General features: G+C 69.5%; 110 protein-coding genes and 1 pseudogene (2 of these 111 only partly in view). 59 read left to right on the plus strand and 52 right to left on the minus strand.

What is annotated here, in order from left to right; all coding sequences use genetic code 11:
* The 6 genes in view from AAHF99_RS03925 to AAHF99_RS03950 are tightly spaced (at most 59 nt apart) and all read left to right on the plus strand, a layout consistent with a single transcriptional unit that may run on beyond the window.
* On the plus strand, positions 1 to 66 hold the 3' portion of the coding sequence (locus AAHF99_RS03925; protein WP_342162746.1) for an alpha-D-ribose 1-methylphosphonate 5-phosphate C-P-lyase PhnJ. Its footprint begins 771 nt before the window's first position; only the last 66 of its 837 coding nucleotides appear in the window; the start codon falls outside the window, past its left edge; the stop codon is at positions 64 to 66.
* A complete protein-coding gene (gene phnK, locus AAHF99_RS03930) occupies positions 63 to 833 on the plus strand; it encodes a phosphonate C-P lyase system protein PhnK (RefSeq protein WP_342162747.1) in 771 nt (256 codons plus the stop codon). The genes AAHF99_RS03925 and phnK overlap by 4 nt, the downstream gene beginning before the upstream one ends.
* Positions 830 to 1,534 carry a phosphonate C-P lyase system protein PhnL gene (gene phnL / locus AAHF99_RS03935; protein ID WP_342162748.1) on the plus strand — a complete coding sequence of 235 codons (705 nt, stop codon included), beginning with the start codon at positions 830 to 832 and terminating at the stop codon, positions 1,532 to 1,534. The genes phnK and phnL overlap by 4 nt, the downstream gene beginning before the upstream one ends.
* A gap of 20 nt (positions 1,535 to 1,554) precedes the next feature.
* Positions 1,555 to 2,691, plus strand: coding sequence for an alpha-D-ribose 1-methylphosphonate 5-triphosphate diphosphatase (locus AAHF99_RS03940; protein WP_342162749.1), 1,137 nt, complete (start codon positions 1,555 to 1,557; stop codon positions 2,689 to 2,691).
* Positions 2,691 to 3,227 carry a phosphonate metabolism protein/1,5-bisphosphokinase (PRPP-forming) PhnN gene (gene phnN / locus AAHF99_RS03945; protein ID WP_342162750.1) on the plus strand — a complete coding sequence of 179 codons (537 nt, stop codon included), beginning with the start codon at positions 2,691 to 2,693 and terminating at the stop codon, positions 3,225 to 3,227. Before AAHF99_RS03940 ends, phnN begins: the two co-directional genes overlap by 1 nt.
* Before the next feature lie 59 nt (positions 3,228 to 3,286).
* Complete coding sequence (locus tag AAHF99_RS03950) at positions 3,287 to 3,526, plus strand: hypothetical protein (RefSeq protein ID WP_342162751.1); 240 nt, start codon at positions 3,287 to 3,289, stop codon at positions 3,524 to 3,526.
* Between the two features lie 22 nt (positions 3,527 to 3,548).
* Here the strand turns inward: AAHF99_RS03950 and AAHF99_RS03955 are convergent, their stop codons facing one another.
* Together AAHF99_RS03955 and ggt are read right to left on the minus strand one after the other, a co-directional pair.
* Positions 3,549 to 5,039, minus strand: a complete 1,491-nt coding sequence (locus tag AAHF99_RS03955) for a carboxypeptidase M32 (protein WP_342162752.1) — start codon at positions 5,037 to 5,039, stop codon at positions 3,549 to 3,551.
* Between the two features lie 13 nt (positions 5,040 to 5,052).
* The gene (gene ggt / locus AAHF99_RS03960; RefSeq protein ID WP_342162753.1) at positions 5,053 to 6,642 is read right to left on the minus strand and encodes a gamma-glutamyltransferase; all 1,590 of its coding nucleotides are present in this window, start codon (positions 6,640 to 6,642) and stop codon (positions 5,053 to 5,055) included.
* A 173-nt stretch (positions 6,643 to 6,815) separates the two neighbouring features.
* Here ggt and AAHF99_RS03965 point away from each other — a divergent pair, with 173 nt between their 5' ends.
* Together AAHF99_RS03965 and AAHF99_RS03970 are read left to right on the plus strand one after the other, a co-directional pair.
* Entirely contained in the window at positions 6,816 to 7,064 is a 249-nt protein-coding gene (locus AAHF99_RS03965; RefSeq protein WP_243958714.1) for a type II toxin-antitoxin system ParD family antitoxin, read from the plus strand.
* Positions 7,061 to 7,354: a type II toxin-antitoxin system RelE/ParE family toxin gene (locus AAHF99_RS03970; RefSeq protein ID WP_342162754.1), complete on the plus strand. Its 294-nt coding sequence runs from the start codon at positions 7,061 to 7,063 to the stop codon at positions 7,352 to 7,354. Before AAHF99_RS03965 ends, AAHF99_RS03970 begins: the two co-directional genes overlap by 4 nt.
* A 41-nt stretch (positions 7,355 to 7,395) precedes the next feature.
* Here AAHF99_RS03970 and phbB read toward each other — a convergent pair whose 3' ends face one another.
* Positions 7,396 to 8,124: an acetoacetyl-CoA reductase gene (gene phbB, locus AAHF99_RS03975; protein WP_342162755.1), complete on the minus strand. Its 729-nt coding sequence runs from the start codon at positions 8,122 to 8,124 to the stop codon at positions 7,396 to 7,398.
* 134 nt (positions 8,125 to 8,258) lie between these two features.
* Positions 8,259 to 9,443 (minus strand): acetyl-CoA C-acetyltransferase, encoded by a 1,185-nt coding sequence (locus tag AAHF99_RS03980; RefSeq protein WP_342162756.1) that lies wholly within the window; start codon positions 9,441 to 9,443, stop codon positions 8,259 to 8,261.
* A 344-nt stretch (positions 9,444 to 9,787) separates the two neighbouring features.
* Here AAHF99_RS03980 and phaR point away from each other — a divergent pair, with 344 nt between their 5' ends.
* The gene (gene phaR / locus AAHF99_RS03985) at positions 9,788 to 10,375 is read left to right on the plus strand and encodes a polyhydroxyalkanoate synthesis repressor PhaR (protein WP_243958706.1); all 588 of its coding nucleotides are present in this window, start codon (positions 9,788 to 9,790) and stop codon (positions 10,373 to 10,375) included.
* A 93-nt stretch (positions 10,376 to 10,468) separates the two neighbouring features.
* Positions 10,469 to 10,759 (plus strand): hypothetical protein, encoded by a 291-nt coding sequence (locus AAHF99_RS03990; RefSeq protein WP_342162757.1) that lies wholly within the window; start codon positions 10,469 to 10,471, stop codon positions 10,757 to 10,759.
* Between the two features lie 89 nt (positions 10,760 to 10,848).
* On the opposite strand, the gene rpmF is transcribed toward AAHF99_RS03990, so the two are convergent.
* Together rpmF and AAHF99_RS04000 are read right to left on the minus strand one after the other, a co-directional pair.
* Positions 10,849 to 11,037, minus strand: coding sequence for a 50S ribosomal protein L32 (gene rpmF, locus AAHF99_RS03995; protein ID WP_003601373.1), 189 nt, complete (start codon positions 11,035 to 11,037; stop codon positions 10,849 to 10,851).
* Positions 11,038 to 11,190: 153 nt separating this feature from the next.
* Positions 11,191 to 11,733 (minus strand): PAS domain-containing protein, encoded by a 543-nt coding sequence (locus AAHF99_RS04000; protein WP_342162758.1) that lies wholly within the window; start codon positions 11,731 to 11,733, stop codon positions 11,191 to 11,193.
* 232 nt (positions 11,734 to 11,965) lie between these two features.
* Between AAHF99_RS04000 and AAHF99_RS04005 the strand changes: the two genes are divergently transcribed.
* On the plus strand, positions 11,966 to 12,322 hold the full coding sequence (locus tag AAHF99_RS04005) for a ComEA family DNA-binding protein (protein ID WP_243958700.1): 357 nt from the start codon (positions 11,966 to 11,968) through the stop codon (positions 12,320 to 12,322).
* An 18-nt stretch (positions 12,323 to 12,340) separates the two neighbouring features.
* Here AAHF99_RS04005 and AAHF99_RS04010 read toward each other — a convergent pair whose 3' ends face one another.
* Together AAHF99_RS04010 and AAHF99_RS04015 are read right to left on the minus strand one after the other, a co-directional pair.
* Positions 12,341 to 12,916 (minus strand): hypothetical protein, encoded by a 576-nt coding sequence (locus tag AAHF99_RS04010; RefSeq protein WP_342162759.1) that lies wholly within the window; start codon positions 12,914 to 12,916, stop codon positions 12,341 to 12,343.
* Positions 12,913 to 13,164: a hypothetical protein gene (locus AAHF99_RS04015; RefSeq protein ID WP_243958696.1), complete on the minus strand. Its 252-nt coding sequence runs from the start codon at positions 13,162 to 13,164 to the stop codon at positions 12,913 to 12,915. Before AAHF99_RS04015 ends, AAHF99_RS04010 begins: the two co-directional genes overlap by 4 nt.
* A gap of 109 nt (positions 13,165 to 13,273) precedes the next feature.
* On the opposite strand from AAHF99_RS04015, the gene AAHF99_RS04020 reads away from it, so the two are divergent.
* From AAHF99_RS04020 to AAHF99_RS04035, 4 genes are all read left to right on the plus strand, one after another.
* Positions 13,274 to 16,144 (plus strand): phosphoenolpyruvate carboxylase, encoded by a 2,871-nt coding sequence (locus AAHF99_RS04020; protein ID WP_342162760.1) that lies wholly within the window; start codon positions 13,274 to 13,276, stop codon positions 16,142 to 16,144.
* A gap of 237 nt (positions 16,145 to 16,381) precedes the next feature.
* Positions 16,382 to 17,479, plus strand: coding sequence for a glycosyltransferase family 4 protein (locus tag AAHF99_RS04025; protein WP_342162761.1), 1,098 nt, complete (start codon positions 16,382 to 16,384; stop codon positions 17,477 to 17,479).
* A 21-nt stretch (positions 17,480 to 17,500) separates the two neighbouring features.
* On the plus strand, positions 17,501 to 18,586 hold the full coding sequence (locus AAHF99_RS04030) for a glycosyltransferase family 2 protein (RefSeq protein WP_342162762.1): 1,086 nt from the start codon (positions 17,501 to 17,503) through the stop codon (positions 18,584 to 18,586).
* Positions 18,583 to 19,629, plus strand: coding sequence for a glycosyltransferase (locus AAHF99_RS04035; RefSeq protein WP_342162763.1), 1,047 nt, complete (start codon positions 18,583 to 18,585; stop codon positions 19,627 to 19,629). Before AAHF99_RS04030 ends, AAHF99_RS04035 begins: the two co-directional genes overlap by 4 nt.
* A gap of 9 nt (positions 19,630 to 19,638) precedes the next feature.
* On the opposite strand, the gene AAHF99_RS04040 is transcribed toward AAHF99_RS04035, so the two are convergent.
* Positions 19,639 to 19,821, minus strand: a complete 183-nt coding sequence (locus tag AAHF99_RS04040) for a hypothetical protein (RefSeq protein ID WP_243958686.1) — start codon at positions 19,819 to 19,821, stop codon at positions 19,639 to 19,641.
* Positions 19,822 to 19,953: 132 nt separating this feature from the next.
* Here AAHF99_RS04040 and AAHF99_RS04045 point away from each other — a divergent pair, with 132 nt between their 5' ends.
* From AAHF99_RS04045 to AAHF99_RS04060, 4 genes are all read left to right on the plus strand, one after another.
* A complete protein-coding gene (locus AAHF99_RS04045; protein ID WP_412759825.1) occupies positions 19,954 to 21,183 on the plus strand; it encodes an efflux RND transporter periplasmic adaptor subunit in 1,230 nt (409 codons plus the stop codon).
* A 9-nt stretch (positions 21,184 to 21,192) separates the two neighbouring features.
* The gene (locus tag AAHF99_RS04050) at positions 21,193 to 24,327 is read left to right on the plus strand and encodes an efflux RND transporter permease subunit (RefSeq protein ID WP_342162765.1); all 3,135 of its coding nucleotides are present in this window, start codon (positions 21,193 to 21,195) and stop codon (positions 24,325 to 24,327) included.
* Between the two features lie 71 nt (positions 24,328 to 24,398).
* Positions 24,399 to 24,956, plus strand: coding sequence for a DUF4337 domain-containing protein (locus tag AAHF99_RS04055; protein WP_342162766.1), 558 nt, complete (start codon positions 24,399 to 24,401; stop codon positions 24,954 to 24,956).
* 58 nt (positions 24,957 to 25,014) lie between these two features.
* Positions 25,015 to 25,551, plus strand: a complete 537-nt coding sequence (locus AAHF99_RS04060) for a phosphate-starvation-inducible PsiE family protein (RefSeq protein ID WP_342162767.1) — start codon at positions 25,015 to 25,017, stop codon at positions 25,549 to 25,551.
* Between the two features lie 12 nt (positions 25,552 to 25,563).
* On the opposite strand, the gene AAHF99_RS04065 is transcribed toward AAHF99_RS04060, so the two are convergent.
* Positions 25,564 to 26,082, minus strand: a complete 519-nt coding sequence (locus AAHF99_RS04065; protein WP_342162768.1) for a TspO/MBR family protein — start codon at positions 26,080 to 26,082, stop codon at positions 25,564 to 25,566.
* Positions 26,083 to 26,161: 79 nt separating this feature from the next.
* On the opposite strand from AAHF99_RS04065, the gene AAHF99_RS04070 reads away from it, so the two are divergent.
* The 6 genes from AAHF99_RS04070 (at position 26,162) to AAHF99_RS04095 (ending at position 32,494) form a co-directional block, all read left to right on the plus strand.
* Positions 26,162 to 27,367 carry a trans-sulfuration enzyme family protein gene (locus AAHF99_RS04070; RefSeq protein ID WP_412759826.1) on the plus strand — a complete coding sequence of 402 codons (1,206 nt, stop codon included), beginning with the start codon at positions 26,162 to 26,164 and terminating at the stop codon, positions 27,365 to 27,367.
* Between the two features lie 89 nt (positions 27,368 to 27,456).
* Positions 27,457 to 27,912, plus strand: a complete 456-nt coding sequence (locus tag AAHF99_RS04075; protein WP_342162769.1) for a hypothetical protein — start codon at positions 27,457 to 27,459, stop codon at positions 27,910 to 27,912.
* A 520-nt stretch (positions 27,913 to 28,432) separates the two neighbouring features.
* Positions 28,433 to 29,362, plus strand: coding sequence for an AEC family transporter (locus AAHF99_RS04080; RefSeq protein WP_342162770.1), 930 nt, complete (start codon positions 28,433 to 28,435; stop codon positions 29,360 to 29,362).
* A 106-nt stretch (positions 29,363 to 29,468) separates the two neighbouring features.
* Positions 29,469 to 30,698: an acyl-CoA dehydrogenase gene (locus AAHF99_RS04085; RefSeq protein ID WP_342162771.1), complete on the plus strand. Its 1,230-nt coding sequence runs from the start codon at positions 29,469 to 29,471 to the stop codon at positions 30,696 to 30,698.
* Positions 30,699 to 31,289: 591 nt separating this feature from the next.
* On the plus strand, positions 31,290 to 31,736 hold the full coding sequence (locus AAHF99_RS04090; protein ID WP_342162772.1) for a DUF6978 family protein: 447 nt from the start codon (positions 31,290 to 31,292) through the stop codon (positions 31,734 to 31,736).
* A complete protein-coding gene (locus AAHF99_RS04095; protein ID WP_342162773.1) occupies positions 31,733 to 32,494 on the plus strand; it encodes a DUF1829 domain-containing protein in 762 nt (253 codons plus the stop codon). The genes AAHF99_RS04090 and AAHF99_RS04095 overlap by 4 nt, the downstream gene beginning before the upstream one ends.
* A 74-nt stretch (positions 32,495 to 32,568) precedes the next feature.
* Here AAHF99_RS04095 and AAHF99_RS04100 read toward each other — a convergent pair whose 3' ends face one another.
* The 4 genes from AAHF99_RS04100 to AAHF99_RS04115 all read right to left on the minus strand — a co-directional run bounded on the left by AAHF99_RS04100 (position 32,569) and on the right by AAHF99_RS04115 (position 37,430).
* On the minus strand, positions 32,569 to 34,980 hold the full coding sequence (locus tag AAHF99_RS04100) for a penicillin-binding protein 1A (RefSeq protein ID WP_342162774.1): 2,412 nt from the start codon (positions 34,978 to 34,980) through the stop codon (positions 32,569 to 32,571).
* A 144-nt stretch (positions 34,981 to 35,124) separates the two neighbouring features.
* Positions 35,125 to 36,381: an N-acetylmuramoyl-L-alanine amidase gene (locus tag AAHF99_RS04105; RefSeq protein WP_342162775.1), complete on the minus strand. Its 1,257-nt coding sequence runs from the start codon at positions 36,379 to 36,381 to the stop codon at positions 35,125 to 35,127.
* Between the two features lie 163 nt (positions 36,382 to 36,544).
* Positions 36,545 to 36,895 (minus strand): hypothetical protein, encoded by a 351-nt coding sequence (locus AAHF99_RS04110; RefSeq protein WP_342162776.1) that lies wholly within the window; start codon positions 36,893 to 36,895, stop codon positions 36,545 to 36,547.
* A gap of 181 nt (positions 36,896 to 37,076) precedes the next feature.
* The gene (locus AAHF99_RS04115; protein WP_243958644.1) at positions 37,077 to 37,430 is read right to left on the minus strand and encodes a phasin; all 354 of its coding nucleotides are present in this window, start codon (positions 37,428 to 37,430) and stop codon (positions 37,077 to 37,079) included.
* 538 nt (positions 37,431 to 37,968) lie between these two features.
* Here AAHF99_RS04115 and AAHF99_RS04120 point away from each other — a divergent pair.
* Positions 37,969 to 38,142 (plus strand): hypothetical protein, encoded by a 174-nt coding sequence (locus tag AAHF99_RS04120; RefSeq protein ID WP_342162777.1) that lies wholly within the window; start codon positions 37,969 to 37,971, stop codon positions 38,140 to 38,142.
* A gap of 45 nt (positions 38,143 to 38,187) precedes the next feature.
* Here the strand turns inward: AAHF99_RS04120 and AAHF99_RS04125 are convergent, their stop codons facing one another.
* The 4 genes from AAHF99_RS04125 to AAHF99_RS04140 all read right to left on the minus strand — a co-directional run bounded on the left by AAHF99_RS04125 (position 38,188) and on the right by AAHF99_RS04140 (position 42,810).
* Positions 38,188 to 39,870: an acyl-CoA dehydrogenase family protein gene (locus AAHF99_RS04125; RefSeq protein WP_342162778.1), complete on the minus strand. Its 1,683-nt coding sequence runs from the start codon at positions 39,868 to 39,870 to the stop codon at positions 38,188 to 38,190.
* Between the two features lie 109 nt (positions 39,871 to 39,979).
* The gene (locus AAHF99_RS04130) at positions 39,980 to 40,186 is read right to left on the minus strand and encodes a hypothetical protein (protein WP_342162779.1); all 207 of its coding nucleotides are present in this window, start codon (positions 40,184 to 40,186) and stop codon (positions 39,980 to 39,982) included.
* 89 nt (positions 40,187 to 40,275) lie between these two features.
* Positions 40,276 to 41,829 (minus strand): FAD-dependent oxidoreductase, encoded by a 1,554-nt coding sequence (locus AAHF99_RS04135; protein ID WP_342162780.1) that lies wholly within the window; start codon positions 41,827 to 41,829, stop codon positions 40,276 to 40,278.
* An 84-nt stretch (positions 41,830 to 41,913) separates the two neighbouring features.
* Positions 41,914 to 42,810, minus strand: coding sequence for a DMT family transporter (locus AAHF99_RS04140; RefSeq protein ID WP_342162781.1), 897 nt, complete (start codon positions 42,808 to 42,810; stop codon positions 41,914 to 41,916).
* Between the two features lie 198 nt (positions 42,811 to 43,008).
* Here AAHF99_RS04140 and AAHF99_RS04145 point away from each other — a divergent pair, with 198 nt between their 5' ends.
* From AAHF99_RS04145 to AAHF99_RS04170, 6 genes are all read left to right on the plus strand, one after another.
* Complete coding sequence (locus tag AAHF99_RS04145) at positions 43,009 to 43,926, plus strand: YihY/virulence factor BrkB family protein (RefSeq protein ID WP_342162782.1); 918 nt, start codon at positions 43,009 to 43,011, stop codon at positions 43,924 to 43,926.
* Positions 43,927 to 43,980: 54 nt separating this feature from the next.
* Positions 43,981 to 44,850, plus strand: coding sequence for a dienelactone hydrolase family protein (locus AAHF99_RS04150; RefSeq protein WP_342162783.1), 870 nt, complete (start codon positions 43,981 to 43,983; stop codon positions 44,848 to 44,850).
* A gap of 246 nt (positions 44,851 to 45,096) precedes the next feature.
* Complete coding sequence (locus AAHF99_RS04155) at positions 45,097 to 45,540, plus strand: response regulator (RefSeq protein ID WP_243958630.1); 444 nt, start codon at positions 45,097 to 45,099, stop codon at positions 45,538 to 45,540.
* A gap of 109 nt (positions 45,541 to 45,649) precedes the next feature.
* Positions 45,650 to 45,847: a hypothetical protein gene (locus AAHF99_RS04160; RefSeq protein ID WP_342162784.1), complete on the plus strand. Its 198-nt coding sequence runs from the start codon at positions 45,650 to 45,652 to the stop codon at positions 45,845 to 45,847.
* A gap of 98 nt (positions 45,848 to 45,945) precedes the next feature.
* Complete coding sequence (locus AAHF99_RS04165) at positions 45,946 to 47,091, plus strand: alpha/beta hydrolase family protein (protein WP_342162785.1); 1,146 nt, start codon at positions 45,946 to 45,948, stop codon at positions 47,089 to 47,091.
* A gap of 92 nt (positions 47,092 to 47,183) precedes the next feature.
* Positions 47,184 to 47,384, plus strand: coding sequence for a hypothetical protein (locus tag AAHF99_RS04170; protein ID WP_342162786.1), 201 nt, complete (start codon positions 47,184 to 47,186; stop codon positions 47,382 to 47,384).
* On the opposite strand, the gene AAHF99_RS04175 is transcribed toward AAHF99_RS04170, so the two are convergent.
* The 7 genes from AAHF99_RS04175 to AAHF99_RS04205 form a co-directional block, all read right to left on the minus strand.
* Entirely contained in the window at positions 47,381 to 48,331 is a 951-nt protein-coding gene (locus AAHF99_RS04175; RefSeq protein WP_342162787.1) for a YncE family protein, read from the minus strand. The two genes, AAHF99_RS04170 and AAHF99_RS04175, sit on opposite strands and share 4 nt — an antisense overlap.
* Complete coding sequence (locus AAHF99_RS04180; RefSeq protein ID WP_342162788.1) at positions 48,328 to 48,861, minus strand: SRPBCC family protein; 534 nt, start codon at positions 48,859 to 48,861, stop codon at positions 48,328 to 48,330. Before AAHF99_RS04180 ends, AAHF99_RS04175 begins: the two co-directional genes overlap by 4 nt.
* Positions 48,862 to 48,882: 21 nt before the next feature.
* Positions 48,883 to 49,473: a DUF447 domain-containing protein gene (locus AAHF99_RS04185; RefSeq protein ID WP_342162789.1), complete on the minus strand. Its 591-nt coding sequence runs from the start codon at positions 49,471 to 49,473 to the stop codon at positions 48,883 to 48,885.
* 4 nt (positions 49,474 to 49,477) lie between these two features.
* Positions 49,478 to 50,983, minus strand: a complete 1,506-nt coding sequence (locus AAHF99_RS04190; RefSeq protein ID WP_342162790.1) for a DUF6513 domain-containing protein — start codon at positions 50,981 to 50,983, stop codon at positions 49,478 to 49,480.
* Positions 50,980 to 51,549, minus strand: coding sequence for an amino acid kinase family protein (locus AAHF99_RS04195; protein ID WP_342162791.1), 570 nt, complete (start codon positions 51,547 to 51,549; stop codon positions 50,980 to 50,982). The genes AAHF99_RS04190 and AAHF99_RS04195 overlap by 4 nt, the downstream gene beginning before the upstream one ends.
* Positions 51,546 to 52,232, minus strand: a complete 687-nt coding sequence (locus AAHF99_RS04200; protein WP_342162792.1) for a (5-formylfuran-3-yl)methyl phosphate synthase — start codon at positions 52,230 to 52,232, stop codon at positions 51,546 to 51,548. The genes AAHF99_RS04195 and AAHF99_RS04200 overlap by 4 nt, the downstream gene beginning before the upstream one ends.
* 92 nt (positions 52,233 to 52,324) lie before the next feature.
* Positions 52,325 to 52,852, minus strand: coding sequence for a DUF3280 domain-containing protein (locus tag AAHF99_RS04205; RefSeq protein WP_342162793.1), 528 nt, complete (start codon positions 52,850 to 52,852; stop codon positions 52,325 to 52,327).
* A gap of 195 nt (positions 52,853 to 53,047) precedes the next feature.
* On the opposite strand from AAHF99_RS04205, the gene AAHF99_RS04210 reads away from it, so the two are divergent.
* The 9 genes from AAHF99_RS04210 (at position 53,048) to AAHF99_RS04250 (ending at position 61,746) form a co-directional block, all read left to right on the plus strand.
* A complete protein-coding gene (locus tag AAHF99_RS04210; protein ID WP_412759827.1) occupies positions 53,048 to 54,271 on the plus strand; it encodes an ABC transporter substrate-binding protein in 1,224 nt (407 codons plus the stop codon).
* 101 nt (positions 54,272 to 54,372) lie between these two features.
* Positions 54,373 to 55,356, plus strand: coding sequence for a YVTN family beta-propeller repeat protein (locus AAHF99_RS04215; protein ID WP_342162795.1), 984 nt, complete (start codon positions 54,373 to 54,375; stop codon positions 55,354 to 55,356).
* A 158-nt stretch (positions 55,357 to 55,514) separates the two neighbouring features.
* Positions 55,515 to 55,922, plus strand: coding sequence for a cupredoxin domain-containing protein (locus AAHF99_RS04220; RefSeq protein ID WP_243959715.1), 408 nt, complete (start codon positions 55,515 to 55,517; stop codon positions 55,920 to 55,922).
* The gene (locus AAHF99_RS04225) at positions 55,922 to 56,167 is read left to right on the plus strand and encodes a hypothetical protein (RefSeq protein WP_342162796.1); all 246 of its coding nucleotides are present in this window, start codon (positions 55,922 to 55,924) and stop codon (positions 56,165 to 56,167) included. Before AAHF99_RS04220 ends, AAHF99_RS04225 begins: the two co-directional genes overlap by 1 nt.
* Positions 56,164 to 56,910, plus strand: a complete 747-nt coding sequence (locus AAHF99_RS04230) for an ABC transporter ATP-binding protein (RefSeq protein WP_342162797.1) — start codon at positions 56,164 to 56,166, stop codon at positions 56,908 to 56,910. The genes AAHF99_RS04225 and AAHF99_RS04230 overlap by 4 nt, the downstream gene beginning before the upstream one ends.
* 13 nt (positions 56,911 to 56,923) lie before the next feature.
* Positions 56,924 to 57,814, plus strand: coding sequence for an ABC transporter permease (locus tag AAHF99_RS04235; protein ID WP_342162798.1), 891 nt, complete (start codon positions 56,924 to 56,926; stop codon positions 57,812 to 57,814).
* Complete coding sequence (locus tag AAHF99_RS04240; protein ID WP_342162799.1) at positions 57,811 to 58,437, plus strand: hypothetical protein; 627 nt, start codon at positions 57,811 to 57,813, stop codon at positions 58,435 to 58,437. Before AAHF99_RS04235 ends, AAHF99_RS04240 begins: the two co-directional genes overlap by 4 nt.
* Before the next feature lie 226 nt (positions 58,438 to 58,663).
* Positions 58,664 to 61,228 (plus strand): TonB-dependent receptor, encoded by a 2,565-nt coding sequence (locus AAHF99_RS04245; RefSeq protein WP_342162800.1) that lies wholly within the window; start codon positions 58,664 to 58,666, stop codon positions 61,226 to 61,228.
* A 158-nt stretch (positions 61,229 to 61,386) separates the two neighbouring features.
* Entirely contained in the window at positions 61,387 to 61,746 is a 360-nt protein-coding gene (locus tag AAHF99_RS04250; RefSeq protein ID WP_342162801.1) for a hypothetical protein, read from the plus strand.
* Positions 61,747 to 61,785: 39 nt separating this feature from the next.
* On the opposite strand, the gene glpX is transcribed toward AAHF99_RS04250, so the two are convergent.
* The gene (glpX, locus tag AAHF99_RS04255; RefSeq protein WP_342162802.1) at positions 61,786 to 62,775 is read right to left on the minus strand and encodes a class II fructose-bisphosphatase; all 990 of its coding nucleotides are present in this window, start codon (positions 62,773 to 62,775) and stop codon (positions 61,786 to 61,788) included.
* 134 nt (positions 62,776 to 62,909) lie between these two features.
* Positions 62,910 to 64,226, minus strand: coding sequence for a homoserine dehydrogenase (locus AAHF99_RS04260; RefSeq protein ID WP_342162803.1), 1,317 nt, complete (start codon positions 64,224 to 64,226; stop codon positions 62,910 to 62,912).
* 164 nt (positions 64,227 to 64,390) lie between these two features.
* Between AAHF99_RS04260 and xth the strand changes: the two genes are divergently transcribed.
* The gene (xth, locus tag AAHF99_RS04265; protein ID WP_342162804.1) at positions 64,391 to 65,185 is read left to right on the plus strand and encodes an exodeoxyribonuclease III; all 795 of its coding nucleotides are present in this window, start codon (positions 64,391 to 64,393) and stop codon (positions 65,183 to 65,185) included.
* 17 nt (positions 65,186 to 65,202) lie between these two features.
* The gene (locus AAHF99_RS04270; protein ID WP_342162805.1) at positions 65,203 to 65,826 is read left to right on the plus strand and encodes a glutathione S-transferase family protein; all 624 of its coding nucleotides are present in this window, start codon (positions 65,203 to 65,205) and stop codon (positions 65,824 to 65,826) included.
* 6 nt (positions 65,827 to 65,832) lie between these two features.
* Here AAHF99_RS04270 and AAHF99_RS04275 read toward each other — a convergent pair whose 3' ends face one another.
* Together AAHF99_RS04275 and ilvD are read right to left on the minus strand one after the other, a co-directional pair.
* A complete protein-coding gene (locus AAHF99_RS04275) occupies positions 65,833 to 66,717 on the minus strand; it encodes a tetratricopeptide repeat protein (RefSeq protein WP_342162806.1) in 885 nt (294 codons plus the stop codon).
* Positions 66,704 to 68,434 carry a dihydroxy-acid dehydratase gene (gene ilvD, locus AAHF99_RS04280; RefSeq protein WP_342162807.1) on the minus strand — a complete coding sequence of 577 codons (1,731 nt, stop codon included), beginning with the start codon at positions 68,432 to 68,434 and terminating at the stop codon, positions 66,704 to 66,706. Before ilvD ends, AAHF99_RS04275 begins: the two co-directional genes overlap by 14 nt.
* Positions 68,435 to 69,050: 616 nt before the next feature.
* Between ilvD and AAHF99_RS04285 the strand changes: the two genes are divergently transcribed.
* On the plus strand, positions 69,051 to 69,236 hold the full coding sequence (locus tag AAHF99_RS04285; protein ID WP_342162808.1) for a hypothetical protein: 186 nt from the start codon (positions 69,051 to 69,053) through the stop codon (positions 69,234 to 69,236).
* Positions 69,237 to 69,511: 275 nt separating this feature from the next.
* Here AAHF99_RS04285 and AAHF99_RS04290 read toward each other — a convergent pair whose 3' ends face one another.
* Positions 69,512 to 70,372 carry a transglutaminase-like domain-containing protein gene (locus AAHF99_RS04290; RefSeq protein ID WP_342162809.1) on the minus strand — a complete coding sequence of 287 codons (861 nt, stop codon included), beginning with the start codon at positions 70,370 to 70,372 and terminating at the stop codon, positions 69,512 to 69,514.
* Between the two features lie 250 nt (positions 70,373 to 70,622).
* On the opposite strand from AAHF99_RS04290, the gene AAHF99_RS04295 reads away from it, so the two are divergent.
* Together AAHF99_RS04295 and AAHF99_RS04300 are read left to right on the plus strand one after the other, a co-directional pair.
* Positions 70,623 to 71,018: a DUF2267 domain-containing protein gene (locus AAHF99_RS04295; RefSeq protein WP_342162810.1), complete on the plus strand. Its 396-nt coding sequence runs from the start codon at positions 70,623 to 70,625 to the stop codon at positions 71,016 to 71,018.
* A gap of 209 nt (positions 71,019 to 71,227) precedes the next feature.
* Positions 71,228 to 71,446 carry a hypothetical protein gene (locus AAHF99_RS04300; protein WP_243958557.1) on the plus strand — a complete coding sequence of 73 codons (219 nt, stop codon included), beginning with the start codon at positions 71,228 to 71,230 and terminating at the stop codon, positions 71,444 to 71,446.
* A 9-nt stretch (positions 71,447 to 71,455) separates the two neighbouring features.
* On the opposite strand, the gene AAHF99_RS04305 is transcribed toward AAHF99_RS04300, so the two are convergent.
* Positions 71,456 to 72,301: a hypothetical protein gene (locus tag AAHF99_RS04305; RefSeq protein ID WP_342162811.1), complete on the minus strand. Its 846-nt coding sequence runs from the start codon at positions 72,299 to 72,301 to the stop codon at positions 71,456 to 71,458.
* An 86-nt stretch (positions 72,302 to 72,387) separates the two neighbouring features.
* Positions 72,388 to 74,463 (minus strand): M3 family metallopeptidase, encoded by a 2,076-nt coding sequence (locus tag AAHF99_RS04310; protein ID WP_342162812.1) that lies wholly within the window; start codon positions 74,461 to 74,463, stop codon positions 72,388 to 72,390.
* Between the two features lie 133 nt (positions 74,464 to 74,596).
* Between AAHF99_RS04310 and AAHF99_RS04315 the strand changes: the two genes are divergently transcribed.
* The 3 genes from AAHF99_RS04315 to AAHF99_RS04325 all read left to right on the plus strand — a co-directional run bounded on the left by AAHF99_RS04315 (position 74,597) and on the right by AAHF99_RS04325 (position 77,262).
* Positions 74,597 to 75,415: an extensin-like domain-containing protein gene (locus tag AAHF99_RS04315; RefSeq protein ID WP_342162813.1), complete on the plus strand. Its 819-nt coding sequence runs from the start codon at positions 74,597 to 74,599 to the stop codon at positions 75,413 to 75,415.
* 82 nt (positions 75,416 to 75,497) lie between these two features.
* Positions 75,498 to 76,580 (plus strand): L,D-transpeptidase, encoded by a 1,083-nt coding sequence (locus AAHF99_RS04320; RefSeq protein ID WP_412759828.1) that lies wholly within the window; start codon positions 75,498 to 75,500, stop codon positions 76,578 to 76,580.
* A gap of 292 nt (positions 76,581 to 76,872) precedes the next feature.
* Positions 76,873 to 77,262 carry a response regulator gene (locus AAHF99_RS04325; protein WP_243958547.1) on the plus strand — a complete coding sequence of 130 codons (390 nt, stop codon included), beginning with the start codon at positions 76,873 to 76,875 and terminating at the stop codon, positions 77,260 to 77,262.
* Between the two features lie 6 nt (positions 77,263 to 77,268).
* Here the strand turns inward: AAHF99_RS04325 and AAHF99_RS04330 are convergent, their stop codons facing one another.
* Both AAHF99_RS04330 and rsmI read right to left on the minus strand, forming a co-directional pair.
* A complete protein-coding gene (locus AAHF99_RS04330; RefSeq protein ID WP_342162814.1) occupies positions 77,269 to 77,649 on the minus strand; it encodes a YraN family protein in 381 nt (126 codons plus the stop codon).
* Positions 77,649 to 78,584, minus strand: a complete 936-nt coding sequence (gene rsmI, locus AAHF99_RS04335) for a 16S rRNA (cytidine(1402)-2'-O)-methyltransferase (RefSeq protein ID WP_342162815.1) — start codon at positions 78,582 to 78,584, stop codon at positions 77,649 to 77,651. The genes AAHF99_RS04330 and rsmI overlap by 1 nt, the downstream gene beginning before the upstream one ends.
* Before the next feature lie 138 nt (positions 78,585 to 78,722).
* Here rsmI and AAHF99_RS04340 point away from each other — a divergent pair, with 138 nt between their 5' ends.
* Entirely contained in the window at positions 78,723 to 79,958 is a 1,236-nt protein-coding gene (locus AAHF99_RS04340; protein WP_342162816.1) for a penicillin-binding protein activator, read from the plus strand.
* Here AAHF99_RS04340 and AAHF99_RS04345 read toward each other — a convergent pair.
* The 3 genes from AAHF99_RS04345 to AAHF99_RS04355 all read right to left on the minus strand — a co-directional run bounded on the left by AAHF99_RS04345 (position 79,952) and on the right by AAHF99_RS04355 (position 83,526).
* Positions 79,952 to 81,466 carry an undecaprenyl-phosphate glucose phosphotransferase gene (locus AAHF99_RS04345; RefSeq protein ID WP_342162817.1) on the minus strand — a complete coding sequence of 505 codons (1,515 nt, stop codon included), beginning with the start codon at positions 81,464 to 81,466 and terminating at the stop codon, positions 79,952 to 79,954. The two genes, AAHF99_RS04340 and AAHF99_RS04345, sit on opposite strands and share 7 nt — an antisense overlap.
* 113 nt (positions 81,467 to 81,579) lie before the next feature.
* Positions 81,580 to 82,263: a PAQR family membrane homeostasis protein TrhA gene (trhA, locus tag AAHF99_RS04350; protein ID WP_342162818.1), complete on the minus strand. Its 684-nt coding sequence runs from the start codon at positions 82,261 to 82,263 to the stop codon at positions 81,580 to 81,582.
* A gap of 150 nt (positions 82,264 to 82,413) precedes the next feature.
* Positions 82,414 to 83,526, minus strand: coding sequence for a COX15/CtaA family protein (locus AAHF99_RS04355; RefSeq protein WP_342162819.1), 1,113 nt, complete (start codon positions 83,524 to 83,526; stop codon positions 82,414 to 82,416).
* A gap of 155 nt (positions 83,527 to 83,681) precedes the next feature.
* Here AAHF99_RS04355 and AAHF99_RS04360 point away from each other — a divergent pair, with 155 nt between their 5' ends.
* From AAHF99_RS04360 to AAHF99_RS04370, 3 genes are all read left to right on the plus strand, one after another.
* Positions 83,682 to 83,885 carry a DUF2842 domain-containing protein gene (locus tag AAHF99_RS04360; protein ID WP_342162820.1) on the plus strand — a complete coding sequence of 68 codons (204 nt, stop codon included), beginning with the start codon at positions 83,682 to 83,684 and terminating at the stop codon, positions 83,883 to 83,885.
* Positions 83,886 to 83,992: 107 nt separating this feature from the next.
* Entirely contained in the window at positions 83,993 to 84,328 is a 336-nt protein-coding gene (locus tag AAHF99_RS04365) for a hypothetical protein (RefSeq protein ID WP_342162821.1), read from the plus strand.
* Between the two features lie 122 nt (positions 84,329 to 84,450).
* Positions 84,451 to 85,659 (plus strand): GNAT family N-acetyltransferase, encoded by a 1,209-nt coding sequence (locus AAHF99_RS04370; protein ID WP_342162822.1) that lies wholly within the window; start codon positions 84,451 to 84,453, stop codon positions 85,657 to 85,659.
* 6 nt (positions 85,660 to 85,665) lie between these two features.
* Here the strand turns inward: AAHF99_RS04370 and AAHF99_RS04375 are convergent, their stop codons facing one another.
* Complete coding sequence (locus AAHF99_RS04375; protein ID WP_342162823.1) at positions 85,666 to 87,858, minus strand: GumC family protein; 2,193 nt, start codon at positions 87,856 to 87,858, stop codon at positions 85,666 to 85,668.
* Between the two features lie 248 nt (positions 87,859 to 88,106).
* Between AAHF99_RS04375 and AAHF99_RS04380 the strand changes: the two genes are divergently transcribed.
* Positions 88,107 to 88,685 (plus strand): polysaccharide biosynthesis/export family protein, encoded by a 579-nt coding sequence (locus tag AAHF99_RS04380; protein ID WP_342162824.1) that lies wholly within the window; start codon positions 88,107 to 88,109, stop codon positions 88,683 to 88,685.
* Here AAHF99_RS04380 and AAHF99_RS04385 read toward each other — a convergent pair whose 3' ends face one another.
* Both AAHF99_RS04385 and AAHF99_RS04390 read right to left on the minus strand, forming a co-directional pair.
* A complete protein-coding gene (locus tag AAHF99_RS04385; RefSeq protein ID WP_342162825.1) occupies positions 88,686 to 89,261 on the minus strand; it encodes a hypothetical protein in 576 nt (191 codons plus the stop codon).
* Between the two features lie 111 nt (positions 89,262 to 89,372).
* Positions 89,373 to 89,621: a hypothetical protein gene (locus AAHF99_RS04390; RefSeq protein WP_243958512.1), complete on the minus strand. Its 249-nt coding sequence runs from the start codon at positions 89,619 to 89,621 to the stop codon at positions 89,373 to 89,375.
* 241 nt (positions 89,622 to 89,862) lie between these two features.
* Between AAHF99_RS04390 and AAHF99_RS04395 the strand changes: the two genes are divergently transcribed.
* A complete protein-coding gene (locus AAHF99_RS04395) occupies positions 89,863 to 90,078 on the plus strand; it encodes a hypothetical protein (RefSeq protein ID WP_342162826.1) in 216 nt (71 codons plus the stop codon).
* A gap of 3 nt (positions 90,079 to 90,081) precedes the next feature.
* Here AAHF99_RS04395 and AAHF99_RS04400 read toward each other — a convergent pair whose 3' ends face one another.
* The 3 genes from AAHF99_RS04400 to AAHF99_RS04410 form a co-directional block, all read right to left on the minus strand.
* On the minus strand, positions 90,082 to 91,152 hold the full coding sequence (locus AAHF99_RS04400; protein ID WP_342162827.1) for a hypothetical protein: 1,071 nt from the start codon (positions 91,150 to 91,152) through the stop codon (positions 90,082 to 90,084).
* A 26-nt stretch (positions 91,153 to 91,178) separates the two neighbouring features.
* Positions 91,179 to 94,211 (minus strand): penicillin-binding protein 1A, encoded by a 3,033-nt coding sequence (locus AAHF99_RS04405; RefSeq protein WP_342162828.1) that lies wholly within the window; start codon positions 94,209 to 94,211, stop codon positions 91,179 to 91,181.
* A 341-nt stretch (positions 94,212 to 94,552) separates the two neighbouring features.
* A complete protein-coding gene (locus tag AAHF99_RS04410; protein WP_412759829.1) occupies positions 94,553 to 96,478 on the minus strand; it encodes a cytochrome C oxidase Cbb3 in 1,926 nt (641 codons plus the stop codon).
* Between the two features lie 143 nt (positions 96,479 to 96,621).
* Between AAHF99_RS04410 and AAHF99_RS04415 the strand changes: the two genes are divergently transcribed.
* From AAHF99_RS04415 to gyrB, 3 genes are all read left to right on the plus strand, one after another.
* Positions 96,622 to 97,266 (plus strand): MBL fold metallo-hydrolase, encoded by a 645-nt coding sequence (locus tag AAHF99_RS04415; protein ID WP_342162829.1) that lies wholly within the window; start codon positions 96,622 to 96,624, stop codon positions 97,264 to 97,266.
* A 5-nt stretch (positions 97,267 to 97,271) separates the two neighbouring features.
* Positions 97,272 to 98,240, plus strand: coding sequence for an aldo/keto reductase (locus AAHF99_RS04420; protein WP_342162830.1), 969 nt, complete (start codon positions 97,272 to 97,274; stop codon positions 98,238 to 98,240).
* Between the two features lie 171 nt (positions 98,241 to 98,411).
* Positions 98,412 to 100,856 carry a DNA topoisomerase (ATP-hydrolyzing) subunit B gene (gyrB, locus tag AAHF99_RS04425; RefSeq protein ID WP_342162831.1) on the plus strand — a complete coding sequence of 815 codons (2,445 nt, stop codon included), beginning with the start codon at positions 98,412 to 98,414 and terminating at the stop codon, positions 100,854 to 100,856.
* Positions 100,857 to 101,281: 425 nt separating this feature from the next.
* On the opposite strand, the gene AAHF99_RS04430 is transcribed toward gyrB, so the two are convergent.
* Positions 101,282 to 101,899, minus strand: coding sequence for a Uma2 family endonuclease (locus AAHF99_RS04430; RefSeq protein WP_050733495.1), 618 nt, complete (start codon positions 101,897 to 101,899; stop codon positions 101,282 to 101,284).
* 11 nt (positions 101,900 to 101,910) lie between these two features.
* On the opposite strand from AAHF99_RS04430, the gene AAHF99_RS04435 reads away from it, so the two are divergent.
* A complete protein-coding gene (locus AAHF99_RS04435; protein ID WP_050733496.1) occupies positions 101,911 to 102,105 on the plus strand; it encodes a hypothetical protein in 195 nt (64 codons plus the stop codon).
* Positions 102,106 to 102,222: 117 nt separating this feature from the next.
* On the opposite strand, the gene AAHF99_RS04440 is transcribed toward AAHF99_RS04435, so the two are convergent.
* The 8 genes and pseudogenes from AAHF99_RS04440 to AAHF99_RS04475 form a co-directional block, all read right to left on the minus strand.
* Positions 102,223 to 103,002 carry a COG4705 family protein gene (locus tag AAHF99_RS04440; protein ID WP_050733497.1) on the minus strand — a complete coding sequence of 260 codons (780 nt, stop codon included), beginning with the start codon at positions 103,000 to 103,002 and terminating at the stop codon, positions 102,223 to 102,225.
* A gap of 29 nt (positions 103,003 to 103,031) precedes the next feature.
* A complete protein-coding gene (locus AAHF99_RS04445) occupies positions 103,032 to 103,814 on the minus strand; it encodes a COG4705 family protein (protein ID WP_050733498.1) in 783 nt (260 codons plus the stop codon).
* A 29-nt stretch (positions 103,815 to 103,843) separates the two neighbouring features.
* On the minus strand, positions 103,844 to 104,251 hold the full coding sequence (locus tag AAHF99_RS04450; protein WP_050733520.1) for a hypothetical protein: 408 nt from the start codon (positions 104,249 to 104,251) through the stop codon (positions 103,844 to 103,846).
* Between the two features lie 68 nt (positions 104,252 to 104,319).
* Positions 104,320 to 105,096: a COG4705 family protein gene (locus AAHF99_RS04455; protein WP_050733499.1), complete on the minus strand. Its 777-nt coding sequence runs from the start codon at positions 105,094 to 105,096 to the stop codon at positions 104,320 to 104,322.
* Positions 105,097 to 105,188: 92 nt separating this feature from the next.
* Positions 105,189 to 106,484, minus strand: coding sequence for a sensor histidine kinase (locus AAHF99_RS04460; RefSeq protein ID WP_342162832.1), 1,296 nt, complete (start codon positions 106,482 to 106,484; stop codon positions 105,189 to 105,191).
* Positions 106,481 to 107,140, minus strand: a pseudogene (locus AAHF99_RS04465) (response regulator transcription factor). The gene AAHF99_RS04460 and the pseudogene AAHF99_RS04465 overlap by 4 nt, the downstream one beginning before the upstream one ends.
* A gap of 67 nt (positions 107,141 to 107,207) precedes the next feature.
* Positions 107,208 to 107,645, minus strand: a complete 438-nt coding sequence (locus AAHF99_RS04470; RefSeq protein ID WP_050733501.1) for an EamA family transporter — start codon at positions 107,643 to 107,645, stop codon at positions 107,208 to 107,210.
* Between the two features lie 131 nt (positions 107,646 to 107,776).
* Positions 107,777 to 108,343, minus strand: partial view of an MFS transporter gene (locus AAHF99_RS04475; protein ID WP_007563927.1) — the 3' portion only. The gene runs 42 nt beyond the window's last position; only the last 567 of its 609 coding nucleotides appear in the window; the start codon falls outside the window, past its right edge; it ends in the stop codon at positions 107,777 to 107,779.

The following is a 108,343-nucleotide window of genomic DNA, read 5'->3' on the forward strand; positions in this document are numbered from 1 at the left end:
GGCGGGCGGATGTACATCTGCTCCGACACCGATGCCTGCGAGACCCGCCGGGAGGACGCGCGATGACCCCGCTGCTCTCGGCTCACGGCCTCACCAAGTCCTACGGCCCCCGTAAGGCCTGCGATGGCGTCGACATCGACGTCACCGAGGGGGAAGTGCTGGCGATCGTCGGGGAATCGGGCTCGGGCAAGTCGACCCTACTCTCGATGCTCGCGGGCGAACTGGCCCCGGATGGCGGCGAGGTCCGCTACCGCGATCGGGAGGGCCGGGTGCGCTCGCTCGGGGAGATCGGCCCGGCGGAACTCCGGGCGCTCGCCCGCACCGATTGGGGCTTCGTCCGGCAGGACGCGGCGCAGGGCCTGCGCATGGCGGTCTCGGCCGGCGGCAATGTCGGCGAGCGCCTGATGGGGCTCGGGCAGCGCCACTACGGCAACATCCGCGCCCAGGCGCTCGATTGGCTCGACCGCGTCGAGATCGCCGCCGACCGGATCGACGATCCGCCGACGCGCTTCTCCGGCGGCATGCGCCAGCGGTTGCAGATCGCCCGCAACCTCGTCACCGCGCCGCGCCTCGTGCTGATGGACGAGCCGACCTCCGGGCTCGACGTCTCGGTGCAGGCACGCCTCCTCGACCTGATCCGGCGGCTCTCGGGCGAACTCGGCCTCGCCGTCGTCATCGTCACCCACGACCTCGCCGTGGCGCGGCTCTTGTCCCACCGCATCGCCGTGATGCGTGCGGGCAAGGTGGTTGAAACCGGCCTGACCGATCAGGTGCTGGACGACCCCGCCGACGCCTACACCCAACTCCTCGTCTCCTCGGTGCTCGCCGCATGACCACCGCCCTCGACTTCCGCGACGTCGCCAAGAGCTTCACCCTGCACCTGCGCGGCGGCACCGTGCTGCCGGTGGTCTTAGGCGCGACCTTTTCCGTCGCGCCCGGCGAATGCGCCGTGCTGTGGGGGCCGTCCGGGGCGGGCAAGTCCTCGCTGCTGCGCATGGCCTACGGCAATTATCGCTGCGATTCCGGCGCGATCCTCGTCCGCGACGGCGAGCGCGTGGTGGACGTGGCCCGCGCCGCCCCCCGCGACGTGCTGGCGCTCCGGGCGCGGACCATGTCCTACGTCTCGCAATTCCTGCGGGTGATCCCCCGCGTGTCGGCCCGCGACGTGGTCGAGGCGGCGGGCCGCGAGGGCGGGCTGTCCGAGGGCGAGGCCCGCGACCGGGCGGGCGACCTCCTCGCCCGGCTGAACTTGCCGGAGCGGCTGTGGGGCCTGCCGCCCGCGACCTTCTCCGGCGGCGAGCAGCAGCGGGTGAACATCGCCCGGGGGCTGATCGCGCCCCGGCCGATCCTCCTGCTGGACGAGCCGACCGCCTCCCTCGACGCGGAGAACCGCGCCGTGGTGGCGGATCTCATCGCCGAGCGCCGGAGGGCGGGCGCTGCGATCCTCGGCATCGTCCACGATGCGGCCATGCGCGAGGCCATCGGCGGGCGGATCATCGACGTGACCGCGTTCGGCACGGCGCGGGCGGCATGACGGGCAAGGACGGGACTTCGATGAAGGATTTCGTGATCGAGAACGCCACCCTCGTGCTGCCCGACCGGGTGCAGCACGGCTGGCTCGCGGTGGTCGACGGGCGCATCGCGGAGATCGGAGAGGGGCGGGCGCCGGAGCGCGGCCTCGACCTCGGCGGCGACCACCTGATCCCCGGCCTGATCGAGCTGCACACCGACCACCTCGAGAGCCATTACGCCCCCCGGCCGAAGGTGCGCTGGCATCCCCTTGGCGCCGTCCTCGCCTACGATTCGCAGATCGCGGCATCGGGCATCACCACGGTGTTCGATTCCCTGCGCGCGGGCAGCGACCCGGACGGCAGCGGGCTCGGCCCCGAACTCGACGCCCTCGCGCAGGCCATCGACACGGCGCGGCAGGGCGACCTGCTCCGGGCCGAGCACCGCACGCATCTGCGCTGCGAATTGCCCTCGGACGACGTGATCTCCACCGTCGAAACCTTCGCGGCCCGCTACACGATCGACCTGATCTCGCTGATGGACCACACCCCCGGCCAGCGGCAGTTCCGGGACATCGGCAAGTACGAGACCTACGCCACGCGCGGAGGTCGCTCCCTCGACGAAATCCGCAAGGCGACCGCCTGGAAGATCGAGAAGGGCCGGGCGCTCAACGCGGTGAACCGCCCGGCCCTCGTGGCGCTGGCCCAGGCGAAGGGCATTCCGCTCGCGAGCCATGACGACACCACGCTGGGCGATGTCGATCTCGCCTCCGGCGAGGGCGTGGCGCTCGCCGAATTCCCCACCACCCGCGAGGCGGCCGAGGCCGCCCACGGGCGCGGCATCACCGTGATGATGGGGGCGCCGAACCTCCTGCGCGGGGGCTCGCATTCCGGCAACGTCGCGGCGCAGGACCTCGCGGAGGCCGGCTTCCTCGACATCCTGTCCTCGGATTACGTGCCCGCGAGCCTCGCCATGGCCGCGTTCGTGATCCCCGAGCGGGTGGCGGGCATCGGCCTGCCCGAGGCCATCGCCACGGTGACGGCCAACCCCGCCCGCGCTACGGGCCTCACTGACCGGGGCGAATTGCGGCCCGGCCTGCGCGCCGACCTCGCCCGCGTGCGCCTCGCCGCCGGCATCCCGGTGATGCGCGAGGTGTGGCGCGCCGGCCTCCGGGTGGTGTGATGGGCTTCGTCCTCGTCGTCGGCCCGAGCGGAGCGGGCAAGGACACGCTGATCCGCATGGCGCGGGAGGCGCTGGCCGACGAGCCCAGCATCGTCTTCCCGCAGCGCCTCGTCACGCGCCCGCCCTCGGCCGACGAGGACAACGCGCCCATCGACGACGACGCCTTCGCCCGCGCCGAGGCGGAGGGGCGCTTCGCCTTGTCCTGGCGGGCGCACGGGCTCGGCTATGCCCTGCCGGCCCATTGCGGTCGCCTCGCGCGCGGCGGGCGCGTGGTGGTGAGCAACGTCTCCCGCCGGATCGTGGCGGAGGCCCGGTCCCGCTACCCCGGCACGCAGGTGGTGAAGATCACCGCGCCGCTTGAGGTGCTGGCGCAACGGCTCGCGGCGCGGGCGCGGGCGCAGGACGGCGACCTCTCGGCCCGCCTCGCCCGGCAGGCCAGCGTCGAGCCGGATCTGACCATCGACAATGCCGGGGCGCCGGAGGAAGGAGCGAGAATACTGATCCACTTCTTGCGTGACCTTCGGGCCGGCCAGTAAGCGGAACCGTATTCGGGCGTTCACCGTTGCTGGGCACCTGTGATTGCAAGGAGCCCACCATGCGTCTGTTCGTCCCCGCCGCCGCGCTTCTGCTGGCCGGCCTGACGCCGCATTTCGCCGCCGCCCAGACCACCGTCATCGAGCGCGACCGCCCCGACACCATCGTGATCGACCGCCCGTCCACCGAGAGCAAGACCGTCGAGACCCGCGAGAGCAGCGACGGCTGTTCCTCGAAGACCGTCACGAAGACCAACGACATGGGCGATCGCAAGACCGTCCATAAGGAGAGCTGCGATTGATCGCGCGGCGCGCGATGGGGGCTCACGCTCCCAGGTAGCGCGCCTCCAGATGCGACCGGAACGCCGCCGTCCCGAGCGGTGAGCCGGTCGCGTCGCTCAGGAGCGCGTCGGTGGAAAGCAGACTGCCTCGCTCGTGGATATGGGTCCGCAGCCACTCCCGCAGCGGGCCGAAATCGCCCTCCGCGAGGCAGCCCGGCAGGGCCGGCTCCGCGTCCTTCGCCGCGCGGAACAGTTGCGCCGCCGCCAGCGCCCCGAGGGTGTAGGTCGGGAAGTAGCCGAAGGCTCCGCTCGGCCAGTGGATGTCCTGAAGGCATCCGAGCCGGTCGTTCGGCACGGTGAGCCCCAGCAACTCGTGGATCCCGTCGTTGAACGCGCCCGGCAGGTCGGCCACCGCGAGGTCGCCCGCGATCATCGCCGTCTCCAGCCGGTAGCGCAGCAGGATGTGGGCCGGATAGGTCGCCTCGTCGGCATCGACCCGGATGAAGCCCGGCTCGACGCGGGTGTAGAGGCGGAACAGGTTCTCCGGCTCCCAGGCGGGGCCTGAGCGGCCGAAGGCCTCGCGCAGCAGCGGGGCGAGGTAGGTCAGGAACTCGCGGCTGCGGCAGGCCTGCATCTCCACGATCAGCGATTGGCTTTCGTGCAGGCTCATGCCCCGCGCCGATCCCACGGGCTGGTGGCGCCACGCGGCCGGGCGGCCCTGTTCGTAGAGGGCGTGGCCGGTCTCGTGCAGCACGCCCAACAGCGCGCGGGAGAAGTCGCCCTCGTCGTAGCGGGTGGTGATGCGCACGTCGTCCGTGGCCCCGCCGCAGAACGGATGGAGGCTGATGTCGAGCCGCCCGCGCCCCTCGTCGAAGCCGAGCGCCCGCATCAGCGTCAGGCCGAGCTGCCGCTGGGTCTCGATGGGGAAGGGGCCATCGAGGGGCAGGGGCGCGCCCGCCGCCTCCTGCCGCGCCCGCGCCTGCGCGATCAGGCCGGGGAGCCACGCGGTGAGATCCGCGAAGAGCGGGTCGATCACCGCCCGGCGCATCCCCGGATCGTAGCCGTCGAGCAGGGCGTCGTAGGGATCGAGGCCAAGCACGGCCCCCTTGGCCTGCCCGATCTCGCGCTCCAGCCGCAGCAGTTCCGCGAGGTAGGGGGCGAGGCGGGCGAAATCCGCGTCCCGGCGGGCCTCCCGCCAGACCATCTCCGAGCGGGACCGCGCCCGCGATTCCGCTTCCACGAGGTCGCGGGGCACCGCCGCCCCGTGGATGTAGGCCCGGCGCATCTCGGTGAGGTTGGCGGCGGGCCAGCCGTCGAGACCGCCCGCGCGCTCGGCCTCCGCCAGGGTGTCGGCGGTCTCGGGCGCCGTGAGGATCTCGTGGGCGAGGCCGCGCAGCGCCGCGAGCTGTTCGCCGCGCGTCTCGGCCGCGCCCTCCGGCATCAGCGTCTGCGCGTCCCAGCCGAGGATGCCGGCCGCGCCCTCGACGGCCGAGAGCCGCGCGAACCGAGCTTCGAGGGAGGAATAGGCGTTCATCCGATATCCCGTGTCAGTAACCCAGCGCGCTGCCATCCTTGCGCGGATCGGAGCCGGCCGACAGCGTGCCGGCCTGCCGGTCGATCCAGATGATCTGCCCGCCGCCCAGCGGCAAGGGCGCCCGCAGCACCGGATGGCCGCGCTCGGCAAGTCCCGCCATAACCGCGTCGGGAATGGCGCTCTCCAGTTCGAGGCCGCCGCCATAGGCGAAGCTCCGCGGCGCGTCGAGGGCTTCCTGCACGTCGAGCCCCCGGTCGAGGATGCCGCTCAGCAGCTCGACATGGCCCATGGCCTGGTAATGCCCGCCCATCACGCCGAAGGGCGCGACTGCCCGGCCGTCCTTCATCACCATGCCGGGGATGATCGTGTGCATCGGCCGCTTGCCGGGGCCGATGCTGTTCGGGTGGCCGGGATCGGTACGGAACGACAGGCCGCGATTGTGCAGCAGCACGCCGCTTTCCGGCGCCAAGATGCCGGAGCCGAACCCCTGGAAGATCGAGTTGATGAGGGAGAGCGCGTTGCCGTCCCGGTCGACCACGCAGAGATAGACCGTGTCCTTGTGGGCGACGGTCTCGGCGGCCTCGGGATAGAGCACCGGCTCCTGGGCGCGGGCCATGTCGATGTCGCCCCGCGCCGCCGCGTGCCACGCATCCGACAGCAGGTGCGAGATCGGCACCTTCGCGAGGTCGGAATCGCCGAACAGCGCATCGCGGTGATGGTAGGCCTGCTTGCACGCCTCGGCGAAGAGGTGGGTCCGGTCGAGGTCCGACAGCGCGCCGACATCGTAGGGCGCCAGCACGTTGAACATCATCAGCGCGGCGAGGCCCTGGCCGGCGGGCGGGCATTCGTAGACGTCGTAGCCGCGATAGCGGGTCGCGACGGGCGTCACCGTGTCGGCGCGGGCGCGGGCGAAATCCTCCAGCGTGTGCAGGCCGCCGAGGCGGGTGAGCTTGCCCACCATGTCCTGCGCGACGGGGCCCTCATAGAAGCCCTTCGGCCCATGTTCCGCGATCCGCCGCAGGGTAGCGGCGAGGCGCGGCAGGCGCACCACGCTCCCGATCAGGGGAGCCTGCCCCTCGCGCAGGTAAACGGTGGCGGCGTCAGCATCGCCTGCCACGCGCGGCACGCAGCGCGCCCAGTCCCAGCCGACGCGCGGCTGCACGACAAAGCCGTTCTCCGCGTAGCCGATGGCCGGCTGCAGCAACTCGCCGAGGGACTTGGTGCCGTGCTCGCGCACCATCGTGTCCCAGGCCGCGACGGCGCCGGGGATGGTGACGGCATGGGGGGAATCCGGGGCGATGCCGGTCTTGTGCTCGGCGTACCAGTCCGGTGTGGCGGCGGCCGGGGCGCGGCCCGACCCGTCGATGGAAACCGGCACGGAGGCACCCGCCGGGGCGTAGAGGGCGAAGCAATCGCCGCCGATGCCGGTCATCAGCGGATCGACCACGCATTGCACCGCCACCGCCGCGATGCCCGCATCGACAGCATTCCCGCCCGCGCGCAGCACCTCGATGGCCGCCAGCGTCGAGAGCGGATGGGACGTCGCCACGGCGGCGTTGGCCGCATGGACGGGGGAACGGCCGGGGCGGGAGAAGTCTCTCAACGTCGATACTCGTGCGAAGCGTGGGGGGAGGGCCCGAGACCCGTCGGCTGGCCCGACCGGGCTAGCCTGAGCCCGTGGGATGCCACATGCAAGCACGGGACATGCCGTCGATGGAGACTTGAGCCTTCCCCTCAAGTTTGGCAAAGTTTGCCATCGCGGTGGAGGGAGTCGGCATGGCGACCATGAACGTCTCGCTTCCCGATCCGATGAAGGATTGGGTCGAGGCCCAGGCTAGGAACGGCCGATACAGCAATACCAGTGATTACGTCCGCGACTTGATCCGGCGGGATCAGGAACGCCTCGGCGCCATCGCGGAGCTTCAGTCCCTGATCGACCGGGGCCTCGAGAGCGGCGTCAGCCACCGAACGGAAGAAGACATCCGTCGTCTCTCCCGTGAGCGTGCGGCCGTCCGCGACTCGTGAGCTACCGGACGACCGAGCAGGCCGACGAGGATATCGTCGGCATCTATCTCCAGGGGGAACGACTCTTTGGAGTAACGCGGGCCGAGCGCTATCAGGATGGACTCTTTCGAACCTTCGCGCTGCTCGCGTCGCAGCCCAATATGGCCCGGTTGCGCAACGAATTCACGCCGCCCGTTCGGTTGTATCCCTACGGTGCCCACGTCGTCGTCTATACCGCCACGGGCGATCACATCTTGATCGTCCGCGTCCTGCATGGCCGGCAGGATTGGCTGGCGCGACTGTCGCAGTGATGAAGGAAGGCGGGGGCCTGTCGCCCCCGCCCTCTGGATCCTCAGACGAAGTGCTGGCCGCCGTTGATGGTCAGCGTCGAGCCCGTGACGAAGCCCGCTTCGTCGCTGGCGAGGTATTCGACCGCGTGGGCGATCTCGTCGGCCTCGCCGAGGCGGCCGGTCGGGATCGTGGAGATGATCTTGTTCCGGATGTCCTCCGGCACTGCCATCACCATCTCGGTGGCGATGTAGCCCGGCGCCACGACGTTCACCGTGATGCCCTTCGAGGCGCTTTCCTGCGCCAGCGCCTTGGCGAAGCCGACCACGCCCGCCTTGGCCGCCGAATAGTTGGTCTGCCCGGCCTGACCCTTCTGGCCGTTGATCGACGAGATGATGATGATGCGCCCGAAGCCCCGGGTGCGCATGCCGTCGATGAGCGGACGGGTGCAGGTGAACATCGAGTCGAGGTTGGTCTTGATGACCTGCTGCCACTTCTCGAAGGTCATCTTGTGGAAGGCGCCGTCGCGGGTGATGCCGGCGTTGTTGACCAGCACGTCGATCGGCCCGACCTCGGATTCGATCGCCTTGATGCCGGCCTCGCAGCTCGCCATGTCGCCGACATCGAACTTGAACACCGGAATACCGGTCTCGTCCTTGAACTTCTGGGCGGCTTCGTCATTGCCGCCGTAATTGGCGGCGACCTTATAGCCCTTGTCTTGCAGGCGCTTCGAAATCGCCGCACCGATGCCGCGGGTGCCGCCGGTGACGAGGGCGACGCGTCCTTGAGCCATTGTGTTTCCTCCTAAAGCCGCACGATCTGTGCTGCGTACGGATGACGTCCGCACGTCATTTTTTTCGCACCGATCTTCAAGACAACTTTTGTAGCCCCCTCGAACGCTGTCGAGGGGGCGCCGTTACAAATCGATCAGGGCCGCTCAAGGCACATCGCCACGCCCATGCCGCCGCCGATGCACAGCGTCGCGAGGCCCTTCTTGGCATCGCGGCGCTTCATCTCGTGGAGCAGGGTGACGAGGACGCGGGCGCCCGAGGCGCCGATCGGGTGACCGATGGCGATGGCGCCGCCATTCACGTTCACCTTCGCATCGTCCCAGCCCATGTCCTTGTTCACGGCGAGCGCCTGGGCAGCGAAGGCCTCGTTCGCCTCGATGAGGTCGAGGTCGGAGGGCTTCCAGCCCGCCTTGTCGAGGGCCTTGCGCGAGGCCGGGATCGGGCCGGTGCCCATGATCTTCGGATCGACGCCCGCCGTCGCCCAGGACTTGATCTTGGCGAGCGGGGTGAGGCCGCGCCTCTGCGCCTCGGAGGCCGACATCAGCACGATGGCCGCCGCGCCGTCGTTGAGGCCTGACGCGTTGGCGGCGGTGACGGTGCCGTCCTTCGAGAAGGCCGGCTTCAGCTTGGCCATGGTCTCCACGGTGGCGCCGTCGCGGATGTACTCGTCCGTGTCGACGATCGTGTCGCCCTTGCGGCCCGGCACGGTGACGGGGACGATCTCCTCCTTGAACCGACCCTCCTTGCGGGCGGCCTCGGCCTTGTTCTGCGAGCGGGTCGCGAACTCGTCCTGCTGCTCGCGGGTGAGCTGGAACGCCTGCGCGACGTTCTCGGCGGTGGTGCCCATGTGGTAACCGTTGAAGGCGTCCCACAGGCCGTCCTTGATCATCGTATCGATGAGCTTGATGTCGCCCATCTTCTGCCCGGCGCGCAGGTACTGGCAGTGCGGCGAGAGCGACATCGACTCCTGTCCGCCGGCCACGATCACCGAGGCGTCGCCGTTCTGGATCTGCTGCATGCCCACCGCGACGGTGCGCAGGCCCGAGCCGCAGACCTGATTGAGGCCCCAGGCGGTCGCCTTCTCGGGGATGCCGGCCTTGATCGCCGCCTGACGGGCCGGGTTCTGGCCGGCGCCCGCCGTGAGCACCTGACCGAAGATCACCTCGTCCACGTCGTCGGGGGAGACCTGCGCTCGCTCCAGCGCGGCTTTGATCGCCGTCGCGCCGAGCTCGTGGGCCGGCACCGCGCCGAACGCGCCGCCGAACGAGCCGACCGGGGTGCGCGCCGCCCCGACGATGACGATCTCTTCGCTGCCTGCCATGACGTTCTCCTCTCGCGGCCGGCGCGTCGCGTAGAGGGCGCGCGCCTTTCCTGATGCCGTTCCAGCGATGAAGTGCGCGGGACCAGCGAAGTCAAGAAGCCTAACGGGGGGAGGCGGTCACGGCGCCGGATTGTTCACGCCCGCCCGGCGCCTTGCGGCGGCGCACCGGCCCCTGCGGCGCAATGCAGATGCAATATTCTGCACGGGACGGCGGCACTTTGCTGTTTTCTGCGCTCGTGGAAGGTCTTATGCTTGTGTGCGGGCGCGAGATCGCGACTGCGATGTGAACCGGCGGCTCACGCCGGTACGCCCAGGTTGTTCGAGTTCAGAAAGGCCGTTCTGCGATGGCGGATACTGTGAAGACGCCTCAGACCGTCATCAAGAAATACGCCAATCGGCGACTCTATCATACAGGCACGTCGACCTACGTGACGCTGGAGGACCTTGCGACGATGGTCCAGAACGGCGAGGACTTCGTGGTCTACGACGCCCGCACGGGCGACGACATCACCCGCTCGGTGCTCACGCAGATCATCTTCGAGCAGGAGAACAAGGCGGGCGCCGAGAACCTGCTGCCGGTGGCCTTCCTGCGCCAGCTGATCCGCTTCTACGGCGACAGCATGCGGTCCATGGTTCCGAGCTTCCTCGAATTCTCGATGGCGAACTTCGCCCGCGACCAGGACGGCCTGCGCGAGAAGTTCTCCCAGAGCTTCGGCCCCTCCGCCTTCCAGCATGCCATCGAGCAGCAGGTGCGGACCAACATGAACTTCTTCGGCGATGCCATGAAGATGTTCACGGGCTTCGCCCCTCCCGGCACCTCGGTCGTGCCGCCGGCCAGCCCCCCAGCACCGGCACAGGGCAGCGACCTCGACGATCTCAAGCGGCAGATGCTGGAGATGCAGGCGCGCCTGGAACAGCTCGCCCGGAAATAAGGGCCGAGCGGCGTAAACCGAAAAGGTTGACGAAACGTTAGCACCGGCCCCACGCTTGCTTCTGCAGCCATCAGGGCAGGCAGAGGTGCTGCGATGGAACGAATCGGGCCGGTCGGAAGTGCCAGAACGGGACGGGTCGAGGCGATCCGTCCGGTTGCCGCCGTCGCCAAGGAGCAGGCTGCGCCCTCGCGGGCCCTGACGCTGATCGCGGGCGGGCGGACGGGCGGCACGCGCTCCGCCGCCTCCCTGCGGGACGGGCGCTCGGAAGCCGGCTTCGTCGCGCAGCTCCTCGTGGGCGCCGATCCGACCCTTCAGCCGTCGCGCAGCGTGCGCACGCAGATCGCGGCGAATCGCTACGCCGAGATGGCCCGGCTCCTCGCCTGAGGCGAGCGGCCACGAAAAAGGGCGCTGGCCTGGAAGGCCGCGCCCATTCTTCCGGAATCACATCCGCCTTGAAGCGTCGAGACGCCGTCTCAGGCCTCGGCCGACTTCACCTTCAGCACCTGACGGCCGCGATACATGCCGGTCTTCAGGTCGATGTGGTGCGGACGGCGCAGCTCGCCCGAATCCTTGTCCTCGACATAGGTCGGCGCCTTCAGGGCGTCGGCCGAGCGGCGCATGCCGCGGCGGGAGGGGGAGGTCTTTCGCTTCGGAACGGCCATGGCAAGGATCCTTCGAATATGCCGGCGGACAAAGCGGTGCGCGGGCGAGTCCCGTCGGAGGGGAGTCGCCATGCACACCGCAGGATACGGATGAGGGGGCGCTTATAGCGGCGGCGCCCTGTTCTGGCTAGAGCGCTCCGCGCGCAAGACGGATCAGTGAAACTCCGCCTGGGCGGAGGCATCGTTGACGGTTTCCTCGGCCAGATCCTCGCCCAGCCGGCGCAGGGCGATCTCGACCGCCTCCAACGTCTCCAGCCGCGCCGCCCGCGCGATGAGGCTGTGGGCGGCGAGCAGGTAATCGGCGGCCCGTTCGAGGGGCGATCCGTCCTGCCAGGGCGGTTCGGGGGGCTTCAGGATGCCGGCCGCCCTCACGATGTCATCGGGGGGCTCGTCCAGGGGCATCAACGAGCCGAGGAAGCCGAGGAAGGTCCGGCCGGGCGGCCCGAAGGACGGGACCGCGCCGGAGACGATCCACACATACTCGCCCGTGATCGTGCGAAGGCGGAAGCGCACGGTGAAGGCGCTCCGGGTGCGGATCGCGTCCAGCACGAGATCGCGGACGGTGTCGCGGTCGTCCGGGTGGACGACCCGCGACCAGCCGAGGTTGCGCGCCTCCGCGAGGGTCTGGCCGGTGAGCTTGGTCCAATGGCGCCCGAGATGCGTGACGAGGCCCGCAGCATCGGTGACGAAAACCATCTCACGCTTCCCCGTCCCATGGAACGCCCGACCCGTACGCTTGAAGAGTCCCGGAAACGGGGGGCCGCCTCTTCAAAAACGGGAAGTATCCAACCCGGTCATTATTTCGTGTGCCAGGGTCATTTGACGATGGGCTGTGGACCGATTTCCGTTAAGCGCGGGTTCAAATCAGTTGGCCCAAAAGCGTGACTGCGGTGCCGCAGAGCGGGCCGTTGCTGCCAGGAGAAACCCCATGGCTTCCTCCAAGACGTCGTCCGCCCTCCGCGCCCTCGTGGTGCTCTCGGCCCTCATGGCCGCGCCAGCCCTGGCTCAGGCCCCTTCGCCCGCCACGCCCACCGCCCCGACCAAGCCGATGGCGCCGAGCGCCCCCGTGGCCGGCGCCCCGAACGCCGCCAAGGCGCCCCTGCTCGACCTGAACAGCGCCAGCGCCGAGGAGCTCGACAAGCTTCCGGGCATCGGCACCGCCCGCTCCGCCGCGATCATCAAGGGGCGCCCCTACAAGGGGAAGGACGAGCTGGTGCAGAAGAAGATCATCCCGCAGGGCGTCTATGACGGGATCAAGGACAAGGTCATCGCCAAGCAGAAGTGATCCGGCGCCTCCGCCCGCTCACTCCGCCACCGCGCCCTGGGGGATGCTGAACCCCTGGGGCGTCTTCGCGGGCTTGGCCGCCGCCTTCGTGCCGCCCGTCTTCGCCCCGCCCTCGGCCGCCTTGGAGCCACCCTTGCGGGGCGCCCCCTTCTTCGCCTGCGGCGCCGCCTCGGGCGCGATGGCGGGCGGCGCCACGCAGAGCTTGAAGCCCAGTTCCGCCAGGGGCGTCCCCTCCTCGGACACGATGTTCAGCGTGTCGGGCAGCGCCGGCAGCTTCGGCTCCCAGGTGATCGGCGCGCCGAGCATCGCCTGCACCACGGACGGCGTGCCGCCCCGGCGCAGGCTGGTGAAATCCGGCCCGTAGGCGGTGGCCCGCTTGGCGCCGATCACCACTTCGAGCACCTGCGTCACCTCCGGCGTCAGCGGGCGCAGGGGGTTCACGACCCGCGCCTCGCCCGCGCGGATCACCACGAACGCGAAGCCCTTGCCGTTCTCGTAGCGCGCCGCCTGCTCGCCGCAGGCCTCCATGGCCTGCGCGGGGACGGCCGAGACCGCGACGGCGAGGGCGAAAGCCGCGAGGGTCCGGGCCATCATCGCTCGCCTCCGTGGGGGCGCGCGTCGGCGGGCTCGGCCTGTGGGCTGACGTCGATGATGTCGGCGGAACGGTCGATCGGACTCTCCCGGCGCCGGCCCACCGGGCCGATCAGCAGGTCCGTGTCGTCGTGGTGGAATTCGCTGTCCATGTGCAGCGGCGGCCGGCGGCTTCGGGCCGCCAGGGCAGCCACGATCGCCCCCACCAAGATGAGAACCAGGACGGCGAGGAAGATCAGCAGTCGCTCCATGAGGGCGCCAGTGATAACGCCAAGCGCGCGGCGCGTCACCCGAAGACGCAGCCGGAACGCTCCTTGCGTCGCTCGCCCGGCGATGACGGACGCTCAGCGAGGACACACCATGCAGCAGCAGATCGGCCGTGGTCCCGAGGAGCTGGAAGCGCATCTCCTCGGGCTCATCGACTCGGCGCGGGAACAGGCGAGCGAGGATCCGTTCCGCAACCCCGTCCTGGCCGTGACGCTGGCGATCACCCGCTCCTTCGACCGGGGCGAAATCGCGGAGGGTGATCTCGACGGCCTGTTCGAGCGGCTGCGCGCCGAATCCCTGGGGGCGCGGGCGCAGCGTCTGCGCGACTATGTCGGGCTGAACGGCACCGCCGACACCTCCGTGGCCTCGGCCCTGGTGGCGGCGGTCCCGGACAGGACCGGCGCTTTCGAGGATTTCGCCACCCTCATCCACCGCACGGCCTTCGCGGTGGTGTTCACCGCGCACCCGACCTTCGGCATGCCCCGCGCCGTGGCCGACCTCCTCGCCCAGGCGGCGGGCCTGCGCGATGCCGCCGAGCGCGCCGCGCCCATCGGCAAGGCCGCCGCCCTGTCCACCCGGCCGGATTCGCCCGTCACCCTCGATCTCGAATTCGAGCAGGCCTGCGCCGCCGCCAACAACGCGCGCCTTGCGCTGGACGCCTTCAACGGCGCCCTGATCGATGCCGCCCGCGCCCGCTGGCCGGATCGCTGGGCCGAGCTTCGGCCGCGCCCCTTCGCCGTGGCGAGCTGGGTCGGCTGCGACACGGACGGGCGCACCGATATCGGCTGGTGGGACACGGTGCGCTACCGGCTGATCTCCAAGCGGATGCAGTTCGACCGGGTGATGCGGGACCTGCCCGACATCCCCGCCGCCCGCGAGGCGCGGGGCCTCGCGGAAGGGGCGTTGAGCGCCGTGAACCGGCAGCTCGCCGTCGCGCCGAGACTCGGGGACAAGCCGTCGCTGGAAGCGGTGCACCGCTTTGCCCTGGCGCTCATCATCGAGCGCGAGCGGGCGCAGACCGATGCCGGCCCCCTCGTCGCCGCCCTCGACGCGGCGCTGGCCGGGGCGGGCGAGGAGGCCGACCGCCGGGCCATCGCGGTGCTGCGGGCGGGCGTTGAGACCCACGGCCTGTCGAACGCCCTGCCGCATTTCCGGCTGAACGCCTCGCAGATCCACAACGCCGTCCGGCGGGTGATCGAACTCGAAGGCGAGCCCACCGACGCGGCCCAGCGCCGCTCGCACCTCGCCACGATCCACACGCTCCTCAACGACGTGACGCCGGTCGCCGTGGATTTCGGGGCGCTGGCCGCCGAACGCGCCTCGGCCGCGCGGCTGATGATGACCATCGCGCAGATCCTCAAGCACGTGGACGGCACCCACCCGGTGCGCTTCCTCATCGCCGAGACGGAGACCGGCTACACCCTGCTCGCCGCCCTCTGGCTGGCCCGGCATTACGGCATCGCCGACAAGCTCGAGATCACGCCGCTGTTCGAGACCGCGAGCGCCCTCGAACAGGGCATCCGGGTGCTCGACGACGCCCTGCGCAACCCGCATTGGCGGGCCTACCTCAAGCGCATCGGCCGGCTCACCGTGCAGTTCGGCTATTCCGATTCCGGCCGCTATGTCGGGCAGCTCGCGGCGACCTTCTGGATCGAGCGCCTGCGCCTGCGCATCACCGAGATGCTGGTGCAGAACGGCCTCGCCGACGTCGAACTCGCGATCTTCGACACCCACGGTGAATCGATTGGCCGGGGGGCGCACCCGACCTCCCTGCGCGACCGTCTCGCCTACCTCGCCCCCGAGGATGCCCGCGACCGAGCCCGCAAGGCGGGGCTGAAGGTGCGCCTCGAATCGAGCTTCCAGGGCACGGACGGCTACCTGCTGTTCGGCACGAAGGACCTCGCCCAGGCGACCCTCGCCCGCATCGCCGAGCACGTCTACGCCCTCGACGTGGCCGAGGAGGACGCCTTCGCCGGCTATGCCCTCACGGAGGCCAAGGCGGGCGGCGCGCCGGCCGAGGACCCGATCTATTCCGAGCCCGACTTCGCCCTGGAATTCTTCACCGTCGTCCGCCAGGACATGGAGGCGCTGGTGGACGAGCCGGGCTACGCGGCGCTGCTCGGCACCTTCGGCCCGAGCCTCCTCGACCGAACGGGCTCGCGCCCCGTGGCCCGCCAGACCGACGCGGGCGGCCCGGCGCGGATCACCCATCCGCGCCAGATGCGGGCCATCCCCAACAACGCGATCCTGCACCAGCTCGGCTTCCTCGCGAACTCGCTGCACGGGCTCGGCCGGGCCGCCGGGCGGGGGCCGGACCTGTTCCGGGAGATGCGGCGCGATTCGCTGCGCTTCTCCCGCGCCTTCCGCCTCGTGCAGGTCGCGGCCTCGGTCGGCGACCTCGACGTGCTGCGCGCCTATATCGACACCCTCGATCCGGCCGTGTGGCTGGAGCGCGCCCGGCGCACGCAGAAGGATTTCCGCCGGGACGAACTGGTGGTGATCGCGGGCGCGCTGGAACGGCTCGACCTCGCCCCCGACCTGCGTCGTCTGTTCGGCCGGCTCACCCGCGATTGGCTGGCTTTGCGCGCCGCCGCCCCCGACCTCAACGGCATGTCGGCGCGGCTTACGCTGCTCCACGCCCTGCGGCTGGCGCTGATCCATCGGATCTGGTTCCTGGCGGTGCACATCCCCGGCTTCCGCCCGCAGGCGGGTATCTCCCGCGAGCAGATGCTGGAGCGCTTCCTGCGCCTCGACATCGACGGGTGTCTGGCGATGCTCGACGGGATCTTCCCGAACGAGCCCGACCCGACGCTCGGCCTGAATTTCGGGGAGCCCGCAGGCCCGCGCGATACTGGTACCTACGAGGCGGAGCACGCCACGCTGTTCCAGCCGATCCGGCGGATGTTCGGGCAGGTGCGGGAAATCTCCGGGATGATCCAGCACGAGGTCGGGGCGTTCGGCTGAGAGTACGCCCAGAACTGAACACCACCTTTACCGGTACGATCATCCTCCGTTCAGACCGGAGCGGCTAGGACGTTCTGGCAGGCTTGCCGTGCGAAAGGGTTTTCGGGCCCCGGAACCCGGCAAGCGTGGCCATAAGAACATGTGCGTGATAACCGCCGAGCCCGCCTCAGGCCTACCCCTCGTCTCCAGCGACCGGCAGGTCCGTTCTCATCCGTCCACAACCGTATCGGTGCACGCGTGAAGATCGCTGTCCTTGCCCATCTCAAGTATCCGATCGGTCAACCCCATGCCGGCGGATTGGAGATGCATACCCATCTCTTGACCGCCGCGCTGCGTCGTCGGGGACATGAGGTCGTCCTCTTCGCCAGCAAGGGGTCCGATCCTGCGCTGGAACCGGTGATGCTGTGCGAGCCGACCGGCTGCGCGGTCGCCAACCCGGAGCGCGAGGAGGAGATCGACCGCGCCGAGGCCGAGGCCTACCGCCGGATGATGGACATGGTGGCGGCCGGCGGCTTCGATCTCGTGCACAACAACGCCTTGCACGCCCTCCCGCTGCAGGAGAGCGCCCGCCTCGGCCTGCCGTGGGTGACGGTGCTGCACACCCCGCCCTTCGAGAGCTTGACCCAGGGCGTCGTCGTGGCGGACCCGGACATGGCCTTCCTCGCCGTCTCGCCGTCCCTCGCGCAGGAATGGTCGGAGATCGTTCCGCACGCGCAGGTCGTGGGCAACGGCGTCGACCTCTCGACCTTCGCCTACGGCGCCACGCCGGACGACCCGCCCTACGCCTTCTGGTCGGGCCGGATCGTCCCGGAAAAGGGCCTGCACCTCGCCATCGACGCCGCCCGCGCGGCCGGTCTGCCGCTGGTCTTCGCCGGGCCGAAGATGAACCCGATCTACTGGGACCAGGAGATCGCGCCCCGCCTCGGGCCGGATCTCACCCATCTCGGCCATCTCGCCCACCGCGACCTCGCCCGCCATCTCGGCCGGGCGCGGGTGGCGATCGTCTCGCCGCGCTGGGAGGAGCCGTTCGGCCTCGTGGTCGCCGAGGCGCTGGCCTGCGGCACACCCGTCGCCGCCTTCCGCCGGGGCGCCCTGCCGGACATCCTGGACGAGACCTGCGGCCGCCTCGCCGAACCGGACGACGCGTTGAGCCTCGCCGAGGCGATCCGCGGGGCCGTCGGCCTCTCCCGCCGCGCCTGCCGCGACCGGGCCGAGGCGCTGTACGACGCCGAGGCCATGTTCGAGCGCTACTTCGAAATCTACGAGGACGTCATCGCCCACGCCTCGGAGCGGGCCCGGCCGAGTCTGCGCCGGGTGGCGGGCGGTCGCGGCTAAAAGGTATCCCAGAGGTCTTTCATGGTGCGTCCCTGCGTCGTGTGCGTCCCGGCCCGGAACGAGGCCGCGCGCTTGCCCCTCCTGCTCGACAGCCTCGCCGGCCAGGACGCCGAAGGCCCGATCCGGGTGGTGGTGCTGGCCAACAACTGCACCGATGGAATGGTGGAGGTGCTGCGTGGGGGTCAGGGGGCCGGGCGCTTCGAAGGGCTGGATCTGCGCATCGTCGAGGCGACCCTCGAAGGGGCGGAGGCCCATGTCGGCACGGCGCGGCGCATGGCGCTGGATGCCGGGGCGGATTGGCTCGCCGACCTCGACGCGGAGGACGGAATCCTCCTGACCACGGACGCCGATGCGCGCCTTCCCGCGACCTGGGTCTCGGCCAACCTTCTCGCTCTGGAGAATGCCGAGATCGTCGGCGGCCGCCTCGTGATCGACGGCGACGAAGACCTCGCGCCGGGCGTCACGGATCTCAACGCGCGGGTGGAGCGCTACTGGGCCGGCGTGCGCCGCCTTGAGGAATTGCTCGATCCGGCGCCGCACGATCCGGCCCCCCGCCACGGCGACCATACGGGCGCGAGCCTGGGCTTTCCGGTCTCGCTCTACCGCGCGGTGGGCGGCCTGCCGCCGCTGCCCTGCGGCGAGGACAACGCCCTCGTCGGCCTGATGCGCGACGGCGGTGCGCGGCTGCGCCATTGCCCCGACATCCACGTCCTCGTCTCGGCCCGCCGCGACGGGCGGGTGGCGGGGGGCATGGCCACCGAAATGGAACGCCGGGCGCGGGCCATCTCCGGGGAAGCCTATCTTCTACCCGAGGCCGGCTTCTGGGAGCAGCTGGTGCTGCGCCGGGCCGCCCTGCGCCGCGCCTACGACCTGCCGGAGGAAGAGCGAGAGGAGGCTTGCGCTGCCCTCGGCCTCGGCTCCGGCGATCTCGCGGCGGTGCTCGCGACCGGTTGCCCCAACGCCATCGCCTTCGTGGAGCGCGCCGACCGGCTCATCGGAACGCGCTCGGCCCCGGCCCCCGTCTGCGACATCGACCTCGCGCTGAAGGACCTCGCGGACATCGCCGCGCGGATCGAGCGGCGTGGCCGCGCCAGGAAGGCCGCGTGACCCGCGGCATCGGCTGGTACGTCCACCATCAGGGCGCGGGCCATCTGCAGCGTGCCCGCGCCGTCGCCACGCATCTGCATCGACCCTGCACGATCATCGGCACCCTAGCGGAGGCCGACACGACCGGCCTCGACGTGCTCGACCTGCCCGACGACCGCCCCCTCGGCAACGGCGCGGGCTTCGACGGAAACGACGGCGAGGCCGAGCGGCCGGAGGCGTTCCACTACGCGCCCCTGCGCCATCCCGACCTGCGCAGCCGCATGGCCCGCATCGCCGCCTGGGTGGAGCGGACGGACCCGGCGCTGATCGTCGTGGACGTCTCGGTGGAGGTGGCCCTGTTCGCCCGCCTGCTCTCCGTGCCGACGGTGGTGGTGCGCCTCGCCGGCGAGCGCACCGACCGGCCCCATCGCGAGGCCTTCCGCAGCGCGAGCCGGGTGCTCGCCCCGTTCCCCGCCTCCCTCGAATCGCCGGGCACGCCGGATTGGGTCAGGGCGAAGACCTTTTATGCCGGCTTCCTCGGCGGGAGCCGGCCTGCGCTTGCCGGAGACGGGCAGGACGTCGTGGTGGTGTTCGGCAAGGGCGGGGAGGGCGGCGACCTCGGCGCCCTCGCGGCGGCGGCCCGCGCCGTGCCGGAGCGGACATGGCATGTCCTCGGCCCGGTCTCGGGGCTGGGGGAAACGCCTGTGAACCTGCACCTGCACGGTTGGGTCGCTGATGTCGGGGCCTTCGTCGCGAAGGCGGCTATTCTCGTCGGGGGAGGGGGCGACGGGCTCGTGGCGCTGGCCGCCGCGTACGGCAAGCGCTTCTTGTGCCTACCGGAACCGCGCGCCTATGGGGAACAGACGGAGAAGGCCGAGGCGTTGCACCGGCTCGGGGCTGCCCTGGTCCGGCCCTCGTGGCCGGTGGCCGAGGCGTGGCCCGACCTGATGCGCGAGGCGCTAGCCCTCGATCCGTCGATCATCGCGGGCCTGTACGACCCGGAGGGGCTTGAAGGCTGCGCCGCCTTCCTCGACGGATTGGCCGGGGAAGGCGGTTTGCGATAGTCTAAGGACTTACGAGATCAGGTCGAGCTTGTCGGCCTGCACGCCTTCACTGCGGAGGGTATCGGGCAGGGCGGAATAATCGCGGTAGCCGGCCTCGCGCGCCATGGCGTCAAGGGCGGATTGCTCGTCCGGGGCGGAGCCCGTCCAAAGCACGGCGCCGTTGTTCTTCTGCCTGATCTGAAAGATGCTCATGAAACGGTCCCCTAAGTGGCCAGGCTTTCAGCGCGACAACGCGGTCTGCGAGGACTGGTTGCAGCGTGGCCGGGACGATCCGAGCAAGAAGACCCGCCATCAAAACGCCGGGTGCCCGGCGGATAACCTGCCATGTTTCCGTACCGGCGCCAGCGAGCTTTCCCTGTGACGATCCGTTCCGCGCACGCCGCGTGCGCCCTTGCCCTGGTGCTGCTGACCTCCCCGGCCCGCGCCGTCGAGCCCGCCTCCGTGCCCGAGCCCGCTGCCATCGCCCCGGCCGTGACGGTGGTGCACGCGGAGCGGCGCGAGATCGTGGAGAACGCTGTCGTCACCGGCACGCTGGTCCCGCGTGATGAAATCCTCGTCGCCCCCGAGGTCGAGGGGCTGCGCATCACCGAATTGCTGGTCGAGGAGGGGGACAGGGTCGCGAAGGGCCAAGTCCTCGCCCGCCTGTCGAACGAGATGATCGCGACGCAGGAAGCCTCCAACGTGGCGGCCATCGCCCGCGCCGAGGCCGCCATCGTCCAGGCGCAAAGCCAGATCGTCCAGGCCGAGGCGGCCGAGACCGAGGCGCGGCTCTCCCTCGAACGCGCCCAGACCCTGAGCAAGACCGGCAACGCCACGGCGGCGGTGCTGGAACAGCGCGCCTCCGCCGCGCAGGGCGCCACCGGCCGGGTCGCCGCCGCGAAAGGCGGGCTCCAGGCGGCCCAGGCCGACCTCGCCACGGCGAAGGCGGCGGGCGCCGAGATCGCCCTGCGCCGGGCCCGCACCGACATCCGCGCCCCCGAGGCCGGCATCGTCAACCGCCGCACCGCCCGCGTCGGCGCCACGGCGACGGCGGTGGGCGAGCCGCTGTTCCGCCTGATCGCCCGGGGCGAGATCGAATTGGAGGGCGAAGTGCCGGAGACCTGGCTCGCCCGGCTGAAGGTGGGCGATCCCGCCCGGCTCACCCTCGATCCGGGGCGCGCCGTCGCCGGCTCGGTGCGACGGGTCTACCCGGAGGTGGACCGCATGACCCGCCTGGGCAAGGTGCGCATCCGCCTCGCCGACGATCCGGCCCTGCGCATCGGCGCCTTCGGCCGGGGCAGCATCGAGGTCGCCCGGCGGGAGGGCATCGCGGTGCCGGTGTCGAGCCTGATCTACGCCGCCGACGGGCGGGCGAGCCTGCTCGTCGTGAAGGACGGGCGCGTCGAGGCACGCAAGGTCACGCCGGGCCTCTCGGCCCAGGGCTTCACCGAGATCCGCGACGGCGTGGCGGCGGGCGAGCGGATCGTGGCCCGCGCCGGCAGCTTCCTGCGGGACGGCGACCGGGTGCGGGCGGTGGAAGCCGCTCCGCCGCCCGCCATCGCCGAAGCGCGCTGAGGACGAGCGATGCGCCTCAACGTCTCCGCCTGGGCAATCCGCAAGCCGCTGCCCTCCATCGTGCTGTTCTTGGTGCTGATGGTGCTGGGGCTGGTGAGCTTCCGCTCGCTGCCAATCACCCGCTTCCCGAACATCGACATCCCGATCGTCGCGGTGACGATCACCCAGGCCGGTGCCGCGCCCTCCGAATTGCAGACCCAGGTGACGAAGTGGGTCGAGGATTCGGTGGCCGGGGTGAAGGGCGTGAAGCACGTCCTCTCCACCATCACCGAGGGCATCTCCACCACGACCATCGAGTTCCGGCTGGAGATCAACCAGGACCGCGCGGTCAACGACGTGAAGGATGCGATCTCCAAGATCCGCATCAACCTGCCGCGCACCATCGATGAGCCGATCATCTCCCGCGTGGAGATCGCCGGCCTGCCGATCATGATCTACGGCGCCTCCGCGCCCGCGATGACGCCCGAGGACCTGTCGTGGTTCGTGGACGACGTCGTCGCGCGCGGGCTGCAATCGGTGAAGGGTGTCGGCGGCGTGGAGCGCCTGGGCGGTGTCGCCCGCGAGATCCGCGTCACCCTGAAGCCCGACCGGCTGCTGTCGCTTGGCATCACCGCCGCCGACGTGAACCGGCAATTGCGCCTGACTTCTGCCGACATGGCCGGCGGCCGCGCCGAGGTCGGCGGGCAGGAGCAGTCGATCCGCGCGCTGGCCGCCTCGGCCAGCCTCGACACCCTGGCGGCGACGTCCATCGTCGTGCCCGGCAACCGCAAGGTGCGCCTCGACGAGCTGGCGACCCTCGCCGACACGGCCGAGGAGCCGCGCACCTTCGCCCGGTTCAACGGAGAGCCGGTGGTGGCCTTCGCCATCTCCCGCGCCACGGGGGCGAGCGACGCCGACGTCTCGGTTGGCGTCGCCCGGAAGATCGAGGCCCTGCACGCGGCCAATCCGGACGTGCGCTTCGACCTGATCGATACCAGCGTCACCAACACGATCGGCAATTATCACTCCGCGATGATGGGGCTGATCGAGGGTGCGGCGCTCGCCGTGATCGTCGTGCTCCTGTTCCTGCGCGATTGGCGGGCGACGGTGATCGCCGCCGTGGCATTGCCGCTCTCGGTGATCCCGACCTTCTGGGTCATGAGCGCGATGGGCTTCTCCCTCAACGCGGTCAGCCTGCTCGCCATCACCCTCGTCACCGGCATCCTCGTGGACGATGCCATCGTGGAGATCGAGAACATCGTCCGGCACATGCGGATGGGGAAGTCGCCCTACCGCGCCTCGCTGGAAGCCGCCGACGAGATCGGCCTCGCGGTCATCGCCATCACGGCGACGATCATGGCGATCTTCGCGCCCGTCTCCTTCATGGGCGGCATCGCCGGCCAGTACTTCAAGCAGTTCGGCCTTACCATCGCGGCGGCGGTGTTCATGTCGCTGCTGGTGGCCCGCCTCATCACGCCGCTGCTCGCCGCCTACTTCCTGCGCGACCACGGGCCGGACCACAGCCACGAAGGCCCGGTGATGCGCGGCTATACCCGCCTCGTGCGCTGGTCCGTGCGCCACAAGTACATCACGCTGGTGCTGGGGCTGGCCTGCTTCGTCGCCTCCATCATGTCGACCGGCCTGCTGCCGGCGGGCTTCCTGCCGGCCGAGGATCAGGCGCGCACCCTGTTCGTGGTCGAACTGCCGCCGGGCGCCCGCCTGCCGGACACGGTCGCCATCAGCGACAAGCTGGTGGACCGGATCCGCACGCTGCCGGAGGTGAAGAGCGTCTTCGTGGACGGCGGCCGGCAATTGCCCGGCAAGAAGGAGGTGCGGCTCGCGAGCCTCACCATCAACCTGACGCCGAAGAACACCCGCCACCGCACGCAGAAGCAGGTGGATGCCGAGGTCGCCGCGATCCTGCGCGAGGAGCCCGACATCCGTTTCTGGGCCCTGCGCGAGGGCGGGCAGCGCGATCTCGCGCTGATCGTCGCCGGCCCCGACAAGGCCGTGGTGGCCGATGTCGCCGCCCGCCTGCAGCGCGAGGCGGCGCAGGTGCCCCACCTCGTCAACGTCATGTCGACGGCGCCGCTGGACCGCACCGAGATCCGCATCCGCCCGAAGCCGGCGGTGGCGGCCGATCTCGGCGTTTCCACCGACACCATCGCCGAGACGGTGCGGGTCGGGACCATCGGCGACATCGGGCTCAACCTCGCCAAGTTCAACGCCACCGACCGGCAGATCCCGATCCGGGTGCAACTGCCGGAAACCCTGCGCGGCCAGCTCTCCGAGATCGGCGCCATGAAGGTGCCGGTGAAGGGCGGGCAGGCCGTGCCGCTGGAAACGGTCGCCGACATCACCCTCGGCCAGGGCCCCACCGCCATCGACCGCTACGACCGCGCCATCCGCGTCGCCATCGAGGGCGACATGCAGGGCTCGGACGCGCTCGGCGAATTGATCTCGCAGGTGTTGAAGCTGCCGGCGGCGAAGGACCTGCCGCCGGGCGTCACCATCAAGCAGACCGGCGACGCCGAGGTGATGGGCGAGGTGTTCGAAGGCTTCGCCCTGGCCATGGGCGCCGGCCTGATGATGGTCTTCGGCGTGCTGATCCTGCTGTTCGGCAACTTCCTTCAGCCGCTGACCATCCTGTTCTCGCTGCCGCTCTCCATCGGCGGCGCGATCCTGGCGCTGCTGATCGTGCAGAAGCCGATCTCGATGCCCGTGGTCATCGGCATCCTGATGCTGATGGGCGTGGTGACGAAGAACGCGATCATGCTCGTGGACTTCGCCGTCGAGCAGATCCGCGAGGGCGTCGATCGCACGACGGCCATCGTCGATGCCGGGCGCAAGCGCGCCCGGCCCATCGTGATGACCACCATCGCCATGGCCGCCGGCATGATTCCCTCCGCCCTGGCGCTCGGCATCGGCGGCGAGTTCCGCTCGCCCATGGCCATTGCGGTGATCGGCGGGCTGATCGTCTCGACGGGCCTGTCCCTCGTCTTCGTGCCGGCGATCTTCGTGCTGATGGACGATCTCTCGCGGTTCATCGGCCGGCTGCTCGGCCGCTTCGTGGGCGAGCGCGACGATCCGCTCGACGCCCCCGCCTATGACCACCCCTCGGCCTCCAACGACGGCCACCGGCCGCCCCGCGTCGCGGCGGAGTAGCGCCAAGGCTCTTGCGCTTCGCCCCGCGATAAGGTGTCTCCCGCCCGGGACACGAACGGGGGAGTGCGGGCATGTCGGGTGGTCACGGGTCGGGGGGAAGCTCGAACAAGCGCGTGGCGCTGCTGATTTCGGTGCTGGCCCTGTTCCTGGCCTTCAGCGAAACCCTCGGCAAGGCCTCGCAGACGGAGGCGCTGGGCGCGAACGTCGAGGCCTCGAACCTCTGGGCGTTCTTCCAGGCGCGGACGATCCGCATGACGGTGATCCGCACCGCCGACGAGGCCGTCGCCCTCCTGCCGCCCGGCACGAGCCAGGAGGCGATCCAGGCCAAGCGCGCCGAATGGGCCAAGACCCTCGCCCGCTACGATTCGGAGCCCGCCACAGGCGAGGGCCGCAAGGAGCTCACCGCCAGGGCCAAGCTCGCCGAGGAGCGCCGCGACCTCTCGCTCCTGCGCTACCACCATTACGAGTTGGCCTCGGCCGCCTTCCAGATCGGCATCGTGCTGGCCTCCGCCGAGGTCATCACCGGCATCGCCGCCCTGGTCTTCGCGGGCGGGGCGCTCGGCATCGCGGGCGCGGTTCTGCTCGCCTTCGGCTACCTCGCGCCGCACACCCTGCCGTTCCTGCACTGAGCCCGGTATTCCCTTCGAACGGCCGCGCTCTACACCCAATCACGATGGGGGGAATGTCATGGCCGAGCGGGACGAGGACCAGGATCAGGGCCGCCTGACGCGGGCTGCGAGCTTCATCTTCCTGCACACCGAGCACGCGATCTACGCGGCGCTCGGCCTGCTCTTGGCCCTCACGGCCCTGGCCGCGCTCACCGAGGCGGCGATGCTGACCTGGAACGCCCTGCGTTCGCTCGGCGGGGCGGACCAGATCCTCGAAGTGGTGGACCGGCTGCTGTTCCTGCTGATGATCATCGAGATCCTGCACACGGTGCGGGTCTCAATGCGGTCGGGCAAGCTCACCGTCGAGCCGTTCCTGATCGTCGGGCTGATCGCGTCGATCCGGCGGGTGCTGGTCATCACCCTGCAATCCTCCGAACTTACCCACGCGAAGGACATGACGCCGGAGAAGTATGCGCTGTTTCAGGCGGCGATGATCGAGCTCGGCGTGCTCGCCGGGCTGATCATCGTGATGGTCTTCGCGATCTTCCTGCTTCACCGCGCCCGCGACGACGGCAAGCCGGCGGGCGAGGAATCGCACGAGCATGCCGGCGGGTGAGGCGGACGCGCCTCAGTTGAGGCGCAGCACCGCCGCGTTCAGGATCGTCGCGAAGGCGACCCAGCAGGCATAGGGCACGAGGAGCCACGCCGCCGCCCGGTCGAACCGCCACGTCAGGCGGATCGTCCACAGCACCATCACGAGCAGGGTTGCCACCACGATCAGCCCGAGGCCGATGGCGTGGGCGCTGAAGAAGACCGGCGTCCAGGCCGCGTTCAGGGCCATCTGGACGAGGAAGGCGCCGAGCGATAGCCGCCAGCCCTCGCGGCTCGGCCCGGTGAGCGGGCGCGCCCCGAGCAGCCGCCAGAGGGACACGGCGATCATCGTGTAGAGCACGGTCCAGGCGACGGGGAACACCCAGTCCGGCGGGTTGAACCACGGCTTGTTGAGGCCGGCATACCAGCCGCCGATCTCGGCCTGGGTCGAGACGGAGCCGATGAACGCCGTTGCGGCGACCGGCACCACCGCGCAGGCGAGGCGCAGCCAAGGCCTCAGCGCGGGGCCTTCCGGGACATGGGTGGCGGCGGTCATGGCGGCTCGTCGGTTGGCGTGGGTTGCGGCGGCCCCGCCGTCGTGTCAGCGCGGGCGCGGATCGGGCAGGACAAATCGGATGTCAGGCACTAACGCACCAGAGGCGCCGGGTGGCATGCCGGACGACACGCAAGCGGTGGATTTCTCGCGCAGAAGCCTCGCCGCGCAGGCGATGGGCCATGTCGACCCGACAACCCGCGCCGTGGTGATGCCGCTGCACGTGGCGACGACCTTCATCCGCGACCCGGACAACGGCTATTCCTCGGGCTTCTCCTACGCCCGCCCCGACAACGCCACCGTGCGCGAGGCGGAAGGCGTGCTCGCGATGCTGGAGGGCGCGCAGGCGGGGGCGATGCTGTTCGGCTCGGGCATGGCGGCGGCGACCGCCGTCTTCGGCGCCCTGGAGCCCGGCGACCACGTGGTCGCGAGCCATGTGATGTACTGGGCGCTGAAGCGCTGGCTGCGCGCGGAGATGCCCCGGCGCGGCATCGCGGTGGATTTCGTCGGCACCGACGACCTCGATGGTCTGAGGGCCGCCATCCGCCCCGGCGCGACGAAGCTCGTCTGGATCGAGACGCCCGGCAACCCGCTCTGGACCGTCACCGACATCGGCGCCGCCGCCGCGATCGCCCACGAGGCCGGCGCGCGGCTCGCGGTGGATTCTACCGCCGCCTCGCCGTTCCACACGCGCCCCCTCGACCTCGGCGCCGACATCGTGATGCATTCGGCCACCAAGATCCTGAACGGCCATTCCGACGTCGTGGCCGGCGCCCTCATGGGGGCGAAGGCCGATGCGTTCTGGGAGCGGATCGCCGGCATCCGCGCCGGTAGCGGCGGCATCCTCGGGCCGTTCGAGGCCTACCTGCTGATGCGCTCCCTGCGCACCTTCCACCTGCGCGCGGCGGCGCAATCGGCCGGCGCGGCGATCCTCGCCGCGCGGTTCCAGGGGCATCCGCATGTGGCGCATGTCCTCTATCCCGGCCTGCCGGGCGATCCCGGCCATGCGGTGGCCGCCCGCCAGATGCACGATGGGTTCGGCTTCATGCTGTCGCTGCGGGTCGCGGGCGGGGAGGCGGCGGCCATCGCCACCGCCGCGCGGGTGCGGCTGTGGAAGCGGGCGACGTCGCTCGGCGGCGTCGAGAGCCTGATCGAGCACCGCGCCTCGGTGGAGGGGCCGGACAGCCCGTGCCCGCCGGACCTCCTGCGCCTCTCGACGGGGATCGAGGCCCCGGACGACCTCTACGCCGACCTCGACGCCGCCCTGAGGGCCGCGCACGCGGGCTGATGGATCGCCGCTGGTGCCGAAAGGCGGGCTGGCGCGTTGTCGCGCACATCCGCCACGGCGCCCGGCGCCTTCAGCCCGCGAGACCTCCGATGAGACCGCTTCTCCCCGCCGCGTTCCTGCTCCTGGGCTTCGCCTCCCACGCCCAGGCCGACACGGTGCCCGACCTCGACGTGGAGAAGACCTGCCGGTCGTCCCAGGTCGCGGATCCCGGCGTCAACGACAAGGCGAGCTACGAGGGCTGCCTGCGCTCCGAGAAGGACGCCAAGAGCCAGGCCGAGAAGCATTGGAGTTCCTACGCCCCGGCCGCGAAGCGGCAATGCGAGGCGCAGTTCAAGGCCGGCGGCTACCCGTCCTATGTCGAGATGATCACCTGCCTCGAACTCGCGACGGGCGTGGTGCCGGGCCAGAATACCGGCGACATCGGCGTCGGCGGGAAGGGCACGGCCAAGTCGGCCGGCGTCGAGGGCCAGGACGGGCAGAACCTCACCAAGGAGCCGAGCGCGAGCCAGCGGACGGACCCGCTGAAGGTGCTCGAGAAGAAGTAGGGCTGGCGCAAACAACCGCCAAGAGTATTTCCAGAAAAACGACAAACGTAGAATTGAAAATACTCAAGAACTCTCTGCTCTAGGGCCTCAATCCCTTGAGCAGATTACATTCATATGCAAAGCAATTCGCGTGATCGTGCGGAAACGCCAGGATGGCCAGATCCCGTACCCGGTGAGCCGCCGGGTGCCTGCGGGCGACGGCATCGCTCGGTCATTCGGAGACGCCGAGATGTGGTTCCTGCCACGGATCAGCGTTCTTGTGGTGGTGAAACGAGTGCGGAGGACCAGCTGGAGCCTGATCCTCCGCGTTAAGCTCGGGTAACTACCGACAAGAAGGTCCGGGGCGGCGGAAGCCGCCTCGGGCCGCTCCGGAAATATGGGGCCGGTGCCGAAGAGCGGTCAAGGGCCCTGCAGGTTGTACTGCGAAGTCTACCCTGCGTTCTTCGAAGGTCTGCGCGGCGCATCGCCGTGCTATGCGCCGGCAAAGCTCGCTGTCGAGCCTGCGCAGATTGCCGGATCCGTGAACGCCCTCACCATCATCGCTCCGATCTTCGGGATCGTCCTGATCGGCTGGGGCGCCGCGCTGACGGGGCTGATTTCCGACAAGGTGAGCGACGGGCTCTCAGAATACGTCTTCGCGGTCGCGGTGCCCGCGCTGATCGTCGCCACGTTGACCCGGCCGGGAATGAGCGGCGAGATCGCGTGGTCGTACTGGGTGTCGTATTTCGGCGGCGCGGCGCTGTCGTGGCTGACGGGCACGCTCATCGCCAAGCGACGGGCCGGCGTGGAGCGCCGGGGCGCGATCCTGCACGGCTTCGCGGCGAGCCAGTCGAACACGGTGTTCGTCGGCGTGCCGATGATTCTGCAGGCCTATGGCGAGGAGGGGGCCTTCCCGCTGTTCATGCTGCTCGCCGTCCACCTGCCGCTGATGATGGGCAGCGCCACGTTCCTCATCGAATCGGATTCCGACAAGCCGATCCTTGCGCGCCTGCGGGGCCTTGCCCTGGTGCTGCTGAAGAACCCGATCTTCGTCGCCCTGATCGTCGGCATGGTGCTGAAGGGGACGGGCATCACGCCCTCGGGCATCCCCAAGGCGCTGATCGATTCCTTCGCCGGCACGGCCTCCACCTGCGCCCTCGTCGCCCTCGGGGCGGGGCTGAAGCGGTACAAGGTGCTGTTCGATCTGAAGGGCGCGGTGGTCATCGCGCTGCTCAAGAACATCCTGCATCCCCTCGCGGTCTGGCTGCTCGCCTTCCACGTCTTCTCGATGCCGCCTGCCTATGCGGGGGTGGCGGTGCTGTTCGCCGCCATGCCGGTGGGCATCAACGCCTACCTGATGGCCGCGCGCTACAAGACCGAGATGGGCATGATCGCCGCCTCGGTGCTGGTTTCGACGCTGATGGCGCCGCTCTCGGCGCTCTTCTGGCTCACCGTCCTCGGCAAGGCCTGACGGGACAGGCGACGCGTCACCCGTCGCGTTGGAAGCGGGCCGGCATGGGTTTAGGTTGGTTCCACGACAGCGGGCCACGAGACCCGCGCGACCCTGCGAGGAACCCATGAACGCCCCGATGCGCCCCCCGGGCAGCGCCTCCCCCTCCGCCCCGCCCTCCGCGCGTTTCGTCTGGGACGACCCGTTCCTGCTCGACGAGCAACTGACCGAGGACGAGCGCGCCATCCGCGACGCCGCGCAGGATTTCGCCCGCGAGCGGCTGCTGCCCGGCATCGTCGAAGCCTATGCGAACGAGAAGACCGATTCCGGCCTGTTCCGGGAGATGGGCGAGCGCGGCCTCCTCGGAGTGACCTTGCCGGAGGAGTATGGCTGCGCGGGCGCGAGCTACGTCGCCTACGGGCTGGTGGCGCGGGCGGTGGAAGCGGTCGATTCCGGCTACCGCTCGATGATGAGCGTCCAATCCTCCCTCGTGATGTACCCGATCTTCACCTACGGCTCGGAGGAGCAGCGCCGGAAGTTCCTGCCGAAACTCGCCTCGGGCGAGTGGATCGGCTGCTTCGGCCTCACCGAGCCGGATGCGGGTTCGGACCCGGCGGGCATGAAGACCAAGGCGGTGAAGACCGCCGACGGGTACCGGATCTCCGGCGCCAAGATGTGGATCTCGAATGCGCCCTTCGCGGACGTGTTCGTTGTCTGGGCGAAGTCCGAGGAGCACGACGACGCGATCCGCGGCTTCATTCTCGAAAAGGGGATGAAGGGCCTGTCCGCGCCGACCATCAAGGGCAAGCTCTCCCTGCGCGCCTCCACCACGGGCGAGATTGTCATGGAGGATGTGGAGGTCGGGGAGGACGCGCTTCTGCCGAACGTCTCAGGCCTGAAGGGACCGTTCGGCTGCCTCAACCGGGCGCGCTACGGCATCTCCTGGGGCGTCATGGGCGCGGCGGAGGATTGCTGGCGCCGGGCGCGGGACTACACGCTGGAGCGCAAGCAGTTCGGCCGCCCCCTGGCGCAGACGCAGCTCGTCCAGAAGAAGCTCGCCGACATGCAGACCGAGATCACGCTGGGCCTCCAGGCCTCGCTGCGGGTCGGGCGCCTGATGGACGAGCACAAGATGGCGCCGGAGATGATCAGCCTGATCAAGCGCAATAATTGCGGCAAGGCGCTCGATATCGCCCGCGTCGCCCGCGACATGCACGGCGGCAACGGCATCATGGGCGAGTACCACGTGATGCGGCACGCCCAGAACCTCGAGACGGTGAACACCTACGAGGGCACCCACGACGTCCACGCCCTGATCCTCGGACGGGCGCAGACGGGGCTACAGGCGTTCTTCTGAGGCGAAACACGACCTCAATTCGGTGGCACGCGGTCGAGAAACGGCTCGAAGCGCTTTCCGAGGATGGGATAAGTCTCCGTTGTTCTTGACCTGAACCGCCCCAATCGGCTTCAATTCCGGCGGGGCGGTACGCGCCGCCCTGGGGCGTGGAAACCCCTTCGATGACGGTTTGGCGCCGGCCGATGCGGCGCCATCTTCCTTGACCATGCGGTCGGGGAGCCTGCGACGCATGTCCAGGCGCTCCGGTGCTAAAGGTCGTAGGGACCGATCATCGACGGTTTTCCAACTCCCCGACTATGGGATGGCCAAGGCTCGTCAGCGGGGGCGCACCGCAGACACGGGCCTTCGGGAGCGACCGATGGGCTCTGAACAAGAACCTAACGATAGTGCACGCCGCATTGCGATGCTTCGCAGGACCTTAAATGCTGCTGCGTCACGAAAGCCTCGGCACGCGCTGAGGGCTCGATCGCGCTTCCTTCTTGCACGTATCCTTGAGATGCTTGACGATGAAGCGAAAGAAAAATCGATCTAGAAGGCCAACCCTTCGATGGTTCGGCAGAGTGCGCTAACACCACCTACGAAAGTGAGAGAATGACGGTCGCGCTGTCTCAGTCCGAGGCCGATGCACTTCTTGTGATGGACAAGCGGCGTATGGACAACAAGCGGTGGTGCTTGCCAGACCTGGGCGGCGGAATTTCCGTTCCGCTTACATCGCTGAACGGGACGGAAAGCTTTCAACTCGATATCAGTCGAAGTCGCATTAAACTGACCAAAGGCAAGTTTCAGCATCGCGCCCGCGTTACCTTTGTGCTGGCGCGGATTGATGTTGGTGGGGCACCGCACCGCAACCCCGACGATCAGGAAATTCCTTGTCCCCATATCCATTTATACCGTGAAGGGTACGGGGATCGATGGGCATATCCCGTGCCCGCCAATCAATTCAGTGATCCGTCTGATCACTGGCAAACGCTACTTGATTTCATGCGCTTTTGCAGGATTGTCGAGGAGCCGGCTTTCGATCGCGGATTATTCACATGAGTGAAATCGATGATCTCATAGTCGGCTATTACAAGTGGCTTCGGGACAAGTCCGCGACCAAAGTCCTAGGCGAATGGACCGAAATCACTACGCCTTATCTCGATCGTCATAATGATTATATTCAAATATATGCTAAAAAGACCCTTAGGGGTTTCGTTATAACCGACGGTGGCGAGACCCTGATGGATCTTGAGCATTCCGGCTGCTTGATTGATAGTCCTCGGCGTCAGGAAATTCTCCGCTCCATCCTCAACGGGTTTGGCGTCGAGCATAGTGAAGGGGAGTTCCGTGTGCTTGCGAGCCGTGAGGACTTTCCAATTCGTAAGCACAACCTAATACAAGCTGTCCTCTCTGTACAAGACATGTTCTTCCTCGCGTCCGCCACTGTGGAGTCGCTATTCTTGGAAGACGTTTCTGCATGGATGGAGGGCGCCGATATTCGCTACACACCACGAATTAAGTTCTCCGGAAAGAGCGGCTTCGATTTCATGTTCGATTTCGTTATTCCGAAATCGAAAGTCGCTCCGGAGCGGATTATACGAGCAATCAATAATCCAAGTACGTCCGCTGCGCGGAATCTCATTTTTGCTTGGCTCGATACACGGGCGGTAAGGCCCGAAAATTCCGAGCCATTCGCATTTCTAAACGATAACGAAAAGTCTGTCTCATCCAGCGTGACCGTTGCACTTTTGGCTTACGGCATCACTCCTATCGTGTGGAGTGAACGTGACCGGTTTCTCGAGCGGCTAGCGGTATGATCGACTTTGAAGACTGACGAACCGCGACCACGCGCGCTCAGGCGAGCGACGCGTGGTTTCGGGACGATTGCGGCTCAGTACACCCCACCGGCCTGGGCGGCCGCGTCGGCGTTCGGCGCGGCGGCGGGGGCGCTGCTGGCCGGGGCGACGTAGGCGTCCGGCGGGGCGGTGCCCGGCTTGAACGCCTCCAGGATCGTGCCCGCCCCTTCGCCCGAGCCGGCGCGGGTGCCGGAGGCGAGGTTGACGCGGATCAGCTTGATGCCCGGCGGCACGCGGAACGGCGTCGGCGGCTTGTCCTTCAGCGCCTGCTTCAGGAAGTCGAGGGCGATGGGGGCCGCGAGGCCGCCGCCGGTCGCCCGGTCGCCCAGCGAGCGCGGCTTGTCGAAGCCGATATAGATGCCCACCGCGAGGTCGGGGGAGAAGCCCACGAACCACGCGTCCTTCGCGTCGTTGGTGGTGCCGGTCTTGCCGGCGAGCGGCTTGCCGATTTGCTTCAGGATCGTGGCCGTGCCGCGCTGGACGACGCCCTCCATGATCGAGACCATCTGGTAGGCGGTGAGCGGATCGAGCACCTGCTCGGAGTCGTCCACCAGCTTCGGCTCGTCCTGGCCGGACCACTTCTCCGCGTCGCAGCCGACGCATTTGCGGTTGTCGTGCCGGTAGATCGTTTCGCCGATCCGGTCCTGGATCCGGTCGATGAGCGTCGGGCGGATGCGGCGCCCGCCATTGGCGAGCATCGAATAGGCGGTGACCATGCGCATCACCGTCGTCTCACCCGCGCCGAGCGACATCGGCAGCACCGGCAGCAGATCGTCGTAGACGCCGAAGCGGCGGGCATACTCCGCGATGAGCGGCATGCCGACATCCTTGGCCAGCCGCACCGTCATCAGGTTCTTCGAGTGCTCGATCCCGTAGCGCAGCGTGTGCGGGCCACCGGACTTGCCGTCGTAGTTCGAGGGCGTCCACGCCTCCTGGCCGGGCCCGGCCTCGATGGTGATCGGCGTGTCGAGCACGATGGAGGAGGGGGTGTAGCCGTTGTCGAGCGCCGCCGAATAGACGATCGGCTTGAACGACGAACCGGGCTGGCGCATCGCCTGGGTGGCGCGGTTGAACTCGGATTCGTCGTAGGAGAAGCCGCCGACCATCGCGTGCACGCGGCCGGTGTTCGGGTCCATGGCGACGATGCCGCCGGAAACCTCCGGCCGCTGGCGCAGGCGGTACTGGTTGCGCCCGCCATCCATGGCCTCGACATAGACCATGTCGCCCGGCCGCAGGTTCGGGCGCCCGGCCCAGCGCATCCCCTCGGGGGTGATCACGCCGGTCTCGCGGTCCTTGGAGATCTGGCCGGAGGCCTCGCGACGGGGCTGGAGCCCCACCTGGATGCCGCTCGCGCCGGAGCCCAGCACCACGGCGAGGCGCCAGGGGGCGACGTCGCCCAGCGCCGGCACCTCGGAGGCGGCCTGCCCCCAATCGCGCCCGGTCAGGTCGACGTGGTTTGCCGGGCCGTGCCAGCCATGCGCCTGATCGTAGCGCACGAGGCCGTCCACCAGGGCCTTGCGCGCCCAGGCCTGCATCTTCGGATCGAGGGTGGTGCGCACGGAGAGGCCGCCCTCGTAGAGCTTCTTCTCGCCGTAGCGCTCGGAGATCTCGCGGCGGACCTCTTCGGTGAAGTAGTTGGCGATGGAGCCGTTCGGGAAGGCCACGCGGGGGTTCACGCCGAGCGGCTGCTTCTTGGCGCTCTCCTCCTCCTCGCGGGTGATGTAGCCGTTCTCCCGCATCAGGCGGATGATCTCGTTGCGCCGGTCCAGCGCCGCCTGGGTCTTGCGGTAGGGGTGGTAGTTGTTCGGCCCCTTCGGCAGCGCGGCGAGATAGGCCGCCTCGTTGATCGTCAACTCGTGGACGGACTTGCCGAAATAATCGAGCGCGGCGGCGGCGACGCCGTGCAGGTTCCGGCCCGGCACGATGGTGCCGAGGAAGATCTCGTTCAGGTAGAGCTCGAGGATCTTGTCCTTCGAGTAGGCGGCCTCGATGCGCAGGGCGACGAGGGCCTCCTTGATCTTGCGGTCGTAGGTCTGTTCCGAGGAGAGCAGGAAGTTCTTGGCCACCTGCTGCGTGATGGTGGAGGCGCCCTGCTTCTTGCCGCTCTTGGCGTTGGTCAGGATCGCGCGGACGATGCCCTCGGGATCGATGCCGCCGTGCTTGTAGAAGTTCTTGTCCTCGGCCGAGAGGAAGGCCGCAACGACGATCTTCGGCATGGCCTGGATCGGCAGGTACAACCGGCGCTCGCGGGCATATTCGGCCAGCAGCGAGCCGTCCGCCGCGTGAACGCGGGTCATCACCGGGGGCTCGTAGTTCGCGAGCGCGGCGTGGTCGGGCAGGTCCTGGCTGTACTTCCAGTAGAAGTAGCCGGCCACCACGGCACCGACGCAGAACAGCACCGCGCCGGCACTGAACAGAATCCCGAAGAAACGAAGGATCAGACGCATCCGGTTTTCCGCTCGCCGCCAGCCCGGAGATGCACCGATTCTCGGCGCAATCGGCTCCCGGACGCTGCCCTCAGGAGCCCCGCGAGGAGCCGCTTTGCAACCTCGCGTGCCGGGGCATCCGAACGCCCCGTATCCACACCGTATCTATGGTGAAACTGGGGCGATGGCGGCCGACCGGCGCGTCCCGGTGCCCGGCTTACCGATACTCGTGCGGGTTGCAAAGAATTGATCGACGGCCTTGGCCATCGATCCCGTGACCCCGGCGCGCCATTCGGGGTCCTGCAGCTTCTCCAGATCGCGCTTGCTCGACAGGTAGCCGAGTTCCACCAGCACGCTCGGCACGTCGGGGGAGCGCAGCACCACGAAGCGGGCCTCCCGGTGGGGCTTGGTGCTCATCTCCATCACGGGGCCGAGCTGCCCCATGAGGTTGCGCGCGAAGCCCGACGAAAAGCCGCGCGTCTCGCGCAGGGTGAGTTCCTGCAGGATGTCGGCGATGTCCGGCGCGGCCTCGGCGGCTTCTGCGCCGGCGGCGGCATCGGCGCGGTTCTCTCGCTCGGCGAGCTTGGCTGATTCGGCGTCGGTCGCCTTCTCGGAGCCGGTGTAGATCGTCGCCCCGCGGACCTGCGGCGCCGACGAGATCGAATCGGCGTGGATCGAGATGAACAGGTCGGCCTTGGCCTCGCGGGCGATGCGCACGCGCTCGTTGAGGGGCACGAACACGTCGCGATCACGGGTCATCTGCACCCGGTAGCGGCCGGCGGCGTTCAGCTTGCCCGCCAGATCCTGCGCGAAGCCGAAGACGATGTCCTTCTCGAACACGCCCGTCGTGGCGATGGCGCCGGGATCGGTGCCGCCATGCCCGGCATCGATGACGATGAGCGGGCGCGGATCGGTGGTCGTCGCGGCCGCCGAGGGGGCCGGGGCGGGCCGGGGATCGGCGGAGGCGGCCGCCTTGCGGAACGCGTCGCGATCCACCTTCTGCAGCGGGATCGTCATGAGAACCGCCCCGTCGCGGGGGCGGGTGACGGTGTCGATCCGGCCCACGGTGGCGGGGGCGGCAAGGTCGATGACGATGCGCGAGCGGCCCGGGGCGAACAGGCCGTAGCGGAAGGATTGCACCACGCCGTCGCGCCGACGGCCGGAATCAGAATCCAATTGGAAGTTGACCTCGGGCAGGTCGATCACCACGCGGTCGGGCCGCTCCATCACGAAGGCGCGGGCATCGACCGGCCGCGACAGGGTGAGGGTGAGCTTGCTTTGGTTGCCCTGGCTCGACAGGTCGGCGCCGATGGCGATGGCCGACCCGCGCTCGCTGTCCTGAGCGCGCAGGGGCACGGCCAGGGCCAGGACGGCGGCCAGGCCGAGGAATACGGAGCGGATCAAATACGCGCGGCCAAGCATCGGACCATGTCGTTTCCCATGCGCCTCGATAGGCAATAGGAGCGCGATGGTTAACCGATGCTTTCCATCACAGGTTCGTTCGGGGCGCGGATGTTGCCGCGAAGCGACAGGGGAAACGCACTCTAAGTTGTGCTTGCCACGCCGCTCTCGCGCGGTGCGAGCATCAGCGGGCGGTGAACGACCGGCTCGCCGAGACCGTCAGCATGCCCCAGCAGGTCAGGGTCGAGTCGGCGGCGCGCTGGAACTCGCCGATCTGCAGGCGGACGACTTCGGCCATGGAGCGGGCGCCTGCGAGGGCGCGCAGATGCGCCGCGAAAGCCTCGCCCTCACCGATGACGTAGTTCATCACCGTGGTGCCGAAGGTTTCCGCGTTCAGCAGACGGGGCGATGTCGCCGCGAGGGCGGCGGCCGGCACGGCGGCCGCTTCCACAACCGGCGCGGGTAGGATCTCGGCGGGCGGGTCGAGGGGAGCCCGCTCGGGGGCGGGTTCCTGGAATCCAGCATCCTGGACCACAGCCGGTGCTGCGGCGGCAGCCGGGGCCGGCGTCGGGTGCTGTCTCTGGTATCGCGGTCGGCGCGGCTTGGACATCGCGGGCGATCCTCGTCGCAGGCGCCCTCGGCGGCATCGCGCTCAGGAGGGCCGGGCGGCGTGGGGCGCGCCCCCGGGGTGGGGACGCGCCGTTTGGCTCAGGCGATCAGCGCGCGGCGTTCTGGGCCAGCGAGCCGAACTCCTTCGCCTGCGACTGAAGCGTGGCGAACTGGCTGCGGACGAACTCGGACTGCAGCTCGAAGGCCTCGCGCATGTCGCGGGTGCGGACCAGCTTCTGGGCGTAGTCGAACGCGGCGTTCGCGTTGTTCTGGGCGTGGTCGAAACCCTTCGAGACGGCGGCGGTGAACGTCGACTGGAAGGTGTGACCGGCCGTCTGCATCTGCTCGCTGGCCTTGATGGCGTTGGCCATCATCGTGCCGACGGCGGTGCGGGCCTGATCCACGCTCTTCTCGGCGAAATCGCGCATCTCGTTCGGGATCTCGAAATTCGGGGTCTGCATGGGGGTCTCCAGCCAGGATGACAGCGGGCGCGAACCCTCGGTTCGCCGTTGACGGAATCGATCTATGTTGCGCTGCAATAAAAGTCAATCGGGTTAATCGAAGAACTTATCCTGCCATTCGCACCGATGTCGGGCGGGGGCAGGCCGGTAATAGGTTTCGGCCTATAGACCTTGCCCCCCGCGGTTCGTGCCCGGACTGAATCCGCCGGAAGGAGCCGAGGGGCCTATAGTCGCCCGATCTGAAGCAAGGCGTTGCGATTACACATATCGTCCGATGTACTGCAAGCGTAACCGTTGACAAAGTCTAGTGGCAGCGCTGCCAAAAGCCTCGCGTCGAAGTCTGCGAAGGCGTTCCGTTTGTGCGACGCAGCGCCGGCCTGGGCGCACGATGCTGCGTCCTCCCTGCGAGGGCGATCACCGGAAGGAGGGGGCGAGGGTGTCTGAAAAGTCGGTGCCGGTTTCGGAAACACCAGCGGCGCCTCGCGTTGATGGGCACCCGCACCCGACTGGGTGCATCCCCCATGCGAAGGAAACCGCGATGGCCGACGACAAGACCAAGCCCGATCAGGCCGGCTTCCAGCAGGACAGCGCCAAGCCGGGCGACAAGCAGAACCCGGAAAACAAGCAGGAGAAGCTGAACGAGCGTCTCGACGACGCCCTCGAAGAGACCTTCCCGTCGAGCGATCCGGTGTCCGTGAAGATCACGAAATAAAAAAAGGCCGGGCGGCTTGGCGCCGCCCGGCCTTCGGACATCGTCTTACGCCGCGTCGAGAAGGCGGCGGGCGATGACCTGGGCCTGGATCTCGGCCGCGCCCTCGAAGATCGAGAGGATGCGGGCGTCACAGAGGATGCGGCTCACCGGGTATTCCAGGGCGAAGCCGTTGCCGCCGTGGATCTGCAGGGCGTTGTCCGCCGCCGCCCAGGCGACGCGGGCGCCGAGCAGCTTGGCCATGCCGGCTTCGAGATCGCAGCGCCGCTCCTCGTCCTTCCGCCGGGCGGAGAAGTAGGTGAGCTGCCGGGCGATATTGATCTCCACCGCCATCATCGCGAGCTTGTCGGAGACGCGGGGGAAGTTCACCAGCGCCTTGCCGAACTGCACGCGCTCCTCGGCGTAGCGCAGGCCGACATCCAGCGCTGCCTGGGCGACGCCGATGGCGCGGGCGGCGGTCTGGATACGGGCCGATTCGAAGGTCTGCATGAGCTGGGTGAAGCCCTTGCCCTCGACCTCGCCAAGCAGGTTCGCCGCCGGGACGGCGAAGTTCTCGAAGGCCAGCTCGTATTCCTTCATGCCCCGGTAGCCGAGCACCTCGATCTCGCCGCCGGACAGGCCCTCGACGGGGAAGGGGTCCTCGTCGGTGCCGCGCGGCTTCTCGGCGATGAGGAGGGAGAGACCCCTGTGGCCCTTCTCCTCCGGCTTCGTGCGCACCAGCACGGTCATGATGTCGGCGCGGACGGGATGGGTGATCCAGGTCTTGTTGCCGGTGATCTTCCAGGTATCGCCCTCCTTCACCGCGCGGGTGCGCAGCGAGGCGAGGTCGGAGCCGGTATTCGGCTCGGTGAAGACGGCGGTGGGCAGGATGTCGCCGCTGGCGATCTTGGGCAGGAAGCGGTGCTTCTGCTCCTCGGTGCCGCCGCACAGGATCAGTTCGGCGGCGATCTCCGAGCGGGTGCCGAGCGAGCCGACGCCGATATAGACGCGGGACAGTTCCTCCGAGACCACGCACATCGCGGCCTTCGGCATGCCCATGCCGCCGTATTCCTCGGGGATCGTCAGGCCGAACACGCCGAGTTCGGCCATCTTCTCGACCACCGACATCGGGATGTAGGCGTTCTGCAGGTGCCACTCGTGGGCGTGGTCGGCGACCTCGGCCTTGCCGAAGCGGCGCATCTCGGAGCGGATCGCCTCCATGTCCTCGTCGAGGCCGGAGACGCCCACCGTGGCGCTGCCGCTGCCGTCGCGCATCCGCAGGACGAGGGCGGCGCGGTTCTCGGCGGTGTTGCCCTCGGCGATCAGGGTCTCGACGGCCTCAGTGCGGAACTCCGCGACCTCCTTGGCCGACAGGCCAAGGGAGCTGACCGGGCGCACCATCTCGCCCTGGCTCATCGGAATGGCCGAGAACATCTGGTCGAGATATTCGCCCGCGCCGATGCGCACGAGGAGGTCCTCGGTCTCGCCGAACTGGCCGGATTCCGTCAGGCGCTCGGCATAGTCGCCGAGTTCGCGCACGGCCTCGGCATAGGTCGCGAGCCACGCGAGGCCGTGGGCGGCGTGCTGCTGGGCTTCGAGCTTGGCGGTGTCGATCTTGCCGTCGGCGCCGATGACGCGGGCGCGGACACGACGGATGGCCTCGTCGCTGAGGCGCTTGGCGGCTTGGCCGGCGGCCTTCGTCACCGCGACGGTGTCGAAGGGTTCGGCCTGGATGGCGGGGGAAGCGGACATGGCGTTCTCTCGCGTTTTGCGTCTGTTATGGCGACCCTTCTAAACGCTTCCGGGCCAACGCCGAAATAGATTCCATTGCCGGACGCTTGAACCAAAGTTCAAGAACGACTCAGCGCTTCACTTCGCAACGGGTCTTCACATACGCGCCATCCTCGCCCTTGAAGCCCGAACTGGCGGCGAGGACCGGACCCTGGATCAGGCATTCCTGCAGGGTGTGCGCCGGGCCGATGATGACGTCGAGGGCGGTATCGCGCGAGCAATCCGGCCCCTGGACGGAGGCCGCGCAGATGAGCGCGACGACGATGATCTGGTTCATGGCGCATCCCCGACGGCGCCCGATGGCGCAAGCAGGGGAAAGCGGGAACCCCTCCGCCCCGTTCCGTGCCGTGCTGACGCAGTGCCCGGCTAGGCGGCGTCCCGCGCCAGGGCGGGAAGGTCCGCGCCGGCCTCGATCTCGGCGGCCTTCGGCAGGCGCCCGAGCCCGAGCAGGTGCAGGAAGGCGGTGAAGGCGCCGTTCCGGCCGATGCTGCAGGCGGCGGTGACGGTGTCGCCGGTCACGTAATAGGCGATGAAGTCGAGGGTGGCCGGATCGCCCTGCAGGATGATCCGGTCGAAGCCCTTGGCATAGCCGCCGTAATCGAGCCGCTTGTCGCCCTGATTGCTCCAGAAGAACGGCGCGCCCGTGAAGTCGCCGCCCCGGCCGAGGATCGCGTGGGCCACATGCGTCCCGTGCTGCTGAGCGAGGCGCCAATGTTCGATCCGCGCGGTCTGCCCGCTCGCCTTCTCGGGGAAGGCGGCGATGTCGCCCGCGATCCAGACTCCGTCGGCGACCTTCAGGTCGCCCCCGACCGTGAGGCCGCCGCTGTCGTCCGGCGCGATCCCGGCGATCAGGTCCGCTTCCGGCTTTGCGCCCGCGCCCACGAGGACGATGTCGGCCGGCAAGCGCCGCCCATCCTCCGTCTCGACGGCCTCGACATGGCCGTTGCCGGCGATTCCGGCGACGGAGCCCTGCACGAAGGTGACGCCGTTGCCGGCGTGATACTGCCTGAGCGCGGCGCCCACCGCCTCACCGAAGCGCTTGGCGAAGGGCACTTCCTCGCGGGCCAGCACCGTGACGGCGAGGCCGCGCTTGGTGAGGAAGGCGGCGGCCTCCATGCCGATGAAGCCGGCGCCCACCACCACGACAGTCTTACCCTTGCCCGCCGCCTCGCTCACGCGGAGCGCGTCGTCGAGGCTGCGCAGGGTGAACACGCCGTCGAGGTCCTTGCCGGGGAAGTCCGGCATCGCCGCCCGGCTGCCGGTGGCGACGAGGATCGCCTCGGCCTTCAGCGTCCGCCCATCCTTCAGCCGGACCTCGCGGGCGGCGGGATCGACCTCGGTCACATCCGCCGTCAGGCGCTCGACCTTGTTGCTTTCCGCGAAATCGGGCTCGATCAGCACCTTCTCCGGTGGGGTGGGCTTGGCAAGGAACTGCTTCGACAGCTTGGTCCGGTCGTAGGGCGGATGCGCCTCGCGGCCGACCATGGTGATGCGGCCATCGTAGCCCTCGCGGCGCAATGTCTTCACACAGGCCACGGCGGCGGCGCCCGAGCCGACGATCAGCACGGACTCAACGGGCGCGCCGACCGTCTTCGTCGGCGCGGGTTCCGGCGTCAGGGTCGCGACCGCCTCCGCGCCTTCGATGCGCACGGGATAGCGCGTGAGGGAGTCGAGGGCCGGCGGCTCTTCGAGGCTTCCGTCCGCAAGGGCGAAGGCGGCCTTGTGCCAGGGGCAGTATAGCCGCCCGCCGCAGATCTCGCCCTTGGCGAGCGGTGCTCCGAGATGCGGGCACTTGGCCTGGAACGCCCGCACGCCGGAGGCGTCGCGCACGAACAGCACCTTGTCGTCCCCGGCCGCGCCTTCCTTCATGCCTCCCATCGGGATCGCGTCGAGGGCGAGGCGGATCTCGGTTCCGGGCATGGCGGCGTCACTCCTGGCGAGCGCCGTTGCGCCCGGCCGATCAAGTCGCGGAGGCCGATCCGGTTGCGCTCCGCGACGTCGCGCCTAACCCCTGTTCGCCACGGCGACGCCCGCCGCCGCCACGGCCATGCCGGCGATCTGCACCAGCGTCAGGGTCTCACCGAACAGCAGGTAGCCGAGCCCCGCCGAGACCGGCGGCACGAGGAAGAACAGCGCGGCGACGCCCGCCACCGCGCCCCGCCGGATGAGGAACAGGAACAGCAGCACCCCGGCGACGGAGTTCACGAGGATCGCCCAGCCGAGGCTGAACCAGAGGGGGCCGACCGCGTCGAACCGGGGCCCGCCGAAGGCCAGGGCCAGGGGCACGGCGCAGGCCGTCCCGCCGAGGAATTGCAGCACGGCGCTGGCGAGCAGGTCGCCGCCCCCGCCCGTGCGCTTCTGCCAGAGGGTGCCGAGCGTCAGGGCGACGACGCTGCCGAGCGACACGGCGAGCGCCCCGGGCGGGATCCCCGCCGCATCGGTGGCCCCGAGCTTCGGCACCAGCACGAGCGCCGCGCCAAGGAAGCCCACGGCGATGCCCGCCGCCCGGCGCCGGCTGACACGTTCGCCGAGGAGCGGCCCGGCCAGGGACGCCGTGAGGAGCGGCTGAAGGCTGCCGACCAGGGCGGCGATGCCGGCCGGCAGGCCGTGGCTGATCGCGACGAAGGTGGCCGAGAGATACACCCCCTGCATCAGGAAGCCGGCGACGAGGGGGCCGCGCCAGCCCGTCCACCCCGCCGGGAACCGCGCCCCCACCGCCACGGCGATGAGGCCGAGGATGAGGGCCACGCTGCTGAAGCGCAGGGCGGTGAAGACCAGCGGGTCGGCATGGGGCACCGATCCGCGCGCGACGATGAAGCCCGTCGACCAGATCAGCACGAACAGGCCCGGCACCAGGGCGGACGCGACCGGCGAGGGGGTGGGGGGACGCGACGGGCTCAACTTCGTTCAGGCTACGCGATGGACGGACAAGGCCAAGCATGGCCGCGACATTCCGGCAACCACGATTCGTCATCGTTGCGTTGCCGGAAGGCGTCACCCCGGCGCGAAAGGCCGCGGCTGCGGCGGGCGGCGTTGACGCGGGGCACCCGTCGCCGCCATCGACGGCGCGCGGACATGGCGACGGAGCGGACCGGATTCTTGGACAGGCTTCGCAAAGGTCTCGGGCTGGCCGGCCTCGCCGCCCAGCGATTCGTCGCCCATGACGGCTGGGCCATCGCGAGCCATATCGCGCTCTCGATCCTGACCTCGCTGTTCCCGTTCCTGATTCTGCTCGCTGCTCTCGCGGGCCTGTTCGGCACGGCGTCCCTCGCGGACGAGGCGGGCACGTTGATCTTCGAGGCGTGGCCGCGCGAGATCGCCTCGCCCATCGTCGCCGAGGTCCACCGGGTGCTCACCACGCAGCGCGGCGGCGTGCTGACCCTCGGCGCGCTGTTCGCGCTCTACTTCTCCTCCTCGGGGGTCGAGAGCCTGCGGGTCGGGCTGAACCGCGCCTACGGCCTGCGCGAGAGCCGCCCGTGGTGGCTCACGCGCCTCGAATCCATCGGCTACGTGATCTGTGGGGCCTTCGCGATCCTGGCCTTCGCCCTCCTCGTGGTCCTCGGGCCGCTGATCTGGAGCCGGCTGATCCTCGTGGCGCCGGGTCTCGAACCCCTCGGGCTCACCGTCGCCATCGTGCGCATCGCCGTCACGGCGATGCTGCTGGCCTTCGTGCTGGTCATCGCCCACAAGTTCGTCGCGGCGGGGCGGCGCTCCATCGTCTCGGTCCTGCCGGGGATCGCGGTGACGCTGCTGCTGTGGTTCCTCGCCGGCCTCGGCTTCGGCTTCTATCTGGAGCGGTTCTCCAACGCCTACGCCTCGACCTATGGCGGCCTCGCGACGGCGATGGTGTTCCTCGTCTTCCTCTACTGGCTCGCCGCGATGTTCCTGTTCGGCGGCGAGATCAACGGCACGGCCATCGCCGCCCGCCGCAGTCATCTCCAGGCGCGGATGCGCGCCCGGCAGGCGGCGGCCCTCGAAGCCCAGCGGCCGGCCGAGGACCGCGCGGCCTCGGTTTGACCGCACCGCCCCGGGCCGGCTAGCCCTTCCTCACGAGGACAACCGAGGGTTGCTATGCGGGACGAAGCCAATGCCGGTCTCGACGGTCTCATCGCGTCGCCGCTCTCGCGGCGGGGCTTCGTGATGACGAGCCTGATGAGCGGATTGACCCTCGCGACGACGCGGGTCGAGGCGCAGGTGATCCACACCGATGCCGAGGGCATCGAGGCGGGCGAGGTCGCGATCCCGGCCGGCGACGGGCCGATGCCCGCTTACCGGGCGGTGCCGAAGGGGGAGGGGCCGTTCCCGGTGATCCTCGTGGTCGAGGAGATCTTCGGGGTCCACGACTACATCAAGGACATCTGCCGCCGCCTCGCCAAGGCGGGCTACTGCGCCGTGGCGCCGGAACTCTACGCCCGCCAGGGCGACCTCTCGAAGATGACCGACGTCAAGCAGATCATCGCCGAGGTGATCTCCAAGACGCCGGACGCGCAGTGGATCGCCGATCTCGATGCCACGGTGGCCTGGGCGACCTCCGCCGCCAAGGGCGATGGCCAACGCCTCGGCGTGATGGGCTGGTGCCGGGGTGGCCGGGCGGTGTGGCTCTACGACGCGCACCGCACCGACCTGAAGGCGGCGGTCGCCTGGTACGGCCCGGTGGGCGGCGAGCGCACGGCGATCCAGCCGCGCACCGCCGGGGATGTGGCTGGGGAGATCCACGCGCCGCTGCTGGCGCTTTATGGCGGGGCCGATACCGGCATCCCCGTCGCCTCCGTCGAGGCGGCGCGCGACGCGGCCAAGGCGGCGGGCAAGAGCGTGGAACTCGTCGTCTTCCCGGAGGCGCCGCACGGCTTCCACGCGGATTACCGGCCGAGCTACCGCAAGGAGGCTGCGGAGGACGGCTGGGCGCGCGCTCTGGCCTTCTTCAAGGCTCACGGGGTCTGACGAAGCGCAAGGGTACAGCGGCTTGAGCGGTTTTCCCCCCGCTCAAGCCGCGCGATCACTTCTGAATGGCCAAGTTGTTCCAACGTTCGACGGCGGCTGTGTTCGGAATGACACGGCCGTTTCCTGTCTTCTGTGCGATGGAACAGGAAGGATCTGTGCCTGCGCGGGTCCGGTGGGGTGCGACGACGCTTTGGTGATGAACCGATCGCCGCTTTCGCCGTTCAGACCTAGTGGATTAGCGGCTCGATGAGCGACGCGCGACTGCCTGGACGAAAGCCCGTCATCCTCGTCGTGGAGGACCAGCCCGACGAGCGCTTCCTTGCGGCCACTCTCCTGGAAGACACGGGCTTCACCGTGATCGAGGCCGAGACCGCCGAGCGGGCGCTGGCGATCCTCAACGACCGGGCCGAAGAGGTCAGCGTCGTGTTCTCCGACGTACGCACCCCCGGCCCCATCGGCGGGTTCGAACTGGCCCGGATCATCGGCGTGACGTGGCCGAAGGTGCGCGTGCTCCTCACCTCCGGCGACGCGGGCGACCAGCCGAGCGACCTGCGCGTCTCCGCGACCTTCATTCCCAAGCCCTGGCGGGCCGAGGACATCCTGGCCTGGGTGCAGGAGGCGGCCGGCCAGCCCCCGTCCTCCGGCGGCCCCGGGATGATCGGCTCCGGCAAGGTGCAACAACAGGCGTAGCGGCGCGATCCGTCACGGCAAGGCTGAAACTTTCGCCCCGGTCCCGCGTTCGTGGCTCTCCGTCACCGCGTGCCGCCGTGCGCAGGCCACCTTCGTCAGATCGCAGACCATGAACGTCGTCGCCGAAAATCACGCCGATACGCTCGCTCGCCGGGGGGGACACTCTCGCGATGCGCTGGTCGCCGCCGTGATCGGTGAGCGGCTGCGCGAGACGTTCGCACGGGAGCGGAACGAGTTGCCCGAGGCGCTGGCGGCTCTCCTGAGATCCCTCGATACCGCGCGCCGGGATCACGCCACGATCACTTGACGAGATCGGGGGGCGCTCCATCGCCAAAGACGGCGAATCTGTTATGGGGACAACCACCGGTTCAAACCGGCCTGGAAATACCGTCTCCCGAGGCCGTCATGCATCTGAAAGCCCTTCGCGCAACGTTCGCTGCCGGCCTGTTCGCCGTGGCGAACGCTGCCCAGGCGGCGAGCCCTCCGGTCCAGCCGAACGACGGGCCGGGGAGCGTGGGCGACCGCAAGGTGAGCGTGGCCAAGCGGGCCCTCGGACGGCCCAGCGCCCCGACCTTCGCATTCTATGCTTCCAGCCCGGCGCCCGAAGCCGGCCGTCCGGTGGCGGTGTTCCTGCACGGCTGGGGCGCGGTGAATCCGCAGAGCTACGGCGCCTGGATCGACCATCTCGTCCGCCAGGGTTGGCTGGTCCTGTTCCCACGCTTCCAGGAGGTGAACCGCACCAAGCCGTCCGATGCCCCGGCCACCGCCGCATCGCTGGTGAAGGCCGCCCTCGGTGAGGTCGCCGACGACAAGGAGGCCAAGCCCGACCTGTCGCGTGTGGCGATGATCGGCCACCTCGCGGGCGCGCCGCTGGCCATGGACCTCGCCGCCGGCGCGGCGAAGGACGGGCTTCCGGCCCCGAAGCTGATCTTCGCGGCGGTGCCCGGCGGCATCGCCAGCGGGCCGAAGTCGCGCGGTATTCCCCTGGAGGATCTGGAGCGGATCGCCCCCACCACGCTGATCGTCACCATGGTGGGCGACAAGGATTCCCGTGCGGCCGAGGCGGCGTCCCGTCGCCTCCTGCGCGAGGCGAGCGCGGTGCCGGCCGAGCGCAAGCTGTTCGTGCGCGCCCTTTCGGACGATCACGGCTTCCCGGCCCTGACGGCGACCCTCGCCGCCCCGGCCGGCATCGATGCCGCCTACGATGCGGGGGCGATCAAGATGCCGCCGGAGCCGAAGGATGCGCCGAAGCCGCCGCCCTTCCGCTGGTCCGCCGAGATGGCGCTGACCGGGGAGCAGCAGACGCTGGTCTCGCAGATCAACCTCGCCCGCGCCGACGCCCTCGACTACCTCGGCTTCTGGAAGACCTTCGACCTCGCCGCCGCTGCCGCCTTCTCCGGCGGGGACGCCACGGCGCTCAAGGCGAACCCGCGTCTGGCCGACATGGAGCGGTGGAGCGACGGCTGGCCGGTGAAGCGCCTCTTCGTCGAGATCCCGAAGCCCACCAAGCCCCCGGCGGTGGCGAACGGGGCGGATTCCGGGCGCCGTTGACGCACCCCTTCCCCTTGGCGCGGGCTTTGCTAAGCTTAGCCGGCATGGCGGTGTGAGCCGGCCATGCGGACCCGCTTCGAAGGGGACGCTCCATGCCGGAATTCGTCGCCACGCTGCTTGCCGCCGCCGCGTTCTGCGTGACGCTGCTTCTGCTCAACGCCGTGACGCGCCTGCTGCTGCAGGCCCATCTCGGCCCCCCGGACTTCTCGGAGAACGGCTTCCTGCAATATGGCGGCGCCCTGGTCGCCGCCCGCGCGACCTACCGGCGGGCGCCGCAGCGCCGGCCGGTCTAGCGCAGGAAGTCGCCGAAGGCCCTCGGCCCGTTGCCGGTGGCGATCTGCGCCACCGTCTTCAGGCTGGCCGCATCGATGACGCTGAGGCGGTTGTCGCCCCAATCGGCCACGTAAAGGCGGCCCGTCGCCGGGTCGGCGGCGATGCCCTCGGGGTGGTCGCCGACATCGATCTCGGCGAGGGGCTTCAGCGTCGCGAGGTCGAAGGCCGTCACGCTGTCCGCGTATTGGTTGGTGACGAAGCCGCGCCCGTTCAGCAGCGCCACCACGTAGGGGCGGCGCCCCGTGGGCACGCGGCCGATTTCTTTGGCCGCCGCGACGTCGATCACCGACACGTCGTCGCCCGTGACGTTCGCGGTGTAGGCGCGCCCGGCCGCCGCATCGAGGGTGATGCCGAACGGATGGTGGCCCACAGGGATCACGGCGATCTCCCGCCGCGCGCCCGCGTCCACCACGGAGACCGTGTTCGCCTCGCGGTTGGCGACGTAAAGCCTGCCGCCGTCCGGCGCGACGGCGATGCCGGAGGGCGATTGCCCGACCGCGATCTCGCCGTCCGGAGCCAACACGCCGTCCTTCTCGGTGAGGACGAAGATGCGGGCGCCGTACCAATCGGCCACGTAGACGTGACCGCCGCGCGGGTCCGCCGCCACGCCGAGGGGGCCGCCGGGGAGCGGGATCTCGGTGAGCACCGTGCCCGCGTCGAGGTCGAGCACGGCGAGGCCGTGCCCCTCGGGCCGCGTGACGTAGGCCCGCTTCCGGTCGGGCGAGAGGGCGATGCCGGCCGGCGCGCCGTCGACGGCGATCCGGCGCAGCACCGTGTTCGAGGCCAGATCCACGACCTCCACCGCGTTGGCGAGTTGCACCGTCACGATGGCCTCCCGCGCCGGCCCGGCCTGGGCCGGCGCGAGGGTCAGGAGCAGTGCCGCGAAGCCGGCCCCGAGGCGGCTCAAGAGCCCTTCTCGACCTTGTTCTTGAGGTTCTGCAGGCTCGCCTTCACCCAGGCGCTGACGCCCTTCTCGGAGGCCTCGTCGTTCAGGTCCGCCGGCGGATCGTTGTTCATGTAGCCGCGATAGAAGGCCGACTTCCACTCGACCTTCGACTTGGCATCACCCTCGGGCTCGACGGTGATCGTGCCGGAATAATCGTTGGCCGGCAGGTCCTTCACATCGACCTTGTCGATGTAGAACATGAACAGTTTGTCGTCCGGCTTGTACTTGCCGCCGGTCTCGCCGATCGTGTTGCCATTCTTGAGGGTGAGCGTGCGCTTGGACTTGGCCGGATCGTCGCCCTGGGTCTCGGTCTTGGTGACGTTCTCCAGCCAGTTCGCGTCCTTCCAGTTGCCGACGACCGCCCAGACCTTGTCGGCGGGGGCGTTGATCTCGATCGACTCGGACACCTTGCGCCGGGTCGGGCCGTGCGCCTGGGCCGTGAAGGCCACGAGGGTGGCGAGCGCCGCCGTTGCCAGGGTGATTGTCTTCATCGTTTTTCTCTCCTGCCGCCTTTAGCGGTCCTCCCGGCCGAGGATGCGGGCGTCGGGGCCGAGCGCCGCCGCCACCTTGTCCTCGATCCAACCCCAGGCCTCGCGCTCGCGCGGGCCCGCCGTCTTGGCGATGGCGATGGCGAGATAGGTCATCTCGCCGAGAATTTTAGCGGGCTCCAGCATGTGGAGCCGCGTCGAGAGCACGGCCGCCTCCAGCACGGCGGCCTGCGCCCGGTTGTACCCGATGAACGCCGCATGCGCCGCCCGGTGGCGGATGCGCCCCCGGTAGCGCGGGCGCTGCGCATCCTGCTCCACCCCGGCCACCTCGAACTCGGCATGGCCGAAACTGTCCGCCAGCCGCCGGCCGGGAATGGTCTCGCAGGGCTCGGTCGGCCAGTCCCGCCGGCCGGTGACGGCGCCCGCGATCACCCGGATGTCCCGGGGGCTCGACGCCGCGAAATACGGGCTCGCCTCCAGGTTCTCGATGGTCGGCGAGGGCCGGAACGGGGCGAGCACGTAATCCTCGCCCTCCTGGATCAGCCCGAACGGCACGAGGTGCAGCGCGCCGGCCGGCGAGAGCGTGGTGACGATGGTCTCCAGGATCAGCGGCATCGGCTCAGCCCTCGTCCGAGGGTACGAGGCGCCCACAGACGATCTTTTCACCCGAAGGACCCGTTTCGGGCGCGCGGGCGTCGCGGGTGCCGGGGAACGGCGCGTCGGGGCCGGAATGCTTGGTGTGCCCGGCTTTCTTGAAGGCGGTGGTGTCCTCGCTCGGCCGGTCGGCGGAGGCGCCCCAGTCGAGGGGTTCGTCCTGCACGTAGCGCTTGCCGAGTCGCCACGCCGTCTCCGCCTTGGCAAGTTCGCCGCCGAGGTAAAACGCGTGCGCCCCGTCGCTCTTCACGTCGAGATCCGGGAAGAAGGCCATCGCGTCGGTGCCGACCCTGTGGATGTCGCGGTTGTAGACGTGGATGCCGTCCTCGGCCACGGCGATCCGGTAGTTCGGATCGCGGACCTCGGCGGCGGCGGCCGCGATCTCCTCGGGCGTTTGCACGAAGGGGCGCTTGTCGTGAAGTGCCAGTAGCTCCCGTCCGTAGCCCTTGGGCAGGGCGGCGTCGGCCTTGGCCGCGTACATCACCCGGCGGGCGGCGTCGTGCTCCTCCACCGTGCGGCGGGTGTGGTTCGAGACGTGGACGATCAGCACGTTGCCGATGGACAGTTCCGAGCACATCCCCATCAGCAGGGCAGTGACGCCGAGGCTGTCCGCCTCGGTGAGCTCGGTGAGGTTGCCGGTGCCCATCATCATCTCGATCTCGGGCCAACGGGCGCGGGTGTCGCGGTAGCGGGCGACCGAGTCGACCAGACCGTGGTGGATCGGCTCCAGGATCGCGTCGGCGATGAACGGCTTGCCGGCCTTCAGCATCCGCTCGATGGCTCGGTCGAGGGAGGGCAGATCCTCGGGCCGGGTCGGCACGAGGATCGGCACCGCGTCGGTCTCGAAGGCGAGGTCCAGCGTGTCCTCGTTGAGGCTCAGCAGATAGTCGGCCCCGGCCCTGGCCCCCCGCGAAAGCTCGTCGCGGGAGAAGGAATCGACGCTCACCTTCAGCCCGGCGCCCTTCAAAGCGCGCACCGAGGCTTCGAGATGCGGGAAGGGCGTATCCGGCAGCCCGCCGAGGTCGATCACGTCCGCGCCGCGCCGGGCGAGGTCGAGGCCTCGCGCCAGGATCTGCTCCGGCGACATCTTCGAGGCGTCCACGATCTCGGAGAAGATCCGCACGTCGTGCCGGGACAGGTCGAGGCTGCGGCCGGCGAGGCCGAGCCAGGCCGGCAGGTCTACGATCTCGTCCGGCCCGCGCTCGACGGGCAGGCCGAAATGCTCGGCCAGCGCATCCGGGTTCGCCCGGCAGCGGCCGGGCAGGACGATGCGCGTCGCGCCGTCCGGGATCGCAACGCGGCGCTTGATGATCTCCTCGGTCATCAGCGCGGCGACCTTCACGCCGGCATCGGCGATGCTCCAGCGGATGCGCGCGGGCAGGCTCGCCGCGATCTTCTCGAGGCGCGGCCGGGCGAGCTTGCCGGTAACGAAGACGATGTGCTCCGACGCGCCCTGCGCGGGGTCGCTCATGCGGCCCTCCTGCTAGGAATCGGGACCGGGCCGCCCGGCCCGTCGATGACGATGGTCCCGCGGAAGCAACGCGCGAAGGCGGGGAAGGCGACGTCCACCAGCCCGAGCCGCGACAGCATGTCGGCATCGCAGCCCGCCGGGGCGTCGGCGGATTTGACGAGGGTGCAGGACGGCGCGCCGAGCCGCGCAGCGAGCCACAGGGCGAGGCTGTCGGAGGTGACGTCCCAGGTCTCGGGGATGTCGGGATGGCCCGCGCGCAGGAGCGCCGGGTCCCAGACGAGGGCGGTCTCGTCGCGCGCCCCGTCCCAGGGCGAGGTGTCGAGGGCGAGGCGCGGTTCGATGGCGAGGAACCGCGCGGCGGTGCGGCCCATGGCGTCGAGGGCCAAGCGATGGGCTTGCGCGTCGGAGAAGCCCTCGCGGGCCTGATCCGCGCGCACGGCGTCCGCGTCGGGGCCGCCGCCGGGCACGATCACGCAGCGCGAACCTGCGGCAAGGCCCGCCAGCACGGCGCGCAGGCGCGCCCCGTCCGCGAGGAGGCTCCCGCCTACCTTGACGACAGACCTCACGCGGCGTCCTGCGCTTGCGGCCTCAGCGCCCGCACGGCCTCCGCGACGCGCAGCGGGTCGATGCCGTTGGTGCGGTCGAAGCCCCGGCACAGGCCGCCCCGGAAGCCGAGGTAATCCGGCCCGGCGGCCGAGAGGGCGGGGATGTCGCCGATCCTGAGGGAGCCGGCGAGGCCGCAGAGCAGCGCGTTCGCGCGGCAGGCGGCGACGAACCCGGCCAGCTCTTCCGGCCCGAGGAGGTCCGGCAGGCGCACCCCCGCCTTGCCGGAGGTGTCGATCATCGCCCCGGCGAACCCGGCCCGCACCAGGGCCGGCACGCAATGGGCGCCCGGCTCGTCCTCGGCGAACAACACCGCGATCACCCGCCCCGGCACCGAGCCGGCGATGCGGACGAGGTGGTCGGCATCCTGCCAGAGGTCGCGCGGGATGCCGTGCTTCACCCAGCGGGCGCCGCTGCGCGCCATGGCCGCGAGGCTCTCGGTGGAATCGGCGACCGCGCTCGTCTCGACGCCTTGCTGGGGAAGGCGGGCCATGATCTCGGCCACGATCTCTGGGGCCAGCGCGCCGAGCGCGCCCCGGTTCGGGTCCTTGGCATCGATGAGGTCGGCGCCCGCGAGCAGGGCGGCCTCGGCCTCGGCCGGGTCGCGCACGCTCACGAGGAGGCGGGGGAAGGAAACAGGTGTCACGATGGCGGGCTATCCGGGACAACGCCCCTGGGCTAGCCCAGAGTGCGCCCGAGGGGAACACGTTTCGCGCAAACTCGGGCTCACGGCTTTGCTCACGGCTTGGCCGGCAGCGGCTCAGCGAGCAGCCGGTTCTTCACCAGCCAGCGCATGCCATGCGCCCAGGTGTTGTCGTCGTCGGCGCGGATCGTCACCTGCCCGCCCCGGATGATCTTGCCGGTCGCGGCCTCGGCGATCGTGACGTTGAGGTTGAAGATCTGGTTGGCGCCGCGCTGGGCGTAGCCCGTCACCGTCAGGTCGGCGCCGAGGCCCTTGGCGATGTCGTCCGCGCAGCCGTTGCACTTGTAGAGCGGGCCCTTCTGATCGACCTCCTTGGCGGCAGGCGCGGTGTCCACCAGCTCGACGCCGGCCTGCGCCTTCAGGGCGTTGCGCAACTCGTCGGTGACGAGGGAGAGCTTCTTGGCATCCGCCGGGCGGATGCGGGCGCCGTAGGAGGCGCCGGGGTCGTTCATCTCGATGGGGAAGACCGCCGCCTTCTCCGTGGCCGCGACGGCGGGGCCGATGCCCGCTGCGAGACCTGCGAGCATGAAGGCGAGAGCCACGGGGCGAGTCGTCGAGCGCATCGGGCGTTTCCTCCGGTCGCCGGCCCTGCGGGGGCCGTGTCGTGCTGGGCCGTCAATTCGTTCGCTGGGACGTTTTGGCAATGGACGAACCGGCCCGGACGCCCCAACTCCCGCTGCCAAGAGGCGTTTTTCCGCGCGAACTTCCTGCGCGGACAGGTTGAGCGCCCCCCCGAGATGCTGATACAGGCCGCGTGCATGCAAGATCGTGCATCTTCTCCCGGTTCCCTGGTGGCGCTCACGGCGCTCCTGCTCGCCGGCCCGGCGCTGGCTCAGGAGCCGGCCGCCGCGCCAGCGACCCCGCCCGCCGCGCTCGAAACGCAGATCGGCCTGATCTACCGGCCGCAGGAGGCGCCCGCCTCCTACGATGCCGAGGCCGTGCCGGAGGACGAGGGCGTGGCCGGCGCCCGGATGGGCATCGCCGACGACAACACGACCGGGCGCTTCACCAAGCAGACCTTCAAGCTGGAGGAGCGGGCGCTCTCGGAGGCCTCCCCGGACCCGGTGGCGGCGGCGAAGGATCTCGTCGCCAAGGGCGTTCACTACATCGTGCTCACCCTGCCGGCCGATCAGGTGCTGAAGGTCGCCGACGCGGTGAAGGGCACGGGGACGGTGGTCTTCAACGCGGGCGCCTCCGACGACCGCCTGCGCGGGGCGGATTGCCGGGCGAACGTGTTCCACGTGGTGCCCTCACGGGCGATGTTCACCGATGCCCTGGCGCAGTACCTGACGGTGATGCGCTGGCGGAAGGTGTTCCTGATCGTCGGCCCGACCGAGGCGGACAAGGGCTACGCGGACGCCATGCGTAATTCCGCGCGGAAGTTCGCCCTGAAGGTCACGGCCGACAAGCCCTGGACCTTCGGGCCGCTCGCCAAGGCGCGGGGCGACACGCCGACCCGCGCCGAAGCGATGGTCTTCACGAGGGGGCTCGACTACGACATGGCCGTGGTCGCGGACGAGGAGGGCGATTGGGGCGATTACGTCCCCTATCGCACGGTCGATCCCCGCCCCGTGGGCGGCACGCAGGGCCTCACCCCAACCACGTGGTCGCCGGTTCTGGAGACCTGGGGTGCCGCGCAGGCGCAGAATCGCTTCAAGCGGTTGGCCGGGCGGCTGATGCGGCCCCTCGATTATCAGGCCTGGATGGCGGTGCGCACGGTGGGCGACGCGGTGACGGCCAAGAAGGCCAACGATCCCGCCACGATCACCCCGTTCCTGACGGATCCCGCCTTCGGCCTGCCCGCCTACAAGGGCGTGCAACTGAGCTTCCGCCCCTGGGACCACCAGATGCGGCAGCCGATCATCGTCGTGCAGCCGAAATCCTTGGTCTCGGTGGCGCCGGAGCAGGGCTTCCTGCACCAGCGCACGCCGCTGGACACGCTGGGGATCGATCTGCCCGAGACGACCTGCAAGTTCCCGTGAAGACGGGGCCTGCGTCGCCGTCCGGTCTCGCATCCGGCGGCGAGGGCCCTACAATCCGGTTCGAGAAGCGCCCCGCGAGGGCGCCCAAGGGAGGAGAGCGGATGGGCCGCCAGCAATTGGCAGGATGGGGGGGCGTCGCCCTCGGGCTGTGGCTCGCGTCGAGCGTGCCGGCTTTCGCCTTCACCGCCTACGTCACCAACGAGAAGGGCAATTCCGTCAGCGTCATCGACTCGTCGACCATGGCGGTGACGGCGACGTGGAAGGTCGGACGGCGCCCGCGTGGCGTCACCGTCTCGAAGGACGGCAAGGAACTCTTCGTCTGCGCCAGCGACGACGACCGCATCGACGTGCTCGACACGTCGAACGGCAAGGTCGTGCGCTCGCTCCGCTCCGGGCCCGACCCGGAACAGTTCATCCTCGATAGCTCGGGCAACCCGCTCTACGTCGCGAACGAGGACGACAGCCAAGTCACGATCATCGACATCGAGAAGAACAAGGTGCTCGCTGAGGTGCCGGTGGGCGTCGAGCCGGAGGGGATGGGTCTGTCGCCGGACGGGAAGATCCTCGTCAACACCTCCGAGACGACCAACATGGCCCACTTCATCGACACCAAGACCTTCCAGGTGATCGACAACGTGCTGGTCGATGCCCGGCCGCGCTTCGCGGAGTTCACGGCCGACGGCAAGTTCCTGTGGGTCTCGGCCGAGGTCGGCGGCACGGTGAGCGTCATCGACGTCGCCACCCGCCGCGTGGTGAAGAAGATCACCTTCAAGATCCCGAGCGTGAACGACGAGGCGATCCAGCCGGTCGGCATCCGCATCACCAAGGACGGCAGCAAGGCCTTCGTGGCGCTCGGCCCGGCCAACCGCGTCGCGGTGATCGATGCCAAGACCTACGAGGTGCAGAAATACCTGCCGGTCGGCCAGCGGGTCTGGCAGCTCGCCTTCACCCCGGACCAGAAGCAGCTCTTCACGACCAACGGCACGTCGAACGACGTCTCGGTGATCGATGTCGAGGCGGAGAAGGTGGTGAAGAGCATCCCCGTCGGCCTGCTGCCGTGGGGTGTGGCGATCTCGCCGAACTGATTTTTTTGGGACGCTTGTCGCCCGCGATCGACGGAGTGTGAATGCCTTTTCTCGGACAGTTCTTGCGCTCTCGTCGTCATTGCGAGCGGAGCGAAGCAATCCAGCAGCGCCACGGTCGGGAGCGTCCCGCTGCCCTGGGTCGCTTCGCTGCGCTCGCGATGACGGCGGTGCTGGCAGCGAGTGTCGCGCCGGCCTCGGCCACCGACCTCACGCGCAAGCGCGAGAACCTGCCCGATCTCGTCCTCGGCAACGACCAGGGCAACGACTTCGTGGTCGAGAACAAGGACATCGAACTCGAATCCGGCAAGGCGTACCGCCTGCGGATCGTCGCCAAGGGTGGCCAGGAATACAAGTTCTACGCCCCGGAGTTCTTCCGCTACATCTGGCTCAACCAGATCGTCATCGAGCACAAGGAGATCCATGGCGGCGGCCCGCCCGATCACCTCGAATTCGATGAGCCCGGCGAGATCGCCATCGAGTTCGTCGCCATCAAGCCCGGCGCCTACAAGTGGGAGGCGCGGGGGCTCGAAGCGAAGGGCATGACCGGCACCCTGACGGTGAAATGATGAGGGGACCGGCGCTCGTCCTCCTGGCCCTCGGCCTCGCCACGCCCGCCCTCGCGGCGGACGATGCCTCGTCCTGCGCGGAGGGGATCACGATGATCCGCGACGCCCTGGCGAACAATCCGCCCGAGGCCGCCCTGCCCAAGCTGAAGAAGGCGCTGCGGAACGCCGAGCGCGAGCAGCGCGAGGGCGAGTACGACGAATGCCTCGACGCCGTCGCGGATGCCCGCAAGGCGCTCGGGCAATGACGGGCGAGGCGCCCGCCCTGCTCGTCGCGAATGTCGGCCACCGCTTCGGCGCGCGGGCCGCACTGGACGACGTGTCGATGAACGTCGAGCGCGGCCGGTTCACGGCCCTGCTCGGCCCCAACGGCGCGGGCAAGACCACGCTCTTCTCGGTGGTCACGCGGCTCTACAACAACCAGAGCGGGCGGGTGGCGATCTTCGGTCACGGGCTCGACCGGGAGCCGTCGCGGGCGCTCGCCCGCCTCGGCGTGGTGTTCCAGGCCCGCACCCTCGATACCGACCTCACCGTGGAGCAGAACCTGCTCTACCATGCGAGCCTGCACGGCATCCCCCGCAAGGCGGGCAAGGCGCGGATCGGCGAGTTGCTCGACCGGGTCGGCCTCGCCGACCGGCGCGGGGACAAGGTGCGCACCCTCTCCGGCGGTCAATCCCGGCGCATCGAGATCGCCCGCTCCCTCGTCCACCGGCCCGACCTCCTACTCCTCGATGAGCCGACGGTCGGCCTCGACCTCGAATCGCGGGCGGACATCGTCTCCATCGTCCGGGCGCTGGTGCGCGAGGAGGGCCTGTCGGTCCTCTGGGCGACCCACATCTTCGAGGAGATCCGGCCCGAGGACGACGCCGTGGTGCTCCATCTCGGCCGGATCGTCGCCCGCGGCACGGCCGGCACCATCGCGCAGGGGACCGAGAGCCTGGAAGAAGCCTTCCGCCGGCTCGTGGCCGAGCGCGGGAAGCAGGCGGCGTGAAGATGGGAAGCCCATGACCTCGTCGCCCCGCGTCGTCGAACTCGACACGAAGACCCACGCCGCCCCCTCGCGACAGCTCGGGCGGCTCGATGCGGTCGGCTACCTGATCTGCCTCGGCGGCATCGTCCGCCGGGAGTTGCTGCGCTTCTTCAACCAGAAGGAGCGGTTCTTCTCGGCGTTGGTGCGGCCCCTCGTCTGGCTGTTCATCTTCGCGGCGGGGTTCCGCAACACCCTCGGCGTTTCCATCGAGCCGCCCTACCAGACCTACGTGCTCTACGAGGTCTACGTGGTGCCCGGCCTCGCCGTGATGATCCAGCTGTTCAACGGCATGCAATCCTCCCTCTCGATGGTCTACGACCGCGAGGTCGGGTCGATGAAGGTGCTGCTGACCTCGCCCTATCCACGCTGGATGCTGCTGCTCGCCAAGCTCATCGCGGGCGTCTCGGTGTCGATCGTCCAGGCCTATGCCTTCCTCGCGGTGGCGTATTTCTGGGAAACCGACATTCCGACGCTCGGCTACCTGACGGCGCTGCCGGCGTTCCTCGCCTCCGGCCTGATGCTCGGCGCCATCGGCCTGTTCCTGTCGTCGCTGGTGCGGCAACTGGAGAATTTCGCCAGCGTGATGAACTTCGTGATCTTCCCGATGTTCTTCGCCTCGTCGGCGCTCTACCCGCTCTGGCGGATCCGGGAATCGTCCGAGACCCTGTATTGGATCTGCAAGTTGAACCCGTTCACCCACGCCGTGCAGCTCGTGCGCTTCGCGCTGTACGAACAACTCGAGCCCGTGTCCTGCGCCGTCGTCGTCGGGACCACGCTCGCCTTTTTCGCGATGGCCGTGATCGCCTACGATCCGGGCCGGGGCCTCATGGCCCGGCGCGGCGGACCGGCCGGAGAAGCCTCATGATCAGAACCACCGCTCTCGCCCTCCTGCTCTCGGTGTCGGCCGGCGCCGCCCTCGCCCAACCGAAGATCGATCCGGATTGGCCCTGCGTCCAGCGCAAGGTCGAGACCCTGAGCCCCGGCCAGTTCTGGACCGGGCCCGACATCGCCGCCGCCGGCGATTGGGGCAGCGACAACGACGCCGCCGTGCTGGCGCAGAAGATCGCCTCCCGCCGCACCGACCTGTCGCAGGTCGATCCGCTGCTCGACGACTTCGCCGCCAAGTTCGGCTCCGACAAGGACGCCAAGGACAAGGCGTTGACCCGCGTCTATGCCGGGGCGTTCGAGGTGCTGAACGGCGAGCGCAACAAGATCATGAACGGCATCGCCCGCTACGCGCAGGGCCAGCGCCGCATGGCCGAGCGCATCCGCGACGAGGCGGACAAGGTCAGCCAGATCAAAGATGCCCCGAGCCGGGGCGACGAGACCGAATTGCCGAAGGACCAGACCGAACTCGAGACCAAGTTCGCCTGGGACCGCCGGATCTTCCAGGAGCGGAGCCAGTCCCTCACCTACGTGTGCGAGGTTCCGCAACTCCTCGAACAGCGACTCGGCGAACTCGGCAAGCGGATCCAGGAGCGCCTATAGGCTTGCCGAATCCTCCCGGTTAAGCTTGCCATATTTACCCTAAGTTGTTGATTTATCGCATGAAAACTGTGGCGACACGGCCACGGGAAGGTCAAGAACGGACTACGTGGGGCAAAAGTCGTCGATAGTGCGCCCGCCCGCGATTGCAGTTCATCGATCCCACCGACATCACTGACTGAAGCCCGAGGGAAACGGGCGAATGTTTTGGGTGTCGAGGGGTTCGGGAATGTCTTTGCGGGCGCTCAGGGGAGCCTTGACGGCGTCGGCATCGGTCCTCGCGGGATCGATGGCGGTGGGCACGGCACACGCGCAGCAATCCGTCACCCTCGGCGAGATCAGTGTCGTGGCGACCTCGCCGGTCGGCGCAGGCGGTGGCAATTCCAGCGCCGTGCAGAACTACAACCGGGTCGCGCCCGTCGTGGCGCCGCTGGGCGCCGTGCCGGTGCCGCGCCTGCGCGGCAGCGAGCAGCCGCTCTACAAGATCCCCAGCACCGTCGAGACGGTGACGGCGCAGGACATCCGGGCGGACCTCGGCACCGACAACGTGGTCGCGACCCTCGCGCGGCGCACCCCCGGCCTGAACCTCTCCGACAGCCAGGGCAATTCGAACCGGCCGGACGTGACCTATCGCGGCTTCGTCGCCTCGCCGGTGCAGGGCGTGCCGCAGGGCTTGGCCGTCTACCAGAACGGCGTGCGCATCAACGAAGCCTTCGGCGACATCGTCAACTTCGACCTGATCCCGCCGCAGGCGATCCAGCGGATCGACGTCGTCACCGGCAACCCGGTCTTCGGCCTCAACGCGCTCGGCGGCGCGGTTAACATCCAGATGAAGAACGGCTTCACGTGGCAGGGCACCGAGATCAGCGCCTGGGGCGGCTCGGATGCGCGCACGGCCGGCTATCTCGAATACGGCAAGGTCTCCGGCCCGTGGAGCTTCTACTTCACCGGTGACGGGCTGAACGATCGCGGCTGGCGCTACGAGAGCCCGAGCACGATCGGCCGCCTCTACGGCGATCTCGGCTACCGCTCGCAGGATGCCGAGTTCCACCTGATCGGTCTCGCCGCGCGGAGCTTCTTCGGCGCCGCCGCCGCGACCCCGGTGGACTTCACCCGCAACGACCCGCGGGCGATCTTCACCTATCCGCAGACCACCACCACCGACGTCGGCACCATCCAGCTCACCGGCCGGGTCGACATCTCCCCGACCTGGGATCTGGCCGGCAACGCCTATTTCCGGCGTTTCAGCCAGACCTATGTCGATGGCAACGACGGCAATTTCGAGCAGTGCAGCGCGCAGAGCAGCTTCCGCGGCTTCCTCTGCTTCGAGGATGACGGCTTCAGCCGCGCGCCCAACCAGACGCAGCAGGCATTCCGCAACCAGTTCCTGATCCTCGGCCAGCAGAACCGGCCGATCCCGTTCCGTGGGAACGTCCCGTACGGCACCCTCGACATCACGAACACGCAGGCCACCGGCTACGGCGGCTCGCTCCAGGCCGCCAACCGCGACCGGATCTTCGGCTTCGGCAACACGTTCATCGTGGGCGGCAGCATCGACGCGGCGAACTACTCGTTCAAGTCGTCGAGCACGCTCGGCGTCATCAACCCGAACCTGTCGATCACCATCGATCCGAACAACCCGTTCTACGGCAACATTCCCGGCCTCGGCACGCAGTTCATCCGCACCGCCGGGGCGCTCGGCATCGCGCCGAGCTCGGTGAACGGCTCGAACCTCTATCTCGGCCTCTACACCCAGGACACCCTGGACTTGACCGACCGCCTCTCGGTGACGGCGGGCGCCCGCCTGAACTTCGCGCGCATCCAGAGCGAGGATCTCACCGGCTTCTCGCCGGACGTCACGGGGACGCATTACTTCAACAAGATCAACCCGGTGGCGGGCCTGACCTACCGGTTCTTCGATGCGCTGAACCTCTACGGCAGCTACTCGGAATCGAACCGCGCGCCGACGCCGCTCGAACTCGCCTGCGCGAATCCCGATCGGCCGTGCCTGCTCCCGAACTCGCTGGTGGCCGATCCGCCTCTGAAGCAGGTGACGGGCAAGACCTACGAGGTCGGCTTCCGTGGCCAGCTGCCGAACACCTATGACGGCGGCATCATCACCTACAAGATCGGCGCCTTCCGCACCGACCTGTCGAACGACATCCTGTCGCTCGCCACCCCCGGCAACGCCGCCCGCGCCTACTTCGTGAACGTGCCGGCCACCCAGCGGCAGGGCATCGAGGTCGGCGGCGAGTACACGGCCGATTACCTCCGGGTCTACGCCAATTACGCCCTGATCGACGCCACCTTCCAGTTCAACGGCACCCTGTCCTCGCCGAACAACCCCCTCGCGGTGGACGGCGCGATCCAGGTGGCGCGCGGCAACACCGTGCCGCTGGTGCCGAACCACCAGATCAAGGCCGGCTTCGATTACTATATCACGCCCGAATGGCAGGTCGGTCTCTACGTCCAGGCCTTCTCCTCGTCCTTCTACCGGGGCGACGAGTCGAACCTGAACCGGAAGCTGCCGCCCTACTACGTCATGAACTTCCAGACGAAGTATCAGGTGACGAAGAACCTCGAAGTGTTCGGCCTCATCACGAACCTCACCAACAATCGCTACGCGACCTTCGGAACCTTCGCGGAGACGGGCCCGGTGACGGCCAACCTCTCGATCAACAACCCGCGCACCACGACGCTGGCGCAGCCGCTCTCGATCTACGGTGGCTTCAAGTACGCCTTCGGGGCCGATCCGGTGCCGATGCCGGCGGAGCCGATCATCCGCAAGTACTGATCGCGGCACCAATGGACGAAAAGGGCCGTGCATCCTTGGATGCGCGGCCCTTTGTCTTTGGCGCGGCGTCCTGTCTCAGGAACGGGTTCGTCCGTTCTGCGTCGCTATCCCGAAGGCGAGCCGGCAGATGTCCGCCGCGCCGCCACGGGAGATCGCTCATGAAGCTTCGCCTCGCTCTTGCCCTCGCCGCCGTCTCGGCTGCCACCGTGGGCCCGGCCCTGGCCACACCCTGCGCCGACGAGGTGAGCACGCTGGAGCGGCGCCTGAACAGCGCGGGCGCGGCCGAAGTCACGGGCACGACGCCGCCCGGCGGCACGACCTCGTCCAACAGCCCGAAGGCCCTCGACTCTGCGCCGAAGCTGACCCCCGGCGACAAGGACGTGAAGCCGACCGCCTCAGGCGTCGATGAGGCGAAGAAGCTCGTCGCCCAGGCCCGCGAAGAGGACAAGGCCGGCAAGGCGGAAGAGTGCCGCCAGACCATCATGAAGGCCAAGGAGAAGGCCGGCGCGCTGCCGTAGCGCGCTGAGACGTGGGGGGCGGGGCGGTGCCCCGACCCCTCAGCTCCGGCCGAAATCCCGCCGATGTTCGCCGAGGATCCGGCGGATGGTGCCGGCCTCGGAGCGATAGACCAGCGTCTCTGTCTGGATCCTGTCCTGGCGGAAGCGCACGCCCTTCAGGAGCGAGCCGTCCGTCACGCCCGTCGCGGCCACGATGACGTCGCCGCCCGCAAGGTCGGTCAGCTCGTATTTCCGGTTGGCGTCGCGGATGCCCATGTCCAGCGCCCGGCGGCGGCGCTCGGCGGTGTCGAGGATCAGGCGCCCCTGCATCTGCCCGCCCATGCAGCGCATGGCGGCGGCGGCGAGCACGCCCTCGGGGGCGGCTCCGGTGCCGAGATAGATATCGACCCCCGTCTCCTCCGGGCTCGCCGTGAAGATGATGCCCGCCACGTCGCCGTCGGTGATCAGCCGCACCGAAGCGCCGGCCTCCCGCACCTCCGCGATCAGGCCGGCATGGCGTGGCCGGTCGAGGATCAGGGCGGTGATCTGGTCGGTGGGGCAGCCCTTGGCGCGGGCGAGCGCCCGGATGTTGTCCATTGGGCTGGCATCGAGGTCCACGATCCCGGCGGGGTAGCCGGGGCCGATGGCGATCTTCTGCATGTAGACATCGGGCGCAGCGAGCAGCGAGCCGCGCTCGGCCAGGGCCATGACGGCGATGGCGCCCGGCATGTCCTTCGCGCAGAGGGTGGTGCCTTCGAGGGGATCGACGGCGATGTCCACCTCCGGCCCCTCGCCGGAACCCAGGAGTTCGCCGATGAACAGCATCGGCGCCTCGTCGCGCTCGCCTTCACCGATGACGACGGTACCCCGGATCGGGAGACCGGCAAGTTCGGCGCGCATCGCGTCCACGGCGGCTTGGTCGGCCGCCTTCTCGTCGCCCTTGCCGCGCAGGCGGGCGGCGGCCACGGCGGCGCGCTCCGTGACCCTCGCGAGTTCGAGCGCGAGGGTGCGCGGCACGGTCTGCGGACGCGGTGTTCCGGTCTCGGTCATCGTTTCCTGTCCCTTGCCGGGCCCGGTCTTGATGCCGGATCCCGGTCTCGATCATGGCGGGGCTGCGCGGACCGCGTGCCGTCCTATGTTAACGCCCCCGTGCCTGAATATTCGATGAGGACCACGCAGCCCGTCTACTCACGTTCGATGCGGATCAACTGCGGCGATTCCGCGAGCAGCCCATCTTGTGCGATGGCGTCCAAGGCTTCGCGGATCGCGCCCTCGGTGGCGGCGTAGGTGATCAACACCAGCGGCACCGGGCGGCCGGAGCGGCCGTGCGGATCGCTGTCCGGCCCCTCGACGCGGCGCTGCAGGATGCTCTCCAGGGAGATCTCCCGTTGCGCCATGCGCTGGGCGACGCCCGCCGCGACGCCCGGCCGGTCATGGACCGTCAGGCGGATGTAATAACCGCCCTCGTGCCGCTGCATCTCGGCGCGCGAGGGCGGGGCCATGCGCGCGGCGTCGGTGCCGAAGGTCGGGCGCACGATGCGTCGGGCGACGTCGGCGATGTCGCCGAACACGGCGGAGGCGGTGGCCTCGCCGCCCGCGCCGGGGCCGATCAGGGTCAGTTCGCCCACGGCGTCGGCGTCGATGGTCACCGCGTTGGTCACGCCCATCACCTGCGCGATGGCCGAGGATTTCGGCACCATGGTCGGGTGGACGCGCTGCTCGATCCCCGCCGGGGTCGCCTGCGCGACGCCGAGGAGCTTGATGCGGTAGCCGAGTTCGTCGGCCATGCGCAGGTCCAGGGGCTGCACCCGCGAGATGCCTTCCACCGAGACGCCGTCCGCATCGACCTGCGTGCCGAAGGCGAGGCTCGTGAGGATCGCAAGCTTGTGCGCGGTGTCGAAGCCCTCGACGTCGAAGGTCGGGTCGGCCTCGGCGTAGCCCAGCGCCTGTGCGTCCTTCAGGCAGGCCTCGAAGGTCAGGCCCTCGCGCTCCATCCGGCTGAGGATGTAGTTGCAGGTGCCGTTGAGGATTCCGTAGACGCGCTCGACCTTGTTGCCCGCGAGCCCTTCGCGCAGGGCCTTGATCACCGGGATGCCGCCCGCGACCGCCGCCTCGTAGGTGAGGGCCACGCCCGCCTTCTCGGCGGCGGCGGCCAGCGCCGCGCCGTGCTTGGCCAGCAGCGCCTTGTTGGCGGTAACGACCGGCTTGCCGGCCTCCAGCGCCGCCTCAACGGTGGCCTTGGCTGCGCCCTCGGCGCCGCCCATCAGTTCGACGACGCAATCCACGGAAGCCGAGCGGGCCAGCGCCACCGGATCCTCGAACCATTCGACGCCCGCGAGGTCGATGCCGCGATCCCGCGAGCGGTCGCGGGCCGAGACGGCGGTGACGGTGACGTCGAGGCCGGAGGCGAGGAGTGCTTCCCGGCGGCGGCCGATCATGCGGACGAGGGCCGCGCCGACGGTGCCGAGACCGGCGACGCCGATGCGAAGAGACTGCGACATGGGACCTTCCGTGCCCGCGGGCGTCGGCTCCCGTGCCGCGCCTCCCGCGATGCGAGGGTCATCGCCTGCGGCGCGGAAATCTGCAAGCGTTCCCACGCATGGCGGAATCGGCTTGTCACCCGGGCGCGAAGGCCCGATGACGGGCCGCCTGCCGGATGAGGCCGATGCGTATCAGCACCTGGAACGTCAATTCGATCAAGCAGCGGCTGCCGCACCTGCTCGGCTTCCTCGATGAGGCGAAGCCTGATGTGGTGTGCCTGCAGGAGCTGAAATGCCAGGACGAGGGCTTCCCCCGCGCGGAGGTCGAGGCGGCGGGCTACGCCGTCGAGACCCTGGGGCAGAAGGCCTATAACGGCGTCGCCCTGTTGGTGCGGGCGCCGCTCGTGCCGTCCGAGATCCGCCGGGGCCTGCCCGGCGACGAGGAGGACGTGCAGGCCCGCTACATCGAGGCGCTGATCGGCGGCGAGGATGTGGCGCCGGTGCGGGTCGCCTCGATCTACCTGCCGAACGGCAACCCCGTCGACAGCCCGAAATACCCCTACAAGCTCGCTTTCCTTGAACGGCTGCGGCTCCATGCGCGGGCGTTGGCGGAGGCCGAGATCCCGGTGGTGCTGGCGGGCGATTACAATGTCATCCCCGAGCCGGAGGACGCGGCCGACCCGGAGGCGTGGCGCAGCGATGCCCTGTTCCTGCCCGCCTCCCGCGCGGCGTTCCGCGCGCTGCTCGCCGAGGGCTACACCGACGCGATCCGTGCCTGCGACCCGCGCGACGGGCTCTACACCTTCTGGGATTACCAAGCCGGCTGCTGGCCCCGGAACCAGGGAATCCGCATCGACCATCTCCTGCTCTCGCCGCAGGCCGCCGACCGACTTATCTCCGCCTCTGTGCAGAAGCACCTGCGCGGCCTCGACAAGCCCTCGGACCACGTCCCCGTGACCGTCGAGCTGGCCCGCACCTGATACAGCCAGAGGACATGATGATCGTCTACGGAACCAGCATCTCGCCCTACGTCCGGAAAGTCCTCGTCTCTCTCTATGAGAAGGGCGTGCCGTTCGAGCACAAGCCCGTCCCCTTCCACGCGGATGATCCGGGCTTCCAGGCGGCGAGCCCCACGGGCAAGATCCCCGCCCTGGACGATGACGGCTTCCTGCTCCCCGATTCGAGCGCGATCCTGCAGTACATCGAGACCAAGCACCCCGAGCCGGCGCTGATCCCCACCGAGGCGAAGGCCCTGGGCCGGGCCGTGTGGTTCGACGAGTACGGCGATACCGAACTCTTCCCCGTCCTCATCATCCCCTTCGTGGAACGCTTCCTGAAGCCCCGGCTGATGAAGAAGGAATGCGACGAGGCACGTGCACAGAGCACCATCGACGAGAAGTTTCCGCCGCTCCTCGACTATCTGGAGAGCCAGATCGAGGGCGATTACCTCGTCGGCAACGCCTTCAGCATCGCCGACATCGCGGTGGCGACGAACTTCCACAACCTGCGGCTGGCGAATTACGAGGTCGATGCCGGCCGCTGGCCGAAGCTTTCGGCCTACATCAAGAAGACCCTGGAGCGGCCGTCCTTCGTGAAGGCCATCGCGGCGGCGAAGAACTGACCGTCGTCAGTTTCGCCGCTTGATCGACCCGACGGTCTGGAGCTGGGTTTGCGCCTCGTTCCGGTCGTCGGGGGACGCGGCGGCCCAGTTCTTGTCGTAGAGGGCGACGATCCAGTCGTCCTTGCGGGACTGGACGCCGTCGCGGGCCAGCGAGAGCCAGACGAGGCCCTTCACCCGCTGCTGCGGCACGCCGCCCGCGCCGTTGACGAGCATGTCGCCGAGGAGCGCCTGCGCTGGATGGTGGCCCTTCTCGGCCGCGAGGTTGAACCACCGCGCCGCCTGCCGGGAATCGGCCTCGACGCCGTTGCCGTCGAGGTAGAGCCGGGCGAGGTTGTACTGCGCGTTCGGGTCCCCGTAGTAGGAGGCCGCGTAGTTGAACATGTCGTAGGCGCGCTCGGGGTTCGGGCGCACGTAGGTGCCCTTGATCCCGTCAAGGAAATAGGAGCCCAGCGCCGTGAAGGCGCTGCCCGTCACCGCCGCGTTCTGCGAATCCCCGGAATCGTCCGTGCTGGCATCGGCGATGCGCGAGAAGAACTCGAACGCCTTCAGGTCGTCATGGGGCACGCCGTCGCCCTCGGCGTACATCCGCCCGAGCTTCCACAGGGCGAGGGCATGGCCCTGGCCGGCGGCGTATTCCAGGGCGCGGGCGGCGCCTTCCTTGTCGCCCGCATTGTATTCCCGCACGCCCGCCCGCAGGGCATCCCGCGCGGAGCGGTAGCTCTTCTCGGCCGCGGCCGGCACGGGGGTGCGCACGAAGGCATCGAGCGCCCGCGCGGCGGGCGCCTGCATCAGCAGGGCGCCCGACACGGCCACGAGGAGAAGCGCGCGGAGCCGGCGCGGAGAGGTCCCTGCCGGCACGGGCCGGGCGAGGACCGTCCTAGACGTCAGCATAGCTCTCCGTCTCCTGCGCCCCACCCGGATGGGTGACGGCGCCGTACAGAGCGGAGCCGACCCCCTGCGCATACTTCCAGAGGTAGCCGGAGGTCGCCGCGTTGCCGCGCGGCGCCCACGCCTTGCGGCGCTCGGCCAGTTCCTCGTCGCTCAGCGCCACCGACAGCGTGCCGTCGATCGCGTTGAGGGTGATCATGTCGCCGTCCTTGAGCAGACCGATCGGGCCGCCGACCGCCGCCTCCGGCCCGACATGGCCGACGCAGAAGCCGCGCGTGGCGCCGGAGAACCGCCCGTCGGTGATGAGGGCGACCTTCGAGCCCATGCCCTGGCCGTAGAGGGCGGCCGTGGTGGAGAGCATCTCGCGCATGCCGGGGCCGCCGCGCGGACCCTCGTAGCGGATGACCAGCACGTCGCCTTCCTTGTAGGAGCGGGACTGCACGGCGGCGAAGCAGGCTTCCTCGCCGTCGAACACGCGCGCCGGGCCGGTGAAGACCTGCGCCTCCTGCGGCATGCCGGCGACCTTCACGATGGCGCCCTCGGGGGCGAGGTTGCCCTTCAGGCCGACGACGCCGCCGGTCGGGGTGATCGGCCGGTTGGCCGGGTGCACCACGTCCTGGTCCGGGTTCCAGGCGACCTTCTCGAGGTTCTCGGCGATGGTCCGGCCGGTGACGGTCAGGCAGTCGCCGTGCAGGAAGCCGTGGTCGAGCAGGGTCTTCATCAGCAGCGGGATGCCGCCGACCTCGAACATGTCCTTCGCGACGTAGCGCCCGCCGGGCTTCAGGTCCGCGATGTAGGGCGTGCGCCGGAAGATCTCGGCGACGTCGAACAGGGTGAACTCGATGCCGCATTCATGGGCGATGGCCGGCAGGTGGAGCGCGGCGTTGGTCGAGCCGCCGGAGGCCGCCACGGTGGCGGCGGCGTTTTCCAGCGCCTTGCGGGTCACGATGTCCCGCGGGCGGATCTGCTTGGCCAGCAGCTCCATCACCTTCTCGCCAGCAGTGGCGCAGAACTTGTCGCGGATTTCGTACGGGGCCGGTGCGCCGGCCGAGTAGGGCAGGGCGAGGCCGATGGCCTCGGAGACGGTGGCCATCGTGTTGGCGGTGAACTGCGCGCCGCAGGCGCCGGCCGAGGGGCAGGCGACCTGCTCCAGTTCGTCGAGGTCTTCGAGGCTCATGTCGCCGACAGCGACCTTGCCCACCGCCTCGAACAGGTCCTGCACGGTGACGGGCTTGCCCCGGAACGAGCCGGGCAGGATCGAGCCGCCATAGATGAAGATCGACGGCACGTTGAGGCGCACCATGGCCATCATCATGCCGGGCAGGGACTTGTCGCAGCCGGCGAGACCGACGAGGGCGTCGTAGGCATGGCCGCGCATGGTCAGCTCGACGGAATCGGCGATGACTTCGCGCGACGGCAGCGAGGCGCGCATGCCGCCATGGCCCATGGCGATGCCGTCGGTGACGGTGATGGTGCAGAACTCGCGTGGGGTGCCGTGGGCGGCGGCGACGCCCTTCTTCACCGCCTGCGCCTGGCGCATCAACGAGATGTTGCAGGGCGCGGCCTCGTTCCAGCAGGAGGCGACGCCGACCAGCGGCTGGTGAATCTGCTCACGGGTCAGGCCCATGGCGTAGAGATACGAGCGGTGGGGGGCGCGATCCGGCCCCTCGGTCACATGACGGCTCGGAAGCTTCGACTTGTCGTTCAAACGCGCGTCCATGACCAACACCGCAGCTCTGCTTGCCCTTCCGGAGGGTGCGGCACGGCGCGGCTCATCGCGACTGCGATCAGCCGATACTTCGCCCGCTCTCTCCGGAGGCTGACTTTTGTACGCGGTAAATCTTTGGCAAGACTGCCGTTTACCGCGGGGCCCGGAGTGGGCTGGGACTATGGCGGGATCGCGGCGCCCACGCGCAGGATCGGGGGCGGTACCGGGATGCTTTTGCGGTGTTGCGACCCCGCCACAGCCACGCTTCGGGCCGGGGCGCCACCCTGGATTGCTTCGCTTCGCTCGCAATGACGATGGCGGGTTGAATGCGCAGGCGTTCTCTCCCAAGCCCTTGACGCTGCAGGAGGAATGCCGCTTAGCTGCCCATGGGGCGGTACGCGCCGCCCTGGGGTGTGGAAACCCCTTCACACGACGGCTTGGAGCCCGCTGGCTTGGGCTTCGTTATCCTTGACCCTTCGGTCGGGGAGCCTGCGACGCATGTCCAGGCGCTCCGGTGCTAAAGGTCGTAGGAGCCGATCGTGTGCGGTTTTCCAACTCCCCGGCTAGGGGTGGTCGAGGCTCGTTTGCGGGGGCGCACCGCAGGCACGGGCCCCGCGCGAGTTGGCCCATGCGTAACATGGAAGATTCCGACGATCCGGCGGTCCTGGCTGCGAGCCTGCGCGCCCTCTTCGATTCCCTCGTCCGTCTTCCGACCGACGATCCCCTGAAGTGCCAGACCCGGGCCTTCCTCGCCCGAATCCTGGAGCTGCTGGAGAAGGACAACGAGACGTCGCGCGGGCCGGTGCTTTCGTAGGGGCCGGCCGAGACGCGGGTTCCCCCTCGCCCCGCTTGCGGGGAGAGGGCCGCGACGACCCCGTCGTCGGCGCGGCGAGGCGGCAGCCGAGGGTGAGGGGGCGTGCCGGACGTGTCTCCTCCGGCGAGCCCCCTCACCGCCGCTTCGGCTTCGCCTTCGCTTCCCGCTGACACGACAAGGTGTCAGCGGGCCTCTCCCCGCAGGCGGGGAGAGGGGAACGCGTGCTTTTCCGGCCGGGGTGCCGGGGTTCAGAATGGGAGAACCCGTCAGCCCGCCTACGCCGCCCCGGCGTGTGGGGCGGGGACCTCGGTCGAGATGGCGTCGACGGTGCGGGGCATCGGGCTGCCCTGGCCGTCCGTGCGCTGGATGCGGATCTGCTGGTTCACCGGCTGCATGTTGCCGAAGGGCGTCGAGAAGGCGATCTCGGCCGCGTCCCGCCCGACGCCGATCCGCACGAGCCCGTCCGGGTCCGCCTGCCGCGTGGCGTCGAACAGCCACCAGCGGCCGTCGAGATAGGCTTCGAACACCGCGTGGAAGTCGCTCGGCACGAGGCCGTGGGCGTAGCAACTGACGAACCGGGCCGGGATGCCGAGCGCCCGGCAGAAGGCCGTTCCGAGATGGGCGAAGTCCCGGCAGACGCCCGCCCGCTTCAGCAGGCTCTCGTCGGCGGTGGTCTGCTCGTCGCTGGAACCGGGCTGGTAGGCGAGGTGATCGTGGATCCAGTTGCAGATCGCGTTCACCCGCTGGTGCCCCTGGGGCAGGGCGCCGAACTCGGCCTGGGCGAAGGGCGTCAGCCGGTCGGAGGAGACGAAGCGGCTCGGCAGCAGGTAGGGCAGGATGTCGATGGGCAGCTTGGCGACCGGCGTCTCGTTGATCGTCGCCGGATCGGCCCGGTGGACCGTGAGGTCGACCTCCGCCTCGTATTCGAGGGCGAACGGCCCGGTCGGCACGTTCACGCCGAGATAGCGGTTCTGGGCGTCCGGGTGGATGTAGACCTCGCGCTTGAGGTCGGGCTTCAGCGTCAGCGTCTCGCGCAGGATCTCGACGCTGCGGAGCTTGGCGACCTCGAGGTTGAAGATGAACGTCGTGTCCGCGAGGATATTGTAAGACAGGCTGCAGCCCAGCGTGTAGCGCATCGGATGGTCTCTGGCGGTGTGGTCGTCCCACAGCGGCAAAGCGCGGCGGCTCGCCGCAGTTCCGCAGGGGCCTGCCCGAAATAGCGCCGCCCTCGCAAGGTTTTGCCTATTGCGGCGGCGCCCGTCGGTTCGCCGCAGCCAGCGGCCCCGCGCGGCGCCCGTCGTGCCATCGACAGCAGTGCCCAAGCTTGATTTCCCCGACCTCCCAGACGATGGACTGTTTGGACTTCCTCCAATCGAGACATGCCCCATGGAAGAACTGCTCGCCCGCGTCTGCGCCCGCACCGGCCTCGATACCGCGACGGCGCAGACCGCCATCGGCCACATCCTGTCCTTCCTCCAGAAGGAGGGGCCGCAGCCCCAGGTCGGGCAGCTCATGGCGGCCCTGCCGGGCTCCGAGGATCTGGCCGCGCAATCCGATGCGGGCGAGAGCAGCGGCGGCGGCGGCTTGATGGGCATGCTCGGCGGGATGCTCGGGGGTGGGGGCGTCATGGCCCTCGGCCAGAAGCTGATGTCGGCGGGCGTGCCGATGGGCCAGATGCAGCCGCTCGGTCAGGAGCTCTTCGCGGTCGGCCGTGAGAAAGCCGGCGAAGATGTGATGGGCCCGATCGTCGGTTCGATTCCCGGTTTGAATCAATTCGTCTGATTGCGAACACTGTCTTCGCGGCGCGCAATAGCCGTGCGCCGCGACACAGGTGCGATGTCGCACTGCGGGACGGGACTGGCGGACCGATTATGAAAAAACCGTTCCGAGGCGAAAGCTTCACGGAACGAGTTCACGCTATCCCCGTTGTTAAGGTGCGCGGCCGGGCTCGATGATGAGAAGCCTGCCGCCACGTCCCCCGCAGGCCCGTCATGCCCGTCTTCGACGCCAAGAATCTGGACAGGGAATTCGAGGGTCAGGCTCTCCTCGGGGCCATCCTTCACCCCACGCGCGGCGCCCGCACCCGGGCCCTTCGCCTTGGCCGTCGGCGCGCGGAGCGGAACTCGCTGATGGCGGATCCCTTCGCCATCGAGCCGCGCTTCCCGATGTCGGGTGACGACCTCACCCCCGTGACCGTCCCCCAGTCGTAAGGGCCGGTCTTACCATTCCTTGGGCGTCACGAAGCCCTGGCGGGTGACGACGACCCATTGCCGGCCCTGGCGCTCGATCGCCTCGACACGGCCCGCCCCCGGCAGCGTATCGCCGGGCATCACCTGAAACAGCCTGCGGCTGCGGTTCTCGATGATCGCGGCGCCGTCGAACACGTCGCGCAGGGCGTATTGCTCCAGCACGGGTGGCTTGGCGGGCGCAGCGGCCTTCACCGGCTCCGGCTGAGGCTGCACCTTCGTCTCGATGGGCTTGGCGTCCGCCTTGATCTCGCGCGGTTCAGCAAGGCTGCCGGTCTGCGTCGGCTCGGCCTTGGCCGCGACCGGGCGCGGGGTGAGGGCGGCAATTCGCGCCGCGTGTTCCTTCTCGGCCTGATCGATCTTCTCGTTGAGGCTCGCGAGCTTCGCCGTCAGGCTGCGGTCGAGCTGGGCGATCTTCTCGTTGAGGCTCCGACCGCCGCTCTCCTTGCGGACGCTGTCGGTGACGGCGCGAAGCTCGCCGACATTCTGGTCGAGCTTGGCGAGCGTCGCGGCAAGCTTGGCGGTGTCGCTGCGGCCCGCATCGATCGCCGAAGCGAGGGAGGCGACCGCCGCCGTCGAGCCCTGATCGCGCGAGGCCGCGCCGAAGCCGAGCATCGCGCCGAGCGCCAGGGCGCTGCCCGCCACCGCGACGAGGCGCGATTCGGCGCGCATCATCGTCTGGGCGAAGCGGCGGGGCGTGGCGAAGAATGGCGCCTTCTCGGTGATGATCTCGACCTTGAGGCCCTTCTTCGGGGCCTTCTCGACCACTTCAATCTTCGGCTTTTCGTCGGTCGATGCCGTCGGCTTGGATTCAGTCATCGTCCGTCCCTCCCGCTCGCAGCCCGTGCTGTAAGCAGTCGTTAAGGACGTTTCTTTACGAAATCCTTACCTCTGGGATCGGCGGCTCAGGCCGCCAGACCCCGCTTCTTGAGGAGCGGCGCGATGCTCGGCATCCGGCCGCGGAAGGCGGTGTAGGCCTCGCGCGGGTCGCGCAGGTTGCCCGCCCCGTAGACGTAGGTGCGCAGGCGCTTGGCCGTCTCGGGGTCGAAGATGTCGCCGGCCTCGCGGAAGGCGTCGAAGGCGTCCGCGTCCAGCACCTCGGACCAGAGGTAGCTGTAATAGCCCGCCGCGTAGCTCTCGCCGCCGAAGATATGCGCGAAGTGGGGCGAGCGGTGGCGCATCCCGATCTCGGCGGGGATCGCGATCCGGCGCAGGGCGTCCGCCTCGAAGGCCGGCACGTCGAGCCCCGCCTCGCCCTCGGCCGAGAGGTGCAGCGTCATGTCGACCAGCGCTGAGGCGGTGTATTCCACCGTGGCGAAGCCCTGGTTGAAGGCCCGCGCGGCGAGCAGCTTGCGCAGCAGGTCCTCCGGCATCGGCGCGCCGGTCTCGTGGTGGCGGGCGTGGGCGCGCAGGATCTCCGGCTGTTCCAGCCAGTGCTCGTAGAGCTGCGAGGGCAGTTCCACGAAGTCGCCGGAGACGGAGGTGCCCGCCAGCAGAGGATAGGTCACGTCCGAGAGCAGCCCGTGCAGCCCGTGGCCGAACTCGTGGAACAGGGTGCGGGCGTCGTCGAAGGACAGCAGCGTGGGCTGGCCTTCCGGCGCCTTGGCGAAGTTCATCACGTTGACGATGATCGGCGTCACGATCCCGGTGAGCTTTTCCTGTGAGCGGAAGGCGCTCATCCATGCGCCGGAGCGCTTCGAGGCGCGGGCGAAGTAATCGCCCAGGAACAGGCCGACCTCCCGGCCCTCCGCATCGCCCACCCGCCAGACCCGGACATCCGGGTGGTAGCGCGGCACGTCGTGCAATTCCTCGAAGGTCAGGCCGAACAGGCGCGTCGCCGTGTCGAAGGACGCCGCGATCATGCGGTCGAGCGGCAGGTAGGCCTTGATCTCCCCCTCATCGAGGTCGTGCTCGGCCCGGCGCAGCTTCTCGGCGTAGTGGCGCCAATCATGCGCGCGGAGGGCGAAGTTGTGCCCCTCCTGCTGGACGATGGCCTGGAGCCTGTCCCGCTCCTCGATGGCGCGGGTGCGGGCCGGGGTCCACACGTCACGCAGCAATTCCATCGCCGCGTCGGGGCTCGCCGCCATCGTGTCCGCGAGCTTGAAATGCGCGAAGCTCTCGTAGCCGAGCAGCCGCGCCCGCTCGGCGCGGAGCTTCACGATCTCGGCCATGAGGGCGCGGTTGTCGGTCGGGCCGCCGGATTCGCCCCGGTGGATCCAGGCCTCGTGGGCCTTCTCGCGCAGGTCACGGCGGGTGGAGAAGACGAGGAACGGCTCGATCAGCGAGCGCGACAGGGTGATGACGTGCCCGTCGAGCCCGCGCTCCTTGGCGGCGCTGGCGGCGGCGGCGCGCAGGAAGGGCGGCAGGCCGGCGAGGTCGTCCTCGCCACTCAGGGGCAGGGTGAAGCCGCTCTCGTCCGCCAGCAGGTTCTGGCTGAACTGCGTCGCGAGTTCGGACAGGCGCTCCGCGATGGCTGCCATCCGCTGCTTCGCCTCGGGGCCGAGTTCGGCGCCGGCCCGGCGGAAGCGGATGCGGTAGCGGTCCAGCACCCGGCGCTCCTCCGGCCCGAGGTTCTCCGCGTCCGCATCGACGGCCGAGATCCGCGCCCAGAGGCGAGGGTTCAGGTAGATGGCGCTGCCGTGCCGGGAAAGCTTCGGGCCGATCTGCCGCTCGATGGCCTGGAGGTCCGGGTTCGTGTGGCTGCCGGTGAGGTTGTAGAAGACGCCCGCCACCCGATCGAGCGCCTGACCGGCCCGCTCCATCGCGGCGACGGTGTTGGTGAAGCGCGGCGGGGAGGGATCGTCCGCGATCGTCGCGATCTCCGCCTCGTGCGCGGCGAGGGCGGCGTCGAAGGCCGGCAGGTAATGCTCGGGCCGGATTTGCTCGAAGGGCGGCAACTCGTAGGGCGTGCCCCAGTGCGCAGGCGCGAAGGGGTTGTCCTGCGGAAGGCTGTCGAGCCCGGCGGCGAGAGTGTCCGGCATTCGCATCCTCGGTTTCGGGCGCTGCGCCCGTCGCGCCTGTTCTGGGCCGATCCGTCGCTGGCGGCAACCGGGGCGAACGATCCGAACGGCGCCTCGGCCGTTATGGCTCGGGTGGGGAAGCAATCGAGGGGATATGGCCAAGCGTCTCACGACAGCGATCGGCCTGTGCGGCGCGTTGCTTGCGGTCTCGGCCGCCGCGGCGGTACCGACCCCGCCCGAGCGCCCTGCCGAACTCACCCCGCCGCCCCCGCCCTCCGCGCCCGTTCCCGATCCGGCGCCGGTCCCGCCGCCGCGTCCGCCGGAGCTGACGCCCCCGCCTCCCGCCGCCGCCCTGCCGGTTCCGCCCCCGGTGCCGCCGGAGCGGCCCGCCGACCTGTCCGGCGAGGCGGTGCTGGCGCTGACGGTCGCCCCGCCGGACGACGAGGCCTGCCGGACCCGCCTCAAGCGCCTCGGTGCGAGCTTCGAGCCGCTTCCGGCCATCGCGGAGGGGCAATGCACGGCGCCACTGCCCTTGAAGGTCACGGAACTGGCCGACGGTATCGCCCTGCGGCCCGCCGCGACCCTCACCTGCCGCTCGGCCGAAGGGCTGGCGCGCTGGGCGAGCGAGGTGCAGGTCGAGGCGCAGCGTGCCCTCGGCAAGCCGCTCGCCGCCCTCGACCTCGGCGGGACCTATGTCTGCCGGGGCCAGAACCACGACGTCGATGCCAAGCTCAGCGAGCACGCCTTCGCCGACGCCGTGGACGTGATGGGTTACGCCTTCACTGGGCGCGGGCCGCTGCTGGTGAAGGAGACGCCCGGCGACGGGCCCGAGGCCACCTTCCTGAAGGCGACGCGCACGAAGGCCTGCGCCTTCTTCCGCACAGTCCTCGGGCCGGGCTCGAACGCCGCCCATGCCAACCACCTCCATCTCGACGAGCGCGAGCGGACCGCCGGCCACCGCTTGTGCGAATAGATGTGACAGAGCGACCCGGAACGCTGCCACGCCTCCGACGCTTAGGGCGGTCGGAGCCGTTCGCTCCGGGAGCCCGACGACGATGATGCGACCGTGGCTGAGTGTGCCGGCCGTCCTGGCGATGCTGGCCCTGCCGACCCTCGCCTCCGCGAAGGAGACGAAGGCCAAGGAGCCCGCCGCCCCCGCGCTGACGGAGCAGGCGGTGAACGCCGCGACCTTCACCGAGGGCAAGACCGACGAGGGCAAGACCGACGAGGACAAGTCGAAGAAGAGCGAGCCCCCGGCGCAGCCGATAACCGTGCGGGCCCAGGTGCTCCTCGACCGGGCGCGTTTCTCCCCGGGCGCCATCGACGGGCGCGAGGGCGACAATTACCACCGGGCGCTCGCGGCCTTCGCCGCCGCCCGGAAGCTCCCGACCTCCGATCATCTGACGAAGGAGGTATGGGAAGCCCTGCAATCGGGCGATTCCGCGCCGGCCCTCAAGAGCTACACGATCACCAAGGAGGACGCGGACGGCCCCTACGAGCGCCGCATCCCGCCCAAGATGGAACAGCAGGCCGAACTCGACGCCCTCGGCTACACCAACGCCCGCGAGATGCTGGCCGAGCGGTTCCACATGAGCCGCGACCTGCTCAGCGCCCTCAACCCCGACAAGAAGTTCGACGAGGCGGGCACGACGATCCTGGTGGCCGGCGTCGAGCCGATGGGCCTGGACAAGCCGAAGGGCAAGGATCTGCCGCAGGATCCGAAGGTCGAGCGCATCAGCGTCGACAAGACGAACCGCGACGTGCGTGCTTTTGGCGCGGACGGCGCGCTGCTTGCCTATTACCCGGCTTCCATCGGCAGCAGCGAGAAGCCCGCGCCGAGCGGCGAGACCACGGTGAAGGGTGTCGCCTTCGATCCGGTCTACACCTACAACCCGAAGTATGGGTTCAAGGGTGTGAAATCGAAGCAGAAATTCTCGATCCGTCCCGGCCCGAACAACCCGGTCGGCCTCGTCTGGATCGATCTTGCGATCCCGAGCTACGGTATTCACGGCACGCCCGAGCCCGAGCGGGTCAGCAAGACCGAGTCCCATGGCTGCATCCGGCTGACGAACTGGAGTGCCCGCGACCTCGCCAAGCACGTCGCCCGTGGGGCCAAGGTTGCTTTCACCGACGACTAGACCACAGTACGCCTGTACCGGATGGTCGGTGGCCGGGGGTGCGTTTTCGCCCCCCGTGGACCGTGGCTCAGGTTGCAATCGGGCCGCATGTCATCGAAAATGTATCTGAGTTTAACATAGGGTTGGGCCGCAGGGGGCCGGCGTGGCGAGCTGTCGCTTGACACGCCAGCGGGAACGGGCGACCCACCGTTAAGGTCTTGCGATCCCCCAATAGGCGGTTCGCGTACCAGTAGACCGATGTTATCGCGCGGAAACGACCCCGTCGGGGGCAGCGAAGGGAAGACGGCCCGGCGTGAGTGCTGACCTCAACGACGAACTGCTCAACGGTGTCCGCGTCCTCGTTGTCGAGGATGAAGCCGCTATCTCGATGCTGCTTGAGGACATGCTGCTCGACTTTGGCTGTACGGTCGTCGGACCTGCGGCCCGCCTGTCGACGGCCCTCGAAATGGCGGCGCGGGAGACGTTCGACGTCGCGATCCTCGACGTGAACGTGGCGGGCGAGCCGATCTATCCGGTGGCCGAGGCCATCGTCGCGCGGGACCGTCCTCTGGTCTTCTCGACCGGCTATGGCGGCGCGGGCATCCGCGAGCCCTTCCGCGACCGGCCCGTCGTGCAGAAGCCGTTCAGCCAGGCGGACCTGAAGCGCACCCTGATCGGGGCCATGCGCAAGGCCGAGGGCTGACGGGCCTCACAGCCCCTCGAGGGTGAACGCGGCCGGACAATGCTCCGGCCAGCCCCGCCCCCCGACGAAGACCGCATCGGCGCGCAGCGTCAGGCCCGCCGTGGACGGGTGCCGGGCCACCCAGGCCCGCACCGCCTTCGAGAAGCGCCGCCGCTTCACCGCGCCGATGGCCTCCCGCGCCGCGTCGATCCGCGCCCGCGCCTTCACCTCCACGAAGACCAGCGTGCCGCCCCTGCGGACGATCAGGTCGATCTCGCCCCCCGCCAGGGACACCCGGCGCGCGACCGGGACGTAGCCGCGCAGCATCAGCGCCAGCAGGGCGATCCATTCCGCCCGGTGCCCGAGCCGGTAGGCGGCCCGCCGTACCTCGCTGCGGGCGGCCTGCATCAGCCCTCGCCCTCACGGGCGAGCGCCAGGGCGCGGGCATAGACCTGCCGGCGCGGCTGGCCGGTCTCGTCCGCCACGAGGCTCGCCGCGTCCTTGATCGAATGGCGGGCGAGGGCGGTGCGGATCGCCGCGTCGAGGGCGGCGTCGTCCTCGGGCCCGGCCGCCTGGGGCAGGGCCGGGCCGATCACCACCACGATCTCGCCCTTGGGCGGCGGTTCGGAGGCGAAGCGCGCGGCGAGGCTACCGAGGCTGTCGCGGCGCACGGTCTCGTAGAGCTTCGTCAATTCGCGGGTTACGGCGGCGGCGCGGTCGGCGCCCAGGGTCGCGGCGGCGGCGGCCAGCATCTCGATCAGCCGGTGGGGGGATTCGAACAGGACCAGCGTGCCCGGCACCTGCGCCAGGGCTTCGAGCCGGTTGCGCCGGGCACCGGCCTTCTGCGGCAGGAAGCCCTCGAAGAAGAAGCGGTCCGTCGGCAGGCCCGCCGCGACGAGGGCGGTCGTCACCGCCGAGGGGCCGGGCACGGGCACGATGCCGATGCCGGCCTCGATCGCCGCCTGGACGAGCTTGTAGCCGGGGTCCGACACAAGGGGCGTGCCCGCATCGGAGACGAGGGCCAGCGCCTCGCCGGCCTTGAGGCGAGTGACCATCCGCTCGCGCACCGCGTCGGTGGAATGCTCGTGATAGGCCACCAGCGGCGTGGTGATGCCGTAATGGGCCAGGAGCGTCCGCGTCACGCGGGTGTCCTCGGCCAGCACCGCATCGGCGGCGGCGAGGGTCGCGAGGGCGCGGATGGTCACGTCGCGCAGGTTGCCGATGGGCGTCGCGACGATGTGTAATCCGGGGGGGAGGGGCTCCGCCTCGCTCGCGAGGCCGAAGGCGGTGAAGGTGCTGCTGCGGGCGGAAGCCGGCCGCGTGGGATCGATTCGACGGTTCATCGATGGCGAGATTGCCACAGGCGGGCTCCCGCGTCGCCGCCGGGGAAGTGGAGAACGGGGGAAGAGGTGCAACCGGCATTTACAAGCCGGACAAGGACCGACAGGCTTCACCCGGATTTCCTCTGAGGAGAACCTCCGATGGCGCAGGCACCGCGCTCGCGAGGTGTGGTCGTTCCGGCCGTGCTGATCTGCACCACGGCGCTGTCGGGCTGCGTCGGCACCGAGAGGGTGGCGCGTAAGCGTCCGCCGCCCGCGCCCGTGGCCGAAGCCCCCCTGGAGCCGGCGGCGGGCCCCGCCCTCGCGGGCGAGCGCATCGGCAGCGGCAGCGTGAAGGTCGCCCTCGTGGTGCCCCTGACGGGGCAGGGGGCCAGCGTCGGCGCGGCCCTGCGCAACGCCGCCCAACTCGCCTACGACGAGGGCCAGCAGCCCGATCTCACCCTTCTGGTGGAGGACGATGGCGGCACGCCGGCCGGGGCGGCGAGCGCCACGGAGCGCAGCCTGAAGGCGGGGGCCGACCTCGTGCTCGGGCCGCTCTTCGCGGGCAACGTCCGCGCGGCCTCCGTGCCGGCGCGGGCGGCGGGCAAGCCGATGATCGCCTTCTCGACCGATGTCGGCGTCGCCTCGCGCGGTGTCTACCTGCTGAGCTTCCTGCCGCAGCCGGAGGTGTCGCGCATCGTGGAGGAGGAGGTCGCCTCGGGTCGCCGCTCCTTCGCGGCGTTGATCCCCGAGACCGCCTACGGCAACGCCGTCGAGGCGCAGTTCCGCGAGGCGGTGACGAACCGGGGGGCGCGGGTCGCGGCCATCGAGCGTTACCCGGCGGGGGCGCCGGGCGAGGCGGTGAAGCGGCTGTCCGGGGTGATCACCGGGCCGCGCGCCACCGCCGACGTGCTGTTCATCCCCGAAACCGCCGACGGGCTGCCCGCCGTCGCCGCCGCCCTCACGGGGGCCGGCTTCTCGCCCGCGAAGGTCAGGCCGGTCGGCACGGCGCCGTGGAACGAGCCCGCCCTGTTCGCCCTGCCGGCCCTGCAGGGCGGGCGCTTCGCCGCCCCCGACCGGGGCGGCTTCTCCGGCTTCAGCGCGCGGTATCAGGCGCGGTTCGGCGCGATCCCGCCCCGCGTCGCCTCGCTCGCCTACGATGCGGTGATGCTCTCCGCGACGCTGACCCGGCAATTCGGCACCCAGCGCTTCGCGGAGCCGACGCTGACCAGCGCCTCGGGCTTCGCCGGCCTCGACGGCACGTTCCGCTTCAGCCCCGAGGGCACCAGCGACCGGGCGCTGGCCGTCTACGAGATCCGCAACAACGCGGTGAGCGTGGTGAGCCCGGCTCCGAGGGTTCTCGGCAAGCCGGGCTTGGCGGCGGCGGCGCCTCAGTAGGCGTTCTCGGTCTTCAGCAGCGCGAAAGGCGTGATCAGCAGGATCCGCAGGTCGAACAGCACCGACCAGTTCTCAATGTAATACAGGTCGTGCTCGATGCGGCGCTGCAGCTTCTCGGGCGTGTCGGTGCCGCCGCGCCAGCCGTTGATCTGCGCCCAGCCGGTGATGCCGGGCTTCACCCGGTGGCGGGCGAAGTAGCCGTCGACCACCTGCTCGAACAGGGTGTCGGCCTGCCGGGATTCGACCGCGTGCGGGCGCGGGCCGACCAGGGACAGGTCGCCCTTCAGCACGTTGAACAGCTGCGGCAGCTCGTCCATCGAGGTCTTGCGGATGAAGCGGCCGACCGACGTGACCCGCGAGTCGTTCTTGGTGACGATCTTGCTCGCCGTCGGGTCGCATTGATCGACGTAGAGCGAGCGGAACTTGTAGATCTCGATCAGCTCGTTGTTGAAGCCGTGGCGCTTCTGCTTGAACAGGATCGGCCCGCGCGAGGTCAGCTTCACGGCGAGCGCCACGCCGAGCATCACCGGCGCGAGGGCGATGAGGGCGAGCAGGGCGACGCAGCGGTCGAAGGCCGCCTTCATCACCACGTCCCAATCGGCGATGGGCTTGTCGAACACGTCGAGCACCGGCACCGAGCCGAGGTAGGAATAGCTCCGGGGCCGCAGGCGCAGCTTCGCCGCATGCGCCGAGAGGCGGATGTCGATGGGCAGCACCCAGAGCTTGGCGAGCATCTGCAGGATGCGCCCCTCGGCGGTGATCGGGATCGTGAACACGATCAGGTCGAGGGGCTGGCGGCGGGCATAGGCGACGAGGTCGTCCACGTTGCCGAGCTTCGGCACGCCGGCCACCGTGTCCGTGGAGCGGTCGTCGTTGCGGTCATCGAAGACGCCGACGATGCGGATGCCCGAGTCCGGCTGGGCCGAGAGGGCGGAGATCAGCGTTTCGCCGGCCTCGCCGCCGCCGACGATGGCCGTGCGGCGGTCGAACCGGCCGGCGCGGGTATGCGCCTCCACGTAGCGCGACAGCACCAGCCGCCCGCCCAGCAGCAGGGTGAGGCCCCCGGCGTAGTAGGTGGCGAGCCACAGCCGCGAGGTCTGGTCCGCCAGCTTGGCGAACACGAGGAACGCGGCCAGCACGAGGAAGGTCGTGGTCCAGGCGGCGACCATGCGGATCGCCATGCGCACGAAGCCGCGCATCGCCTGGAGCCGGTAGGCGCCCGCCGCCTGCGCGATGGCGACGGTCGCGGCGGGGACGAGGACGATTGCGGCGGCATAGGTCGTCACGGAGGCGATGCGGCCGTGCAGCATCACCGCGTAGAGTAGGATGCCGAAGCCGAGGAGCGTGACGGCCTCCAGGATCCGCACCGTGCCGCACAGGACCAAGGGCGAGACCGCCTTCGGCCGTTCGACCCTCAGGGGCCTGTCCTGGGCTCCCACCCCGGTGCCGGCATTGGCCGATGCGGGGCCTGCCGCCTTCATGATGTCGCGGACGTCGAAAGCACTCATCGCGCCGTCTTCCAGCCTCGTTCACTGAGCGTGTCGCCCGAGGCTCGCACGGTTGTTTCACGGAATGCTTAAAGCCGAAGGTTGCATCCTCCGTCTTCGACGGTGCGGCGGGCCTAGCCGAGGGTGGTGCCGTGCAGGCTCGACCAGATCGTGCCGTAATGGCAGGCCGTGGCGATGAGGACGAAGGCGTGCCAGATCGCGTTCTGGAAGGGCAGCGTCCGCCAGACGTGGAAGACCACGCCGATGGAGTAGAGCGCGCCGCCGATGGCGAGGAGCCAGAGGGCGGTAGGCTGCAGGGCGGCGATCACCGATTCATAGGCGAACAGGCCGCTCCACCCCAGGATCAGATAGAGGGCGATGGAGAGCCGGTCGAACCGGCCGGGCAGGAACAGCTTCACGGCGATGCCGATCAGCGCCACCACCCAGATCACCGCCAGAAGCCCGTAGGCGACGGGGCCCGAGCCGACCAGCGTGACGAGGGGCGTGTAGGTGCCCGCGATCATCAGGTAGATCAGGGCATGGTCCGCCCGGCGCAGCAGCCACTTGCGGGGGCCGACCGGGTAGAGGTTGTAGGTGGCCGAGACGCCGAGCATCAGCACCAGGGCGCAGGCATAGACGAAGAGGGCGGCTTGCGCCCCGAAGGCGAGGTGGGCGCTCAGGGCCGTGAGGATGAGCGTTCCCGCCCCCAGGACACCGAGGGCGACTCCCAGGCCGTGAATGATCCCATCGGCAAGGATCTCACGCGGGGTATAATTCCACGTCAAAGTGACCGGACGACCGTCCTCTGCGAGAGACATCGCGGAGCCTCCTGCACAACACGCAGGAGTGTAATCCTGAAGTGATTACACTGTTCCATGCGAAGACTGCGCAATAAGGGATCAACCTGAGTTTATCGTGGATAAGCAGTGTTTTGTGCCCTGCGGTACGAATGTCGCAGGGCAAAAAGCTTACGCGCCACGGGCCGCGAGGCCGGGATAGGCGCGCTCCGCCGCCGGTTTCACGGCGGCGCCGGCCGTCACGCCCCGGCTGAGGCGGGCGTGGATCGTCGCGGCGGTGAGCACGAACATCGCCAACACCTGATGCGCCAGCGCCGCCCAGAGCGGCACCGCCAGCAGCAGGGTCGCGATGCCGAGCCCGGCCTGGGCTAGGACGAAGGCGGCGACGACGAGGGCCCGCCGGGCGACGGCGGTGCCCCGCGCCGCGATCACCGCATCGGCCGCGTGCAGTAGGGCGACCGCCAGGAGCAGGTAGGCCACGAGGCGGTGGTCGAACTGCACGAGCATGTGGTTGTCGACGAAGTTCTCGATCCAGGGCCGCACGGCGAACAGGTGGTCGGCGGAGGGGATCAGCACCCCGTCCATGTCCGGCCACGTGTTGTAGACGAGCCCGGCATGGGAGCCCGCGACGAGACCGCCGAGGAAGATCTGCGCCAAAACGAGCGGCGGCAGGATCAGAGCGGTGGCGCGTAGGCGCGAAGGCGCCGGGGCCAGGGCGCCCGGCCGCTCCCCCGCCGCGAGCCAGACAAGGCCCGCGAGGATCAGGCTCGCGGTGGTGAGATGGAGGGCGAGCTTCAGCGGGGCGACGGCGGTCATGCCCGGCTGGAGGCCGGAGGCGACCATGATCCAGCCGATGGCACCCTGCAGCCCGCCGAGCAGGCCGAGGGCCAGCAGCCCCCAGCCGAGGCGGCGGCGGATCAGGCCCTTCCACCAGAACACGAGGAGCGGCAGGAAGAAGACAAGGCCGAGCACCCGCCCGAGGAGGCGGTGGCCCCATTCCCAGCCGTAGAGCACCTTGAAGGCCGAGAGGCCCATGCCCTGGTTGAGAATGGCGTATTGCGGCGTGTCGCGGTACTTGGCGAACTCGGCGGCCCAGTCGGCGTCCGACAGGGGCGGGATCACGCCCGTCACCGGCCGCCACTCGGTGATCGACAGGCCCGATCCGGTCAGGCGCGTCGCCCCGCCGACCGCGACCATGGCGATCACCAGGGCTGCCACCACCGCCAGCCACAGGCGCACGGCGGAGGATGCCCCGCCCGTCCCCCGTTCCGCTCTCGCGCCCATCCGGTCCTCCGCGCCATCCTTCGCGCCGGGGTTAAGGGATCGGCCGGGCGCGGGCAACGCGCGTGGCGCCGCATCGCCCCCGCGCGGCAACGCGCCGGTTGCCTCCGCTCCATCAGGAGGTTAGCCCCTGGGAAAGTCGAGGAGGGGAGGAGGCGATGCCGCGACGCATCCGCGTGCTGGTCGGGACGGTGGGGATGCTGGCCTTCGTCTGCCTCTACGCACCCATCGCCATGGCCCTCGCCGACAGCCGCATCGCCGAGACGCCGGCTCCGATCCAGGCCGTGCTCTACTCGATCCTCGGCATCGGATGGGTCCTGCCGCTCATGCCACTCATCAAGTGGATGGAACGGCCCGATTAGCCTGTGCGGGGGCACACCCCCCTCGTTTTCGCCGCACTCGCAGCCGAGACAGAGCTTGAGCGATTCGCACGTCGCGGTCGCGCGCTTGTCCCATGAGTCCCGGCTGCATGTCCCAAACGCGTCTCGTTGCGTCGATCCTGTGCCTCGTTCCGTTCGCTGCCCTGGCACAGGGGACGCCCCGGAGCATCGGCGAGTGCGAGCGCCTGAAGAACGATCTCGCCTACAACCAGTGCTTGGCGATGTTCGGCCCGGCGGCGAAGAACGTCGCGGCGGGCTACGCCTCGGTCGATGCCGCTGCCGCGCCCGCCCTGCCGGAGGCCACCCCCGCCGAGATGCAGCAGGAGGCCGATGCCGCCCCGCGCCGGGGCCGCCGCTATCGCCGCCACGGACGCCAGTACGCCATGTTCACCACCGGCGAGTATCGCCGCCACCGCCGTCGCTGAGACGCAACTAAGCGTTACCCAAACCACGCGATTACATTCGCCAATTGGTGCTTCCCGGCCCGTTGGTAAACCCCCGCTTCAGGGGCTCCGCCTCAGATCGTCCGGCCTTGGTGGAGGGGACGATGGTGGCGATCGTACACCGGCAGAGCGAGCGGAGGGTCGGGGATGAGGCCGTCAGGTCCGCGCCGGGCGTCCTCCCCGTGTTGAGCGCCGAGATCCTGCCCGGGCTCGGCGCGGCCGAAGCCCTGTGGCGCGCCTTCGAGGCGGCGCCCGATTGCCTCGCCTCACCCTATCAGCGCTTCGCGTGGGTTTCGTCCTATCTCGGTGAGACCGGCGACATCGAGCGCAGCCGCGTCGCGATCCTGCGCGATCAGGCGGGGCGGGTGCGCATGCTCATGCCCCTGGTTGTGCAGACGCGCCACGGCATCACGCTGGCCCGCTCGATGGGCGACACCCACGCCAACTACCACCTGTCGCTCTTCACCCGCGACACCGCCGCCGTGCCGGCCGAAGAGGTCCGTGCCGCCCTCGTCGCGGCGGGGGCGGGGGTTGGGATCGACGCCTTCGCCTTCGCGCATCAGCCGCGCCTGTGGGAGGGCGCGCCAAACCCCCTCGCGCGGGGCGGCGAACCGGAGGCCAGCGACGCCTACGGCCTCGTCCTCGGGCCGGACCCGGATGCCACGATCCGGCGCGTGTTCAGCGCCGATGCCCGCAAGAAGCTGCGCTCGAAGGAGAAGCGGCTGATCGAGGCGCTGGGCGAGATCGCGTATCACCGGGCGGCGGATGGCGAGGAGGCCCGCGCCATCCTCGCGGCCTTCTACCGCCAGAAGGCGGCGCGCTTCGCCGGCATGGGCATTCTCGACCCCTACGCGCCGGAGGCGATCCGCCGCTTCCTGGAACGGGCCGCGTCCGGAGATGACCCGGCGATGGAGGTTCACGCCCTGCGGGTGGTCGCGACCGGGCGCATCCTGGCGGTGTTCGGCGGGGCGGTGAACGCCACGCGCTACAGCGGGATGATGACCTCGTTCGATGCGGATCCCGAGGTGAGCCGCTTCAGTCCCGGCGATTTGCTGCTCCACCACCTCGTGGGCGAGCAGACCGCGCGGGGTCGCCTGAGCTTCGACCTCGGCGTGGGCGAGGCCCGTTACAAGGCGAGCATCTGCGACGAGACGATCGCGCTGGTCGAGACCGTGTGGCCGGTGAGCCTGCGGGGGCACGCCTACGCCCAGATGCGCACGGCCCTGACACGCATGAAGCGGCGGGTGAAGGGCGATCCCCGCCTCTTCGCCGCCGCTTCGCGCGTCCGTTCGCTTCTTCGCCGGAGGGGCTAAGGCCCCTCACGCCGCCTTGAGGTGGAACTCGGGGAAGACGAGTTCCTCGTGCTGATCGGCCGGGGGCTCGGCGTTGGGCCGGTCCTGGGCGATGAGCACCTGACCCGCGCCCGCTTCGAGGGCGGTGGCGTAGAGGTCGGCCAGGGTCTCGTCGGCCGGGTCGGCGTTCGAGGCGATCACCACGCTGTCGGCGAGCGTCGCGACGAGGCCCAGAAGCTCGGCGGCCTCCGGCTGCGGGCGCAGGCGGCAGATCACCCACTCGTAGGCCTCGGCCATGGCCTCCAGGGTGAAGGCCAGGGCGCGGGGCTCCTCGAACAGGAGTCCGGCCGGGGCGATGCCGGCGGCGACATGGTGCGCGCCGCCCGGCCCGTCCGCCTGGATCGCCTCCACGAAATCCGCGTCGCCGCAGACCACGTCGGTGAAGCCCACTTGCTCGGACGCGCCGTCCGGCCCGGCGAGATCCACCACGAGGACGCTGCCGCCCCGCCCGAAGGCGCTCGCCAGGGCGCCGGCCAGGGTCGGCATGGCGGCCTGATCGGTCTCCATCAGCACGACCATCCGGCCCTCGGGGGCGCCGGCGATGACCGGACGCCGCGACAGGCGCTCGATGAGGGGCGTCAGGTCGAAGCCGTCCGCAGGCGCGGCGACCGCGACCGGCCCCGCCACCGGGGCAGGCTCGGCCTCAACCACGGGCGTCTCCTCGACCGTCTCGGCTTCGGCGACCGGCTCGGGCTGTGCCTCGGCCTTGATCTGGGTCTCGCTGCCGGCCTCGGCGGCGACGGGCTCGGCCCAGTCCTTGGCCGGCATCGCCTCGGGGAAGAGGAAGGGGTTGGCCGCCACCGGGGCGACGGTCTGGGCCTCTTCTCGACGCGCCTCGGGGAGCGCCACCTTGGTGGGCTTACCGCGCAGGGCGCGGGCGAGCACGCCGCCGAGGCTCAGCAGCAGGGTGAGTAGGGTGACGAAGCCGACGATCGGCAGCTTCTGCGGGAAGGAGGGCACGGACGGCGTCACCGCCCGCGAGAGGATGCGGGCCTCGGCCGGCGCGGCGCCTTCGGCCTCGCGGACGCGGCCGAGGGCGGTGTCGAGTTGTTCACGCTGGATCTTCACCTCGCGCTCCAGGGCGCGAAGCTCGATGTCGCCGGCATTGCCCTTCACCATCGTGTCCTGCTGCCCATCGACGGCGGACTGCAGGCTGGTGACGCGCGCGTCGGCGAGCTTGGCGTCGTTCTCGAGGATGCGCACCGTGCGCTCGGCGGCCGTCTTGATCTGCGCGTCGAGGTCTTCCAGTTGGGCCTTCAACTCCTTGATGCGCGGATGCGCTGGCAGGAGTGTCCGCGATTCCAGGGCGAGTTGCGCCCGCACGGTGATCCGGGTCTCGATGGTGCGCCTAAGCATCTCGTTGTTGGCGACGTCGGTGATCTCGTAGGCGCGGCCGTCCTTCAGGAGGTCCTTGATGGCGGCGACGCGGCCGGCGATGTCGGCGCGCTGCACCCGGGCCTGGGCCAACTGGCCCGACACCTCGGACAATTGCTGCGCCGAGAGGGGCCGCCCCGCTCTTCCCGCGTTGGCGACGAGCCCGTTCTTCACGCGGAAGGCTTCGGCCTTCGCCTCGGCCTCGGCGACCTTGCGGCGAAGGGTGGCGATGGTGCCATTGAGCGCGGTGGATGCGGAGCGCGCGGTGTCGGCGCGGTCGTCCGTCAGGGACGTGAGATAGAGCTGCGCGACCGTGTTGGCGGCCTCGGCGGCCAGCGCCGGGTCCTTCGCATCGAACGCGACGGTGAGGGTCCGCGGCTTGCCGGCGGGGGAGACCGTCAGGTGATCGAAGTAGGCGTCGGTCACACGGTCCTCGGCGGGCCGGTCGAACGGGTTGGCGCCGATGCCGAGGAGCATCATCAGTTGCCGCACCGGGCCGATCTCGCCGGCCGTGGCGTCGAATTCGGGGTTGCCCACGAGCTTCAGGCGCTTGATCGCCTCGCGGGCGATGTCGCGGGATGCCATCACCTGGTTCGCCGCCGCCTGCTCGTCGATGGCGGCACGCCCCGCCGGTTCGCGGCTTTCCAGGACGAGTTGGGTCTCGCCGGTATAGCGCGGCGGGACGACGTTCACGACCACGGCCGAGCCGAGGGCGGCCAAAGCGGTCGGTACGACGAGCCAGGGGAGAGATTTGCGCAGGTTGTGCGGGGCCTGCTTGACGGTCACGCCGTCTTCACGCCGTGCCGCCCGGAATGCGGAGGCGGTTTTACGCATTCTGATCCGGGACATGGGCAGCTCTTTACGCAAAAGTGGTCCGGACGGCCTTGAAGCCGCAACCCACATTTGAAAACGTTAAGGTTGCTTGACCGTTAATCGCGTTGTGAATTCTGTCGAGACACGTTTTGATTGCGTCGGATAGGGTTCGTTAACCTTAACACCGTACCAGCAGTTGCATCGGCATTCACAACACGGCGATGGTGATGAACCGGCGCGCACTTGTCTTCGCACTCGGCACCAGCCTCGCGCTCGGGGGCTGCCTGCGTCCCGACTTTCGGACCAGCGAACTCGACGCTACGGGCACGGGCTCGATCAGCGCCCGCTATACCCTCGCGGCGGGGGACCGCTTGCGGGTGATCGTGTTCGGACAGGACAACCTGTCCAACATTTACACGGTGGACGGCGCGGGCAAGATCGCGATGCCGCTGATCGGCGCCGTGCAGGTCGGCGGCCAGACCACGGGTCAGGCGGCGCGGGCCATCGAGGGCAAGCTGTCCTCCGGCTTCGTGCGCGAGCCGCACGTGACCGTGGAGATGGACGCCTACCGGCCGTTCTACATCCTCGGTGAGGTGACGACCTCCGGCCAGTATGCCTACGTCAACGGCATGACCGTCGAGACGGCGGTGGCTATCGCGGCGGGCTTCAACCCGCGCGCCGCCCGTGATTACGCGGTGCTCACCCGCACCACGCCGTCGGGCCTCGTCTCCGGCATCGTGCCGATGACCTATGCGGTGCGCCCCGGCGACACGATCGTCGTCAAGGAGCGCTTCTTCTGATCAGGGCGTCGTCCGCCAGGGGTTGATGACGCGCATCTCCTCCGAGCGGGCGACCTGCGCCTTGGCGTCGGCCTTGGCGGGGATGGCCTTGCGCATCCGCGCGACCATCCGCCGGGCCTCGTCGGCGGGGAGCACCCCGGCCGGCTGGGTCATGGAGGCGAGGAGCTGGCGCGTCTTGCGATCGACCAGCGCCGATTGCTTCACCGGCTCGAAGTCGCTCATCACGTGCGGACGGCCGGTGCGCCCGGCGAAAACCTGCGCGCCGGTCTTGAACACGACGATGTCGCCGGGCCGCAGGGTCTCGTCCTTCAGCAGGGCGGCGGCGGCGCCGTTGCTCATGTCCAGCGGAGTCTGGCGGTCGCTGACGTGGATCTTCACCGGCAGCGCGGCATAGCGGGTCTTCAGCTTGTGCCGGCCGAAACCGAGATGCCGTGACCGGGCCACCGGCTGCGCGCCGGGATACGGCATGGCCGCCTGGGGCTCCGGCTGCGGCGCGGGCCGCACGCCGAACAGCATTTCGAGGAAACCGCCCTCGGCGGCATGGACCGTCGCCACTTGGGCGGTGGTGCATGTCATGATCGTCAATGCGGCGACACACGCCGCCCTTGCAGTCCGAGATGGCATCCGCCCCGCTCCGGTTGCGCCGCTTCGCCGCTACAACCTAGACGGGTATCGGCTGGTTCCGGCTCAGGCCGGGGCGACCTGCTCGCCCTCGCCGATGCAATCGAGGGCGCGCTCGACGGCCGAGATGGCGTCGAGGAGATGCTGCACCGTGCGCTCGACCTCGAGGGGCGGGCGGCCGGTGGCGGAGGCGCGGGCGCTCACGTCCTCAAGCTGCTCCAGCAGGGTGAGGAGGTCTCCGGCGACGGCGACGACTTCGCAGCGGGCGAGTGTCGCGACGGCCGGACGCGGGCGGAAGGGCAGGACATTGCTCATCGCCAGCCCTTGTCGCCCAAAACCGGGCCTCTTTGCCAGGGGGGAGGGCCCGCCGTTCAACACATTGCCCTCCCGCGTAGGCCCGAAAGCGGTGGAGTGGTTTGTTTTCCGTGGCCGAAGAGCCTCGCAGATGGCTCAAACCGCTTCATTGAATGGGAAGAAGCCTTGACGCGATGCGCCGGGGCCTGACCTTGCCGACCTGCGCCGGTTAAGGTCGGCCGCCATTTCCAAGAGGTCCGCGATGCGTCTTCTCCCCATCACCCTCGCCGCCGTCGCGGCCCTGGGCGTCTGCGCCTGCTCCAGCACCGACAGCGGCCGCAGCAGCGGTCTCGCGGAGAGCTTCAGCCTCGACAATTACCGCGCCTCCGGCAACACGAACGGCACGCAGACCCGGCGCGACGTCAACCGCGCCTACACGCAGCCGACGCTGCCGACGATCGCCAACCGGGGAATGTAAGCCTCAGCGCTTGCCCACCGCATCGGCGAAGGCGGCGATGCGGTTGCGGGCGTAGACCGGAAGGCCGGCGCTGATCGAGGTGCCGGTGTTGAAGGTCGATTTGCCCATCAGCACCTGCGCCGGCAGCAGGTTTTTCAGCACCGGCACGCGGGCGTATTCGGCCTTGCGGTCGAGCACGTCGCCCTTGATCGCCAGGGCGACGTAGGCGGTGACGACGGTCTTCTGCGGATCGTTCGGCATCGGCTGGAACACCGCCAGGAACTTGCCGAAGCGCAGGATCTGGTTGACCCAGAAGATCGTCTGTTCGAGCCCGCCGGCCGGCGGGGTCTCGACCTTGGTCAGCGCCGTGAGAGACACGGCCTGTGCCGGATCGAGGAGGCGCAACTCGCTCTGGAACGAGACGAACTCGGCGATCTTCTTGGCCGAGCCCTCTTCCAGCTTGTTGGCGAGCCGCACGCCGAGCGGCAGCTTGCCTTCGAGGTCGTAGCGCGACTCGATGCAGGCGGAGGCGCCCTCGCACCAGGGCTTGTCGGGCCGCTGCGCGAAGGCAGCGGCGGGGTCCTTGGTCGGCGTCACGTCGGCGGGGGCGATCACGCGGTGCTTGATCGCCGGGTCCATCGCCTGCACGAAGCCGAGATTGGCCAGCGCCTTGAGGTCGATGCTCTCGGCCGGGCGCGCCACGACGAAGCGGCCCTCCGCGACATAGACCTTCAGGGTCTCGTGCCGGGGCTTGCTCACCCCGTTCAGCGTCACCGTGTAGTCGGGCTCCTTGTAGCCGGGATAGGGCGAGAGCGCCTGCGCCTCGGCGGGCCGCGCCTTCAGCCAATCGAGATAGGGGATCAGCCCGTTCTCCGCCCCGCCGGCCTTGTCCTGATGGTCGGTGAACAGGATCTCGCCCGGCTTCAGAGACGCCGGATCGACCGCCACCACCGAGGGCACTTCGCGGATGCGGCCAGCGGAGGCCGGGGCGGGCGTGGAGTTGGCGGCGGGCGTCGTCTGCGCCAGCGCGGGCGGGCAGGCGGTCCCGAGGCACAGGGCGAGGGCGAGGGCGGCAGAAGTCTGCGGACGCGGCATTGTCATCTCGGACGGGGGATCGGGCGTCAGAAGCCGGGGTCGTCGCCGAACAGGTAGTCGGGATCGCGGCGCCGGGGCCGGCGAGGAGCGTCGTCGTCGCCGAAGGGGGAGCGGTTGGTCTGGCCGGGCCAGGGGCGGTACGGGTCCTCCGTGCCGTTCGTGCCGTAGGGGGTGCCGTACGGATCGGCGCCGGCCCGGCGGCTGCGCTGCTGCGCCGGCCGGTCGCCGAACGGATCGAGGAGGTCGGGGCGGGAGCGCTCGCCGGTCATATTACCGAAGAGGTCGCCCGCCACGTCGGCCCCGTTCTCGGCCCCGGCGAGGTCGCCGTCGTCGGAATCCGGCCGCAGGGCGTAGATCGTCTCGCGGGGCAGAAGTTTGTAGCGGGTGTCGGCCACCTGGCCGCCGCCGCCCGTGCGGAAATGCTCGATGAAGCTGCCCGCGCCCGGCGTACCGCTGCGCGGATCGATGGCGATGTCGGTGATGAGCGGCCGCGCCTCGGGGGAGGGGCCGCGCAGGGGCGTGCGCGGCACACCGTTCGCCCAAGCCGCCTGGAAGATCGCCCCGGCGATCGGCACGGAGACATGCCCGCCGGTCTGGCCGCGCCCAAGGGTACGGCGGGTGCCGTCGGCGTTGTCGTAGCCGACCCAGACCACGACGGTGATCTCGTTCGAGAAGCCCGCGAACCACGCGTCGTTCTCGTTCTCGGAGGTGCCGGTCTTGCCCGCGACGCTGTTCGAAACCTTGGCCAGGGCGGCGGCGGTCCCATGCTGGGTCACACCCTGAAGCATGGTCTTGAGCTGGTAGAACGCCACACGGTCGGCCGAGCCGATCCGCACCGGCTCGCGATTCGGATGGGTGAAGACCGGCTTGCCGTCGCGCTCGACGGATTCGAGGGCGTAGGGCGTCGGCCGCACGCCCTCGTTGGCGACGGCGGCGTAGAAGCCGGCGAGGTCGAGCATCCGCACCGGCTGCGCGCCGAGCACGAACGGGTAGTAGGGCTCGCACTCGGCATAGATCTGCGCTTCGAGGGCGATGTCGCAGACGCGCTTGAGGCTGTCCGGCGCCTTCGGGGCGATGCCGCCCTGAAGCAGGCGGGCGGTGACGAGGTTCTTCGAGAATTCGAGGCCCCGCCGCAGGGTAGTCGGCCCGGCGCCGCCGCCCTCGTAGTTCTTGGGCGACCAGGAATCGCCGACCCCGCCGATGGGCGGGAGGGTCACGGCGTTGTCGAGCACGAGCGTGTTCGGCTGCAGCCCGGCGTTGAGGGCGGCGAGATAGGTCAGCGGCTTCAGGGTCGAGCCCGGCTGGCGCACCGATTGGGTGACGCGGTTCAACTGGCTCATCGGGTAGGAGAAGCCCCCCGCCATGGCGAGGATGCGGCCGGTCTTGTTCTCCAGCACCAGGGCCGCGCCCTGGACGGTCGGCTTCACGCGGATCTGCGCCCGGGGCGCCCCACGCCCCTCCGTGAGCTTCACCCGCACCACGTCGTAGGGCTGGAGCTTGCCGCGCGCGATGCCGGGATCGAGCGTCGCCACGCGGCCGTCCTCCAGCCCGACCTTCGCCGCGCTCTTGCCGCCGTCGAGGACGATGGCGAGGGGCCAATGCACGTCGTAGAGCGAGGGCCGCGCGCTCTCCAGCGCCCGCTGCCAGGCGGGCTTGCCGGCGACGAGGGCCGGGGCGGCCTTGCCCTTGCGGGTCGTCTTGGTCGCTTCGGGCTTGGCCCCCGTCACCGCCGGAGCGGCCTGGGGCGAGGCTTCCGGCGCGGGCGCGGCAGATTCGATCCGGCGGACGCTGTCAGCGAGGTTGAGTTCCGGGCCGGTGAAGGTCTGGCGCCCGGTGGAGCGCTCGTAGGTCGCGAGACCGTCCTGCAACGCGGTTTCCACCGCACGCTGCAACGGCGCGTTCACCGTCGCCTTCACGGTGAAGGACGCGGAGGTCAGGCTGTCGAGCCCCGCCACGGTGCGGGCCTCCCGCGAGAGGTAATCGACGAGGTAGAAGCCGGAATCGCGCCGGGTGATCTCCACGGGCTTCAGCCCGAGATCGGCGGCGTTGGCCTTGGCCAACTCGGCGTCGGTGATGACGTTCTCTTCCTTCAAGCGCGCGAGCACGTAGCCACGGCGCTCGCGGGCGCGCTCGGGATACTTGTCGGGGCTGTAGAAGTTCGGGCCCTTCGGCATTCCGGCGAGGAGAGCCGCCTCCGGCAGGGTGAGGTCCGAGACGGGCTTCCCGAAATAGCTCTGTGCCACCATCTCGATGCCGTAGGCGCCCCGGCCGAGATAGATGCCGTTGAGGTAGAGGCCGAGGATCTGCGGCTTGGTGAGGAGCTTTTCCAGCCGCGCCGCGACGATCATCTCGCGGATCTTGCGCTCGTAGGTGACGTCGTCGCCCACCGAGAGGTTCTTCACCACCTGCTGCGTGATGGTGGAGCCGCCGGCCGGGCGCCCCGGCGAGGCGAGGTTGGTGATGAAGGCGCGGATCACCCCGCGCTCGTCGATGCCGTGGTGGCTCTCGAAGCGCTTGTCCTCGGCGGCGATGAACGCCTTTTGCACCAGGGGCGGCACGGCGGTGATTGGCACGACGAGGCGCCGGGCGTTCGGCTCGAAGGTCTCGGCGAAGGGCTTGCCGGAGGCGTCGAGAATGCGGCTCATCCCCGGCAGCGCCTTGTCCCGCAGGGTTTCGGCGGCCGGCAGGTCCTTCGTCGCGTTGTCGTAGAATTCGATGACGGCCTTGGCGTCGAACGGCGAGTTTAGCGGGTCCTCGCCCTTGCAGAACTGCTTGTAGCTCGTGTTCAACTCGTTGAGATCGAGCCCGTGCAGGATCTTCGGCGCCGTGGGGCCGGCGACGCTGGTCGGGTCCTCCATCGCCGTGGAGATCAGGTCGTCGAGGTTGATGTCCTCGATGTCAAAGGCCTTGCGCATGTGGGCGCAGCCGTCGCGCAGGATGCGCACCACCTCCGGCCCGTCCTTGGCCGGATCGAACTGCGTCCGCAGCGAATCCGGCCGGGTCGTCACCTGGCTCAGCGTCAGGGCGGTCGCGAACAGCTTGATGAGGATGATGTTCATACAGGCCGGGGCGGCGGGACGCGGGTGTCAGGGGACGTTGGGGAGTCCCGCCTGAACAGGGCGTGCACAACGCGGCTGTTTTATGATGCCGGCCTACGCGGTGGACCACGGGGGAGATGGGCTTGTGGCCCTGCGCAGCCGCCGCTAGTTTCCGCGCCCCGGACAGAAAAAAGGCCACTCCCGAAGGAGCGGCCCGAAGTCTAGGGAGGAAACGCCCAAGAAGGGCAACAGGACCGCGACGCCATCGCGTTCCTGCGATGCAACAAGTAGGATGACGCGCCGCAGCAAGCAAGGCTCAGCTCGTCTCGCCGGGCATGCGTGAGACGCATGGCTCGGCGGTTTCAGGGTGTCGGCACGTCCTCAGTGAGACGGTCGACCGACAGCAGGTAATCCACCAGGGCGTCCCTGTCGGCGGTGGTGAAGCCCGCCTGCTCATCGACCCAGAAGGCGTGGCCCTTCCCCGTGACCCGCGCGGTGCGGGCCTTTTCCGAGGCGGCGTTCGCGGCGACGACCGTCTCGCGCAGCTGCCGGTCCACGAGGGCGCGCAGGCTGTTGGCAGGATCGGCGGCGATGCCCTTGTCCAGGGTTCCGGGCACGCCGAGATCCTTCCCGGCATCGGGCCCGACGCTGACGCCGGAATCGTGCAGGTAGGGCGCCGTCCAGGCGAGGCCGACGAGGTTCGGCACCTTGTATCCGCCCTCCGTCCCGCCCTGGCCCCAGGCGAGCAGCACCTGCGACAGCCGGTCGGCCGCGATGGGGAGGGGCACGAGCTTCGGATCGGCCGGCAGGGGGAAGGGCGTGTCCGTGGCGAACATCGCGGGCGGCGAGAGCCGCGCCTCCATCTTGGCGCCCGCGCGGGCGCGGGTCGGCTCCGTGCCGATCTCGGCCTCCGGGATCACCCGGTGGTTCGTCAGCGCCGGGCCGGCATGGCAGGCGCCGCAGCCGGCCCGCTCGAACACCGCCCGGCCCTGGCGTGCCGTGGTCGCGTCCGCCTTGGCCTGCGGCGGGCGCAGCAGGTTCTGGAAGGCGGACATGGCATTGTTGGCGTAGTTCGCCGGCTCCCCTGGCACCGAGGCGAACAGCCCGTTGTCGGTCATGTAGTTCGTGGCCGGGTAGGTCGAGAGCACGGCGTAGCTGTTGAGGCCGGGGGAGGCCGGCGTCGGGTCGGCCTCGTGCAGCACCTCGGAGGGGCGGCGTGGGCCGGCGGGGTCGTAGCGCAGCGGGCCTTCCGGGGCGCCGCGCAGGAGGATGCCGAGATAGGTTTCCGGGTCGAGCCCGAAGAGCCAGGGCGCGGCGGCAGCGAGTTGGGTCGTGTCGGAATTCGCCGCGTGGACATTGTTGTTGAGCGAGGACAGGCCGCCGAACGGCCCCAGCGTCTCGCGCCCGCTCCAGCTATAGGGCTCGCCATAGGCCGAGAAGCTCGACGGGATCGAGGTCGGGTTCGTCACCCGGTCGGCGGAGGAATCGAAGCTGCCCGGCGGCCAACTCGCCACCTGCACCTTGGTCGCCGCCTCGACGGCCTTCGCATCCGGCAGGGCCGAACCCTTGGCATCCGCCTCCGGCACACTCGCATGCATGAAGTAGGCGGACGAGTTCTTGGCCAGCGCCATCAGCAGGCCGGCATTGAGGTCGGTGTTGGGCGCGCCCTCCACCACCTTGCCGCTCGCTGGGTCCACCGCCGCGTGGCAGAGGGCGCAGGTGATGCCCATGCGCAGGTGGCCGCGATCGTAGAAGCTCCTGATGCCGATGATGAAGGCGCCGCCCTTCGGCACGTCGAGGCCGGTCGGGACGCGCTCGCCCTTCCTGTAGGACTTCGCACCGATGGTGATGTCGTGGGCCAGCGGCACCTGAAGGTTGGTGGTGGCCCCGCCCTTCAGGGCGGCCACGGCGCGGACCACTTCGAAGGGCGTGATCGCCCCGTCGAGCATCCCCATCACATCGGTGAGGAACACCTCGTTGCCGAAGGTCTCGCGGTAGAAGGCTTCGCGCCCCCGCGCGACGACCGCCTCGTCGATCGCGACCGCACCGTTCTCCGGCGAGAGGATGCGCCGGCCCTCCTCGGTGCCGCGCAGCCTGTCGGCCTCGTCTTTGGCGATGCGCCGGCCCAGCACGTCGAAGGCGGTGGTGAGCGGCGAGCGGCCGGGGTTGGCAAGGTCGGCGGCGTCCGGCATCGGCGCGTAACTGAACCGGCCGAGCCCGGCGGCGGCCCCGATCCCGACGATGAGGACGGCGCCGGTCAGAGCCAAAGCGGTTCGTTTGCGGCCCACGTCTCGACCTCTTCCAGCAGGCTCGGGGAAACGAGCGCGTGCACAACCGCCGGAGCACGGGGAAGTTCGGCCTCGCCGGGTGCGGCGGGCGGTCCGGCGCGTTAGAAGGAGGCTTCCCACACGACCACGAACGAGCCCGCCTCATGCCAGGAACGCCCCGCGCCGGGATCATCCCGGTCACGCCCTTTCAGCAGAACTGCACGCTGATCTGGGACGACGCCACCAAGGTCGGCGCCGTGGTGGACCCAGGCGGGGACCTCGACCGCATTGAGGCGGCCATCGCGGAGCAGGGGGTGAGCGTGGAGAAGATTCTCCTCACCCACGGCCATGTCGATCACGCCGCCGGTGCGGACGAACTCCGCGAAAGGCTCGGCGTGCCGATCGAGGGGCCGCATCTCGCCGACAAGTTCCTCCTCGAGTCCCTGCCGGCGACGGCGGCCCAATACGGTCTCGACCCCGCCCGGCCGGTGACGCCCGACCGCTGGCTCGATCAGGGCGACACGGTGCAGGTCGGCGAGCTGACCTTCGACATCCTGCACTGCCCCGGTCATTCCCCCGGCAGCGTGGTGTTCGTGAGCCGCGACGCGCGCTTCGCCCTCGTCGGGGACGTGGTGTTCAAGGGCTCCATCGGCCGCACCGACCTGCCCGGCGGCAATCACGAGCAATTGATCCGCGCCATCAAGGAGAAGGTGCTGCCGCTCGGCGACGACATCGCCTTCATCCCCGGCCACGGTCCCACCGGCACGCTCGGCGAAGAGCGCGTCTCCAACCCCTTCCTGCAGGGCTGAACCCCATGGACAAGCGCCGCATCGGCCGCTCCGACCTCACGGTCGCCCCCTTCTGCCTCGGCGGCAACGTCTTCGGCTGGACCGCGGACGAGGCCACCTCCTTCGCGATCCTCGACCGGTTCGTGGAGCAGGGCTTCGACTTCATCGACACGGCGGACGTCTACAGTCGCTGGGCGCCGGGCCATCGGGGCGGCGAGTCCGAGGCGGTGATCGGCCGCTGGCTCGCGGCCCGGCCGGGCGCGCGGGAGAAGATCGTGCTCGCCACCAAGGTCGGCATGGACATGGGCGAGGCCGGCAAGGGCCTCTCCGCCGCCCATATCGAGCGGGCTTGCGAGGCGTCGCTCCGCCGGCTCCAGACCGATCGGATCGACCTCTACCAATCGCATCTCGACGATGCCGAGGTGCCCTTCGAGGAGACGCTGACCGCCTACGACAGGCTCGTCCGGGCCGGGAAGGTGCGGGCCATCGGCGCCTCGAATTACGAGGCCGGTCGCCTGTCGCAGGCGCTGGCGGTCTCGCGGGACAAGGGCCTGCCCCGCTACGAATGCCTGCAGCCGGAATACAGCCTCGCCGCCCGGGGCTACGAGGCCGAACTGGAGCCCCTGTGCCGTGCGGAGGAGGTCGGCGTGATCGGCTACTTCTCGCTGGCGGCGGGCTTCCTCACCGGCAAGTACCGCGAGGCGGGGTCGGCCACCGGCCGGGCGCGGGAGAACCGGGTCGCGCCCTATCTCAACCCGCGCGGCTTCGCCCTCCTCGACGTTCTCGACACCGTTGCGCGCGACCATGGCGCGAGCCCGGCCCAGGTGGCGCTCGCCTGGATCATCGCCCGGCCCGGCATCACCGCCCCCATCGCCAGCGCGACCTCCGTGGCGCAACTCGACGAACTGCTGGGTGCCGCCCGCCTGACGCTGTCGCCCGACGCGGTGGCTCGGCTCGACGCTGCGAGCGAGGGGGGAATCGCCGAGGCGGCGTAGGCGTCCACAGGCTGCCGAGAACGCGTGCATGGCCGGGTGATCCCCGGCCATAAGTGCGTGCATCGGCAGCACAAAACCCCTATATTGGGCGAACAGGAAGCATGAGCAGGCTGGCGCCTCCGCCGCGTACACGCACAGCGAGAGATGTCCGCCGCCTGCCCGAGGAAGTTCATGGCCGATACACCCGAGACCCAGCCCGCCGAGTACGGCGCTGAATCGATCCGTGTGCTCAAGGGGCTCGACGCCGTCCGCAAGCGTCCCGGAATGTACATCGGTGATACCGATGACGGTTCCGGCCTCCACCACATGGTCTACGAGGTGGTCGACAACGCCATCGACGAAGCGCTCGCCGGCCATGCCGACCTCGTGACGGTGACGCTGAACGCCGACGGCTCCGTCACCGTCACCGACAACGGGCGCGGCATTCCCGTCGATATCCACAAGGAGGAGGGCGTCTCGGCGGCCGAGGTCATCATGACCCAGCTCCATGCCGGCGGGAAGTTCGATCAGAACTCGTACAAGGTCTCGGGCGGCCTGCACGGCGTCGGCGTCTCGGTGGTGAACGCCCTCTCGCAGTGGTTGCGCTTGCGGATCTGGCGGAACGACACCGAGCACGCGATGGAGTTCCGCCACGGGGACGCGGTGGCGCCGCTCAAGGTGGTCGGCCCCGGCGGAGGCCGGCAGGGCACGGAAGTGACCTTCCTCCCCTCCACCGGCACCTTCACGATGATCGAGTTCGATTATCCGACGCTGGAGAAGCGCCTGCGCGAGCTGGCCTTCCTCAATTCCGGCGTGCGCATCGTCCTGACCGACGCCCGCCATGCCGAGAAGAAGCGCGAGGAACTGTATTACGACGGCGGCATCGAGGCCTTCGTGCGCTACCTCGACCGCTCGAAGAAGCCGATCGACGGCATGACCAACCCGGTGGTCGTCCGCGCTGAGCGGGACGGCATCCGCGTGGAATGCGCCTTCTGGTGGAACGACTCGTTCAACGAGACGGTGCTGCCCTTCACCAACAACATCCCGCAGCGGGATGGCGGCACCCATATGGCGGGCTTCCGCGCCGCCCTGACCCGCCAGATCACCGGCTATGCCGACAGCTCCGGCGTCTCGAAGCGCGAGAAGGTGTCGCTGACCGGCGAAGATTGCCGCGAGGGGCTGACGGCGGTCATCTCGGTGCAGGTGCCGGACCCGAAATTCTCGTCACAGACCAAGGACAAGCTCGTCTCGTCCGAGGTGCGCCCTGCCGTCGAGAACGTGCTGAACGAGGGCCTCTCGACCTGGCTGGAGGAGAACCCGCAGCAGGCCCGCGTCGTGATGAGCAAGGTGGTGCTCGCGGCCTCGGCCCGCGAGGCGGCCCGCAAGGCCCGCGAGACCGTGACCCGCAAGGGCGCACTCGACATCGCCTCGCTGCCCGGCAAGCTCGCCGACTGCCAGGAGCGCGATCCGTCCAAGTGCGAGATCCTGCTGGTCGAGGGTGACTCGGCCGGCGGCTCGGCTAAGCAGGGCCGTGACCGCGCCTTCCAGGCGGTGCTGCCGTTGCGCGGCAAGATCCTCAACGTCGAGCGCGTCCGGGCCGACCGGATGCTGTCCTCGGCCGAGATCGGCACGCTCATCACGGCGCTCGGCGCCGGGATCGGCCGGTCCTCGACCGACCGGGAGGGCTTCAACCCGGACAAGCTCCGTTATCACCGCATCATCATCATGACCGATGCCGACGTGGACGGCTCGCACATCCGCACCCTGCTGCTCACGTTCTTCTTCCGGCAGATGCCGGAGCTGATCGACCGGGGGCATCTCTATATCGCGCAGCCGCCGCTCTATAAGGCCGAGCGCGGACGCCGGGCGATCTACCTGAAGGACGAGCGGGCGCTCGAAGACTACCTGATCGAGCAGGGCGTCGAGGGGGCGATCCTGCGCCTCTCCACGGGGGCCGAGTTCACCGGGCCGCAGCTGCGGGCGCTGGTCGATGAGGCCCGTGGCTTCCGTGGCGTCATCCAGGGGTTGCACACCCGCTACGACCGCTCAGTGGTGGAGCAAGCGGTGCTGGCCGGCGCCTTCGACCCCGAGGTCGACAACCGCCCCGGCGAGGCGGAGGTGCTGGCGGACATGACCGCCAAGCGCCTCGACCTGATCGCCGACGAGATCGAGCGCGGCTGGCAGGGGGAGGCGGCCGAGGGCGGCTTCCGCCTGACCCGGACGCTGCGCGGGGTGAAGCAGGTGGCGATGCTCGATGCCGGGCTCGTGACCTCGCAGGAGGCACGCCGCCTCGCCGAGCGCGCCGACGCCTTCCGGGAGATCTATGGCGAGCCGGTGACGCTCATCCGCAAGACGGACGAGACGGTGCTGCACGGCCCGGTCGGCCTGTTCGAGGCGGTGATGGCTTTCGGCCGCAAGGGCCTGCAACTGCAGCGCTACAAGGGCCTCGGCGAGATGACCGCCCAGCAGCTCTGGGAGACGACGCTCGACCGCGAGGTGCGCTCGCTGCTGCAGGTGAAGGTGAAGGACGCCACCGATGCCGGCGACCTGTTCGTGAAGCTGATGGGCGACGTGGTCGAGCCGCGCCGCGAGTTCATCCAGGAGAACGCGCTCAGCGTGGCGAATCTAGACGTCTGACGCCTGGGCGTGTTGTAATTTCTCAGTAAAATATGTCCCGGGAAGCGAATTATGTGGACCGATTTACTGAGAAGCCTGACCTCGCCGGCGTATCGGCAGGTTTTCAGGTTGGGAGAGCATTGATTCAGAGATGCTCTCCGCTGTCAACATCAAGCTTTCGTCAGTGCCCTTTGGTGACCGAGATCCAACGCTTTGAGGTCGGTTACCTGCTGAGCGCCATGGCCGCCCTAGCCGTCGGGGTACGGACCGCTTAGGTTCGGAGTGGGTAATGAAGACGGGGTTCCATCCGGCGTTGGTCGTCGCGGCGGGTGCCAGAGCGGGCAAACACCCCCGCAACGTCGACCGGGCGTTGGAGGACGCCCAAGCCCTCATGGGGCCGCCCCCCTTCGGTTATGATTAAGCCGCCCGGCTCCTGAAAGGACTGCCTAATAGTAAGTGCTGGCGCTCAGAACAGCATCCAGCCGGTTCTGCAGCCGCTCCGGCAGTACGGACTTCCAATCCACCATCGCGGGCGTACCGACCAAGCCGACGATGGCAGCTACGGCCGCCTCACACTCGCCGGCGTCCATCTCCGTAACCATGGCGTAGATGTCCGGCGAGCGTGGAAGACCCTTCATCCCCGCAATGCCCGATACCTGAACGGTGGCAAACGTGGCTTGGGTAGCGAGGTCGCCGCCCTCCGTGGCTAGCAGCGGGATGGACGAGTAGAAATCGTCGAGCCTCAACTCGACCCCGATGGCCGCTAGCCGAAGGACGGCGTCCGGTCCTTGTAGGAGTTCGTAGTGCCATCCGTCTCCCTGACGGTGGAAGAATCCGACCCGGCGTTGGTCCTGCGCGACATGGACGAAATGCATGAGGTCGTGCAGCGTCTGGTATTCGAGCCATTTCCCGCCGCGGTCGTACCGTTCGGTCGCGGGGGGCAGAACCTCCACGATGACGGTCGCCGAACGGACGCTGTTGGTCTCCGGATCCGGTTCGACGGTATCCCCGCAGGCGACGAAGACATCCGGGTAGACGCGTGCCGTTCCCGCTTGGAGCCGCATCGTCTGACGTAATGACGCGCACGGCCCGCCGGGGGGAGGCGGTCGGCAATCAGGTTATCGAGGCACCGGGTCAAGGCATGGTGGGCGATGGAGCCGCCGACCAGCATGCGGACAACCTGCCCGTCGATGTACTCCAGCCGCTCCCCTTCCTCCGCCGCTTCGCAGAGGCGTTCGTACTCATCCAGCCCGATGAAGTCGTCGCGTAATGCAGCGGGCATGCTTTGGCACTATAGGTTCCCCCTCATCATACGCTTGGACGTGGCGATCCGGAAGCTTTGGGCAAGGCACGGTGGCCGTTCGGCGCTCGCACGGGAACGTCCGGGTCAGCGCGACGCCTGTGCTCCCTCTGTCGGATGCTGACCGGCCCTTTGCGGGAGGAGGACGATGAGCGCGACGATGAAGGCCGCGATCACGGCGGAGGCGAGCGGCCGGCTCAGGTTCAACCCGCCGTCGGCGACCGGCTTGTCGAGGAAATCGCCCACCGTGGCCCCGAGCGGGCGGGTCAGGATGAACGCCGCCCAGAAGAGCGTGACGCGCGAAACCGAGGTCCGGTAGTAAAGGGCGACGACGACCGCGAGCGCCGCCGCGAAGACGAGGGCGCCGCCCTCGTAGCCGAGGCCGCCGGTGTCCGCGAGCCAGTCGCCGAGCGCGGTGCCCAACGTCTGCGAGAAGGTGATCGCCCCCCAATAGAACGCTTCGACCCGGGGGGTCGAAACCGTGTTCACCGACACGGTGCCCTCGGTCGCGTACCAGAGCCCGAGCACGGCCGCGAGGCAAACGAGGAGCAGGGTCGACCCGCCGGTGTACCCGATGCCGAGCGAGCGGTCGGCGAAGTCCGCCATCGTCGTACCGAAGGTGGTCGAGGCGACGATCGTGGACCAGTACAGGACCGGGTGGAACCGCTTCGACATGACCTGGGCGACCACGAGCGCGACCAGCAGCACGGCGAACAGGGCGGTACCGGCGAGGTAGCCCCAATTGAGGGTCATGGTGACGGTATCGCCGCCGGTCTCCCCGAGCGTCGTGGCCAGGATCTTGATGATCCAAAAGCCCAGCGTGACCTCCGGCACCTTGCTCAGAGCGCGTTCGTAACGGTCGTCCATCGGACCTGCTCCTTCTTCGAGGGGAAACCTCACGGCGCGTCGGCGCAGGCCGCCCGGCGACCGGCACGCTGCGGGATGAGGAGGACGAGCCCGGCCATGACGAGCGCGAGCACGCCGGAGATCGTGATGTCGTCGATGCCCAGGCCGCCGGAAGCGACTGGCTTGTCGAGCGAGTTGGCGAGGGTGGCGCCGAGCGGCCGCGTCAGGACGAACGCCGTCCAGAACAGCATCGGCCTGGAAACGCGCGTTCGCAGTTGGAGGGCCGTGACCACGACCAGCGCGACGAGGATGAGGAGCGCGCTCCCGTTGTACCCGAGTCCGCTGCTGTCGGCCATCCAGTCGCCCAACGCGGTGCCGAGCGTCTGGGAGAACATGACCGTGGCCCAATAGAAACCTTCGGCCCGCGGGGACCGTACCGTCTCCACGGCGACCGTGCCGAGCGTGCGCTTCCACAGGATCAGGGTCGCGACGACCAATCCGAGCAACACCAGGGACCCGCCCGCGTAGCCGATGCCGAGGGACCGGTCGCAGAAGTCGGCGAGGGTCGTGCCTGCGAGCGTCGTCGCGGTGACCACGGCCCAGTACAGGAGCGGCTGGAAGCGGTCCGCCCGGACCTGTGCGGCGAGCAGCACCGCCAGGGCGGCCCCGAAGATCGCCGTGCCGGCGAGATAGCCGAGACCGAGCGTCAACGTGACCGCGTTGCCGCCGACCTCGCCCAACGTCGTGGCCACGATCTTGATGGCCCAGAACCCGGCGGTGGCTTCTGGCACTTTGGCGGGTTCGACGTGTCCGGGTCGCTCGGTCGGTTGCATCGGGCTGCCGTGGGAAAGCGAGGGCTGGCTCACGCGGTGTGGGTCTGGTCGATGATGGCGAGCAGGTCGTCGACCGCGCGACGGCAGGCGGCCGGATCGGGGTTCGAAGCCCGCAACGCGTCGAGGGTGCGGTCGATGGCCTTGTCCACGACGTGCCAGTCGGCGGCGGCTCGCGGCTTCAGGCCGGCCTCGGACGCGTCCCAGGACAATTCCAGGTCCTTGATGCGCGTCTTGGCGGCGGCGAGGTCGCCCCGGTCGGTCATCGCCTTTACGTCGACGACGATGGTCCGGAACTTGGAGAGGTCGCCGAGCTTCGAGGCCGCCATCGCCTTGGGCGTCGCTCCGACGGCGGCGTCCTGCATCGCCTGCAGGCCCAGGGGGGCGGCCGTGGCGCCGATGACCGTCGCGGCGATGGCGGCGAGGAGGATGTTTCGCATGGTCATTCGCTCCGTGTCGTGCGGCGTTGGAAGGACTGGAGGATGGGGATGCGGGAGGCGGCGGACGGTCAGGCCCGCCGCTGTCCGGCCGGCTCGCCAGGGCGTCCGGAGACGAGGCTCAGGGACGTCACCAGGGCGACGATGACGGCGAAGAAGGCGAGGCTGGTGGAGGCCGTGCCGAAGCCGAGGCCGCCGTATTCCCGTGCCTGCGACAGCAGATCGCCCAGCGATGCGCCGAGGGGGCGCGTGACGATGTAGGCGAGCCAGAAGATCGTCACCGGGTTCGTGCCGAGGCGCCAGGCGAGGGCGAGGGCGGCCAGCATCGTGCCGAAGATGACGACGCCGAGATTGAAGCCGAGCCCCAGCGCCTCGGTAGCCAGGTCGCCCGCGGCCGTGCCGAGCGCGAAGGTCAGGAGGATGGCGAGCCAGTAGAACGCCTCGCGGCGCCGGGTCACGATGGCGTGGATCGAGAGCGTCCGCTCGGTCGCGTACCAAAGGGCGAACACGGTGGCGAGGGCGGCCGCGAACACGCCGGTGCTGACGAAGAGGCTCACGCCGAGCTTGTCGGTCAGGATGTCGGTAACCTGCGTGCCGACCACGCTGACGAGGACGACGGTCGACCAATAGGTCCAGGGCAAGTAGCGCCACTCGCGCACCTGCAGGGCGAGGACGGCCGCGAGGAGGCCGGCCGTGAGGGTGGCGGTGACGGCGGCACCCAGGCCGACGTTCACCGCGAGGTAGTCCGCGCCGGTCTCGCCGACGGTCGTGGACAGTATCTTGATGACCCAGAAGACCGCGGTGACCTCCGGTACCTTGTTCAAGATCTGGCGCTGGATCTCGCTCATCCCCGTCTCCCGTCCGTCATGGTCGGGCACCGTGATAGCGAGCCATAATGAGGGCAAAATGAGCTTCGTCCAAAGGAGCCGCAGGCTCGGCCTCAGGCCGGCAGTCTGACGGTTGCGAGGGTCCCCTGCCCGTCACGTCGGTTTTCGACCGTCAGGCCGAGGTCGTTGCGCTCCGCGATGCGGCGGGCGATGGCGAGCCCGAGCCCTGTGCCTTCGACTTCCGGTGGCGCGGCCCGGAAGAAGCGGTCGAACAGGCGGCCCTCGCTTCCCGGCGGCAGCCCGCAGCCGGTGTCCCGAACCGTGACGACGCACGCACCGTCCCGGTTCAGCAGACGGACGTCGACCTGGCCTCCGGACGGCGTGTAGCGCAGGGCGTTGTCGACGAGGTTGGCGAACAGGACGCGGACCTCGTCCTCCGACGCGTGAAGCGTCGCGGGTGTCTCGATATGCACGCCCAGGTCGATGTCCTTGCGCTCGGCGAGCACGACGTGGTCGGCGACGCAGTCGAGCAGGAGCTGGCCGAGGTCGACGGATGCAGGACGCGCCTCGGCACCGTCGTCGAGCCGGGCGAGACGGAGCAGTTGATCCACCAGCCGGTTCGCCCTCCGGAGGCCGTCCGCCAGCGCCGTACGCCGCGCGTCGCTCCCGCCACCGGCAGGCCCGCCGAGGGAGTCGAGTTGGATCTGCATCGCGGCGAGCGGCGTACGCAGTTCGTGCGCCGCGTCGGCGACGAACCGCTTCTGGGCGGCCAGAGCGGCCTGCAGGCGAAGGATGAGCCCGTTCATGGCCTCGACGAGGGGCGCCACCTCCGTCGGCACGCCGCGCGTCGGCAAGGGGCCTTGGGCGGCGGCGCCGCGCCCGGCGAGGTCATGCACCAAGCCGTCGAGCCGCCCGAGCGCCCGGTTCATCGCCCAGCCGACGACGATCCACGACAGCGGGACGAGGAGCAGCAGGGGGGCCACGGCACCGAGCGCCGCATTGCGTGCGAACTCCGCCCTCACGACGTCGCGCTGGGCGACCCGGACCGTCGTTGTGCCGTTGGCGGTCGTGTATGTGCGCCAGAGCTCGCCGCCCATGACGACGTTCGCATATCCCGTGCGGCCGGGGTGGCGGACGTCGACGCCGCGGTCGTCGCGCAGGACCTGCCGGTCCTTCCAGATGGTGACGGCGAGTTGGTCCTCCGGGTCCTGGTCGGCGGCGGGCGGCGCGTCCGCGTCCGTTAGCCCGGGACCGGCGTTGAGGGCGACTTGCCGCAACTGCCCGTCGAGGAAATCGGCCGCCTCGATCCGCGCGAGGGCATAGGCCGCGACCATCGCGGCCAAGCCGATTCCGGCGAGCAGGGCGGTCATCCAGACGAGCGTCGTGCGGCGCAGGGAGGCGGCCCTCATGGCTTGGGTACCATCCAACCTGCGCCGCGGACATTCAGGATCACGCCCTTGCCGACCTTTCGACGGACCGTGAGGATCAGGGCGTCCACCGCGTTGCTCTCGACCTCCTCGCCCCACCCGTAGATGCGTTCCTCGATCTGCGCACGAGAGAGGATGCGCCCCGGTCGCTCCATCAGGGCGTGCATGAGGGCCTATTCGCGCGCCGACAGGACCGCGACGGTCCCGGCGTGGGACAGGACGTGGCTTTCCGTGTCGAGTTCGGTCTCGGCGGCCACGAGCCGCGCGCTCGCCCGCCCGGCCCGACGGCGCAGGATGGCCCGCATCCTGGCGAGCAGCTCGCGCATCTCGAACGGCTTGACCAGGTAATCGTCCGCCCCGAGGTCGAGGCCTGCGACGCGGCTTTCGAGGCCGTCCCGCGCCGTGATGATGAGCACCGACGTGTCGATCCCGGCCGCCCGGGCGGATCGAAGCACCCGAAGTCCGTCCCCGCCCGGCAGGCCGAGGTCGAGCAGCGCGAGCGCGTGGCCGCCGTTGAGCAGGGCCGTCTCGGCCTCGCCGCCGTCGCGGACCCAATCGACGGAATAGCCCTCGGCCGAGAGGCCGTTCGACAGCCCTTCGCCGATCATCCGGTCGTCCTCGATCAACAGCACGCGCATCGGTCGGTCCGTCCGGTTTCGAGCCCTCGCCCTGGACTGCGCCGCGACGCATCCCTTCCCGCCGGCTTCATCCTCGATAGGCGACGAGCACGGCCCCGGCGGCGATGAGGGCGACGCCGAGCCAATTCGGTGGAGATAGACGTTCGCCGAGGAAGACGACCCCGAAGACGGCCACCAGCACGACGCTGAGCTTGTCGACCGGGGCCACGCGGCTGGCCTCGCCGAGCTTGAGGGCGCGGAAGTAGCAGATCCATGAGCCGCCCGTGGCGAGGCCCGAGAGCACCAGGAACACGTAGGTCCTGGCCGAGACCGACCCGACCGGTACCCACTGGACCGTGCCGACCAGGATGGCGCCGAGGGCGCAGAGTATGACGACCGTGCGGATGAAGGTGGCGAAGTCGGAATTGACGTTCTCGATGCCGACCTTGGCGAAGATCGCGGTCAACGCCGCGAAGGCGGCAGAAAGCAGCGCCCACAGCTGCCAGGATCCGAGCAACGTCCTCATGCCGTGTTCCCCTCGATGCGGACCTGCCGCGACGCAATCCTCACGGCCCCCGACAGACCATCGGATGAGGGATGTCCGGCACCCGACGCCCCCCCCTGAGCGTCGCCGTTCCAACGCTCGCCGTGTGGTTCCTAATTCGCCCTGGACGGCCATTGCCGATGCAGGTCGTCGATGACGAAAGCATGCTCGTGCCGGCCCTGACCGATCCCCCGCACGTGGGGGTGGGACGGGTCGAGGTCCGCGTGGGCATGTGCGACGACGTCCGGGTCGGATGCAGGCCAAAGCATGGCCGCCGCCGCGACGCCCGCGACGGTCAGGGCGCCGAGTGCCGCCAGGGTCGCGGGCATCCCGACGGCAGCGCCGAGGCAGCCCGCCAGCGGGTAAGTGAGGAGCCACGACGCGTGCGAGAGCGCGAACTGGGCGGCGGAGTAGCCGATCCCAAGGACGAGCCAGGTCCCGAGCAGTACGGGCCAGCCGATGGCCCCGCACCAGGTCAGGGCAGCGACCCCGACGAGGACGACTCCGAGGAAGGCGGCGGACGGCAGCATCACACCCCTGTCGGACAGGCGGTCCAGGACCCGCGGTAGGACCAGGGCGGCGGCCATCGAGCCCGCGCCGAAGGGTCCAAGGGCAAGGGCGACGTCGTGCTGGGGGCGTCCGAGCAGGGCCTGGACGATTACCACGGTATTGACGATGAC

Origin of the sequence: Methylobacterium litchii, from assembly GCF_038442315.1 — a bacterium.
GTDB classification, from domain to species: Bacteria; Pseudomonadota; Alphaproteobacteria; order Rhizobiales; family Beijerinckiaceae; genus Methylobacterium; species Methylobacterium litchii.

What these genes read in the sequence shown, in the direction of transcription:
- phnK (WP_342162747.1), top strand. Translation starts at nt 63, where the DNA reads ATGACCCCGCTGCTCTCGGCTCACGGCCTCACCAAGTCCTACGGCCCC.
- phnL (WP_342162748.1), top strand. Translation starts at nt 830, where the DNA reads ATGACCACCGCCCTCGACTTCCGCGACGTCGCCAAGAGCTTCACCCTG.
- AAHF99_RS03940 (WP_342162749.1), top strand. Translation starts at nt 1,555, where the DNA reads ATGAAGGATTTCGTGATCGAGAACGCCACCCTCGTGCTGCCCGACCGG.
- phnN (WP_342162750.1), top strand. Translation starts at nt 2,691, where the DNA reads ATGGGCTTCGTCCTCGTCGTCGGCCCGAGCGGAGCGGGCAAGGACACG.
- AAHF99_RS03950 (WP_342162751.1), top strand. Translation starts at nt 3,287, where the DNA reads ATGCGTCTGTTCGTCCCCGCCGCCGCGCTTCTGCTGGCCGGCCTGACG.
- AAHF99_RS03955 (WP_342162752.1), bottom strand. Translation starts at nt 5,039, where the DNA reads ATGAACGCCTATTCCTCCCTCGAAGCTCGGTTCGCGCGGCTCTCGGCC.
- AAHF99_RS03965 (WP_243958714.1), top strand. Translation starts at nt 6,816, where the DNA reads ATGGCGACCATGAACGTCTCGCTTCCCGATCCGATGAAGGATTGGGTC.
- phbB (WP_342162755.1), bottom strand. Translation starts at nt 8,124, where the DNA reads ATGGCTCAAGGACGCGTCGCCCTCGTCACCGGCGGCACCCGCGGCATC.
- AAHF99_RS03980 (WP_342162756.1), bottom strand. Translation starts at nt 9,443, where the DNA reads ATGGCAGGCAGCGAAGAGATCGTCATCGTCGGGGCGGCGCGCACCCCG.
- phaR (WP_243958706.1), top strand. Translation starts at nt 9,788, where the DNA reads ATGGCGGATACTGTGAAGACGCCTCAGACCGTCATCAAGAAATACGCC.
- AAHF99_RS03990 (WP_342162757.1), top strand. Translation starts at nt 10,469, where the DNA reads ATGGAACGAATCGGGCCGGTCGGAAGTGCCAGAACGGGACGGGTCGAG.
- rpmF (WP_003601373.1), bottom strand. Translation starts at nt 11,037, where the DNA reads ATGGCCGTTCCGAAGCGAAAGACCTCCCCCTCCCGCCGCGGCATGCGC.
- AAHF99_RS04000 (WP_342162758.1), bottom strand. Translation starts at nt 11,733, where the DNA reads ATGGTTTTCGTCACCGATGCTGCGGGCCTCGTCACGCATCTCGGGCGC.
- AAHF99_RS04005 (WP_243958700.1), top strand. Translation starts at nt 11,966, where the DNA reads ATGGCTTCCTCCAAGACGTCGTCCGCCCTCCGCGCCCTCGTGGTGCTC.
- AAHF99_RS04010 (WP_342162759.1), bottom strand. Translation starts at nt 12,916, where the DNA reads ATGATGGCCCGGACCCTCGCGGCTTTCGCCCTCGCCGTCGCGGTCTCG.
- AAHF99_RS04015 (WP_243958696.1), bottom strand. Translation starts at nt 13,164, where the DNA reads ATGGAGCGACTGCTGATCTTCCTCGCCGTCCTGGTTCTCATCTTGGTG.
- AAHF99_RS04020 (WP_342162760.1), top strand. Translation starts at nt 13,274, where the DNA reads ATGCAGCAGCAGATCGGCCGTGGTCCCGAGGAGCTGGAAGCGCATCTC.
- AAHF99_RS04030 (WP_342162762.1), top strand. Translation starts at nt 17,501, where the DNA reads ATGGTGCGTCCCTGCGTCGTGTGCGTCCCGGCCCGGAACGAGGCCGCG.
- AAHF99_RS04040 (WP_243958686.1), bottom strand. Translation starts at nt 19,821, where the DNA reads ATGAGCATCTTTCAGATCAGGCAGAAGAACAACGGCGCCGTGCTTTGG.
- AAHF99_RS04045 (WP_412759825.1), top strand. Translation starts at nt 19,954, where the DNA reads ATGTTTCCGTACCGGCGCCAGCGAGCTTTCCCTGTGACGATCCGTTCC.
- AAHF99_RS04050 (WP_342162765.1), top strand. Translation starts at nt 21,193, where the DNA reads ATGCGCCTCAACGTCTCCGCCTGGGCAATCCGCAAGCCGCTGCCCTCC.
- AAHF99_RS04055 (WP_342162766.1), top strand. Translation starts at nt 24,399, where the DNA reads ATGTCGGGTGGTCACGGGTCGGGGGGAAGCTCGAACAAGCGCGTGGCG.
- AAHF99_RS04060 (WP_342162767.1), top strand. Translation starts at nt 25,015, where the DNA reads ATGGCCGAGCGGGACGAGGACCAGGATCAGGGCCGCCTGACGCGGGCT.
- AAHF99_RS04065 (WP_342162768.1), bottom strand. Translation starts at nt 26,082, where the DNA reads ATGACCGCCGCCACCCATGTCCCGGAAGGCCCCGCGCTGAGGCCTTGG.
- AAHF99_RS04070 (WP_412759826.1), top strand. Translation starts at nt 26,162, where the DNA reads ATGTCAGGCACTAACGCACCAGAGGCGCCGGGTGGCATGCCGGACGAC.
- AAHF99_RS04075 (WP_342162769.1), top strand. Translation starts at nt 27,457, where the DNA reads ATGAGACCGCTTCTCCCCGCCGCGTTCCTGCTCCTGGGCTTCGCCTCC.
- AAHF99_RS04085 (WP_342162771.1), top strand. Translation starts at nt 29,469, where the DNA reads ATGAACGCCCCGATGCGCCCCCCGGGCAGCGCCTCCCCCTCCGCCCCG.
- AAHF99_RS04090 (WP_342162772.1), top strand. Translation starts at nt 31,290, where the DNA reads ATGACGGTCGCGCTGTCTCAGTCCGAGGCCGATGCACTTCTTGTGATG.
- AAHF99_RS04095 (WP_342162773.1), top strand. Translation starts at nt 31,733, where the DNA reads ATGAGTGAAATCGATGATCTCATAGTCGGCTATTACAAGTGGCTTCGG.
- AAHF99_RS04100 (WP_342162774.1), bottom strand. Translation starts at nt 34,980, where the DNA reads ATGCGTCTGATCCTTCGTTTCTTCGGGATTCTGTTCAGTGCCGGCGCG.
- AAHF99_RS04105 (WP_342162775.1), bottom strand. Translation starts at nt 36,381, where the DNA reads ATGCTTGGCCGCGCGTATTTGATCCGCTCCGTATTCCTCGGCCTGGCC.
- AAHF99_RS04115 (WP_243958644.1), bottom strand. Translation starts at nt 37,430, where the DNA reads ATGCAGACCCCGAATTTCGAGATCCCGAACGAGATGCGCGATTTCGCC.
- AAHF99_RS04120 (WP_342162777.1), top strand. Translation starts at nt 37,969, where the DNA reads ATGGCCGACGACAAGACCAAGCCCGATCAGGCCGGCTTCCAGCAGGAC.
- AAHF99_RS04125 (WP_342162778.1), bottom strand. Translation starts at nt 39,870, where the DNA reads ATGTCCGCTTCCCCCGCCATCCAGGCCGAACCCTTCGACACCGTCGCG.
- AAHF99_RS04130 (WP_342162779.1), bottom strand. Translation starts at nt 40,186, where the DNA reads ATGAACCAGATCATCGTCGTCGCGCTCATCTGCGCGGCCTCCGTCCAG.
- AAHF99_RS04135 (WP_342162780.1), bottom strand. Translation starts at nt 41,829, where the DNA reads ATGCCCGGAACCGAGATCCGCCTCGCCCTCGACGCGATCCCGATGGGA.
- AAHF99_RS04150 (WP_342162783.1), top strand. Translation starts at nt 43,981, where the DNA reads ATGCGGGACGAAGCCAATGCCGGTCTCGACGGTCTCATCGCGTCGCCG.
- AAHF99_RS04155 (WP_243958630.1), top strand. Translation starts at nt 45,097, where the DNA reads ATGAGCGACGCGCGACTGCCTGGACGAAAGCCCGTCATCCTCGTCGTG.
- AAHF99_RS04160 (WP_342162784.1), top strand. Translation starts at nt 45,650, where the DNA reads ATGAACGTCGTCGCCGAAAATCACGCCGATACGCTCGCTCGCCGGGGG.
- AAHF99_RS04165 (WP_342162785.1), top strand. Translation starts at nt 45,946, where the DNA reads ATGCATCTGAAAGCCCTTCGCGCAACGTTCGCTGCCGGCCTGTTCGCC.
- AAHF99_RS04170 (WP_342162786.1), top strand. Translation starts at nt 47,184, where the DNA reads ATGCCGGAATTCGTCGCCACGCTGCTTGCCGCCGCCGCGTTCTGCGTG.
- AAHF99_RS04180 (WP_342162788.1), bottom strand. Translation starts at nt 48,861, where the DNA reads ATGAAGACAATCACCCTGGCAACGGCGGCGCTCGCCACCCTCGTGGCC.
- AAHF99_RS04185 (WP_342162789.1), bottom strand. Translation starts at nt 49,473, where the DNA reads ATGCCGCTGATCCTGGAGACCATCGTCACCACGCTCTCGCCGGCCGGC.
- AAHF99_RS04190 (WP_342162790.1), bottom strand. Translation starts at nt 50,983, where the DNA reads ATGAGCGACCCCGCGCAGGGCGCGTCGGAGCACATCGTCTTCGTTACC.
- AAHF99_RS04205 (WP_342162793.1), bottom strand. Translation starts at nt 52,852, where the DNA reads ATGCGCTCGACGACTCGCCCCGTGGCTCTCGCCTTCATGCTCGCAGGT.
- AAHF99_RS04210 (WP_412759827.1), top strand. Translation starts at nt 53,048, where the DNA reads ATGCAAGATCGTGCATCTTCTCCCGGTTCCCTGGTGGCGCTCACGGCG.
- AAHF99_RS04215 (WP_342162795.1), top strand. Translation starts at nt 54,373, where the DNA reads ATGGGCCGCCAGCAATTGGCAGGATGGGGGGGCGTCGCCCTCGGGCTG.
- AAHF99_RS04220 (WP_243959715.1), top strand. Translation starts at nt 55,515, where the DNA reads ATGACGGCGGTGCTGGCAGCGAGTGTCGCGCCGGCCTCGGCCACCGAC.
- AAHF99_RS04225 (WP_342162796.1), top strand. Translation starts at nt 55,922, where the DNA reads ATGAGGGGACCGGCGCTCGTCCTCCTGGCCCTCGGCCTCGCCACGCCC.
- AAHF99_RS04230 (WP_342162797.1), top strand. Translation starts at nt 56,164, where the DNA reads ATGACGGGCGAGGCGCCCGCCCTGCTCGTCGCGAATGTCGGCCACCGC.
- AAHF99_RS04235 (WP_342162798.1), top strand. Translation starts at nt 56,924, where the DNA reads ATGACCTCGTCGCCCCGCGTCGTCGAACTCGACACGAAGACCCACGCC.
- AAHF99_RS04240 (WP_342162799.1), top strand. Translation starts at nt 57,811, where the DNA reads ATGATCAGAACCACCGCTCTCGCCCTCCTGCTCTCGGTGTCGGCCGGC.
- AAHF99_RS04245 (WP_342162800.1), top strand. Translation starts at nt 58,664, where the DNA reads ATGTCTTTGCGGGCGCTCAGGGGAGCCTTGACGGCGTCGGCATCGGTC.
- AAHF99_RS04250 (WP_342162801.1), top strand. Translation starts at nt 61,387, where the DNA reads ATGAAGCTTCGCCTCGCTCTTGCCCTCGCCGCCGTCTCGGCTGCCACC.
- glpX (WP_342162802.1), bottom strand. Translation starts at nt 62,775, where the DNA reads ATGACCGAGACCGGAACACCGCGTCCGCAGACCGTGCCGCGCACCCTC.
- AAHF99_RS04260 (WP_342162803.1), bottom strand. Translation starts at nt 64,226, where the DNA reads ATGTCGCAGTCTCTTCGCATCGGCGTCGCCGGTCTCGGCACCGTCGGC.
- xth (WP_342162804.1), top strand. Translation starts at nt 64,391, where the DNA reads ATGCGTATCAGCACCTGGAACGTCAATTCGATCAAGCAGCGGCTGCCG.
- AAHF99_RS04270 (WP_342162805.1), top strand. Translation starts at nt 65,203, where the DNA reads ATGATCGTCTACGGAACCAGCATCTCGCCCTACGTCCGGAAAGTCCTC.
- AAHF99_RS04275 (WP_342162806.1), bottom strand. Translation starts at nt 66,717, where the DNA reads ATGCTGACGTCTAGGACGGTCCTCGCCCGGCCCGTGCCGGCAGGGACC.
- ilvD (WP_342162807.1), bottom strand. Translation starts at nt 68,434, where the DNA reads ATGGACGCGCGTTTGAACGACAAGTCGAAGCTTCCGAGCCGTCATGTG.
- AAHF99_RS04285 (WP_342162808.1), top strand. Translation starts at nt 69,051, where the DNA reads ATGCGTAACATGGAAGATTCCGACGATCCGGCGGTCCTGGCTGCGAGC.
- AAHF99_RS04290 (WP_342162809.1), bottom strand. Translation starts at nt 70,372, where the DNA reads ATGCGCTACACGCTGGGCTGCAGCCTGTCTTACAATATCCTCGCGGAC.
- AAHF99_RS04295 (WP_342162810.1), top strand. Translation starts at nt 70,623, where the DNA reads ATGGAAGAACTGCTCGCCCGCGTCTGCGCCCGCACCGGCCTCGATACC.
- AAHF99_RS04300 (WP_243958557.1), top strand. Translation starts at nt 71,228, where the DNA reads ATGCCCGTCTTCGACGCCAAGAATCTGGACAGGGAATTCGAGGGTCAG.
- AAHF99_RS04305 (WP_342162811.1), bottom strand. Translation starts at nt 72,301, where the DNA reads ATGACTGAATCCAAGCCGACGGCATCGACCGACGAAAAGCCGAAGATT.
- AAHF99_RS04310 (WP_342162812.1), bottom strand. Translation starts at nt 74,463, where the DNA reads ATGCCGGACACTCTCGCCGCCGGGCTCGACAGCCTTCCGCAGGACAAC.
- AAHF99_RS04315 (WP_342162813.1), top strand. Translation starts at nt 74,597, where the DNA reads ATGGCCAAGCGTCTCACGACAGCGATCGGCCTGTGCGGCGCGTTGCTT.
- AAHF99_RS04320 (WP_412759828.1), top strand. Translation starts at nt 75,498, where the DNA reads ATGATGCGACCGTGGCTGAGTGTGCCGGCCGTCCTGGCGATGCTGGCC.
- AAHF99_RS04330 (WP_342162814.1), bottom strand. Translation starts at nt 77,649, where the DNA reads ATGCAGGCCGCCCGCAGCGAGGTACGGCGGGCCGCCTACCGGCTCGGG.
- rsmI (WP_342162815.1), bottom strand. Translation starts at nt 78,584, where the DNA reads ATGAACCGTCGAATCGATCCCACGCGGCCGGCTTCCGCCCGCAGCAGC.
- AAHF99_RS04340 (WP_342162816.1), top strand. Translation starts at nt 78,723, where the DNA reads ATGGCGCAGGCACCGCGCTCGCGAGGTGTGGTCGTTCCGGCCGTGCTG.
- AAHF99_RS04345 (WP_342162817.1), bottom strand. Translation starts at nt 81,466, where the DNA reads ATGAGTGCTTTCGACGTCCGCGACATCATGAAGGCGGCAGGCCCCGCA.
- trhA (WP_342162818.1), bottom strand. Translation starts at nt 82,263, where the DNA reads ATGTCTCTCGCAGAGGACGGTCGTCCGGTCACTTTGACGTGGAATTAT.
- AAHF99_RS04355 (WP_342162819.1), bottom strand. Translation starts at nt 83,526, where the DNA reads ATGGGCGCGAGAGCGGAACGGGGGACGGGCGGGGCATCCTCCGCCGTG.
- AAHF99_RS04360 (WP_342162820.1), top strand. Translation starts at nt 83,682, where the DNA reads ATGCCGCGACGCATCCGCGTGCTGGTCGGGACGGTGGGGATGCTGGCC.
- AAHF99_RS04365 (WP_342162821.1), top strand. Translation starts at nt 83,993, where the DNA reads ATGTCCCAAACGCGTCTCGTTGCGTCGATCCTGTGCCTCGTTCCGTTC.
- AAHF99_RS04370 (WP_342162822.1), top strand. Translation starts at nt 84,451, where the DNA reads ATGGTGGCGATCGTACACCGGCAGAGCGAGCGGAGGGTCGGGGATGAG.
- AAHF99_RS04380 (WP_342162824.1), top strand. Translation starts at nt 88,107, where the DNA reads ATGGTGATGAACCGGCGCGCACTTGTCTTCGCACTCGGCACCAGCCTC.
- AAHF99_RS04385 (WP_342162825.1), bottom strand. Translation starts at nt 89,261, where the DNA reads ATGACATGCACCACCGCCCAAGTGGCGACGGTCCATGCCGCCGAGGGC.
- AAHF99_RS04390 (WP_243958512.1), bottom strand. Translation starts at nt 89,621, where the DNA reads ATGAGCAATGTCCTGCCCTTCCGCCCGCGTCCGGCCGTCGCGACACTC.
- AAHF99_RS04395 (WP_342162826.1), top strand. Translation starts at nt 89,863, where the DNA reads ATGCGTCTTCTCCCCATCACCCTCGCCGCCGTCGCGGCCCTGGGCGTC.
- AAHF99_RS04400 (WP_342162827.1), bottom strand. Translation starts at nt 91,152, where the DNA reads ATGCCGCGTCCGCAGACTTCTGCCGCCCTCGCCCTCGCCCTGTGCCTC.
- AAHF99_RS04405 (WP_342162828.1), bottom strand. Translation starts at nt 94,211, where the DNA reads ATGAACATCATCCTCATCAAGCTGTTCGCGACCGCCCTGACGCTGAGC.
- AAHF99_RS04415 (WP_342162829.1), top strand. Translation starts at nt 96,622, where the DNA reads ATGCCAGGAACGCCCCGCGCCGGGATCATCCCGGTCACGCCCTTTCAG.
- AAHF99_RS04420 (WP_342162830.1), top strand. Translation starts at nt 97,272, where the DNA reads ATGGACAAGCGCCGCATCGGCCGCTCCGACCTCACGGTCGCCCCCTTC.
- gyrB (WP_342162831.1), top strand. Translation starts at nt 98,412, where the DNA reads ATGGCCGATACACCCGAGACCCAGCCCGCCGAGTACGGCGCTGAATCG.
- AAHF99_RS04430 (WP_050733495.1), bottom strand. Translation starts at nt 101,899, where the DNA reads ATGCGGCTCCAAGCGGGAACGGCACGCGTCTACCCGGATGTCTTCGTC.
- AAHF99_RS04435 (WP_050733496.1), top strand. Translation starts at nt 101,911, where the DNA reads ATGACGCGCACGGCCCGCCGGGGGGAGGCGGTCGGCAATCAGGTTATC.
- AAHF99_RS04440 (WP_050733497.1), bottom strand. Translation starts at nt 103,002, where the DNA reads ATGGACGACCGTTACGAACGCGCTCTGAGCAAGGTGCCGGAGGTCACG.
- AAHF99_RS04445 (WP_050733498.1), bottom strand. Translation starts at nt 103,814, where the DNA reads ATGCAACCGACCGAGCGACCCGGACACGTCGAACCCGCCAAAGTGCCA.
- AAHF99_RS04450 (WP_050733520.1), bottom strand. Translation starts at nt 104,251, where the DNA reads ATGCGAAACATCCTCCTCGCCGCCATCGCCGCGACGGTCATCGGCGCC.
- AAHF99_RS04455 (WP_050733499.1), bottom strand. Translation starts at nt 105,096, where the DNA reads ATGAGCGAGATCCAGCGCCAGATCTTGAACAAGGTACCGGAGGTCACC.
- AAHF99_RS04460 (WP_342162832.1), bottom strand. Translation starts at nt 106,484, where the DNA reads ATGAGGGCCGCCTCCCTGCGCCGCACGACGCTCGTCTGGATGACCGCC.
- AAHF99_RS04470 (WP_050733501.1), bottom strand. Translation starts at nt 107,645, where the DNA reads ATGAGGACGTTGCTCGGATCCTGGCAGCTGTGGGCGCTGCTTTCTGCC.